The sequence below is a fragment of the Streptomyces sp. NPDC002054 genome, assembly GCF_040296685.1.
Taxonomy (GTDB): Bacteria; Actinomycetota; Actinomycetes; order Streptomycetales; family Streptomycetaceae; genus Streptomyces.
On record NZ_JBEOXT010000003.1, the window covers coordinates 1 to 115,343 of the forward strand.

Annotated in this window: 90 protein-coding genes, 1 tRNA gene and 1 rRNA gene (1 of these 92 running past the window's edge); 58 read left to right on the top strand and 34 right to left on the bottom strand. The window is 72.3% G+C overall.

The genetic code is table 11. The features are described 5' to 3' along the window. Both rrf and ABT123_RS03260 read left to right on the top strand, forming a co-directional pair. Positions 1-93 (top strand): 5S ribosomal RNA (rrf, locus tag ABT123_RS03255); the annotation flags it as partial. A gap of 5 nt (positions 94-98) precedes the next feature. Continuing rightward, positions 99-171, top strand: a tRNA-Thr gene (locus ABT123_RS03260). Positions 172-268: 97 nt separating this feature from the next. On the opposite strand, the gene ABT123_RS03265 is transcribed toward ABT123_RS03260, so the two are convergent. Continuing rightward, on the bottom strand, positions 269-2,788 hold the full coding sequence (locus ABT123_RS03265) for a SpoIIE family protein phosphatase (protein ID WP_351309050.1): 2,520 nt from the start codon (positions 2,786-2,788) through the stop codon (positions 269-271). Between the two features lie 231 nt (positions 2,789-3,019). On the opposite strand from ABT123_RS03265, the gene ABT123_RS03270 reads away from it, so the two are divergent. From ABT123_RS03270 to ABT123_RS03305, 8 genes are all read left to right on the top strand, one after another. Next, complete coding sequence (locus tag ABT123_RS03270; protein ID WP_351309053.1) at positions 3,020-8,539, top strand: HAMP domain-containing hybrid sensor histidine kinase/response regulator; 5,520 nt, start codon at positions 3,020-3,022, stop codon at positions 8,537-8,539. Between the two features lie 181 nt (positions 8,540-8,720). Next, positions 8,721-9,401, top strand: coding sequence for a response regulator (locus tag ABT123_RS03275; RefSeq protein WP_351309055.1), 681 nt, complete (start codon positions 8,721-8,723; stop codon positions 9,399-9,401). Positions 9,402-9,595: 194 nt separating this feature from the next. Further along, complete coding sequence (locus ABT123_RS03280) at positions 9,596-12,424, top strand: DNA translocase FtsK (RefSeq protein WP_351309058.1); 2,829 nt, start codon at positions 9,596-9,598, stop codon at positions 12,422-12,424. A gap of 171 nt (positions 12,425-12,595) precedes the next feature. Beyond that, a complete protein-coding gene (locus ABT123_RS03285; protein WP_351309060.1) occupies positions 12,596-13,474 on the top strand; it encodes a helix-turn-helix domain-containing protein in 879 nt (292 codons plus the stop codon). Positions 13,475-13,599: 125 nt separating this feature from the next. Then, the gene (rimO, locus tag ABT123_RS03290) at positions 13,600-15,096 is read left to right on the top strand and encodes a 30S ribosomal protein S12 methylthiotransferase RimO (protein WP_351309063.1); all 1,497 of its coding nucleotides are present in this window, start codon (positions 13,600-13,602) and stop codon (positions 15,094-15,096) included. Then, the gene (gene pgsA, locus ABT123_RS03295) at positions 15,093-15,755 is read left to right on the top strand and encodes a CDP-diacylglycerol--glycerol-3-phosphate 3-phosphatidyltransferase (protein ID WP_351309066.1); all 663 of its coding nucleotides are present in this window, start codon (positions 15,093-15,095) and stop codon (positions 15,753-15,755) included. The genes rimO and pgsA overlap by 4 nt, the downstream gene beginning before the upstream one ends. After that, the gene (locus ABT123_RS03300; protein WP_351309069.1) at positions 15,752-16,309 is read left to right on the top strand and encodes a CinA family protein; all 558 of its coding nucleotides are present in this window, start codon (positions 15,752-15,754) and stop codon (positions 16,307-16,309) included. The genes pgsA and ABT123_RS03300 overlap by 4 nt, the downstream gene beginning before the upstream one ends. Before the next feature lie 109 nt (positions 16,310-16,418). Further along, entirely contained in the window at positions 16,419-16,802 is a 384-nt protein-coding gene (locus ABT123_RS03305; protein WP_351309072.1) for a helix-turn-helix domain-containing protein, read from the top strand. A gap of 319 nt (positions 16,803-17,121) precedes the next feature. Here the strand turns inward: ABT123_RS03305 and ABT123_RS03315 are convergent, their stop codons facing one another. Both ABT123_RS03315 and ABT123_RS03320 read right to left on the bottom strand, forming a co-directional pair. Further along, positions 17,122-17,886, bottom strand: a complete 765-nt coding sequence (locus ABT123_RS03315) for an SDR family NAD(P)-dependent oxidoreductase (protein ID WP_351309077.1) — start codon at positions 17,884-17,886, stop codon at positions 17,122-17,124. Positions 17,887-17,919: 33 nt separating this feature from the next. Continuing rightward, entirely contained in the window at positions 17,920-18,726 is an 807-nt protein-coding gene (locus tag ABT123_RS03320; protein WP_502970847.1) for an Fpg/Nei family DNA glycosylase, read from the bottom strand. Between the two features lie 133 nt (positions 18,727-18,859). Between ABT123_RS03320 and ABT123_RS03325 the strand changes: the two genes are divergently transcribed. Then, a complete protein-coding gene (locus ABT123_RS03325; protein WP_351309080.1) occupies positions 18,860-19,576 on the top strand; it encodes an NADPH-dependent F420 reductase in 717 nt (238 codons plus the stop codon). Positions 19,577-19,606: 30 nt separating this feature from the next. Here the strand turns inward: ABT123_RS03325 and ABT123_RS03330 are convergent, their stop codons facing one another. Further along, positions 19,607-24,199, bottom strand: coding sequence for an ATP-dependent helicase (locus tag ABT123_RS03330; RefSeq protein WP_351309083.1), 4,593 nt, complete (start codon positions 24,197-24,199; stop codon positions 19,607-19,609). An 81-nt stretch (positions 24,200-24,280) separates the two neighbouring features. Here ABT123_RS03330 and ABT123_RS03335 point away from each other — a divergent pair, with 81 nt between their 5' ends. The 3 genes from ABT123_RS03335 (at position 24,281) to ABT123_RS03345 (ending at position 26,215) form a co-directional block, all read left to right on the top strand. Next, positions 24,281-25,108, top strand: coding sequence for an AraC family transcriptional regulator (locus ABT123_RS03335; RefSeq protein WP_351309086.1), 828 nt, complete (start codon positions 24,281-24,283; stop codon positions 25,106-25,108). Positions 25,109-25,208: 100 nt separating this feature from the next. Beyond that, the gene (locus ABT123_RS03340; protein WP_351309731.1) at positions 25,209-25,910 is read left to right on the top strand and encodes an AzlC family ABC transporter permease; all 702 of its coding nucleotides are present in this window, start codon (positions 25,209-25,211) and stop codon (positions 25,908-25,910) included. Next, positions 25,907-26,215, top strand: coding sequence for an AzlD domain-containing protein (locus tag ABT123_RS03345; protein WP_351309089.1), 309 nt, complete (start codon positions 25,907-25,909; stop codon positions 26,213-26,215). Before ABT123_RS03340 ends, ABT123_RS03345 begins: the two co-directional genes overlap by 4 nt. Here the strand turns inward: ABT123_RS03345 and ABT123_RS03350 are convergent. After that, positions 26,184-27,185 (bottom strand): hypothetical protein, encoded by a 1,002-nt coding sequence (locus tag ABT123_RS03350; protein WP_351309092.1) that lies wholly within the window; start codon positions 27,183-27,185, stop codon positions 26,184-26,186. The genes ABT123_RS03345 and ABT123_RS03350 overlap by 32 nt on opposite strands. Before the next feature lie 79 nt (positions 27,186-27,264). Here ABT123_RS03350 and ABT123_RS03355 point away from each other — a divergent pair, with 79 nt between their 5' ends. Next, positions 27,265-27,459 carry a DUF3046 domain-containing protein gene (locus ABT123_RS03355; protein ID WP_351309095.1) on the top strand — a complete coding sequence of 65 codons (195 nt, stop codon included), beginning with the start codon at positions 27,265-27,267 and terminating at the stop codon, positions 27,457-27,459. Positions 27,460-27,771: 312 nt separating this feature from the next. Next, positions 27,772-28,893, top strand: a complete 1,122-nt coding sequence (locus ABT123_RS03360; RefSeq protein ID WP_351309733.1) for an AI-2E family transporter — start codon at positions 27,772-27,774, stop codon at positions 28,891-28,893. Here the strand turns inward: ABT123_RS03360 and ABT123_RS03365 are convergent. Both ABT123_RS03365 and ABT123_RS03370 read right to left on the bottom strand, forming a co-directional pair. Next, positions 28,820-29,599, bottom strand: a complete 780-nt coding sequence (locus tag ABT123_RS03365) for a Clp protease N-terminal domain-containing protein (protein ID WP_351309097.1) — start codon at positions 29,597-29,599, stop codon at positions 28,820-28,822. The genes ABT123_RS03360 and ABT123_RS03365 overlap by 74 nt on opposite strands. A 45-nt stretch (positions 29,600-29,644) precedes the next feature. Further along, the gene (locus ABT123_RS03370) at positions 29,645-29,968 is read right to left on the bottom strand and encodes a YdeI/OmpD-associated family protein (RefSeq protein WP_351309100.1); all 324 of its coding nucleotides are present in this window, start codon (positions 29,966-29,968) and stop codon (positions 29,645-29,647) included. 227 nt (positions 29,969-30,195) lie between these two features. On the opposite strand from ABT123_RS03370, the gene ABT123_RS03375 reads away from it, so the two are divergent. Continuing rightward, positions 30,196-30,726 (top strand): DUF4232 domain-containing protein, encoded by a 531-nt coding sequence (locus tag ABT123_RS03375; protein ID WP_351309103.1) that lies wholly within the window; start codon positions 30,196-30,198, stop codon positions 30,724-30,726. Between the two features lie 21 nt (positions 30,727-30,747). Here ABT123_RS03375 and ABT123_RS03380 read toward each other — a convergent pair whose 3' ends face one another. Together ABT123_RS03380 and ABT123_RS03385 are read right to left on the bottom strand one after the other, a co-directional pair. Further along, a complete protein-coding gene (locus ABT123_RS03380; RefSeq protein WP_351309106.1) occupies positions 30,748-31,329 on the bottom strand; it encodes a TetR/AcrR family transcriptional regulator in 582 nt (193 codons plus the stop codon). Between the two features lie 46 nt (positions 31,330-31,375). Then, a complete protein-coding gene (locus ABT123_RS03385; protein WP_351309109.1) occupies positions 31,376-32,263 on the bottom strand; it encodes an SDR family NAD(P)-dependent oxidoreductase in 888 nt (295 codons plus the stop codon). 246 nt (positions 32,264-32,509) lie between these two features. Here ABT123_RS03385 and recA point away from each other — a divergent pair, with 246 nt between their 5' ends. The 3 genes from recA (at position 32,510) to ABT123_RS03400 (ending at position 36,846) form a co-directional block, all read left to right on the top strand. Next, complete coding sequence (recA, locus tag ABT123_RS03390; RefSeq protein ID WP_351309112.1) at positions 32,510-33,628, top strand: recombinase RecA; 1,119 nt, start codon at positions 32,510-32,512, stop codon at positions 33,626-33,628. 3 nt (positions 33,629-33,631) lie between these two features. Continuing rightward, positions 33,632-34,195, top strand: coding sequence for a recombination regulator RecX (recX, locus tag ABT123_RS03395; protein ID WP_351309114.1), 564 nt, complete (start codon positions 33,632-33,634; stop codon positions 34,193-34,195). 107 nt (positions 34,196-34,302) lie between these two features. After that, the gene (locus ABT123_RS03400) at positions 34,303-36,846 is read left to right on the top strand and encodes an FtsX-like permease family protein (RefSeq protein ID WP_351309116.1); all 2,544 of its coding nucleotides are present in this window, start codon (positions 34,303-34,305) and stop codon (positions 36,844-36,846) included. 39 nt (positions 36,847-36,885) lie between these two features. Here ABT123_RS03400 and ABT123_RS03405 read toward each other — a convergent pair whose 3' ends face one another. From ABT123_RS03405 to ABT123_RS03440, 8 genes are all read right to left on the bottom strand, one after another. After that, positions 36,886-37,293 (bottom strand): rhodanese-like domain-containing protein, encoded by a 408-nt coding sequence (locus ABT123_RS03405; protein ID WP_351309119.1) that lies wholly within the window; start codon positions 37,291-37,293, stop codon positions 36,886-36,888. After that, positions 37,290-37,850 (bottom strand): cupin domain-containing protein, encoded by a 561-nt coding sequence (locus ABT123_RS03410; protein ID WP_351309121.1) that lies wholly within the window; start codon positions 37,848-37,850, stop codon positions 37,290-37,292. Before ABT123_RS03410 ends, ABT123_RS03405 begins: the two co-directional genes overlap by 4 nt. A gap of 61 nt (positions 37,851-37,911) precedes the next feature. After that, positions 37,912-37,998 carry a putative leader peptide gene (locus ABT123_RS03415; protein WP_351309734.1) on the bottom strand — a complete coding sequence of 29 codons (87 nt, stop codon included), beginning with the start codon at positions 37,996-37,998 and terminating at the stop codon, positions 37,912-37,914. Positions 37,999-38,038: 40 nt separating this feature from the next. After that, positions 38,039-39,769, bottom strand: coding sequence for an FAD-dependent monooxygenase (locus tag ABT123_RS03420; RefSeq protein WP_351309124.1), 1,731 nt, complete (start codon positions 39,767-39,769; stop codon positions 38,039-38,041). A 180-nt stretch (positions 39,770-39,949) separates the two neighbouring features. Continuing rightward, a complete protein-coding gene (locus ABT123_RS03425) occupies positions 39,950-40,882 on the bottom strand; it encodes an amino acid ABC transporter permease (protein ID WP_351309127.1) in 933 nt (310 codons plus the stop codon). Next, on the bottom strand, positions 40,879-41,553 hold the full coding sequence (locus ABT123_RS03430) for an amino acid ABC transporter permease (RefSeq protein WP_351309130.1): 675 nt from the start codon (positions 41,551-41,553) through the stop codon (positions 40,879-40,881). Before ABT123_RS03430 ends, ABT123_RS03425 begins: the two co-directional genes overlap by 4 nt. Before the next feature lie 83 nt (positions 41,554-41,636). Next, positions 41,637-42,482 (bottom strand): glutamate ABC transporter substrate-binding protein, encoded by an 846-nt coding sequence (locus tag ABT123_RS03435; protein ID WP_351309133.1) that lies wholly within the window; start codon positions 42,480-42,482, stop codon positions 41,637-41,639. Between the two features lie 62 nt (positions 42,483-42,544). Next, positions 42,545-43,336 (bottom strand): amino acid ABC transporter ATP-binding protein, encoded by a 792-nt coding sequence (locus tag ABT123_RS03440; protein WP_351309136.1) that lies wholly within the window; start codon positions 43,334-43,336, stop codon positions 42,545-42,547. Between the two features lie 193 nt (positions 43,337-43,529). Here ABT123_RS03440 and ABT123_RS03445 point away from each other — a divergent pair, with 193 nt between their 5' ends. Beyond that, entirely contained in the window at positions 43,530-44,282 is a 753-nt protein-coding gene (locus ABT123_RS03445) for a response regulator transcription factor (protein WP_351309139.1), read from the top strand. A gap of 13 nt (positions 44,283-44,295) precedes the next feature. Next, positions 44,296-45,708, top strand: a complete 1,413-nt coding sequence (locus tag ABT123_RS03450; RefSeq protein ID WP_351309142.1) for a sensor histidine kinase — start codon at positions 44,296-44,298, stop codon at positions 45,706-45,708. 120 nt (positions 45,709-45,828) lie between these two features. On the opposite strand, the gene ABT123_RS03455 is transcribed toward ABT123_RS03450, so the two are convergent. Together ABT123_RS03455 and ABT123_RS03460 are read right to left on the bottom strand one after the other, a co-directional pair. Further along, positions 45,829-47,877: an endo-beta-N-acetylglucosaminidase gene (locus tag ABT123_RS03455; RefSeq protein ID WP_351309736.1), complete on the bottom strand. Its 2,049-nt coding sequence runs from the start codon at positions 47,875-47,877 to the stop codon at positions 45,829-45,831. A gap of 156 nt (positions 47,878-48,033) precedes the next feature. Then, positions 48,034-49,278: a glycoside hydrolase 5 family protein gene (locus tag ABT123_RS03460; protein ID WP_351309144.1), complete on the bottom strand. Its 1,245-nt coding sequence runs from the start codon at positions 49,276-49,278 to the stop codon at positions 48,034-48,036. Between the two features lie 429 nt (positions 49,279-49,707). Between ABT123_RS03460 and ABT123_RS03465 the strand changes: the two genes are divergently transcribed. Beyond that, complete coding sequence (locus tag ABT123_RS03465; RefSeq protein ID WP_351309738.1) at positions 49,708-50,634, top strand: ROK family protein; 927 nt, start codon at positions 49,708-49,710, stop codon at positions 50,632-50,634. Between the two features lie 17 nt (positions 50,635-50,651). Here ABT123_RS03465 and ABT123_RS03470 read toward each other — a convergent pair whose 3' ends face one another. Then, a complete protein-coding gene (locus tag ABT123_RS03470; protein ID WP_351309147.1) occupies positions 50,652-51,656 on the bottom strand; it encodes a TAXI family TRAP transporter solute-binding subunit in 1,005 nt (334 codons plus the stop codon). An 82-nt stretch (positions 51,657-51,738) separates the two neighbouring features. On the opposite strand from ABT123_RS03470, the gene miaB reads away from it, so the two are divergent. Continuing rightward, positions 51,739-53,259: a tRNA (N6-isopentenyl adenosine(37)-C2)-methylthiotransferase MiaB gene (gene miaB, locus ABT123_RS03475; protein WP_351309149.1), complete on the top strand. Its 1,521-nt coding sequence runs from the start codon at positions 51,739-51,741 to the stop codon at positions 53,257-53,259. Between the two features lie 405 nt (positions 53,260-53,664). After that, entirely contained in the window at positions 53,665-54,384 is a 720-nt protein-coding gene (locus tag ABT123_RS03480) for a class III extradiol dioxygenase subunit B-like domain-containing protein (protein WP_351309152.1), read from the top strand. Between the two features lie 74 nt (positions 54,385-54,458). On the opposite strand, the gene ABT123_RS03485 is transcribed toward ABT123_RS03480, so the two are convergent. After that, on the bottom strand, positions 54,459-54,707 hold the full coding sequence (locus ABT123_RS03485; RefSeq protein ID WP_351309154.1) for an antitoxin: 249 nt from the start codon (positions 54,705-54,707) through the stop codon (positions 54,459-54,461). 23 nt (positions 54,708-54,730) lie between these two features. Next, a complete protein-coding gene (locus ABT123_RS03490) occupies positions 54,731-54,964 on the bottom strand; it encodes a gliding motility protein (protein ID WP_351309157.1) in 234 nt (77 codons plus the stop codon). A 153-nt stretch (positions 54,965-55,117) separates the two neighbouring features. On the opposite strand from ABT123_RS03490, the gene miaA reads away from it, so the two are divergent. The 6 genes from miaA to hflX all read left to right on the top strand — a co-directional run bounded on the left by miaA (position 55,118) and on the right by hflX (position 63,207). After that, positions 55,118-56,056 carry a tRNA (adenosine(37)-N6)-dimethylallyltransferase MiaA gene (miaA, locus tag ABT123_RS03495; protein WP_351309160.1) on the top strand — a complete coding sequence of 313 codons (939 nt, stop codon included), beginning with the start codon at positions 55,118-55,120 and terminating at the stop codon, positions 56,054-56,056. A gap of 125 nt (positions 56,057-56,181) precedes the next feature. Then, positions 56,182-56,733, top strand: coding sequence for a hypothetical protein (locus ABT123_RS03500; protein ID WP_502970849.1), 552 nt, complete (start codon positions 56,182-56,184; stop codon positions 56,731-56,733). A 71-nt stretch (positions 56,734-56,804) separates the two neighbouring features. Continuing rightward, the gene (dapF, locus tag ABT123_RS03505) at positions 56,805-57,677 is read left to right on the top strand and encodes a diaminopimelate epimerase (RefSeq protein WP_351309162.1); all 873 of its coding nucleotides are present in this window, start codon (positions 56,805-56,807) and stop codon (positions 57,675-57,677) included. Positions 57,678-57,817: 140 nt separating this feature from the next. Then, positions 57,818-59,899 (top strand): RelA/SpoT family protein, encoded by a 2,082-nt coding sequence (locus ABT123_RS03510; RefSeq protein ID WP_351309165.1) that lies wholly within the window; start codon positions 57,818-57,820, stop codon positions 59,897-59,899. A gap of 183 nt (positions 59,900-60,082) precedes the next feature. Next, positions 60,083-61,567, top strand: coding sequence for a M1 family metallopeptidase (locus tag ABT123_RS03515; protein ID WP_351309168.1), 1,485 nt, complete (start codon positions 60,083-60,085; stop codon positions 61,565-61,567). 161 nt (positions 61,568-61,728) lie between these two features. After that, positions 61,729-63,207, top strand: coding sequence for a GTPase HflX (hflX, locus tag ABT123_RS03520; protein ID WP_351309171.1), 1,479 nt, complete (start codon positions 61,729-61,731; stop codon positions 63,205-63,207). A gap of 68 nt (positions 63,208-63,275) precedes the next feature. On the opposite strand, the gene ABT123_RS03525 is transcribed toward hflX, so the two are convergent. Beyond that, the gene (locus tag ABT123_RS03525) at positions 63,276-64,454 is read right to left on the bottom strand and encodes a trypsin-like serine peptidase (protein ID WP_351309173.1); all 1,179 of its coding nucleotides are present in this window, start codon (positions 64,452-64,454) and stop codon (positions 63,276-63,278) included. A 246-nt stretch (positions 64,455-64,700) separates the two neighbouring features. Between ABT123_RS03525 and ABT123_RS03530 the strand changes: the two genes are divergently transcribed. The 4 genes from ABT123_RS03530 to ABT123_RS03545 all read left to right on the top strand — a co-directional run bounded on the left by ABT123_RS03530 (position 64,701) and on the right by ABT123_RS03545 (position 70,474). Continuing rightward, positions 64,701-65,741, top strand: coding sequence for an aminotransferase class III-fold pyridoxal phosphate-dependent enzyme (locus ABT123_RS03530; RefSeq protein ID WP_351309176.1), 1,041 nt, complete (start codon positions 64,701-64,703; stop codon positions 65,739-65,741). A gap of 20 nt (positions 65,742-65,761) precedes the next feature. Beyond that, positions 65,762-67,651: an IucA/IucC family protein gene (locus tag ABT123_RS03535; RefSeq protein ID WP_351309179.1), complete on the top strand. Its 1,890-nt coding sequence runs from the start codon at positions 65,762-65,764 to the stop codon at positions 67,649-67,651. A gap of 33 nt (positions 67,652-67,684) precedes the next feature. Beyond that, positions 67,685-68,341 (top strand): GNAT family N-acetyltransferase, encoded by a 657-nt coding sequence (locus ABT123_RS03540; protein WP_351309181.1) that lies wholly within the window; start codon positions 67,685-67,687, stop codon positions 68,339-68,341. A 162-nt stretch (positions 68,342-68,503) separates the two neighbouring features. Further along, on the top strand, positions 68,504-70,474 hold the full coding sequence (locus ABT123_RS03545) for an ATP-dependent DNA helicase (protein WP_351309184.1): 1,971 nt from the start codon (positions 68,504-68,506) through the stop codon (positions 70,472-70,474). A gap of 158 nt (positions 70,475-70,632) precedes the next feature. Here ABT123_RS03545 and lexA read toward each other — a convergent pair whose 3' ends face one another. Continuing rightward, positions 70,633-71,424 (bottom strand): transcriptional repressor LexA, encoded by a 792-nt coding sequence (lexA, locus tag ABT123_RS03550; RefSeq protein ID WP_150206991.1) that lies wholly within the window; start codon positions 71,422-71,424, stop codon positions 70,633-70,635. A gap of 522 nt (positions 71,425-71,946) precedes the next feature. Between lexA and nrdR the strand changes: the two genes are divergently transcribed. Further along, the gene (gene nrdR, locus ABT123_RS03555) at positions 71,947-72,456 is read left to right on the top strand and encodes a transcriptional regulator NrdR (RefSeq protein WP_351309187.1); all 510 of its coding nucleotides are present in this window, start codon (positions 71,947-71,949) and stop codon (positions 72,454-72,456) included. 129 nt (positions 72,457-72,585) lie between these two features. Further along, positions 72,586-75,462, top strand: a complete 2,877-nt coding sequence (locus tag ABT123_RS03560; protein ID WP_351309190.1) for a vitamin B12-dependent ribonucleotide reductase — start codon at positions 72,586-72,588, stop codon at positions 75,460-75,462. A gap of 76 nt (positions 75,463-75,538) precedes the next feature. Here the strand turns inward: ABT123_RS03560 and ABT123_RS03565 are convergent, their stop codons facing one another. Beyond that, positions 75,539-75,910 carry a VOC family protein gene (locus ABT123_RS03565; RefSeq protein WP_351309193.1) on the bottom strand — a complete coding sequence of 124 codons (372 nt, stop codon included), beginning with the start codon at positions 75,908-75,910 and terminating at the stop codon, positions 75,539-75,541. 227 nt (positions 75,911-76,137) lie between these two features. On the opposite strand from ABT123_RS03565, the gene ABT123_RS03570 reads away from it, so the two are divergent. The 5 genes from ABT123_RS03570 to ABT123_RS03590 all read left to right on the top strand — a co-directional run bounded on the left by ABT123_RS03570 (position 76,138) and on the right by ABT123_RS03590 (position 81,359). Next, entirely contained in the window at positions 76,138-76,959 is an 822-nt protein-coding gene (locus tag ABT123_RS03570) for an arylamine N-acetyltransferase family protein (protein ID WP_351309196.1), read from the top strand. Between the two features lie 33 nt (positions 76,960-76,992). Continuing rightward, positions 76,993-77,598: a YdbC family protein gene (locus tag ABT123_RS03575; protein ID WP_351309198.1), complete on the top strand. Its 606-nt coding sequence runs from the start codon at positions 76,993-76,995 to the stop codon at positions 77,596-77,598. Between the two features lie 129 nt (positions 77,599-77,727). Further along, positions 77,728-78,387: a histidine phosphatase family protein gene (locus ABT123_RS03580; protein WP_351309200.1), complete on the top strand. Its 660-nt coding sequence runs from the start codon at positions 77,728-77,730 to the stop codon at positions 78,385-78,387. Between the two features lie 11 nt (positions 78,388-78,398). Next, positions 78,399-79,307 (top strand): ADP-ribosylglycohydrolase family protein, encoded by a 909-nt coding sequence (locus ABT123_RS03585; RefSeq protein WP_351309203.1) that lies wholly within the window; start codon positions 78,399-78,401, stop codon positions 79,305-79,307. A 159-nt stretch (positions 79,308-79,466) separates the two neighbouring features. After that, a complete protein-coding gene (locus ABT123_RS03590; protein ID WP_351309205.1) occupies positions 79,467-81,359 on the top strand; it encodes a DUF4153 domain-containing protein in 1,893 nt (630 codons plus the stop codon). A 56-nt stretch (positions 81,360-81,415) separates the two neighbouring features. Here the strand turns inward: ABT123_RS03590 and ABT123_RS03595 are convergent, their stop codons facing one another. Then, entirely contained in the window at positions 81,416-82,975 is a 1,560-nt protein-coding gene (locus tag ABT123_RS03595) for an MFS transporter (protein ID WP_351309208.1), read from the bottom strand. A gap of 157 nt (positions 82,976-83,132) precedes the next feature. Between ABT123_RS03595 and ABT123_RS03600 the strand changes: the two genes are divergently transcribed. Genes ABT123_RS03600 through ABT123_RS03610 form a run of 3 tightly spaced genes read left to right on the top strand, consistent with a single transcriptional unit; the run spans position 83,133 to position 85,195 of the window. Continuing rightward, the gene (locus ABT123_RS03600) at positions 83,133-83,714 is read left to right on the top strand and encodes a TetR/AcrR family transcriptional regulator (RefSeq protein WP_351309211.1); all 582 of its coding nucleotides are present in this window, start codon (positions 83,133-83,135) and stop codon (positions 83,712-83,714) included. 57 nt (positions 83,715-83,771) lie between these two features. Beyond that, positions 83,772-84,482: a ribonuclease HII gene (gene rnhB, locus ABT123_RS03605; protein WP_351309214.1), complete on the top strand. Its 711-nt coding sequence runs from the start codon at positions 83,772-83,774 to the stop codon at positions 84,480-84,482. 59 nt (positions 84,483-84,541) lie between these two features. After that, a complete protein-coding gene (locus ABT123_RS03610; RefSeq protein WP_351309217.1) occupies positions 84,542-85,195 on the top strand; it encodes a hypothetical protein in 654 nt (217 codons plus the stop codon). Positions 85,196-85,401: 206 nt separating this feature from the next. Here ABT123_RS03610 and ABT123_RS03615 read toward each other — a convergent pair whose 3' ends face one another. Together ABT123_RS03615 and ABT123_RS03620 are read right to left on the bottom strand one after the other, a co-directional pair. Then, positions 85,402-86,031 carry a hypothetical protein gene (locus ABT123_RS03615; RefSeq protein ID WP_351309220.1) on the bottom strand — a complete coding sequence of 210 codons (630 nt, stop codon included), beginning with the start codon at positions 86,029-86,031 and terminating at the stop codon, positions 85,402-85,404. Positions 86,032-86,246: 215 nt separating this feature from the next. Beyond that, positions 86,247-88,406 carry a RecQ family ATP-dependent DNA helicase gene (locus ABT123_RS03620; protein WP_351309223.1) on the bottom strand — a complete coding sequence of 720 codons (2,160 nt, stop codon included), beginning with the start codon at positions 88,404-88,406 and terminating at the stop codon, positions 86,247-86,249. A gap of 143 nt (positions 88,407-88,549) precedes the next feature. Between ABT123_RS03620 and ABT123_RS03625 the strand changes: the two genes are divergently transcribed. From ABT123_RS03625 to ABT123_RS03655, 7 genes are all read left to right on the top strand, one after another. Continuing rightward, positions 88,550-89,785, top strand: coding sequence for a DUF4192 domain-containing protein (locus ABT123_RS03625; RefSeq protein ID WP_351309226.1), 1,236 nt, complete (start codon positions 88,550-88,552; stop codon positions 89,783-89,785). A gap of 278 nt (positions 89,786-90,063) precedes the next feature. Continuing rightward, entirely contained in the window at positions 90,064-92,037 is a 1,974-nt protein-coding gene (locus ABT123_RS03630; protein WP_351309229.1) for a glycogen debranching N-terminal domain-containing protein, read from the top strand. A gap of 78 nt (positions 92,038-92,115) precedes the next feature. Next, on the top strand, positions 92,116-92,862 hold the full coding sequence (locus ABT123_RS03635; RefSeq protein ID WP_351309232.1) for an NUDIX hydrolase: 747 nt from the start codon (positions 92,116-92,118) through the stop codon (positions 92,860-92,862). 110 nt (positions 92,863-92,972) lie between these two features. Further along, positions 92,973-94,739 carry an ABC transporter ATP-binding protein gene (locus tag ABT123_RS03640; RefSeq protein WP_351309235.1) on the top strand — a complete coding sequence of 589 codons (1,767 nt, stop codon included), beginning with the start codon at positions 92,973-92,975 and terminating at the stop codon, positions 94,737-94,739. Positions 94,740-94,794: 55 nt separating this feature from the next. After that, complete coding sequence (locus tag ABT123_RS03645) at positions 94,795-95,736, top strand: FadR/GntR family transcriptional regulator (RefSeq protein WP_351309237.1); 942 nt, start codon at positions 94,795-94,797, stop codon at positions 95,734-95,736. Between the two features lie 325 nt (positions 95,737-96,061). Then, entirely contained in the window at positions 96,062-97,633 is a 1,572-nt protein-coding gene (locus tag ABT123_RS03650) for an RNA polymerase sigma factor (protein WP_351309238.1), read from the top strand. 130 nt (positions 97,634-97,763) lie between these two features. Beyond that, positions 97,764-98,588: a S1 family serine peptidase gene (locus tag ABT123_RS03655; RefSeq protein WP_351309242.1), complete on the top strand. Its 825-nt coding sequence runs from the start codon at positions 97,764-97,766 to the stop codon at positions 98,586-98,588. A 106-nt stretch (positions 98,589-98,694) separates the two neighbouring features. Here the strand turns inward: ABT123_RS03655 and ABT123_RS03660 are convergent, their stop codons facing one another. Beyond that, complete coding sequence (locus ABT123_RS03660; protein ID WP_351309245.1) at positions 98,695-98,925, bottom strand: DUF7455 domain-containing protein; 231 nt, start codon at positions 98,923-98,925, stop codon at positions 98,695-98,697. A 445-nt stretch (positions 98,926-99,370) separates the two neighbouring features. Here ABT123_RS03660 and ABT123_RS03665 point away from each other — a divergent pair, with 445 nt between their 5' ends. The 3 genes from ABT123_RS03665 to ABT123_RS03675 all read left to right on the top strand — a co-directional run bounded on the left by ABT123_RS03665 (position 99,371) and on the right by ABT123_RS03675 (position 103,738). Beyond that, entirely contained in the window at positions 99,371-101,491 is a 2,121-nt protein-coding gene (locus ABT123_RS03665; protein WP_351309248.1) for a DNA gyrase/topoisomerase IV subunit B, read from the top strand. Positions 101,492-101,630: 139 nt separating this feature from the next. Beyond that, on the top strand, positions 101,631-102,149 hold the full coding sequence (locus ABT123_RS03670) for a DUF485 domain-containing protein (protein ID WP_351309251.1): 519 nt from the start codon (positions 101,631-101,633) through the stop codon (positions 102,147-102,149). After that, on the top strand, positions 102,146-103,738 hold the full coding sequence (locus ABT123_RS03675) for a monocarboxylic acid transporter (RefSeq protein WP_351309254.1): 1,593 nt from the start codon (positions 102,146-102,148) through the stop codon (positions 103,736-103,738). The genes ABT123_RS03670 and ABT123_RS03675 overlap by 4 nt, the downstream gene beginning before the upstream one ends. 31 nt (positions 103,739-103,769) lie before the next feature. Here ABT123_RS03675 and ABT123_RS03680 read toward each other — a convergent pair whose 3' ends face one another. The 3 genes from ABT123_RS03680 to ABT123_RS03690 all read right to left on the bottom strand — a co-directional run bounded on the left by ABT123_RS03680 (position 103,770) and on the right by ABT123_RS03690 (position 107,517). Further along, positions 103,770-104,468 (bottom strand): DUF7342 family protein, encoded by a 699-nt coding sequence (locus ABT123_RS03680; protein WP_351309742.1) that lies wholly within the window; start codon positions 104,466-104,468, stop codon positions 103,770-103,772. A 41-nt stretch (positions 104,469-104,509) separates the two neighbouring features. Next, positions 104,510-106,105, bottom strand: a complete 1,596-nt coding sequence (locus ABT123_RS03685) for an ATP-binding protein (protein ID WP_351309257.1) — start codon at positions 106,103-106,105, stop codon at positions 104,510-104,512. Positions 106,106-106,242: 137 nt separating this feature from the next. Further along, positions 106,243-107,517: a citrate synthase gene (locus ABT123_RS03690; protein WP_351309260.1), complete on the bottom strand. Its 1,275-nt coding sequence runs from the start codon at positions 107,515-107,517 to the stop codon at positions 106,243-106,245. Positions 107,518-107,571: 54 nt separating this feature from the next. Here ABT123_RS03690 and ABT123_RS03695 point away from each other — a divergent pair, with 54 nt between their 5' ends. Next, positions 107,572-108,735, top strand: coding sequence for a citrate synthase (locus ABT123_RS03695; RefSeq protein ID WP_351309263.1), 1,164 nt, complete (start codon positions 107,572-107,574; stop codon positions 108,733-108,735). Positions 108,736-108,749: 14 nt separating this feature from the next. Continuing rightward, positions 108,750-109,811: a CobW family GTP-binding protein gene (locus tag ABT123_RS03700; protein ID WP_351309266.1), complete on the top strand. Its 1,062-nt coding sequence runs from the start codon at positions 108,750-108,752 to the stop codon at positions 109,809-109,811. Here ABT123_RS03700 and ABT123_RS03705 read toward each other — a convergent pair. Together ABT123_RS03705 and ABT123_RS03710 are read right to left on the bottom strand one after the other, a co-directional pair. Beyond that, complete coding sequence (locus ABT123_RS03705; protein ID WP_351309269.1) at positions 109,790-111,892, bottom strand: restriction endonuclease; 2,103 nt, start codon at positions 111,890-111,892, stop codon at positions 109,790-109,792. The two genes, ABT123_RS03700 and ABT123_RS03705, sit on opposite strands and share 22 nt — an antisense overlap. Before the next feature lie 126 nt (positions 111,893-112,018). After that, positions 112,019-114,475 carry a DNA gyrase/topoisomerase IV subunit A gene (locus ABT123_RS03710; protein ID WP_351309272.1) on the bottom strand — a complete coding sequence of 819 codons (2,457 nt, stop codon included), beginning with the start codon at positions 114,473-114,475 and terminating at the stop codon, positions 112,019-112,021. 253 nt (positions 114,476-114,728) lie between these two features. Here ABT123_RS03710 and ABT123_RS03715 point away from each other — a divergent pair, with 253 nt between their 5' ends. Further along, positions 114,729-115,343 carry the start of a M16 family metallopeptidase gene (locus ABT123_RS03715; protein ID WP_351309275.1) on the top strand. 750 nt of this gene lie beyond the right edge of the window, so only the first 615 of its 1,365 coding nucleotides appear in the window; the start codon lies at positions 114,729-114,731; the stop codon falls past the right edge of the window.

The window sequence follows — 115,343 nt, forward strand, 5'->3', positions numbered from 1 at the left end:
ACGCCCGGTTACATTCCGAACCCGGAAGCTAAGCCTTTCAGCGCCGATGGTACTGCAGGGGGGACCCTGTGGGAGAGTAGGACGCCGCCGAACAACCCGCCCTTTTAGCTCAGTCGGTAGAGCGTCTCCATGGTAAGGAGAAGGTCAACGGTTCGATTCCGTTAAAGGGCTCAGAGAAAAGGCCCCCGCCATCTGGCGGGGGCCTTTTTTGTTTTTGCCCCACCGCGCCGTCGCCTCTGACCCGAATGGGCCAGAGGCGACGGCGCGGTCAGTCGCCCGTGCGTTGTTCCGGGACGCGGAACGCCAGGATCGCCATGTCGTCCGAGGCCGGTTCCGCCGCGAAGCGTTCCACCGCGCGCAGCACGCGGGCGGCGACCGCGCCCGCCGTGAGGCCCGTGCAGGTGGTCAGGACGTCCGTGAGGCCGTCGTCGCCCAGCATGCGGGTGCCCTCGCGGCGTTCCGTCACGCCGTCCGTGACGCACAGCAGGACATCGCCGGGGTCGAGGGTCAGGGTCTGTTCGTACAGGTCGAGGTCGTCGATCACGCCGAGCAGCGGTTGCGGGTCCGCCGCCGGGAGGACCTGGCCGTCCGGGCGGAGCCGCAAGGGCAGCGGATGGCCGGCGCAGACCACCTTCATCAGGGCGCCGCCGTCCGGCTGCGGGTGGAGTTCCCCGTACAGCAGGGTGAGGAATCGGCTGCGGGCGCCCTCGTCGAGGATGGCCGCGTTCAGCCGCTGCAGCACCGCCGGGCCGCCCAGGCCCTCGCGGGCCAGCAGCCGCAGGGCGTGCCGGGCCAGGCCGGTGACCGCCGCCGCCTCCGGACCCGTACCGCAGACGTCGCCGATGGCGAAGCCGTACGCGCCGTCGCGGATCGGGAAGACGTCGTAGAAGTCGCCGCCGACCTCGTTGCCCTCGCCGGCCGCGCGGTAGATCACCTCGACCTCCATGCCGGGGATCGCGGGGGAGCCGGGCGGCAGCAGGCTGCGCTGGAGGGAGCGGCTGATCGCCGTGCGCTCCGAGTACAGGCGGGCGTTGTCGAGGGCCAGGGCGGCCCGGCGGGAGAGGTCCTCGGCGAGTTCGAGGATCTCCTGACGGAAGTGTTCCTCGTGCGGTTTGCCCAGGGTGAGCATGCCGATCACGCGGTTGCGGGCGAGGAGCGGCAGGACCACCGTCTCGGCGTGCACCGCGGCGGCTGCCGCCGCCCAGGGCCGGGCGCCGGTCTCGGTCACCGGTTCCGGGGGGTCCACCTGGACCAGGAGTGCCTTGAGGGCGTCGATCCGGTCCTCGTCCTCGTGGAGGACGTACGACAGGTACGGGTCGGAGGTCTGGTCGGTGATGGTGTAGACGGCGCACCAGGTGGCCAGGGTGGGGACGGTCATCTGGGCCATCAGGGCCAGGGTCTGGTCCCGGTCGAGGGTGCCGGCCAGCAGGTCGGAGGCCTCCACCAGGAAGGACAGCGAGCCGCGGCGCAGGCGCTCCAGCTCGCCCAGGCGCGCGGACTCCACGGCAAGGGCGATCCGGTCGGCGGCGAACTGGAGGCGCAGGGCCTCGTCGTTGGAGTACCGGCCGGGTGTTTCGGCGGCCACTCCGAGCGAACCGGTGAGGCGGCCTTCCACCTTGAGGGGGACGGTGACAACGGAGCGCATGCCGGTGGAGTCCAGCAGCGGGACGGCGCCGGGGACGACGCTGAGGTCGTCGTGGACGGCGGGCATCCGGGCCGAGCCGAAGCGGTTGGTGCCGGCCTCCACGGGGACCCGGGCGAACCGCTGGCGGGTGGAGGGGAGGCCGGTGGTGGCGCGGACCTCGAGCTCGGTCTCGTCGTCGGTGGCGAGCAGCAGGAAGGCGGAATCGGCGTCGAGCATGTCGCGGGCCCGTTCGACGGTCCGCTGGAGGAGTCCGTCGAGGTCGTCGGGTGCGGGGGAACCGATGAACACCTCGAAGGGGTCCGCGGTCCGGGGTTCGGTGAGCCGGCCGTCCTCGGCGGGCACTCGGGTCGGGCTCTGCAGGACGGCGCGCTCGTCGTCGTGGACCAGCAGGCAGACCGTGGACGGCTCGCCGTGTGCATCGCGGACCCGCAAGTGGGAGGCGTAGACGGGGATGACCCGGCCGTCCGCGCCGCGGATGCCGTAGCTGCCCTCCCAGCGGGACAGGCCGAGAGCCTCGGCGACTCCGGTGCCGGTGCCGGGGGTCTGCGGCCAGGCGGCGAGCTCGGACAGGGGCCGGCCGAGGGCCTTCTCGGCGGGGTAGCCGAAGACATACTCGGCGTCTTCGTTCCAGGCGGAGATGGTGCCGGCGGCGTCGATCTGGAGGACGGCCACCCGGACCCGGGTCTCGGCGAGGGGGAGGAGCTGGTCGGGTACGACCGGTCCGGCGGAGCGGGTACCGACCGGCCGGTCCGGCAGGTCGAGGCGGAACCACACATGCTTGCGGGTGGTGGTGTACTCGACCCCCCAGCGGGTGGCGAGGGCGGCGCACAGCATCAGCCCGCGCCCGCTCTCCCGGTCCGGGTCGGCGTACAGGCGGTCCGGTGGGGCCAGCGGCAGCTCGCGGTCCGGGTAGCGGTCGGCGACCTCCACACGTACGCCGCCCTCGGCGCGCAGGCACAGCACATCGGCCCGGGTGCCGGCGTGCACCACCGCGTTGGTGACCAGCTCGCTGGTCAGTACCACCGCGTCGTCGACGATGTCCGCGAAACCCCAGCCCTGAAGGGTGTCGCGGACGAAGGCGCGGGCCGCCGCGACCGAGCGCCCGACTGGATCGAAGCTGGCAGCCGCCCTGGCCGTGATCACGGGACTCCTTACGAGCGGATGAACAGTCGGACGCCAGGTTACTTACCCCGCACCCGGTATGGGCACGGTCGGGGGGTATTCCACCCGCAGGGTGTGGGTGCTGTGCGAAGGTACCGAAGCGTTATGGCCTGGTTGGGCCATGGTGAAACACTGGGCAGGCTTGGATGGGCCGGGCTGCGCGAATTTCGGCAGGCCGGCGGAGCGACGGTCGACCCTTTCGGGAGGGACACGGTGGAGTCTGGCGTAGCGGCGCGACGGACGGGTGCGCGCGCGAAGGGCGGACGGTCCCGGCGGGGTGGGACGACTGAGGTCGACTCCGCTGCGCTGAACCGGCTTCTCGCGGCCCTGGTGTCGATGCGGGACGGGAACTTCCGCAAGCGCCTGACGGTGTCCGGCGACGGGGTGATGGCGGAGATCGCCGCCGTTTACAACGAGGTCGCGGACCGCAATCTCCACCTCAGCGGGGAGCTGTCCCGGGTCCGGCGGATGGTCGGGCGCGAGGGCAAGCTGAGCGAGCGGCTGGAGACGGGGGCCTGCGAGGGTGCCTGGGCCGCCGCGATCGACAACTCGAACCAGCTGGTGGAGGACCTGGCCAGGCCGGTCTCCGAGGTCGGCCGGGTGCTGTCGGCGGTCGCGGAGGGCGATCTGCAGCAGCGGATGGACCTGCGGACCCAGTCCTCGGACGGGGCGGGGCATCCGCTGCGGGGCGAGTTCCTCAAGGTCGGCCGTACGGTCAACAACCTGGTGGACCAGCTGTCGGCGTTCACCGACGAGGTGACCCGGGTCGCGCTGGAGGTGGGCACCGAGGGCAAGCTCGGCGGTCAGGCCCAGGTGCGCGGAATGTCCGGTTCTTGGAAGGACCTGACCGACTCCGTCAACACCATGGCGTACCGGCTCACCGCTCAGGTGCGTGATATCGCCCTGGTCACCACGGCGGTGGCGAAGGGCGATCTGTCCCGCAAGGTCACCGTGCACGTGGCCGGCGAGATGCTCCAGCTGAAGAACACCGTGAACACGATGGTGGACCAGCTGTCCTCGTTCTCCTCCGAGGTGACCCGGGTGGCCCGCGAGGTGGGTACCGAGGGGGAGCTCGGCGGTCAGGCCCAGGTGCCGGGTGTGGCCGGGGTGTGGAAGGACCTGACCGATTCGGTCAACACGATGGCGGGCAACCTCACCGCCCAGGTGCGGGGGATCGCGCAGGTCACCACGGCCGTCGCGAACGGTGACCTGACCCAGAAGGTCACGGTGAGCGCGCGGGGCGAGGTGGCGCAGCTCGCCGAAACGATCAATCAGATGACGGACACCCTGCGGACCTTCGCCGACGAGGTGACCCGGGTCGCGAGCGAGGTCGGCGCCGAGGGCCTGCTCGGCGGTCAGGCGCAGGTGCCGGGGGCGGCGGGGACCTGGAAGGACCTCACCGACTCGGTGAACACGGTCTTCCGGAACCTCACCACCCAGGTGCGGGACATCGCGACCGTCACCACCGCGGTGGCCAACGGTGATCTCTCGCAGAAGGTCACGGTGGACGTGGCCGGCGAGATGCTGGAGCTGAAGAACACCGTCAACACGATGGTGGACCAGCTCCAGGCCTTCGGCGCCGAGGTGACGCGGGTGGCGCGGGAGGTCGGTGTCGAGGGCGAGCTGGGCGGTCAGGCGCAGGTGCCGGGGGCGGCGGGGACCTGGAAGGACCTCACCGACTCGGTGAACACGGCGTTCCGGAACCTCACCGGTCAGGTGCGCAATATCGCCCAGGTGACCACGGCGGTGGCCAACGGTGATCTCTCGCAGAAGGTCACGGTGGATGTCTCCGGCGAGATGCTCCAGCTGAAGAACACCGTGAACACGATGGTGGACCAGCTGTCCTCGTTCGCCGACCAGGTGACCCGGATGGCCCGGGACGTGGGTACGGAGGGCCGGCTGGGCGGGCAGGCCCGGGTGGAGGGGGTTTCCGGCACCTGGAAGGAGCTCACCGACTCGGTGAACTTCATGGCCGGCAACCTGACCTCCCAGGTGCGGCAGATCGCCCAGGTGACCACGGCGGTGGCCCGCGGCGACCTCTCCCAGAAGATCGACGTGGATGCGCGCGGCGAGATCCTGGAGCTGAAGAACACCATCAACACCATGGTCGACCAGCTGTCCGCGTTCGCGGAGCAGGTGACCCGGGTGGCCCGGGACGTGGGTACCGAGGGCCGGCTGGGCGGTCAGGCGCAGGTGCCGGGCGTGGCCGGCGTATGGCGTGACCTCACGGACTCGGTGAACGGCATGGCCGGGAACCTGACCTCGCAGGTCCGCAATATCGCCCAGGTGGCGACGGCGGTGGCGCGCGGTGACCTGTCGCAGAAGATCGACGTGGATGCGCGCGGCGAGATCCTGGAGTTGAAGAACACGCTCAACACCATGGTGGACCAGCTGTCGAACTTCGCGGAGCAGGTGACCCGGGTGGCCCGCGAGGTGGGCACCGAGGGGATCCTGGGCGGCCAGGCCGAGGTGAAGGGGGTCTCCGGCACCTGGAAGGACCTCACCCAGTCGGTGAACTTCATGGCCAACAACCTGACCTCGCAGGTGCGCAACATCGCCGAGGTCACCACGGCGGTGGCGACGGGCGATCTGTCGAAGAAGATCACGGTCGACGCCAAGGGCGAGATCCTGGAGCTGGTCACCACCGTGAACACGATGGTGGACCAGCTGTCCTCCTTCGCGGAGCAGGTGACCCGGGTGGCCCGCGAGGTGGGTTCGGAGGGCATTCTGGGCGGTCAAGCCCGGGTGCGCGGGGTCACCGGCATCTGGAAGGACCTGACCGACAACGTCAACCTGATGGCGAACAACCTGACCTCCCAGGTGCGCAACATCTCGCAGGTGTCGGCGGCGGTCGCCAACGGTGATCTGACCAAGAAGGTCACGGTCGAGGCGCGCGGTGAGGTCGCCCAGCTCGCGGACACGGTCAACACGATGGTGAAGACCCTGTCCTCGTTCGCCGACGAGGTGACCCGGGTGGCCCGCGAGGTGGGTACGGAGGGCCGGCTCGGCGGACAGGCGCATGTGCCCGGGGTCTCGGGGACCTGGAAGGACCTCACCGATTCGGTGAACTTCATGGCCTCCAACCTGACCGGTCAGGTGCGGCAGATCGCCATGGTCACCACCGCCATCGCCAAGGGCGACATGACCAAGAAGATCGACATCGATGCGCGCGGCGAGATCCTGGAGCTCAAGACCACGATCAACACGATGGTGGACCAGCTGTCCTCGTTCGCCGACCAGGTGACGCGGGTGGCTCGTGAGGTGGGCACCGAGGGCATCCTGGGCGGCCAGGCCCGGGTCCGGGACGTGGACGGCACCTGGCGGGACCTGACCGAGTCGGTGAACGAGATGGCCGGGAACCTGACCCGGCAGGTGCGGGCGATCGCCGCGGTGGCCACAGCGGTGACCCGCGGGGACCTCAACCTGAAGATCGACGTGGACGCGGCGGGCGAGATCCAGGTCCTCCAGGACAACATCAACACGATGATCGCCAACCTGCGCGACACCACGCTGGCCAACAAGGAGCAGGACTGGCTCAAGGGCAACCTGGCCCGGATCTCCGGTCTGATGCAAGGCCGCCGGGACCTCGACGACGTGGCCTCGCTGATCATGAGTGAGCTCACCCCGGTGGTCTCGGCGCAGGCCGGAGCCTTCTTCCTGGCGGTGGCGGCCGGCGGTCCCGGCGAACTCGGCGCCGACGGCGGCGCGGACGGCCCGTACGAGCTGCACATGCGCGGCAGTTACGCCTATGCGGGCGACCGGATGCCGACCTCGTTCCGGCCGGGGGAGGGGCTGATCGGGACCGTCGCGGAGGAGAAGCGGACGATCCTGGTCGAGAACACCCCGCCCGGCTATCTGAAGATCTCCTCGGGGCTCGGGGAGGCGCCGCCCGCGCACGTGATCGTGCTGCCGGTGCTCTTCGAGGGCAAGGTGCTCGGCGTGATCGAGCTGGCCTCCTTCCAGCCCTTCACGCAGATCCAGAAGGACTTCCTCAGCCAGATCGCCGAGATGATCGGTACGAGCGTCAACACGATCAGCGTCAACTCCAAGACCGAGGTGCTGCTGAAGCAGTCCCAGGAGATGACCGAGCAACTGCGCGAGCGTTCCGACGAGCTGGAGAACCGGCAGAAGGCGCTCCAGGCCGCCAATGCCGAACTGGAGGAGAAGGCCGAGCTGCTGGCCCAGCAGAACCGGGACATCGAGGTGAAGAACACCGAGATCGAGGAGGCCCGGCAGGTGCTGGAGGAGCGCGCCGAGCAGCTCGCGGTCTCGATGCGCTACAAGTCGGAGTTCCTCGCCAACATGTCCCACGAGCTGCGGACCCCGCTCAACTCGCTGCTGATCCTGGCGAAGCTGCTCGCCGACAATGCGGACGGCAATCTCTCGCCGAAGCAGGTGGAGTTCGCCGAGACCATCCACGGGGCCGGCTCCGACCTGCTCCAGCTGATCAACGACATCCTGGACCTGTCGAAGGTCGAGGCGGGCAAGATGGACGTCTCGCCGACCCGGATCGCCCTGGTCCAGCTGGTGGACTATGTGGAGGCCACGTTCCGGCCGCTGACCGCGGAGAAGGGCCTGGACTTCTCGGTGCGGGTGTCCCCGGAGCTGCCGGCCACCCTGCACACCGACGAGCAGCGGCTGCTCCAGGTGCTGCGCAACCTGCTGTCGAACGCGGTGAAGTTCACCGACAACGGGGCGGTGGAGCTGGTCATCCGGCCGGCCGGGACCGATGTGCCGCAGGCCATCCGGGAGCAGCTGCTGGAAGCCGGCTCGCTGCGGGACCCCGACGGGGACCTGATCGCCTTCTCGGTCACCGACACCGGGATCGGGATCGCGGCGAGCAAGATGCTGGTGATCTTCGAGGCGTTCAAGCAGGCGGACGGCACCACGAGCCGGAAGTACGGCGGGACCGGGCTGGGGCTGTCGATCAGCCGGGAGATCGCCCGGCTGCTGGGCGGCGAGATCCATGCGGCCAGTGAGCCCGGCCGTGGTTCCACCTTCACCCTGTACCTGCCGCTGCACCCGAGCGAGCTGCCGCCGCAGGGCTATGCGCCGCCCGCTCCGGGCGGCCGGGGCGATCTGTACCGGCGGCCCGGAGCCGCGGCGGCGCCCGCGCTGCCGCAGGGCCCGGCTCCTTCCGCTGATGCGGCCGGTCCGGCGCCCGTTCCGGCGGCGCAGCTGCAGCCGGCCGGTGCCGACGGGGCGGGTCAGGGGTCCTCGGCGCTGTTCCGGCGGCGCCGGAAGGCGCTGAGCGATGCCCGGCCGCGGTCGGAGGTGCCGGGCCAGCCGGGACAGCAGCTGACGGAGGACTGGCTGGTGCCGGAGGAGCCCCCGGCGGCTCCCCGGGCGTACGGGTTCCGCGGCGAGAAGGTGCTGATCGTCGACGACGACGTCCGCAATGTGTTCGCGCTGACCAGTGTGCTGGAGCAGCACGGGCTTGCCGTGCTGTACGCCGAGAACGGGCGCGAGGGCATCGAGGTGCTGGAGCAGCACGACGATGTGACGGTCGTCCTGATGGACATCATGATGCCGGAGATGGACGGTTATGCGACGACGGCGGCGATCCGGCGGATGCCGCAGTTCGAGGGGCTGCCGATCATCGCGCTCACCGCGAAGGCGATGAAGGGGGACCGGGAGAAGGCCATCGACTCCGGTGCCACGGACTACGTGACCAAGCCGGTCGACCCCGATTTCCTGCTGTCCGTCATGGAACAGCACATGCGGGCGAAATGATCGTTCGGCAAGGGACGGATTCCACGGCGCACACGGGGAACCTTCGGGTCTCCCACCGCGTTTCCGCTACGTGCACAGTGACATCTTGGTGACAGGGTGTGGCGATCTCGGGACTGGGGCTACGATGACCGGCACAAGGACGGGCCGGGGAGGCCTCATGCCGGGGCGAGGAGGACAGGGCATGGTGCAGAAGGCCAAGATCCTCCTGGTCGACGACCGGCCGGAGAATCTGCTGGCGCTGGAGGCCATCCTCTCCGCGCTCGATCAGACACTGGTCCGGGCGTCGTCGGGGGAGGAAGCGCTCAAGGCGCTGCTGACGGATGACTTCGCGGTCATCCTGCTGGACGTGCAGATGCCCGGGATGGACGGGTTCGAGACCGCCGCGCACATCAAGCGGCGGGAGCGGACCCGCGATATTCCGATCATCTTCCTGACGGCGATCAATCACGGTCCGCACCACACCTTCCGGGGCTATGCCGCGGGGGCCGTGGACTACATCTCCAAGCCCTTCGATCCGTGGGTGCTGCGGGCGAAGGTCTCGGTGTTCGTGGACCTGTATACGAAGAACTGCCAACTGCGCGAGCAGGCGGCGCTGCTGAGGCTGCAGCTGGACGGCGGCGGCTCCAACGGCGCGGAGAGCAAGGAGGCCGCCGGACTGCTGGCCGAGCTCTCGGCGCGGCTTGCCGCGGTCGAGGAACAGGCCGAAGCGCTCACCAAGCAGCTCGGCGAGGAAGCGGCCGAGGCTTCGGTGGTGGCCACCGCTGCCCATCTGGAGCGCAAACTCACCGGACTGCGGCGGGCGCTGGATGCGCTGGAGCCCGGAGCGGGCGGCGGCGCGGCGGTGCTGCCGGCCCAGACCTGAGCGGGGCCGGGCCCGAGCCGGTGAGGTCCGGGCCCGGCTGCCCGCCGGTGTCCCCACCGCGCGGGCGGGGGCGCGGCCGGTGAGTGGGCGTCAGTTCTTTCCGTACGTCAAAACACCGGCCTCGGGCCCGACACGAACGGGTGAAGGGGTGGGCACGCGTGTCCACCGGCGTGCACACCGGTAACCTCGCTCCCATGGCCTCACGTACGTCCGGCAAGGGTCCCCAGAGCACAGCGGGCACCGCAAAGGCCCGCACCGGCCGTACGACGGCGCCGGCCAAGAAGGCGGCCCCCGCCCGCAAGCCGCCCGCGAAGAAGGCGGCGCCCGCGAAGCGCGCCCCTGCGAAGAAGGCCGCGCCCAAGCCGGCGCCCTCCCCGACCAACGGGGTGCTCCGGCTGGTGCGCGCCCTGTGGCTCGGTCTCGCGCATGCGATCGGCGCGGTGTTCCGGAGCATGGGCCGCGGAGCCAAGAACCTCGATCCCGCGCACCGCAAGGACGGCCTCGCGCTGCTCCTGCTCGGTCTCGCGCTGATCGTCGCCGCCGGCACCTGGTCGAACCTGCGCGGTCCGGTCGGCGATCTGGTCACCATGCTGATCACCGGCGCCTTCGGGCGGCTCGATCTGCTGGTGCCCGTCCTGCTCGGGGTCATGGCGGTACGTTTCATCCGGCACCCCGACCAGGGAGACGCCAACGGCCGCATCGTGATCGGCCTGTCCGCGCTGGTGATCGGCGTGCTCGGGCAGGTCCACATCGCCTGCGGCGCGCCCGGCCGCGGCGAGGGCACCGCCGCCATGCAGGACGCCGGCGGGCTCATCGGCTGGGCCGCCTCCAAACCGCTGATCTTCACCATGGGTGCGCCGCTGGCCGTGCCCATGCTGGTGCTGCTCACCGTCTTCGGCCTGCTGGTGGTCACCGCCACCCCGGTCAACGCGATCCCGCAGCGGCTGCGGCAGCTCGGCATCCGACTGGGCATCGTCCAGCCGAACGAGTACGACGAGCTGCCGGACGGAGCCGAGGACGCGCAGGACTCGTACGACCGGCAGGACCGGCACGATGGCGACCGGTGGCGGGCCCGCACCGGGCGCGGCCGGGCAGGTGCCGCCACCGCGGCCGACGAGGAAGCCGAGCCGGGCGATCCGGCCGAGGCCGCCGAGCAGGAGGCGCCCGCCCGCCGCCGCCGGCCCCGGCGCGGCTCGGTACAGCCCCCGCTGGACCGCGAGATGGACGCGGTGGATGTGGCGGCGGCTGCCGCCGCCGCCCTGGACGGGGCCGTGCTGGGCGGCCTGCCCCCGTCCCCGCTGGTCGCCGACCTCACCCAGGGCATCGCCGGCGGCCGGGGCGCCACGGAATCCACCGCGCCGGTGCCCCCGGCCCGCGGGGAGACGTCCGTTCCATCAGTTCCCGCCGTCCCGCCCGTCCCGGTCGCCCCGCCCACCGCGGGCACGGCCGACGGGGCCGGCAGCTTCGCCGTGCCCGACCTCACCAAGGCCCCGCCCGAGGCGGGCACTCCGCTGCCGCCCCGCGCCGAGCAGCTCCAGCTGCGCGGGGACATCACGTACGCACTGCCCTCCCTGGACCACCTGGAGCGCGGTGGCCCGGGGAAGACGCGCAGCGCCGCCAACGACGCCGTCGTCGCCTCCCTGCGGAACGTCTTCAGCGAGTTCAAGGTCGATGCGGACGTCACCGGCTTCACCCGGGGGCCGACGGTCACCCGGTACGAGGTCACCCTGGGCGCGGCGGTCAAGGTCGAGCGGATCACCGCGCTGACCAAGAACATCGCGTACGCCGTGGCCAGCCCCGACGTGCGGATCATCAGCCCGATCCCCGGCAAGTCGGCGGTGGGCATCGAGATCCCGAACACCGACCGCGAGATGGTCAACCTGGGCGATGTGCTGCGCCTGGCGGACGCGGCCGAGGACGACCACCCGATGCTGGTGGCACTCGGCAAGGACGTCGAGGGCGGCTATGTGATGGCCAACCTGGCGAAGATGCCGCATGTGCTGGTGGCCGGCGCCACCGGCTCCGGAAAGTCCTCCTGCATCAACTGCCTGATCACCTCGATCATGGTGCGGGCCACCCCGGAGGACGTGCGGATGGTGCTGGTCGACCCCAAGCGGGTCGAGCTGACCGCGTACGAGGGCATTCCGCACCTGATCACGCCGATCATCACCAACCCCAAGCGGGCCGCCGAGGCCCTCCAGTGGGTCGTCAAGGAGATGGACCTCCGCTACGACGACCTGGCCGCGTTCGGCTACCGGCACATCGACGACTTCAACAAGGCCATCCGGGACGGCAAGATCAAACTGCCCGAGGGCAGCCAGCGGGAGCTGAACCCGTACCCGTACCTGCTGGTCATCGTCGACGAGCTCGCCGACCTCATGATGGTCGCCCCGCGCGACGTCGAGGACTCGATCGTCCGGATCACCCAGCTGGCCCGCGCGGCCGGCATCCATCTGGTGCTCGCCACCCAGCGGCCCTCGGTGGACGTGGTCACCGGCCTGATCAAGGCGAACGTGCCCTCGCGGCTGGCCTTCGCCACCTCCTCGCTGGCCGACAGCCGGGTCATCCTCGACCAGCCCGGAGCCGAGAAGCTCATCGGCAAGGGCGACGGGCTGTTCCTGCCGATGGGTGCGAACAAACCGGTCCGTCTCCAGGGCGCCTTCGTCACCGAGGAGGAGATCTCCGGGATCGTCCGGCACTGCAAGGAGCAGATGGCGCCGGTCTTCCGGGAGGACGTCACGGTCGGACAGCAGCAGAAGAAGGAGATCGACGAGGAGATCGGCGACGACCTCGACCTGCTCTGCCAGGCCGCCGAGCTGGTGGTCTCCACCCAGTTCGGTTCCACTTCGATGCTCCAGCGCAAGCTCCGGGTCGGCTTCGCCAAGGCCGGCCGGCTGATGGACCTCATGGAATCCAGGGGCGTGGTCGGCCCGAGCGAGGGTTCGAAAGCGCGCGATGTGCTGGTGAAACCGGATGAACTGGATGCCGTGCTCGCCGTCATCCGGGGCGAGTCCCACCCGTGATGATGTGGTGGGCAACCGTTTCCCTTGGGCTCGCGTCAAGTTGAGGAAGGGGAAGGTCACCCGGTCGCCATACGGATGGCGTACGGAGTGCACCCTCCGGTTGCTCCACCCTTTCGTCACCCCCCTAGACTGGACATCCAGCAGGTGGCTACACGCTCGAAAGGCGCCCTCGTGTCCATCGGCAACTCCAACTCCCCCGAAGACGACCAGCCTTCGACCGCCGAAGAGCGGCCGGACGACGGGCCGTCCATCGGCCGGACCATCCAGCAGGCCCGGATCGCCGCCGGGCTCACCGTCGACGAGGTCAGCTCCATCACGCGCGTGCGCGCCCCGATCGTGCACGGGATCGAGCAGGACGACTTCACCCGCTGCGGCGGCGATGTCTACGCCCGCGGCCACATCCGTACGATCGCCCGCGCGGTGGACCTCGATCCGGTTCCGCTGGTGGACGCCTACGACGCGGCGCACGGCGGCCGGCCGGCTCCGACTCCGGCGGCGCCGCTGTTCGAGGCGGAGCGGATCCGTCCCGAACGCCAGCGGCCGAACTGGACCGCCGCCATGGTCGCGGCGATCGTCGCCGTGATCGGGTTCGTCGGCTTCACCGCCTTCGGCGGCGGCGAGGACAACACCAAGCGGCCGGTGGCGGAGGGAACCGCCTCACCGAAGCCGGCGTCCAAGCCGACCGGCAAGGTGATCACCCCGACCCCGCAGCCCCCGAAGGCCCCGTCCCCCAAGCCGGAGCCCTCGGACAGCGCCATCGCGGCTGCGCCCAAGGACCTGGTGACCGTGGTCCTGACGGCCAACGACGGGGAGAGCTGGATCTCGGCGAAGGACTCCACCGGCCGCACGCTGTTCGACGGCATGGTCGAACAGGGCGACTCCAAGACCTTCACGGACAAGGAATCCATCGATCTCGTACTCGGCGACGCCGGGGCCGTCCAGCTGTTCGTGAACGGCAAGGAGATCAAGGACGACTTCCAGTCGGGGCAGGTGGAGCGGCTCACCTACACCAAGGACGACCAGCGCCAGGGCCAGGCCCAGGCGGGCTGACCGCCCCCGAACAGGCAATTCCGGATCCCCGGGGTACCGCGCGGCGCCCGCCGTCCGCCCCGGGGATCCGTGCGTACGGGGACGCGCGGCGGGTGCCGGGGCGCGGACGAAGTAGTCTTGAGTCCATGCCCGAACGCCGTACCGTCGCCCTTGTCACTCTTGGCTGCGCCCGTAACGAGGTGGACTCGGAGGAGCTCGCAGGCCGCTTGGCAGCGGATGGCTGGGAGCTCGTCGAGGACGCCGCCGATGCGGACGTCGCCGTCGTCAACACCTGCGGCTTCGTCGAAGCCGCCAAGAAGGACTCCGTAGACGCCCTGCTGGAAGCCAACGATCTCAAGGATCACGGCAAGACCCAGGCCGTCGTCGCCGTCGGCTGCATGGCCGAGCGCTACGGCAAGGACCTCGCCGAAGCCCTCCCCGAGGCCGACGGGGTGCTCGGCTTCGACGACTACGCCGACATCTCCGACCGCCTTCAGACCATCCTGAACGGCGGCATCCACGCCTCCCACACCCCGCGCGACCGGCGCAAGCTGCTGCCGATCAGCCCGGCGGACCGGCAGGCGGCGCCCGAGGTCGCGCTGCCCGGGCACGCCCAGGAACCGGTGGTGCCCGCGCCCGCCGACCTCCCCGACGGCCTGGCCCCCGCCTCCGGCCCGCGCGCACCGCTGCGCCGCCGGCTGGACAAGAGCCCGGTCGCCTCGGTGAAGCTGGCCTCCGGCTGCGACCGCCGCTGCTCCTTCTGCGCCATCCCGTCCTTCCGCGGCTCCTTCATCTCGCGCCGCCCCAGCGATGTGCTGGGCGAGACGCGCTGGCTGGCCGAGCAGGGCGTCAAGGAGGTCATGCTGGTCTCCGAGAACAACACCTCGTACGGCAAGGACCTCGGCGACATCCGGCTGCTGGAGACCCTGCTGCCGGAACTGGCCGCGGTCGAGGGCATCGAGCGGGTCCGGGTCAGCTACCTGCAGCCCGCCGAGATGCGTCCCGGGCTGATCGACGTACTGACCTCCACCCCCAAGGTGGTGCCGTACTTCGACCTGTCCTTCCAGCACTCCGCCCCCGACGTGCTGCGCGCCATGCGCCGCTTCGGCGACACCGACCGGTTCCTGGAGCTGCTGGACACCATCCGGGCGAAGGCGCCGCAGGCCGGTGTGCGGTCCAACTTCATCGTGGGCTTCCCCGGTGAGACCGAGTCCGACTTCGCCGAGCTGGAGCGTTTCCTCACCCACGCGCGGCTCGACGCGATCGGCATCTTCGGCTACTCCGACGAGGAGGGCACCGAGGCCGTCGGCTACGAGAACAAGCTCGACGAGGAGGTCATCGCCGAGCGGCTCGCCCACATGCAGCGGCTCGCCGAGGAGCTCACCTCGCAGCGCGCCGAGGAGCGGATCGGGGAGACTCTGGAGGTGCTCGTCGAGTCCGTGGAAGCGGTCGACGAGGACGGCGACGGGGCCTACGGGCGTGCGGCGCACCAGGCTCCGGAGACCGACGGCCAGGTGGTCTTCACGGACAGCACCGGGCTGGTCCCCGGCCGTATGGTCATGGCGAAGGTGGTGGGCACCCTGGGCGTGGACCTGGTCGCCGAGCCGCTGGGCCTGGAGGAGCTTGAGGAGGCGGCCGGATGACCGGAGTCCCGGCATCAGCGGCGGGCGGGGCCGGCCGACGGCCGGGCACGGCGCCCGGCGGAAAGCTGGGGGCTGCGGCCGTCAACCAGGCCAGCCTGTGGAACATCGCCAACATCCTGACGATGGTCCGGCTCGTGCTGGTGCCGGGATTCGTCCTGCTCCTGCTGGCCGAGGGCGGCTATGACCCGGTCTGGCGGGCGTGGGCCTGGGCGGCCTTCGCCGTAGCGATGATCACGGACGTCTTCGACGGGCATCTGGCGCGGACGTACAACCTGGTCACGGACTTCGGGAAGATCGCCGATCCGATCGCCGACAAAGCGATCATGGGCTCGGCGCTGGTATGCCTGTCCTGGCTCGGTGACCTGCCCTGGTGGGTGACCGGAGTGATCCTGGGCCGGGAGCTCGGCATCACCCTGCTCCGCTTCTGGGTGATCCGGTACGGGGTGATCCCGGCCAGCCGGGGCGGAAAGCTGAAGACCCTGGCCCAGGGCGTGGCCGTGGGCATGTACGTGCTCGCCCTGACCGGCCCGCTGGCCACCTTCCGCTTCTGGGTGATGGCGGTGGCCGTGCTGCTGACCGTCGTCACGGGTCTGGACTACATCCGGCAGGCCGTGCTGCTCCGCCGCCGGGGAATCGCCGCGGAGCGGGCCGCAAGGTGACATACGGGGCCGCGGACTCGAAAGTGGCCGGAGCGGCGGTCGACGCCGCCTCGCTCGCGGCGGAAGTTCTTCGGCTCCTTGCGGAGAGTGACGGAACCATTGCGGTCGCCGAGTCGTTGACCGGAGGGATGGTGGCCGCAGAACTCACCGCCGTCCCGGGTGCCTCCCGGTCCTTCCGCGGCTCCGTCACGGCGTACGCCACCGAGCTCAAGCACTCCCTGCTCGGCGTGGACGCCGAGCTGCTCGCGACGCACGGAGCGGTGAACCCGCAGGTCGCGGCGGAGATGGCGGCCGGTGTGCGGGGGGCGCTGGGAGCGGACTGGGGGATCGCGACGACCGGTGTGGCCGGTCCGGACCCTCAGGACGGGCAGCCGGTGGGCACGGTCTTCGTGGCCGTGGCGGGTCCGGAGAGCGGGAAAACCGCCCGACTGCGGTTGAACGGCTCCCGTGCGGAAATCCGTAGGGAGAGTGTACGGACAGTGCTCGAACTGCTGTCGAGCGAACTCCGCGGGAATGCGCGGGGGCAGGATACGGAACAGAACGGGGGGATTTGATGTTTGCAGCCCTGAGTGAACACGACATCGCTCCCCGCACGGCCGCGGCGCGAGGCGGTACGGTGGGGCGTGAAGGATGCGGCTACACGGTCAGAGGAGGGAGCCACCGATGATTCTGCTCCGTCGCCTGCTGGGTGACGTGCTGCGTCGGCAGCGCCAGCGCCAGGGCCGTACTCTGCGCGAAGTCTCCTCGTCCGCCCGAGTTTCGCTCGGCTATCTCTCCGAGGTGGAGCGGGGGCAGAAGGAGGCATCCTCCGAGCTGCTCTCTGCGATCTGCGACGCGCTGGACGTACGGATGTCCGAGCTGATGCGCGAAGTCAGCGACGAACTGTCGCTGGCCGAGCTGGCACAGTCGGCCGCGGCAAGCGAACCGGTGCCGGCGCCGGTACGCCCGATGCTCAACTCGGTCTCCGTGACCTCGGTCGCGGGTGGACCGTCGGAGCGGGTGACCATCAAGGCGCCTGCGGAAGCGGTGAACGTCGTAGCCGCGTGAGTGCTTGAGTGTGGCCGGAGCCCCGGCCGGTGCGGATTCACTGCCGCCCCGGCCGGGGCTCCGTGCTGTTCGCTCCGTGCTGTTCTGGGTGCGCGGCGGCAGGGGGTACGGGACGATGGGCGGGTCCGGGTCCCGCCCCGCTGGGAGGCAACCGTGCCCCGCTTGCTCATACCCTTGGCCCTGGTGGTCGGGACGCTGTGGTGGTGGGCCGTGCTGAAACTGGCACTGGCGCCCGCGGCGTCCGGTCCGGTGGAGGGCGCGGTGGCAGTGGGCGGCTGGGGGCTGAGCCTGCTGCCCGTGCACTGCACCCGGCAGGTCATCACCAGGGCATCGCGACTCCGCCGTTCGGGCGCAGAATCTGGCCCGTCATGAAGGACGAGGCGTCCGAGGCGAGGTAGAGCACGGCCTGGGCGATGTCCTCGGGCTCCCCGACCCGGCGGAGCGGGGACATCCGGATCATCATGGCCTCGGTCTGCTCCTGGACCTCGGAGCCGTGCCGGCCGGTCATGGGGGTGCGGATCCAGCCCGGGGCGACGGCGTTGACGCGGATGCCCTGCGGGCCGGTCTCGGCGGCCAGGGTCTTGGTCAGCTGCACCACGGCGGCTTTGGCGGCGCTGTAGCAGAAGAGCCCGGGGCCGGCGGTGTCGACCGCTCCGGAGGCCATGGTGACGATGGAGCCGGGGGTGCCGGCCGCCAGCATGGCCCGGGCCGACTCCTGGCAGGCGTACAGGACGCCCTTGAAGTTCACGTCGAGCACCCGGTCGAGGTCCTCGTCCAGGGTGTCCACCACGCTGCTGGTGTGCATGATCCCGGCGATCGCGCCGGTGATGTCGAGCCGGCCGGCGGCGGTGACGGCGGCTCTGACCGCGGCCCGGTCGGTGACGTCGAGGGGGTGGGCTACGGCGGCTCCGCCCTTGTCGGTGATCAGGGCGACGGTCTCGGCCAGCCCTCCTTCGTCGCGGTCGGCGCAGTGGACGGTGGCGCCGGCCTCCGCGAGGAGCCGGGCGGAGGCCCGTCCGATGCCGCTCGCGGCGCCCGTGATCAGCGCGGTGCGGCCGGTGAGGTCGTACGAGGCGATGGGCATGACCGGGACGGTACGACCGGATCTGACGGTCCGTCAATGGTTGGGGTGGGCCGGGGCGGGGTCCGGGTCGCGGATCGGGCCGGGCTGGCAGCGGGGGCACCAGTAGGTGGGGCGGCCGTCCTGTTCGGCGCGGCGGATGGGGGCGCCGCAGCGCAGGCAGGGGCGGTGCTCGCGTCCGTAGACGAAGAGGTCGGGGCTGCGCCGGCCGGTGGTGTTGCGGGGGCGGTCCTTGTTGGCCTCCAGGAGCCGGTGGGCAGCCGCCGCCAGCCGTAGCGGGTCCGGGGCCGCGCCGACCGGGGTCCAGGGGGTGACCTGGGCCAGGAAGCAGAGCTCGCACTTGTACACGTTCCCGATGCCGGCCAGGTTGCGCTGGTCGAGGAGGGCCTCGCCGAGGGGGCGGGCGGGGTCGGCGCGGAGGTTGGCGGCGGCCCGCTCCGGGTCCCAGTCCGGGCCCAGCAGGTCGGGGCCGAGATGGCCGACGGCCGCCTCCTCGTCGGCGGTGTGCAGCAGCTCCAGGACGGGGAGGCGGTAGCCGACGGCGGTGTGGCGGTCGGTGCCGAGGACCGCCCGGATCTCGTGGGCCGGACCGCCGTGCCAGCGCTCGCCCGGGGCGAAGACGTGCCAGGCGCCGTCCATCCGGAGATGGCTGTGCAGGGTGAGGCCGCCGTCGATCCGGGCGAGGAGGTGCTTGCCGCGCGGGGTGACGTCCAGGACCCGCCGCCCGGTGAGATCGGCGGTGGCGAACCGGGGCACCCGCAGGTCGCTCCGGGTCAGGATCTCTCCGGCCAGGGCGGCGTGCAGCCGCCGGGCCGCCCGCCAGACGCTGTCTCCTTCGGGCATGGGTCCATTGTCCGCCCGGGCGCCCCTTCCGCCGTCGTGGGGCGGCCTCCTTGTGCGTGGAGGAGTTGCCGGGGGCACCGACCGGAGAGAGAGTCGGCACCGGGGAGAGCACGGGTGAGAACGGAGAGACGGCATGAAGATCGCAGTCCTCGGCACCGGCGGCGGAGGCCGTGCGCACGCCGCCAAGCTGCTGGAACTCGGGCACGAGGTTGTCGTGGGCACCCGTGACTCGCAGGTCACCCTCGGCCGTACCGAACCCGACTTCATGGGCATCGAACCCTTCGGCCAGTGGCTCGCCGACTACCCCGGCATCGAGCTCATGAACTTCGACGATGCGGCCGAGAACGCCGAGTTCGTCGTCAACGGCATCGACGGCGCCAACGCGCTGCAGGTCCTCACCGACATCGGCAGACACCTGGCCGGCAAGACCGTCATGGACTACGCCGTTCCCTTTATTTACAACCCCCAGCAGGCCCACCCGTGGCCCACCCCCTGGGGGGTGATGCCGGCCCTCGACCCGGTGGACTCCGACAGCCTGGGCGAGCGGATCCAGCGCGCCCTGCCGGAGGCCAAGCTCGTCAAGGCCTGCGTCACCCAGGAACAGGACACCGTCGTCAACCCGCAGCGGATCGGCGGCGGAGACCACACGATCTTCATCGCGGGCGATCACGCAGACGCGAAGGAGCAGGTCACCGGGCTGCTGCGGTCCTACGGCTGGCAGGACATCCTCGACCTCGGGCCGCTGGTCTGCGCCCGGGGCATGGAGATGTACAGCCATATGCACAGCGCCATCCAGTTCGCACTCGGCGGGCACTTCGGCATCAAGGTGGTGCGCGGCCCGGCCGGCTGAACCTGCGCTCCGGCCGGCCCGGGCCGCCGCTCAGCGGCGCAGCCGCAGGCCCCTGGGGGTGGCGTGGAAACCCGCCGCCTCCAGCATCTTCCCCAGCGGGGAGGTCAGGGCCGCGGCCGTGTTGATCCGCTCCACCGTGAGGTCCGGCACGGTACCCGCCCGGGAGGCCGCGGCCAGCGCGCCGGTCGCCGCCTCCAGCCGCGGGTCCTCGGCGGGCGGCCAGGCCAGCAGGGTCTTACCGCCGCGCTCCAGGTACAGGACCAGCTCACCGTCCACCAGCACCACCAGCGAGCCCGCCTTGCGGCCCGGCTTGTGCGAAGCCCCGGCCGGCGGCTCCGGCCAGGCCAGGGCCGCCCCGTACGCATTCGCCGGATCGGCCGCCGCCAGCACCACGGCGGCCAGCGGCGCCGGGGTGCGCTCCGCCGCCCGCAGCCGGTCCACCGCCCCGTCCATGGCGAACTGGGCCGCGCCCAGCCCCTCCACCACATAGCCCCGGCGGGCCTGGCCGCTGTCCTCGAAGGCGGACAGGATCCGGTAGACAGCGCTGAACCCGCCCTCCACCCCCTCGGCCTGCACCGCGCCCCGGGTGACCACCCCGTGCCGGTCCAGCAGGGTACGGGCCAGCGCGTGCGCCCGGTGGGTCGGCTCCGGAGCATGCGCCGGGAGCAGCGACCAGCGGCCGGAGACCGTGGGCGGGCCGGGCCGGGACACCGAGGCGCTCAGCGTGCCGTACCGGCCGCGCGGAATCGTACGGCGGGCCCGGTGCGCGGTGGCCCCCGCCGTCCGCCCCGAGCCCAGCAGGGAGCGGAGCGGGGCCAGCGTGTCGTTCGTCAGCCGGCCCGACCAGGCGAGGTCCCACAGCACTTCCGACAGCTGGACGTCGGTCGCCTCGGGCCATCCCGTCCGCACCGACTCCGCGATCTGGCGGAAGAACAGGCCGTACCCCCCGGCCAGGCAGTCCAGCACCGCCCGGTGCAGCGGACTCTCCTCCAGCGGGTGCGGCGGCGGCAGCAGGAGCGGCGCCGCATCCGCGAGGTACAGCGACACCCAGCCGTCCTTGCCGGGCAGGGCCCCCGCACCCGCCCAGACCACCTCGCCGGTCGTGGTCAGCTCGTCGAGCAGGGCCGGGGAGTAGCCACTGACCCGGGACGGCAGGATCAGCCGCTCCAGCGCCGAGGCCGGCACCGGGGCACCCTGCAACTGCTCGACCGCGCGGGCCAGCCCGTCGATCCCGCGCAGCGCCCCGCCCAGGTGCTGCCACTGAGGGAGGAAGGTGGCCAGCGCGGCCGGCGGGACGGGCTCCAGCTCCTGCCGGAGCGCCGCCAGGGAGCGGCGGCGCAGCCGCCGCAGCACGGTCGCATCGCACCACTCCTGACCGATCCCGGAGGGATGGAACTCGCCCTGGACCACCCGCCCGGCCGCCGCCAGCCGGTGCAGTGCCCCTTCGGTCACCGCGGCACCCAGCCCGAACCGGGCCGTGGCGGCGGCCGTGGTGAACGGGCCGTGGGTGCGGGCGAACCGGGCCAGCAGATCACCCAGCGGATCCTTCACCGGCTCGGTGAACGCCTCCGGGACACCCACCGGCAGCGCCGTGCCCAGAGCGTCCCGCAGCCGGCCCGCGTCCTCGATCGCCGCCCAGTGGTCGGCGCCCGCGATCCGGACCGGGATGACCCGGCGAGCTGCGGCGAGCTCCCGGGCCCACGCCGGGTCCGCGCCCCGCTCGGCCAGCTCGGCCGCGGTCAGCGGGCCCAGCAGCCGGAGCAGATCGGCCACCGACTCGGCGTCCTTGGCCCGGCGGTCCTCCGTCAGCCACTGGAGCTCCCGCTCCAGCTCGGCCAGCACCTCCGGATCCAGCAGCTCCCGCAGCTCCGCCTGGCCGAGCAGTTCGGCCAGCAGCCGGGAGTCCAGCGACAGCGCCGCCGCCCGGCGCTCCGCGAGCGGGGAGTCCCCCTCGTACAGGAACTGGGCCACATACCCGAACAGCAGGGACCGGGCGAACGGGGAGGGCTCGGGGGTGGTGACCTCGACCAGACGGACCCGGCGCGCCTCGAGGTCCCCCATCAGCTCGGTCAGGCCCGGCACGTCGAACACGTCCTGGAGACATTCGCGCACGGCCTCCAGCACGATCGGGAAGGACCCGAACTCGGATGCCACCGACAGCAGCTGGGCGGCCCGCTGCCGCTGCTGCCACAGCGGGGTCCGCTTGCCCGGGCTGCGGCGCGGCAGCAGCAGGGCCCGGGCCGCGCACTCCCGGAACCGGGAGGCGAACAGCGCCGAACCGCCCACCTGCTCGGTGACGATCCGGTCCACCTCGCCCCGGTCGAAGGCGACATCGGCGGCGCCCAGCGGGGCCTGCTCGGTGTCGAACTCGAAGGCCGGCGCGCCCAGCGGGTCGTGGTCGAGGAGGTCCATGCCCAGCAGGTCGGCGTCCGGCAGCCGCAGCACGATCCCGTCGTCGGCATGCATCACCTGCGCGTCCATGCCGTACTTCTCGGCGAGCCGGGCGCCCAGCGCCAGCGCCCACGGGGCGTGCACCTGCGCGCCGAAGGGGGAGTGGACCACCACCCGCCAGTCGCCGAGCTCGTCCCGGAACCGCTCCACCACGATGGTCCGGTCGTCGGGCACATGACCGCAGGCCTCGCGCTGTTCCGCCAGATACGCGAGCACATTGCCGGCGGCCCAGGCATCCAGCCCGGCCGCCAGCAGCCGCAGCCGGGCTTCGTCCTCGGACAGGCCGCCGAGCTCCCGGAGGAACGCGCCGACCGCCCGGCCCAGTTCCAGCGGCCGGCCCAGCTGGTCGCCCTTCCAGAACGGCAGCCGGCCCGGCACCCCCGGCGCGGGCGAGACCAGCACCCGGTCCCGGGTGATGTCCTCGATCCGCCAGGAGGTGGTGCCCAGGGTGAACACGTCCCCGATCCGGGACTCGTACACCATCTCCTCGTCGAGCTCGCCGACCCGGCCGCCGCCCTTCTTCGGGTCGGCGCCGGCGAGGAACACCCCGAACAGGCCGCGGTCCGGAATGGTTCCGCCGGAGGTGACCGCGAGCCGCTGTGCGCCCGGCCGGCCCGTGATCGTGCCCGCCACCCGGTCCCAGACCACCCGGGGCCGCAACTCCGCGAAGGCGTCCGAGGGATAACGGCCCGCCAGCATGTCCAGGACCGCGGTGAACGCCGACTCGGGCAGCGCGGCGAACGGCGCCGCCCGCCGCACCAGGGCGACCAGGTCGTCCAGCTGCCAGGTGTCCATCGCGGTCATCGCCACGATCTGCTGCGCCAGTACGTCCAGCGGATTCGACGGGATCCGCAGCGACTCGATGGCCCCGGACCGCATCCGCTCGGTGACCACCGCCGACTGCACCAGATCGCCCCGGTACTTGGGGAACACCACACCCCTGGACACCGCACCGACCTGGTGCCCGGCCCGGCCCACCCGCTGCAGCCCCGAGGCCACCGACGGCGGTGACTCCACCTGCACCACCAGGTCCACCGCCCCCATGTCGATGCCCAGTTCCAGGCTGGAGGTCGCCACCACGGCCGGCAGCCGGCCGGCCTTCAGATCCTCCTCGACCAGCGCCCGCTGCTCCTTGGACACCGAGCCGTGGTGCGCCCGCGCCAGCAGCGGCGGGGCGCCCTTCGCAGCCCCCGACTGGGCCATGATCTCGGCCGGCGGCGGTGCCCCCTCGGCCAACGGCAGGCCCGTGGCCCGCTCGTACGCGATCTCGTTGAGCCGGTTGCACAGCCGCTCCGCGAGCCGCCGTGAGTTGGCGAACACGATCGTCGACCGGTGCGCCTGCACCAGATCCGCGATCCGCTCCTCCACATGCGGCCAGATCGACGGCTTGTCCCCGCCCTCCCGGCCCTCCGTGGCCGGCGAGCCCCCCAACTCGCCCATGTCCTCGACCGGGACGACCACCGACAGGTCGAACTCCTTGGTCGACGGCGGCTGGACGATCTCGACCCGGCCGCGCGGCGCCAGATACCGGGCCACCTCCTCCACCGGCCGGACCGTCGCCGACAGCCCGATCCGGCGGGCCGGACGCGGCAGCAGCTCGTCCAGCCGCTCCAGGGACAGCGCCAGATGCGCGCCCCGCTTCGTCCCGGCGACCGCGTGCACCTCGTCCAGAATCACCGTCTCGATCCCGGCCAGGGCCTCCCGGGCCGCCGAGGTCAGCATCAGGAACAGCGACTCGGGAGTGGTGATGAGGATGTCCGGCGGCCGGGTGGCCAGCGCCCGCCGCTCCGCCGCCGGGGTGTCCCCGGACCGGATCCCCACCCGGATCTCCGGCTCGGGCAGCCCCAGCCGCACCGACTCCTGCCGGATCCCGGTCAGCGGGCTGCGCAGGTTCCGCTCCACATCCACCGCGAGGGCCTTCAGCGGAGACACGTACAGCACCCGGCAGCGCTTCTTCGGATCGGCGGGCGGCGGGACGGAGGCGAGCCGGTCCAGCGCGGCCAGGAAGGCCGCCAGGGTCTTGCCGGACCCGGTCGGCGCCACCACCAGCACGTCCGAGCCCGCACCGATGGCCCGCCAGGCCCCCTCCTGCGCGGAGGTGGGCGCGACGAAGGCCCCCGTGAACCAGGAACGGGTCGCGGGGGAGAACGAGTCGAGCGCGGAGCCGGCCATGGCACCATCGTGCACCCCGCCACCGACAACGGGCCGGACCTGGGGAAACGCACCACGCTCAGGGGGGCGCAGAATGGGGGGATGGGGAGAAACGGCGGGGAATGGGCGCGGCACTGGCAGTCCCCGGAACTGCCCGGCCTGGATCTGCTGCGCGCCCACTACGTCCGCCACACCTTCCCCCGTCACGCGCACGACGGGTACGTCATCGCGGCCGTCACCGGTGGCGTCGAGGAGATCGGCCTGCCCGGCGGTGCCGAGCGGGCCGGCCCCGGCAGCGTGGTCCTGATCAACCCCGAGGTGCCGCACACCGCCCGCGCCGGGATACCGGAGGGCTGGGCGTACGCCACCCTCTACCCGGCCCGGGACCTGGTCGCCGAGGTGGCCGCCGACCTCACCACCCTGCGCGGCACCCCCGGTTTCACCGCCCCCGTGGTCCCGGACGCCGAAGGGGCCCGCCTGATCACCGAGATCCACCGGGCCGCCGAGCAGGGCAATGTGCTGGCCGCCGACAGCCTGCTGCGGATCGTGGTGGCCCGGATGCTCCGCGGCCACGGCGGCCCGCTGCCCGGCCGGCCGGCCCCGGGTGCCGGCGCTGGCACCGCCGAGCGGGCCCGCGCGGTCCTGGAGGACCGGCTCGCCGACCCGCCGTCCCTGGAACAGCTCGCCGCACAGCTGGGCACCAGCCCGTTCGCGCTGCTGCGGGCCTTCCGCGACCGGTACGGGATGCCGCCGCACACCTGGCTGACCGATGCCCGGGTGCGGCGCGCCCGCCTGCTGCTGGCCGACGGCACCCCGCCGGCCGAGGCGGCCGTGGCGGTCGGCTTCACCGACCAGCCACACCTGAACCGGCACTTCACCCGGATCGTGGGCGTCCCGCCCGGCGCGTACCGGCGCGAGCGCACGGGGTAGGAGCGCAAGAACGTACAAGACGACTCCTCGCGCGCCCGCATAGCGTCGAGGCGTGACACAGCAGCAGCCCCAGACACAGACGCAGCCCCATGCACAGGCACTGCCCCCGACACCGGCGCAGGCGGCGGCCGGGCCCGGCGCGGGCCGCCGGGCCGTCGTACGCGACTCGCTGGGCGTCGGGGTGGCCGTCGGGCTGTCCGGGTTCGCCTTCGGGGTGACCGCCGCCGGGGCCGGCATCAGCGTGCTGCAGGCCTGTGTGCTCAGCCTGCTGGTCTTCACCGGCGCCTCGCAGTTCGCCCTGGTCGGGGCGCTCGCCGCCGGCGGGAACCCGTTCACGGCCGCCGCCGGAGCCTTCTTCCTCGGAACCCGGAACGCCTTCTACGGGCTGCGGCTGTCCCAGCTGCTGGCCCTGCCGCGCGCCGTCCGGCCGTTCGCCGCGCACTGGGTCATCGACGAGACCGCCGCCGTCTCCCTCGCCCAGAAGGACCGGGCCGCCGCCCGGCTCGGCTTCACCGTCACCGGGCTGAGCCTGTACCTGCTGTGGAACCTCACCACCCTGCTGGGGGCGCTCGGCGCCGAGGCCATCGGCGACACGAACAAGTGGGGCCTGGACGCCGCCGGGCCCGCCGTCTTCCTCGCCCTGCTCGCCCCCATGCTGCGCACCGCCACCGAGCGGGCCGTGGCCGCGCTCGCCCTGGTCCTCGGGCTGGGCTTCCTGCCGGTGCTGCCGGCCGGGGTGCCGGTGCTGGTCGCCGCGCTGGCCGCGCCCGTGATCCTCTTCTTGAAGGGACGCCGTTCGTGACCGTCTGGATCGCCATCGGCGCCACCGTCGTCGGCTGCTACCTGCTCAAGCTCGCCGGACTGCTCGTCCCGGCCGGGGTGCTGGAACGCCCGCTGGTGCAGCGGCTGGCCGCCTTGCTGCCGGTCGCCCTGCTCGCCGCACTGACCGCCCAGCAGACCTTCAGCACCGGATCCGAGCTGGTGGTCGACGCCCGGGCGGCCGGGCTCGCCGCCGCCGGACTCGCCCTGCTGCTCCGCGCCCCGTTCCTGATCGTGGTCGCGGCTGCCGTGGTGGTCACCGCCGGGGTGCGGGCGCTGGGCGGCTGAGCTCCGGGCCCGCGCCCGACGGGCCGCCGCCCGCCGCCCCGCCGTCGAGCGGGCGGCCGTACGCACGCAAGGTCAGCAGCGCCTCCAGGGTGGCGATCGGCCGCTGCTCCAGCGAGCTGCCCGGGGCCCAGCACCGCCGGCGCACAGGCCAGCCGCCGTCCTCCTGCTGGTCCGCCGCCAGGAAGTCCAGCGAACGCCCCAGTTCCTCGTCCGTGAACCAGCCGCGGGCCAGGGATTCCGGGCGGCGGGCGACGTCGTGCGGGAACAGCTGCTCGCCCGGCGCGTAGCCGGGCGCCACCGGGTGCTCGGCGCGCCGCCACGGGTCGAGGACGACCAGCCCGGCCGTGCGGACGAGCCGGCCCAGCCGGTCGGCAGCCGCGGCGGCCCGGGCCCGGTCCGGCGCCCCGTCCAGGAAGGTGACCGCGGCCTGGACCTCGTACGGATGCGAATGGCGCAGGCTCTCGACGCGCTCCCAGCAGAAGTCGGTGGCCCGGAACAGCCAGGCGTGCCAGACCCGGTTGCGGTGCAGCAGCCCCACCACCGGCCCGGTGGTCAGCAGCTCGCCCGGCGGATCGTCCAGCACCAGGTGGTAGGGGGCGCCGGGGTAGGCGCGCGGGCCCGGGAACACCACCGGCAGTGCGCCGTCGGGCGTGGAGACCCCGGCCAGGTGGCGGCAGAGCCGCTCGATGCGCTGCCCGGCGCAGCGGCCCAGGCTGTCCAGGACGCGGAGTGCGTGGGCGGTGTGCAGGGGCTGACTGAGCGGACCGCGGAGATCCGGGTCGAGTGCGTGCCCGTACCCGCCGTCCGCGTTCAGGTACGAGCCGAGGGCGGCGTCCACCGCGTCCCGGTCGCCGCCGAGGAAGTGGAAGGCGAACCGCCGCTGTTCCAGCACCCGGGCGGTGAGCCACATGAACTGCTCGGCACGGGCCAGGGGAGAACCGGGCGCGGCCGGTTCCGTGGTTCTCGACATGGCGGCACGGTAGGGCGGGCAGCGGGCCGGGGCGGCCGGAACGGGCCGGGTGCACTCTCCGGGGCGGGATACTGGGCGCATGAGGTTGACAGTCTTCTGGGAGCGGATGGCGGAGCATTTCGGTGCCTCCTATGCCGATTCCTTCGCGCGCGACCACGTCATGACCGAGCTGGGGGGACGTACGGTCCACCAGGCGCTGGACGCCGGCTGGGAGACCAAGGACGTGTGGCGCGCGGTGTGTGCGGCCATGGGCGTCCCGGCCCACCTGCGCTGACGCCGACCCCGGCGCAGCCGGCATCCCCGGCCACGGCCTAGCCGCCGGTACGCGAGACTTGGCTGCGTGGCAGCCACCGATGACACCGACGAGACCGACCAGCCCGGCCGGCCGGGCCATGAGCACTCCGGCCCGTCCGTACCGGGAGCGAGACTCCCGCAGTCCGTGGAGACCCCGCCGGCCGAGGGCGGAACGCTCCCCCTGACCGCCGACCCGGCGGATCCGCCCGGGCCCGGACCGCGTATCGAACCGCACGGCACCGGCGGCGGTCGGGGCAGCGGCCCGGGCACGGCCGTGGACCCGGCGGCCCGGATGCCGCGCTGGCTGCCGCGCGCAGTGGTCCTGACCCTGGCCCTCTACGCCTGCTTCCAGCTTGGCAGCTGGGCCTTCCACCAGCTCATCGGCCTGCTCATCAACGTCCTCATCGCGTTCTTCCTGGCGCTCGCGATCGAGCCCGCGGTCTCCCGGATGGCTGCTCGGGGGATGCGCCGGGGCCTCGCCACCTTCCTGGTCTTCCTCGCCGTGTTCGTGGCGAGCGTGGGCTTTGTGGTGCTGCTCGGCTCGATGCTCGCCGGGCAGATCATCGAGATCATCGAGGACTTCCCGGACTATCTCGACGATGTCATCAACTCGATCAACACCACCTTCAACACCGAGCTGTCCCGGCTGGAGATCCAGGACAGCCTGCTGCGCTCCGACTGGCTGCAGAGGTATGTGCAGAACAGTGCGAGTGGGGTCCTCGACGTGTCCGCCACCGTGCTCGGCGGACTCTTCCGGCTCCTGACGATCGGGCTGTTCGCGTTCTACTTCGCCGCCGACGGGCCGCGGCTGCGGCGCGCGCTGTGCTCCGTACTCCCGCCCGCCAAGCAGTCGGAGGTGCTGCGCGCCTGGGAGATCGCCGTCGCCAAGACCGGCGGCTACCTCTACTCCCGGGGCCTGATGGCGCTGATCTCCGGCATCGCGCACTACATCCTGTTCGTGATCCTGGACATGGACTACGCGCCGGCGCTGGCCGTGTGGGTGGGGCTGGTCTCCCAGTTCATCCCCACCATCGGCACCTATCTGGCGGGGGCGCTGCCCATGCTGATCGCCTTCACCGGCAATCCCTGGTACGCGCTGTATGTGTTCGGATTCGTGGTCATCTACCAGCAGTTCGAGAACTACGTCCTGCAGCCCAAGCTGACCTCGAGGACCGTCGACATCCATCCGGCCGTGGCCTTTGGATCCGTGGTCGCGGGCACCGCGCTGCTCGGTGCGGTCGGGGCGCTGATTGCGATCCCGGCGGTCGCCACGCTGCAGGCCTTCCTCGGCGCGTACGTGAAGCGCTACGAGGTGGCCGACGAAACGGCCGGTGCCGGCACTACTTCAGGTCGCCGGCCTCGGCCGCCAAGACTGCGTTGGCCGCGTCCATGGCACCGGCCAAGGCCTTGGTGACAATCGCCTCGACCTTGCTCTTGTCGACACCGAGGCCGCTGAGCACCCCCTCGCCGTTCTCCTGCTCCAGCAGGGCGAGCAGTATGTGCTCGGTGCCCACGTAGTTGTGGCCCAGGCGGAGGGCCTCGCGGAAGGTGAGTTCCAGAGCCTTCTTGCCGCCCGCATCGAAGGGGACGAGGTCGGGAACCACGTCGACCGGCGCGGGCAGCGCGGCCGTGGCGGCCGTCCGGACGGTGTCGGCGCCGAGGCCCCGGGAGCGCAGGGCGAGCGCGGCGACGCCTTCGGGCTCGGCGAGCAGGCCGAGGACCAGGTGCTCGCTGCGGATCTCGGTGTTGCCGGCCGCACGGGCCTCGTTCTGGGCGGCCACGACCACGTTGCGGGCGCGGTCGGTGAACCGGGCGAAGCCCTGGCTGGGGTCGAGATCGCTGTCGGCCTTGGGGACAAAGCGCTTCTGGGCGGCCTGGCGGGTGACGCCCATGCTCCGGCCGATGTCGGTCCAGGAGGCGCCGGAGCGGCGGGCCTGGTCGACGAAGTGGCCGATGAGGTGGTCGGCGACGTCGCCGAGGTGCTCCGCGGCGACGACGGCACCGCTGAGCTGCTCGAGGGCGTCGGCGTGGGCCTGCTTGATGGCCTCGATCAGATCGTCGAGGCGGACCGGGTTGGTCATGAGGACGGGTTCCACGGATTCCACGGAAGGATTCGTCATAGTGCAACCGTAGGTTGACAGTGGGGGAGTGTCAACCTCTGGTTGTCACTCGGATTCCTGCCGTTGTCGCTGCCCGTCCGTCGCCAGCAGTGCCAAGGCCCGGTCGAGCCGGACCTGCCGCGCCGTGGGCGTGAGGGCCTGGAGCAGCGGCAGGATCAGCTGGTAGCGCCCCGTCCGGTCGAGGGACTCGTACGCGGCCTGGGCCGCGGGGTCCGCTGCGAGCGCAGCTGCCAGATCCGGGGGCACCGTCGCCGTCTTCTGCGAGGCGTAGGCGGCGTCCCACCGCCCGTCCTCCTGTGCCTTGCGTACCTCGGCCAGCCCGGGAGCGCGCATCCGGCCGGCCGCCGTCAGCGCCGCGACCTTGTCCACGTTTACCTTTGCTCGGCCAGCCAGCCCTCGAACGCCGCGGCATCCGCGAAGGCAATGATCTCCACTCCGTCGATCTCCTCCATGCGGCTCAGGCTACCGGCGCCCTCCGGGCCCTGGTCCTGGGATGTGACAGCCGCCGCCCGATGCGATGGTGAAAGGGGATCAACCGACATCGAGCGGGGTGCCCGGAGCATGGCGGCGCCCCCGGTACGGGGGGTGGAGCACCCATGAAGGGCACCAGGAAAGGCGGCGCGGTCAGGGCCTCGTCGGTGCTGCTCGCGGCCGGCCTACTGGTCGGCACCGGTTCGGCGGCTGCGGCAGACGCCACGGCCCCGCTGCGAGCGCCGCTCGCCCCCTGTACGAGCAGCCAGCTCGTGGCCGACAGCGCGGAGCGGGCGGGAGCCGCCGGCGTGCGGGTCACCGTGACCAACGACGGCCCGAGGGCGTGCGAGCTGCGGGGCTTCCCGACCGTGGCCCTCGCGGGCCAGGGCTCGCCGGACCGGAACAAGCCACTCGATGTCCGTCGGCAGGGCATGGCCCGGACCGTTCAGCTGCCGGTCGGCGGCACGGCCTCGACCCAGCTCACCTTCACGCCCGTCCTCGGCGAGGCGGACGGGTACTGCGCCTCCGGCGCCGATCCCGTCGTCGCCCCCTCGATCGTGGTGGGCGTAGCGGGCGGAAAGCTCCAGCTGGGGGTGGCCGACGGCGGCGACTTCGCGCTGTGCGGCAACACCGTCCGCGCCACCGCATTCCGCTGACCCCCCGCCCCGGCGCCCGCCTCAGCGGCTTGCGGGCGCAGCTCCGTACAAGCCTTCCAGCAGCGCGATCAGATAGCGGCGGGCGGTCTCGGTGCGGGCGGCGGGGGAGCTGTGGACGTTTGCGGCGTACGCGATTCCGCACATGAGCGGGACCAGGTCGTCCGAGGTCAGGTCGGCGCGCACGGCCCCGGCGTCGCGGGCGCGCTCGAGCAGCTGTGCGCCGACCGACCACAGGGTCCGCTTCAGTTCGGTGGTGCGCGGCAGGGTGTCCGTGGGCGCGGCGGTGACGGCCGGCAGGGAAGCGTCGGTGACCTGCGCTTCGATGGTGCGAGTCAGGAAGCCGGTGAGGGCGCGCCGCGGGTCTTCATCGGCCAGCGCCTGCTCGCCGTGGGCCGCGAGTGCCTCCAGGCAGGGGGCGGCGACGGTCTCCAGGAGCGCCTCGGCGGTGGGGAAGTGGCGGTAGACGGTGCCGACGCCCAATTGGGCACGCCGGGCGACGTCGTTGAGCTGCAGCGGTGTGCCGTGGTCCACGAGGTCGCGGGCCACGGCGACGATCCGTTCCCAGTTGCGGGCGGCGTCCTTGCGGAGGGGGGCGGTCGTCATGGGAGGAGTCTAATCGGATACCCCATCCGCATGACTTCCTCGCTCGTCACCCGGCCGTGAGCGGCGTGAGCGGTGCGAGGCGCTCGCTGAGGCGGCGGACGGCTTCCGCGATACGGGGGTCCGTTGCCGGGCGGAAGGGGGCGACCGGATGCGCCCGGGGGCCGATGACGACGCCGGTTCGGCCGGTCAGCGAGCCGTCGGTCGCGGCGAGGATCGAGGGCTTGGCCGCCACGGACGCCGGGCCCGAGGTCGAGCGTTCGAACTTCCGCCGGACCAGCGGCCAGAGCAGTCGCAGCCCCGGCGAGACGATCTTCGGATCGCCCATGGTGCCGTTGGTCATGTCGGTCGCGGCGCCGCCGGGGTCCGCTGCGAAGACCGAGACGCCCGTGCCGTCGAGCCGGCCGGCCAGCTCCAGCGTGTAGGCGAGGTGGGCGAGCTTGGCGCGGCCGTACCAGTGGAAGCCGTAGTAGCCGCCGGGCGGCTCGACGGCGTCGAAGGTGCGCTTGGCGACGCCGATCGCGCCCGAGGTGACGTTCACGATGCGGCTCGGCGCACCGGCTCGCAGTGCGGGCAGCAGCAGTTCGGTCAGCAGGTACGGCGAGAGGTGGTTGACGGCGAACGTCGCCTCGATCCCGTCGACCGAGTCCTGCCGGTCCGGGAACATCGCCCCGACGTTGTTGACCAGCACGGTGAGCGGACCGTCGGCGGCGATCCGGTCGGCGAGGGCGCGGACCGCGTCGAGCGAGGCGAGGTCGGCGGCCAGGAACCGGGCGGGATGCGCCGGTGCCGTGGCGTTGATCCGCTCGATCGCACGGGCGCCGCGCTCGGCGTTGCGCCCGACCACGGTGACCGCGAGGCCTGCCGCGGCCAGCCCCAGGGCGGTCTCCCATCCGATTCCGGCCGTCCCTGCGGTGACCACTGCCGTCTGCTTCATCGCACGCTCCGCTCCGCCTATGTGGATTATCTATCCGCTTGGTGTCACCGTAGCAGAACCGGATGGGCTATCCGCTTGGGGTGCGGGCGCCCCCGGCTGTGGCGGCGTGGTGCGCTTGACAGGAAAATCGAACACGTATTCTCATGGCTTATCCACAGCCGAACCGGGCGTGGAGGCGCATTGTCAGTGGCAGGCGTTAGCGTCTTTGGCGTGAAGCGATCGACTCAAGCAAACCGGGTGGAACCCATGGCAGGCACCGACCGCGAGAAGGCGCTCGACGCCGCGCTCGCACAGATTGAACGGCAATTCGGCAAGGGCGCAGTGATGCGTCTCGGCGACCGGCCGAACGACCCCATCGAGGTCATCCCCACCGGGTCGACCGCTCTGGACATCGCCCTCGGCGTCGGCGGGCTGCCGCGCGGCCGAGTGGTCGAGGTGTACGGACCGGAGTCCTCCGGTAAGACGACCCTGACCCTGCACGCCGTCGCCAACGCGCAGAAGGCCGGCGGCACCGTCGCCTTCGTGGACGCCGAGCACGCGCTCGACCCCGAGTACGCGAAGGCGCTGGGCGTCGACACGGACAACCTCATCCTGTCCCAGCCGGACACCGGTGAGCAGGCCCTGGAGATCGTGGACATGCTGGTCCGCTCCGGTGCCCTCGACCTCATCGTCATCGACTCCGTCGCGGCGCTCGTGCCGCGCGCGGAGATCGAGGGCGAGATGGGCGACTCGCACGTGGGTCTCCAGGCCCGCCTGATGAGCCAGGCGCTCCGGAAGATCACCAGCGCGCTGAACCAGTCCAAGACCACGGCGATCTTCATCAACCAGCTGCGCGAGAAGATCGGTGTGATGTTCGGCTCCCCGGAGACCACCACCGGTGGCCGGGCGCTGAAGTTCTACGCCTCGGTGCGGCTCGACATCCGCCGGATCGAGACCCTCAAGGACGGCACCGACGCGGTCGGCAACCGCACCCGCGTCAAGGTCGTCAAGAACAAGGTCGCGCCGCCCTTCAAGCAGGCCGAGTTCGACATCCTCTACGGCCAGGGCATCAGCCGCGAGGGCGGCCTGATCGACATGGGCGTGGAGCACGGCTTCGTGCGCAAGGCCGGTGCCTGGTACACGTACGAGGGCGACCAGCTCGGCCAGGGCAAGGAGAATGCCCGCAACTTCCTCAAGGACAACCCCGACCTCGCCAACGAGATCGAGCGGAAGATCAAGGAGAAGCTGGGCGTGGGCGTGCGGAAGGACGCGCAGCCCGCCGAGGGCGCGGCGGCCGGCGAGGCGACCGCCGATGACGCGGCCAAGGCAGTCCCCGCTCCGGCGGCGAAGGCCAAGGCGGTCAAGGCCACGGCGGCCAAGAGCTAGCCGATGGGGGAGTACGACGGGGGCGGCGGCTCCGGTCCGTCGAGGGCCGGACAGGAGCTGCCGCCCCAGAGCCCCGAGGAGCAGGCGCGGGCCATTTGCCTGCGTCTGCTCACGGGGAGCCCGCGCACCCGGCGCCAGCTCGCGGACGCCCTGCACAAGCGCGGCATCCCCGGGGAGGTGTCGGAGGAGGTCCTCTCCCGGTTCGAGGAGGTGGGCCTGATCGACGACGCCGCCTTCGCCGGGGCCTGGGTCGAGTCCCGCCACCGGGGCCGCGGCCTCGCCCGCCGGGCGCTCGCCCGCGAGCTGCGCACCAAGGGGGTCGACGGCAGCCTGGTCACCGAAGCGCTGGAACAGCTCGACTCCGAGCAGGAGGAGGAGACGGCCCGGGAGCTGGTGGCCCGCAAGCTCCGCTCCACCCGCGGGCTGGAACGGGACAAGCGGATCCGCCGCCTCGCCGGGATGCTGGCCCGCAAGGGCTACCCGGAAGGCATGGCCCTGCGCGTGGTCCGCCGCGCCCTGGAAGAAGAGGGCGAGGACACCGACGACCTGCCGTACGAGGGGTACTGAGCCCCTCGGTCCTCCGGGCCCCCGACGCCAGGGTGGGGCTAGCCCCCCGAGAGGGAGGCCGGGGTGCTCCAATGGCAAGGAGGCGCAGGCGCAGCAGAGTTGAGCACATGATGCTGCGTTACGCCCTCCAGACCGTCCGGGACCGCAAAGCCGGCTTCCTCGGCGCTTTCGTCGCCCTCATGTGCGCTGCTGCACTCATCACGGCGTGCGGCACCCTGCTGGAAACCGGAATGCGCGGAAAGATCCGCACCGAGCGGTACGCGGCCACCCCGGTGGTGGTCTCCGCGGACCAGAACGTGCACCGCACCACGGTCAAGCAGAAGAAGGGCAAGACCAAGGTCAAGCACAAGGCCAAGCCGGTGGCCGAGCGGGCCTGGCTGCCCGCGGACACGCTGGACGCCGTCCGCCGAGTGCCGGGGGTGGAGCGGGCCGTGCCCGAGCTGACCTTCCAGGCCGTGCCGATGACCGCCGCACCCGGCAACGGCAAGCGCAGCTACGGCCACGCCTGGGAATCCGCCCCGCTCACCCCCTTCGCGCTCTCGGCCGGCAGCGCGCCGCGGACCGACCGTGAAGTCGTCGTCGACGGCGAACTCGCCGCCCGGGCCGGGCTGAAGCCCGGCGCCCCGCTCACCGTGCAGGCCACCGGAGAGCCGAAGACCTACACCGTCAGCGGCATCGTCCGGCCCGCGCAGGGCGACCTCGCGCAGCAGAACGCGCTGTTCTTCAGCAGCTCCGAGGCCCGCCGGCTGGCCGCCCGCGACGGCCGGGTCACCGCCATCGGGGTGCTGCCGAAACCCGGAGTGAGCGACACCGCGCTCGCCGCCGACCTCCAAAAGGCGCTGGCCGGCACCACCGCGCAGGTCAGCAGCGGCGACGGCCGTGGCCCGGTCGAGTTCCTCGACGCGGCCGGCGCCCGCACCAAGCTGGTCTCCATGGGCGGAGCCATGGGCGGCACCTCCCTCCTCGTCGCGATCCTCGTCGTCGTCGGCACCTTCGCCCTCTCCATCCAGCAGCGGCACCGCGAACTCGCCCTGCTCCGCGCCATCGCCGCCACCCCCAGGCAGCTCCGCCGGCTGCTCGGACGCGAATCGCTGATCGTGGGCCTGGCCGCCGGTGTGCTCGGCGCCCTCGCAGGCCTTCCGCTCGCCGCTTGGCTGCACGGCCGGTTCGTCGAGCTCGGCGCCGTCCCCGCCACCCTGGAGCGCACCGCCGGGATCTTCCCGATGGCCGCGGCCGTCGCCGCCACCCTGCTCGGCGCCTGGGCCGCGGCCCGGATCACCGCCCGCCGGATCGCCCGGATCCGCCCGGCCGAAGCCCTCGCCGAGGCCTCGGCCGAGCGCAGCCGCCCCGCCTGGACCCGGATCGCCGCCGGACTGCTGCTGCTGGTCGGCGGGGCGGTACTGGTCGCCGTACTCGCCACCCTGCGCACCGAGCCCGCCTCCACCCCCGTCACCTTCCTCGCCGTGGTCGTCCTGGCCGGAGCGGTCTCGCTGCTCGGCCCGCTGCTGGTCCGCGGCGCCGCCGCCCTGCTGGCCGGGCCGCTGCGGATCGCCGGTACCAACGGCCGCCTCGCTACCGCGAACCTGCGCGGCAACGCCACCCGGATGGCCTCCGCCGTCACCCCGCTCGCCCTGCTCATCGGCATGACCTGCACGGTCCTCTTCGTCCAGCCCACCCTCGGCGACGCCGCCCGCAGCCAGGCCCGCGACGGGGTCCGGGCCGGCTGGGTGCTCGCCGCGCAGGGCGCCGGTGTGACCGGCGGGGCCGCGCAGAAGATCCGTCATACCCCCGGGGTCACCGCCGCCACCGAGATCGTGCACACCACCGGCCGGGTCGGCCTCACCAAGTACGCCGTCCAGGGCGTCACCCCCGAAGGCCTCACCAGGACCTGGGACCCCGCGGTCAGCAGCGGCAGCCTGGCCGGCTTCGGCGACCGGAGCGCCGCGGTCAGCGAACTCGCCGCCGACCAGCTCGGCCTGAAGCCCGGCAGCCCGCTCACCGTCCACCTCGGCGACGGCACCCCCACCACCCTCACCGTCTCCGCCGTCTACGCCCGCGGACTCGGCTTCGGCGACCTGACCCTGCCCCACGACCTGGTCGCCGCCCACCTGGACAACCCCCTCGCGAGCAGCGTGCTGGTGGCCACCGAGCCGGGCACCGGCCGGGCGCAGCTGGCCGCCGCGGTCGAGGAGTTCTCCGGTACGGCCGTCCTCTCCGCGGCCGACGCGGACGCGGTGCGGGCCGAACGGCAGCAGGCCGGTGCCGAGATCAACCTCCTCGCCATGGGACTGGTGCTCGCCTTCACCGCCATCGCCGTGGTCAACACCCTGGCGATGTCCACCGCCGAACGGATCCGCGAGTTCGCGATGCTGCGGCTGGCCGGCGCCACCCGCCGCCAGGTGCTCCGCATGATCCGGACCGAGGCCCTGGCGGTGCTGCTGATCGGCGCGGTCCTCGGCTCCGGGATCTCGGCCGCCGTCCTGACCGCCTTCAGCGCCGGCATGACCGGCGGCGCGGCCCCCGCGGTGCTGCCCCTGGTGTACGCGACGGTGGTCGGCATCGCCGCCCTGCTGGCCCTCGCCGCCACCGCCCTGCCGGGCCGGATCGCACTCCGGGTCCGCCCGGTGGACGTGGCCACGGCCAAGCAGTAGCCCCGGCAAGCGGGGCCGCTGCCCACACGGCGGCGGCGGTCAGGCGGGGTCCGCTACCGGCAGGCCGGCCGCCTTCCACGCCTGGAAGCCGCCGACCAGGTCGGTGGCCCGGTGCAGGCCCAGCCGGTGCAGCGACTCGACCGCGAGGCTGGACGCGTACCCCTCGTTGCACAGCACGATCCACCGCAGGTCATGGCTGGTGGCCGCGGGGGTGCGGTGGCTGCCGGAGGGGTCCAGCCGCCACTCCAGTTCGTTCCGCTCGACCACCAGGGCGCCCGGGATCAGCCCGTCGCGCTCGCGCAGCGCCTGGTAGCGGGTGTCGACCAGCAGGGCCTCGCCCGCCTCGACCGCCGCGTACGCCTCCAGCGCCCCGATCCGCTCGTACCCCGCCCGGATCCGCTCCACCTGCTCGTCGATACCGATCCGGGTCGGCTCCGCGCTGCTCATTCCCAGTCATCCGGACGCTCGACGTGCTCCAGGGTGAGGACCGGGCCGGTGCGGCTGTACCGGCGGATCAGCGGCAGCGGCGGATAGTACGCGTGGACCGAGACCGCGTGCTCGGCCGCGGACGGGTTGAGCACCTCGTGTACGTGGTACTCGCCGAAGGCCCGGCCGGTACCCGGGCCGAGGCTGCGGCTCCGGTCGTGCCCGGCGGCCAGCTCCAGGCTCTGCCAGCCCTCCGAGGGGAGCCGGACGGCGAGGGAGTGCTCGGTGAGCCGGCCCCGGGCGGTGGCGAACGCGCCGCGCGATTCGGCGTGGTCGTGCCAGCCGGTGCCGGTGCCCGGCGGCCAGCCGATCAGCCAGGCCTCGCTGCCGCCCGGCCCGTCCAGCCGCACCCAGGTGCGGCCTTCAGGGTCCAGGGGGAGGGAGTCGATCACCTCCGGATCGGAGGCGGTGCGCAGGGCGAACTCGAGGAGTTCGGCGGCGGTGGGCCCGGTGTGCGGGCGGGCCGGGACCCGGCCCGGGGCAGGGCGGGGCACAGCGGCGTACGAGGGTGCAGACATGGAGGATGACCGTCCTGGGGTTCGCGTGAGTGCGCGACACGGGCGCGCGGGAGGAGGCGAATCAGCAGGCAGGGCGACAGACGCAGCCCGCGTAGCGGAGCAGGTCCATGTGGACCCTCCGCCAGAGGCGTACGTCGGTGCCGGTCATGTCCGCGAGTGAACCACGAGTGACCTTGAGGGTCAATCGATCACGGCTGTGGTGTGGTGGCCTCCCCGGGCACTCCGAGCACTCCGGCCGGGAGGGCAGGCAGGACCGGGACCGCGGCCACCACGGCGGCCTTCGTCCCACCGACTGCGGCGGAACCGCCGGTCCCACCAGTCCCGCCGGAGCCGCCAGTCGAGCCGGACCCGCCGGCCCCGGCCCCGCCGGGTGCCCCCGATCCGCCGGGTGCCCCCGCCCGGACCGCGTCGGCCGCCTCGTACAGTTCGGCCGGCCGGACCCCCGCGAAGGTCGCCGCCAGATGCCCGTCCGGCCGGACCAACAGCACGGTGTGCGCAGCCGCCCCCGGGTAGCCGTCGGCGACCAGCAGCTCCGCCCGTACCGGCAGGGCGCTCACCGCCGCCGCCAGCCGGGGCATCAGCCCGGCCTTCATCCAGTGCCGCCGGTCCCACACCCCGGTGCCCGGGGCCACCAGCACCACCAGCAGCCGGCCCCGCCCCAGCAGGTCCCGCAGCGGCACGGTCGACCCGTCCGGCGCGGTCACCGGTACGTTCGCCACCGCGCCGCCCGGCTCGGTGTCGGTCGGCACCTCGCGGACCGCCACCGGAGGGGCGTACGCCGGCGCGGAACCGAGCGGCCCGCGCCCCAGATGGCCTTCGGTGAGCAGTAGTTCGTGGGTGCGGCCGGACCCCGGCAGATAGGTGCGCAGCCCGCCGCCGCCCCGCAGCACCGGCAGCGCCTGGTCGGCGGCGCGCAGCCGGGCGGCGACGGCGGTGCGCCGTTCCGCCTGGTAGCTGTCGAGGAGCTCCTCGGAGGCCCCGTGGTGCCAGGCCAGGCCCAGCTTCCAGGCCAGGTTCTCGACGTCCCGCAGCCCCTCCTCGACACCCTGGGTGCCCACCGCGCCCAGCAGGTGCGCGGCGTCTCCGGCGAGGAAGGCACGGCGGTCCCGCCAGCTCCGGGCCAGCCGGTGGTGCACGGTGTACACGCCGGTGTCGATCAGGTCGTACGGGGGAGTCGTACCGCCGCACCAGCCCGCAAGGGTGTCCCGGATCAGGGCGATCAGCGCGTCCGGGGTGACGAGTTCGCCGCGGGGCGGCAGCAGCCAGTCCAGCCGCCACACCCCGTCGGGCAGCGGTCGGGCCGTCACCTCGGTGACACCGGCGGAGTGCCCGCGGTGCAGCAGGGCCTCGCCCGGCCAGGGGAGTTCGGTGCGCAGGGCGGCCACCGCGTGCCGCTCGACGGCGGTACGGCCGGGGAAGCGGATCCCGAGGAGCTTGCGGACGGTGGACCGGGCGCCGTCGCAGCCGACCACCCAACTCCCGCGCCACCAGGTGGTTTCGGCGCCCAGGGTGTGCACGGTGACCCCGTGCGCTTCCTGCTCCAGCGAGTCGAGGCGGCTCTCCGGGACCAGCTGTACGAGGGGGTGGGCCGCGGCGGCGTCCCGCAGGCCGCGGGTGAGGGCGTGCTGGGGGACGTGCAGCGGGGCGGGGTGGTCCTCGAAGGTGCTCCGGTGGGTCTGCTGCCGCCTGCGCAGGGTGCGCCAGGCGGCGAAGTGGGCGCCCTCGTCGCGCAGCGTCGTACAGCCGAGGCGCTGCGCCATGGCGGCCGTGTCGGCGTGCAGCACGACCGTACGGGCCGGGCGTGGTTCGTCCTTGCCGGGGCCCTCGTCGAGGAGGACGGAGGGCACGCCCTGGCCGGCCAGGGCGAGGGACAGGGACAGTCCGACGGGCCCCGCGCCGACGACGATCACCGGGTCCATGGCGCGGCTCCCGGTGTCCGGTATGTGATCACAGACCGTATGCAACCCACTGAAGGTGCGTGCGTCAAGTGACACCGGGCGCAACGGCGTCGCACGCGTGTGCGCGGTGCGCCGGGAGATGATCCGGCGCACCGCGCACACGAGGTGATGTCGGGTCAGAAGTGACCCGGGAGGCGGACCTCAGTCCTTCGTGACCACGTCCGAGCCGTCCCCCTGCGCGGGGATCGCGGCGACGGCGGCGCCATCGCCGCCGGTCTTGTCGGTGACGGTCACGGCGGGAGCGGCGGTGCCGCCGGACTTCTTCTGCTGCCGCAGCCGCTTCTCCAGCCAGGAGGCGAAGCCGGTGAGCGCGAAGTTCAGCACCACATACAGCAGGCCGATCACGACCAGGGTCGGGATGGTGTTGCTGTAGTTGGCGGAGATCTGCCGGTTCATGGAGAGCAGCTCGCCGAGGCCGAGCACTGCGCCGGCCAGGGCGGTGTCCTTGAGGATCACCACGAGCTGGCTGACCAGGGCGGGCAGCATGGCCGTGACGGCCTGCGGGATCAGCACGTAGCCCATGATCTGGCCCTTGCGCATGCCGAGCGCCTTGGCGGCCTCGCCCTGCCCCTTGGGCAGGGAGTGGATGCCGGCCCGGACGATCTCGGCGATCACCGAGGCGTTGTAGAGGACCAGGCCGGTGACGCAGGCGTACAGCGGACGGACGTCGGAGCTGACATCCGTGAACTGCACGTACAGGGCGGAGCCGAAGACCATCAGGATCAGCACCGGGATGGCGCGGAAGAACTCGACGACCGCGCCGACCGGGACGCGCACCCAGGCGTGGTCGGAGAGCCGGCCGATGCCGAGCAGTGCGCCCAGCGGCAGCGCGATCACCATGGCGATGAGGCCGGCCTTGATGGTCTCGCCGAGGCCCGGCAGCAGGAAGGTGGTCCAGATCTCGCCGTCGGTGACAAACGGGCTCCACTTGTCGGCGTCCAGCTGGTTCTTGTCCGCCATGACGGCGAGCACCCACCACAGGGCCAGGCCCAGCAGGACCAGGAAGACCACCGTGTAGATCAGGTTGCGCACCTTGGCCTTGGGGCCGGGGGTGTCGTACAGCACGGAGCTCATCGCTTCACCGCCACTCGCTTGGCCACCCAGCCCAGCAGCAGGCCGGTGGGCAGGGTCAGCAGGACGAAGCCGAGGGCGATGACCCCGAAGACCGCAAACAGCGCGTCCGCTTCGTTCTCGATCATTTCCTTCATCAGCACGGCCGCCTCGGCCACGCCGATGGCCGCCGCCACCGTGGTGTTCTTGGTGAGGGCGATCAGTACGTTGGCGAGCGGTGCGATGACCGCCCGGAATGCCTGGGGGAGCACGATCAGCGTGAGCACCTGGAAGAAGCTCAGACCCAGCGCGCGAGCCGCCTCCGCCTGGCCGACCGGCACGGTGTTGATGCCGGAGCGCAGCGCCTCACAGACGAAGGTGCCGGTGTAGGCGGACAGTCCGAGGACTGCGAGTCGGAAGCCGATGTCCTCGAAGTTGCCGGCACCCAGGTCGAAGCCCAGGGTCTGGCTGAGGCCCAGCGAGCAGGCGATGATCAGCACGGTGAGCGGGATGTTCCGCACAACGTTCACGTAGGCGGTGCCGAAGGCCCGCATCAGCGGGACCGGGCTGACCCGCATACCGACGAGCACGGTTCCCCAGACCAGGGAGCCGATCGCCGAGTAGAAGGTGAGCTGAACCGTCACCCAGAAGGCACCGAGCAGGTCGTACTGCCCGGAATCAAGAAAATCGAACACGTTGCCCTGCGCTCTCCCCAGGATGGCCGGTGCAGCACGCCGCCGCCTGTGACAGGCGGGCGGCGACGCGCTGCACCGAGGACTCAGCTGCCTTCGGTGATCTGCGGGGCAGGCTCGTTCTTGTAGTTCGCCGGCCCGAAGTTCGACTTGACGAACTTCTCCCAGGATCCGTCGGTGACCATCTTCTTGAGGGCGGCGTTGATCTTGGTCTGGAGCTCCTTGTCGCCCTTCTTCAGACCGATGCCGTAGTTCTCGTTGCTCAGGCTCAGCCCGGCCAGCTTGAACTTGCCCTGGTTCTTCTCCTGCGCGGCGTAGCCGGCCAGGATCGAGTTGTCCGTGGTCAGCGCGTCGAGCTTCTTGTTCTCCAGGCCGGTCAGGCACTCGGAGTAGCCGCCCTGCTGCAGCAGGTCGGCCTTGGGCGCCAGCTTGTCCTTGACGTTCTGCGCCGAAGTCGAGCCGGCGACCGAGCACAGCTTCTTGCTGTTGAGGTCCTCGGCCTTGGTGATGGAGGAGTCGTCGGCGCGGACCAGCAGGTCCTGGTGGGCCAGGAAGTACGGGCCGGCGAAGTCGACCTTCGCCTTGCGCTTGTCGCTGATCGAGTAGCTGGCGACGATGAACTTGACGTCGCCGTTCTGGATCAGGTTCTCGCGCTCGGCGGAGATGGCCTGCTTGAACTCGATCTGGTTCGCCTCGTAGCCGAGTTCCTTCGCCACGTAGGTCGCCACGTCGACGTCGAAGCCGGTGTACTTGCCGTCCGGGGTCTTCAGGCCGAGGCCCGGCTGGTCGAACTTGATGCCGATGACGACCTTCTTGCCGCCGCCGGAGCCGGAGCCCTTGTCGCTCTTGTCATCGCTGCCACCGCACGCGGTCGCCGTCAGGGCGAGAGTGGCGGCGAGCGCCGCGGCCGCACCGGCCTTGAAAACCTTCATGGTGAACTTCCCTCGGATGAGACGTTGTTGAACTACCACCGGATCAGTACCAGACCGGAAACTCAGTGGTGCAGGATCTTCGAAAGGAAGTCCTTGGCGCGGTCGCTGCGCGGGTTGCTGAAGAACTGCTCGGGCGCCGCCTCTTCGACGATCTTCCCGTCGGCCATGAAGACGACCCGGTTGGCCGCCGAGCGGGCGAAGCCCATCTCGTGCGTGACCACGACCATCGTCATGCCCTCGGCGGCGAGCTGCTGCATGACCTCCAGCACCTCGTTGATCATCTCCGGGTCCAGGGCCGAGGTGGGCTCGTCGAAAAGCATCACCTTCGGCTCCATGGCCAGCGCGCGGGCGATCGCCACGCGCTGCTGCTGGCCACCGGAGAGCTGCGCCGGGTACTTGTCGGCCTGGCTGCCGACGCCCACCCGGTCCAGCAGGGTCCGGGCCTTCGCCTCGGCCTCGGGGAACGGCGTCTTGCGGACCTTCAACTGGCCCAGCAGCACGTTCTCCAGCACCGTCTTGTGCGCGAAGAGGTTGAACGACTGGAACACCATGCCGACATCGGCGCGCAGCCGGGCCAGCTCCCGTCCCTCGGAGGGCAGTTCGGCGCCGTCCAGGGTGATGGTGCCGGAGTCGATGCTCTCCAGCCGGTTGATGGTCCGGCACAGGGTCGACTTGCCCGAACCCGACGGGCCGATCACCACGACGACCTCGCCGCGCGCAATGCTCAGATTGATGTCCTGAAGCACGTGCAACGCGCCGAAGTGCTTGTTGACGTTGCTCAGTACGACCAGGTCGTCCGCTGCGGGAGTCGAGTCCTCCGCCCCGGCGCCCTTGGTCACTGATACTCCGCTCATCGGCTTGTAGCTCCGTCCTCCTCGGTTGGGAGGACAGTAGTGAGAGGGTGTGCACACCGTCATCACATCTGAGCGAGAATTGAGCATAACGATACGGCTTCCCTCGAACACGCTGCGTGGACGAGGACAGGCGCCTTGCGTGATGCCCCTGTGGTGCTGTTTTACTGAGCGCGATCACGAAAGGGGGCCCAGAATGAGACTGCTGCTCGTCGAGGACGACGACCACGTTGCCGCGGCCCTGTCCGCGATCCTGGCCCGGCACGGATTCCGGGTGACCCACGCCCGCAACGGCGAGGAGGCCCTGCAGGCACTGCTGCCTGCCGAGACCCCGCCCTCCACCCCTCCCTACGGGGTGATCCTGCTCGACCTCGGCCTGCCCGACCAGGACGGCTACGAGGTCTGCGGCAAGATCCGCAAGCGCACCGCCATCCCCGTGATCATGGTGACGGCCCGCGGTGACGTCCGCTCCCGGATCCACGGCCTGAACATGGGCGCCGACGACTACGTCGTGAAGCCGTACGACACCGGCGAGCTGCTCGCCCGTATCCACGCCGTCGCCCGCCGCACCAGCACCGGCAGCGGATCGGCCGCCGACGACAGCGCCCCGGCCGGCCCCCGCCGCAGCCCCGCAGGTCCCCCCGGACTGGTCCGGCTCGGCCAGGTCAGCATCGAGCTGCCCACCCGCCGGGTCTCCGTCGACGGCACCGACGTACCGCTCACCCGCAAGGAATTCGACCTGCTCGCCCTGCTCGCACAGCGCCCCGGCGTGGTCTTCCGGCGGGAACAGATCATCAGCGAGGTGTGGCACACCAGTTGGGAGGGCACCGGGCGCACCCTCGAAGTGCATGTCGCCTCGCTGCGCTCCAAGCTGCGGATGCCCGCACTGATCGAAACGGTGCGCGGGGTGGGCTACCGGCTCGTGGCTCCCGGCCCGGGCGCCTCCTAGGGGGCCCGCCGCCGTGCGCGCCCGGCTGTTGCCCCTGCTCGTCGTCCTGATGGCAGGCGTCCTGCTCGCCCTCGGCTTCCCGCTCGCCGTCAGCCTGGCTGCCGGACAGCAGCAGCGGGTGGTCGTCGACCGGATCGACGACAGCGCCCGGTTCGCCGCCCTCGCCCAGTTCGTCGTGGACTCCGAAGGCTCCGGCGACAAGGGCGCCGACGAACGCCGCGAGACCCTGCAGTCCGAACTCGCCCGCTACCAGGAGCTCTACGGGATCCGGGTGGGCATCTTCTACCGCGACGGCAACGCCATGGCCCGCGCCCCCGGCTGGTGGCGGCTGCCCGACACCGACGAGGCCGAGCGGGCCTTCAACGAGGCTCTCGCGGGCCGGCGCAGCCACGACCCCGGCCAGGTCTGGCCCTGGCAGCCGCACGGCAAATTGCTCGTCGCCTCCCCGGTCGTCCTCGACGGGGACGTGGTCGCCGTCGTGGTCACCGAATCACCCACCGACCAGATGCGGTCCCGCACCCTGCAGGGCTGGCTGTTCATCGGAGCGGGCCTTGCCGCCGCCATGCTGGTGGCTTTCGGTGCGGCCCTGCGCCTCACCAGCTGGGTGCTCAAGCCCGTCCGCACCCTGGACGCCGCCGCCCACGGCATCGCCACCGGGCGGATGAACTCCCGGGTCGCGGCATCCGGCGGCCCGCCGGAACTCCGCCGGCTGGCCCGCTCGTTCAACGAGATGGCCGACAACGTCGAAGAGGTGCTGGAGCAGCAGCGGGCCTTCGTCGCCGACGCCTCCCACCAGCTCCGCAACCCGCTTTCCGCACTGCTGCTGCGCATCGAGCTGCTCGCCCTCGAACTCCCCGAGGGGAACGAGGAGATCGCCTCGGTCCGCACCGAGGGCAAGCGCCTGGCGCAGGTCCTGGACGACCTCCTGGACCTCGCGCTCGCCGAGCACGCCTCCGCCGAGATCCGCCTCACCGACATCGGAGAGCTCGCCACCGAACGCGTCGCCGCCTGGCGCCCGCTCGCCGAGGAGAAGGGCGTCCGGCTCACGTCGACCGGCCGGGCCGCCGTCACCGGCTGGGCCGACCCCATCGCCCTGTCCAGCGCCCTGGACGCGGTCATCGACAACGCCCTCAAGTTCACTCCGTCGGGTGAGGAGGTCGAGGTGTCGGTCGCCGCCGGGGAAGGGCAGGCCGTCGTCGTCGTCGCCGACCGCGGCCCCGGCCTCACCGAGGAGGAGCTGGACCGCATCGGCGACCGCTTCTGGCGCAGCGGCCGGCACCAGAACATCAAGGGCTCCGGCCTCGGCCTGTCCATCTCCCGGGCCCTGCTGGCCGCCGGCGGCGGATCCCTCTCGTACGAGACGAACCCGCCGCACGGGCTGCGGGTGACGGTGGCCGTCCCGCGCACCGCCCCGCACGCCTCTTGACGGGCGGGCCGGGGCGGCCGGCCAGCGCACCCGTGTGCGTGTGCCGTACGTCGCCCAGCCGGCCCCGTCGGCCCCGTGCCCGGCGGCTCCGGCCGGCCCGGAGGCCCGCTCCCGCTCCGGCTACCAGCCGTAGCGGGTGCGCGCCGGCGCCGAGGCGGTGTACCGCTCGCCGACCGCACGCACCTCCAGCACCGTCGCCCGCTCCCGGCCGGCCCGCTCCAGCGCGGGCACGTACAGCGCGGTCCCGCAGGTCCCGCCGAGGAACCGGCGGCTGCCGTCCGGCAGCACCCGGACCAGCTCGTGGTGCCGGACCGGGCCGGGCGCCCGCCGCCAGGACACCCGCAGCGCGGCGACCCGGTCGCCCGTACGGGCCGATGCGTCCACCGCCACGCCGGTGGGCGCGGCCGGCCGCTCCGGACCCCCGTCGTGCACCGCCAGCATGCCCAGCCGCCAGCGGACCGGCCGGCCGTCGCGCCCGGTGAGCCGTACCGCCAGGCCGTGCGCGGTCCCTCCGGCCGGCGCCGCCACCCGCACCCGGGAGGTACACCAGCCCTGGCCGGCACCGGGCGCCGCCACCCGCAGCCAGGTGTACGGCACGGGCCCGCCCGGGGCGGCCGGCTCGCGGCCGGCGATCCCGACCTCCACCGCCACCGGGCCCGCCTCGGTGCGGTGGGTGAGCTCCAGCACGGTGCTCCGGGACAGCGGCAGCCGGGTGGCGTGCAGCCCGACCTCGGCCGGGGCGGTCAGCCGGCCCTCGACCAGCAGACTGGAGCCGCCGCGCCAGGCATCGGCGAAGTCCAGCGTGACGGCGGGCCGTTCGCCCTCCGTAACGACCACCCAGCGGCGGCCGGGCAGCCGGTCCTGGAGGCCGAGGTGGTTCCACGGCACCGGCGAGAGCACCCTGCCCTCCTCGTACCAGCGCAGCCCGTGCCCGATGTTGAACCCGCAGGCGAAGGGCAGGGCGGTGATCGTGGACCGGTCGGCCACCACGGTGGCGGGCGCCCGCCAGCCCTGCTCGGGGGCCGGCCGGGACGGGTCCCCCGACTCCCCGGTCCAGAACCGGTCCTCGGCGGCATGGAAGGCACCGGGGGAGCGGTCGGCGAGGTGGTTGCGGGTCCACTCGGGCCGGTAGAAGCCGTAGCTGACGAGGTGCCGGCCCGCCCGCGGGACCAGCTCGTCCCACGGCACGGCCGTGTCCCATCCCCGGGACTCCACATCCACCCCCGCCCACAGCTCGTACCGGCTGCGGCCGATCCGGTCGGCCCGGTCTCCGGAAGGACGCAGCTTCTCCTCGTGGTTGCGCCAGCCGAAGTCCACGAACATCGTGTCCGCCACCCGCCCGGCCCGGTCCTCGAAGAACTCCTGGTTGAGGTCGTTGAGCGCGCCCTGCCAGCCCACCCGGCCGGTGCAGTTCATCGCGTCGTACCAGGTGATCCGCAGGCCGTGCGCCGCGCCACGGACCTGCAGCGCCCGCAGGAACTCCCGCATCCGGCGCGCCAGCCCGCTGTCCCCGCCATCGGTCTCGGCATTGACGAACCAGCCGTCGAAGCCGTACGCCACCGCCACCCGGACCAGCTGTTCGGCGACCGGGAACCGGCCGACCGCGTCCTGCTGCACCAGATCCCGGGTCCACTGCAGGTCACCGCCGTACGCGACCGGAGGCAGGAACACATTGCCCAGCACCCGCACCCCGTTGCGGTGGGCGGCATCGGTGACGGGCGCGTTCGGCGCGAGCACGATGCCCTCGCCGGCGGAGCCGCCCCAGAACACCAGCTCGTCGAGGTACGCCCAATGGCCGAACGCGTACGCGTCGGAGGACGGCGAGCCCTGGGCCGGGTTCCCGGCGGTGCTCCCGAAGGAGACCAGGGAGGCGATCCGGGCCTGCCCGGCCCGGGCGGTGGCGTTCGGCGGCACCGGGGTGAATCGTTTCGCCAATGGCACGCTCGCCGTGTTGTAGGCCAGGTCCGGGTCCGACTCGGGCGTCCACTCCCTCAGCGACCGCCAGACGATTCCGGGGCCGGGGCGGCCGGCGGGCAGCGTGTCGGGGAACCAGTAGGAGGCGTACGGGGCCAGGTCCGCGGGGGCCGCGGCCGGGGTGGCACCACTGGCCGGGTCGGCGGTCCCGCCCAGCAGGGCGGCGGCCCCGGCACCCGCGCCCGCGGCCAGCATCCGGCGCCGGGTGGGGCGCGCGGTCGGGCGCAGCGGCGGACCTGGGTGCGGGCGCAGCGGCGGACCCTGCGGCGGATTCAGCGGCGTACGAGCGTCGACCTCTTTGCCGGTCTCGGACATGCGTCTCCTTCGGGGGGTCGGGGTCGCCCTGCGGGGTCAGCGGACCTCCGCCGGAGTGATCAGCTCGGTGATGCCGCGCGCCGCGAGATGGGCACGGCCAGAGAGGTGGTCGGCGAGCACCACCGCCGGGCGGACCCCGTCGGCGGTGAGCCGGGCCCAGGCCTCGAAGAACTCCCCGCCCGGCGCGCACACCGACCGGTGCGGTGCGGCCTCCGCGCCGCCCACGTCCAGGACCAGGGCCGTACTGCGCGGCGGAGGGCGGTGGTCCGGCCGCCCGCGCAGGTCGGCGACGATGCGCGCGATCGCCTCGCCCGCCGGTTTCACCCGGCGGTCGTTGGTGAGCAGCCCCAGGTCGTACTCCAGCTCCGGGAAGTCCGCCAGCTCCCGTGCCACATCGTGCGAGCACCACCAGGTGACCCCCCACAGGTCCGGGCAGTCCAGGGCGCTGGCCACGGTCGCCGCCGTGAACGAGGCCGCCTGCCCGGGCCCGATGTACGGGGCCGGGGCGCCCACCTCCTGGAGCCAGACCGGCCGCCGCGGATCCACCGCCCACGCCTTCGACAGCTCGATCAGGTAGGCGGCGTGGTGCTCGGTGGCCGTGCCGGCCGGTCCGTACCGCTGGGCGGTCCCGTTGAACACCCACGAGTGGACTGCGGTGGCCGCACCCAGCCGCGCCGCGTGCGCCGGCGTGAACGGGTGGCCGTCCCGGTACCAGGACGCGTCGTACTCCGCGTGCAGATGGAACCGCCCCGGCGCCCCCGCCTCGCAGGCCGCCAGCATCCGCTCCAGCCACCGCCCGGCCTGCTCCCGGGTGATCCGGTCCGGGTCCGGATGCGGGGAGTCCGAGAACTGGCCGATCTCGTTGCCGACCGTCATGCCCAGGAAATGGGGCCGGTCCGCGAGCGCGGCGGCCAGCGTGCGCAGGTACTCCTCCTGCCCCGCGATCACCTCCGGATCGCTGAACAGGTTCCGCCGGTGCCAGGTCCGGGTCCAGGCCGGCAGGAAGTCGAAACTGGACAGGTGCCCCTGCAGGCCGTCCACGGAGACATCCAGCCCGCGCTCGCCGGCCGCATCCGCGAGGGACACCAGCTGCTCGACGGCGCGCGGCCGGATCAGCGTCCGGTTCGGCTGGAACAGCGGCCACAGCGGGAACACCCGGATGTGGTCCAGGCCCAGTGCGGCGACCGAATCGAGATCGGCTTTCACCTCGTTGAGGTCGAAGTCCAGCCAATGGTGGAACCAGCCCCGGGTGGGGGTGTAGTTGACGCCGAATCGCAGCATGGGCGGTCCTGGGAGGCGGGCGGTGGTCTGCCGGATCCGCACAACCTGACGGTCTGCCGGCCGTGCAGTCAACACGGCCTTTTCCCCCGGAGTGACCGGATGGGCCCGGGCGCACGGCCCTGACCTGCGGCGGCTCCGGAACCGGGGCGTACGCGTCCGTACGGCAGATGGCCCGTACCCGTCCGGGCCCGGCCGGACCGCCGCGGTTCGGCCCCGTCCCGCGTGTTGCGGTTCCGGATCGCTGATCCCCCGGACACCCCTCGGAAGAGACGGCCCAACCCCCTGAGAGCACGGCGCAGCCGCCGCGCGCATACTGAACCGACCACCTCCAGGAGCGACGCCACCGTGACCACGCCCACCCCGACCTCCGCCCTGCCCGCCCCGCGCGGGGGCGCCGCAGGCGATCCCGCAGTCGACCCTGCCGTCGGGCTGACCGCCGCGATCGACATCGGCGGTACGAAGATCGCCGGGGCGCTGGTGCATCCCGACGGCACGATGACCGCGACCACCCGCCGGCCCACCCCGCGCGGGGTGGACGGCGACGGCGTCATGGCGGCGGTCGCCGAGGTCGTCGCCGACCTGGCCCGGGATCCCGCCTGGCCCGCCGTACGGCGCTGCGGGATCGGCAGCGCCGGCCCGGTGGACTCCGCCGGGGGGACGGTCAGCCCGGTGAACATCACGGCCTGGCGCGACTACCCGGTGCTGGCCCGTACCGAGGCCGCGCTGGCCTCGCACGGCCGCCCGGTCCCCACCGTCCTGGTCGGCGACGGGGTGGCGATGACGGCGGCCGAGCACTGGCTGGGCGCCGCCCGGGGGCACGCGAACGCCCTGTGCATGGTCGTCTCCACCGGCGTCGGCGGCGGCCTGGTCCTCGGCGGGCGCCTGCTGCCCGGCCCCACCGGCAACGCCGGCCACATCGGCCACATCAGCGTCGACTTCGCCGGCGAGGAGTGCGCGTGCGGCGGGCGCGGCTGCGTCGAGGCGATCGCCTCCGGAACCGCCATCGCCCGCTGGGCCCGGGACCACGGCTGGACCGGCCCGGACCCCACGGCAGCCGGGGTGGCCACGGCCGCCCGGGCCGGAGACCCGGTCGCCCTGGCCGCCTTCGACCGCGCGGGCCGGGCCCTGGCGGCGGCCATCGCCGCCACCGCCACCCTGATGGAGACCGACATCGCGGTCATCGGCGGCGGAGTCGCCACCTCCGGCGACACCCTCCTCGGCCCGGTCCGCGCCCACCTGCCGACGTACGCCACCCTCGACTTCGTCCGCGACCTGCGCATCGTCCCGGCCGCCCTGGGCACCGACGCCGGCCTGATCGGCGCGGCAGCGGCAGCCGTGAACCTGCTTCCGGCCTAGCCAGACCCGGGAGCGGGCTACGGCTTGACCGAGCGGTAGTACCGGCGCGCGCCCTCGTGCAGCTCCAGCGGGTCCGTGTAGATCGCCGTACGGAGGTCCACCCGCTGGGCCGCGTGGACCTCCCGGCCGATGTCGTCACGGCTGAAGATCACCGTGCGCGTGAACCGCTCCGTCAGCTCCGGACTCGTCCGCTCCGTCGTCACCAGCAGGTTCGGCACGGCCAGCGTGGTCACCGCCGAGGTGTTCCGCGCCCGCGCGTACGCATCCTGCGGCATCACCGCCGCCCGGTAGTGGCGGGCCGGGCTTCCGCTGCCCTGCAGCTCCGGCACCAGGTCGCCCAGCGGCACCAGCCGGATCTCGAAGCGGTCCGACAGCTCCCGCACCGCGTTCGTCGGCAGTCCACCGGACCAGAAGAACGCGTCGATCCGCCCCGCCTCCAGCTCCGCCGGCATGGTGTCGATGCCGATGGACACCTCGGTGACATCCCGCCGCGGATCCAGCTTCGCCGCCGTCAGCAGCCGCTCCGCGATCAGCCGGACCCCCGACCCGGGCTGGCCGACCGCGACCCTCTTGCCCCGCAGGTCCCGCGCCGACTGGACCGGCGACCCGGCCGGCACCACCAGCTGGACGTAGTCGTCGTACAGCCGGGCCACCCCGCGCAGCCCGTCCGCGCCGGGCTTCCCGTCCTGCCGGTACTTGGCCACCGCGTCGGCCGTGGCCACCGTGAAGGCGGCCTTCCCGGAAGCCACCCGCTCCAGGTTCTCCTGCGAGCCCTCACTGGGCAGCAGCCGCACGTCCACCTCGGGTATGTCACGGGCCAGCGCCTGCTCCAGCAGGGCCCCGTACCGGTGGTACACACCCGTCCGTACGCCCGTACTGAAGGTCAGCTCACCCGGCAGCTCCGTCTTCCCGAACGGCCACAGCCACCACAGCAGCACCCCGAGCACGACAAGCCCGGCCACCAGACCCCGCAGGACGCGGCGCCTGCTGGGCCGCGGCATCCGGGGCAGTACGAGGGGCATGCGCGCGATCCTGCCAGCCGCCCGCGCTCCTGTCACGGTCCGGCCGACCGAGCCCGCCGCCGGCACCGCCTACCCTTGTTCCATGACCAGCAGCGACCGGAGCCAGGCAGTGGGCGTGAACAAGAGCTATGAGATCCGCACCTACGGGTGTCAGATGAACGTGCACGACTCCGAGCGGCTCTCCGGTCTGCTGGAGGACGCGGGCTACGTCCGGGCCCCCGAAGGCTCCGACGGGGACGCCGACGTCGTCGTCTTCAACACCTGCGCGGTCCGCGAGAACGCCGACAACAAGCTGTACGGCAACCTCGGCCGGCTCGCCCCGATGAAGACCAAGCGCCCCGGGATGCAGATCGCCGTCGGCGGCTGCCTGGCGCAGAAGGACCGCGAGACCATCGTCAAGAAGGCCCCGTGGGTCGACGTGGTGTTCGGTACGCACAACATCGGCAAGCTGCCCGTCCTGCTGGAGCGCGCCCGCGTCCAGGAAGAGGCGCAGGTCGAGATCGCCGAGTCGCTGGAGGCCTTCCCCTCCACCCTGCCGACCCGGCGCGAGTCCGCCTACGCCGCCTGGGTCTCGATCTCCGTCGGCTGCAACAACACTTGCACCTTCTGCATCGTCCCGGCGCTGCGCGGCAAGGAGGAGGACCGCCGCCCCGGCGACATCCTCGCCGAGATCGAGGCGCTGGTCGGCGAGGGCGTCTCCGAGATCACCCTGCTCGGCCAGAACGTCAACGCCTACGGCTCCGACCTCGGCGACCGCGAGGCCTTCAGCAAGCTGCTGCGCGCCTGCGGCGAGATCGAGGGCCTGGAGCGGGTCCGCTTCACCTCCCCGCACCCGCGCGACTTCACCGACGACGTGATCGCGGCCATGGCCGAGACCCCGAACGTGATGCCGCAGCTGCACATGCCGCTGCAGTCCGGCTCGGACCCGGTCCTCAAGGCGATGCGCCGCTCCTACCGGCAGGAGCGGTTCCTCGGGATCATCGAGAAGGTCCGCGCCGCCATCCCGCACGCGGCCATCTCCACCGACATCATCGTGGGCTTCCCCGGCGAGACCGAGGAGGACTTCCAGCAGACCATGCACACGGTCCGCGAGGCCCGCTTCGCCAACGCCTTCACCTTCCAGTACTCCAAGCGCCCCGGGACCCCGGCGGCCACCATGGAGGGGCAGATCCCCAAGGAGATCGTCCAGGACCGCTACATGCGCCTGGTCGCCCTCCAGGAGGAGATCTCCTGGGAGGAGAACAAGAAGCAGGTCGGCCGCACCCTGGAGGTCATGGTCGCGGAGGGCGAGGGCCGCAAGGACGGCGCCACCCACCGCCTCTCCGGCCGCGCCCCCGACAACCGCCTCGTGCACTTCACCAAGCCGGATGCGGAGGTCCGCCCGGGCGACGTGGTGACCGTCGAGATCACCTACGCCGCCCCGCACCACCTGCTGGCCGAGGGCCCGACCACGGCGGTACGCCGTACCCGCGCGGGCGACGCCTGGGAGAAGCGGAACGCCGCCCCGGCGCAGCCGCAGGGCGTCATGCTCGGCATCCCGACGCTGGGCGCCCCGGCCCCCCTCCCGGCGGCAACGGGCGGCTGCGCCATTTCCTCTTCCTGACGCGCCGCTCGCACGGCTCGGCCCCGGGGGGGCCTCACCGGCTTCGCGCCGCTGCGCCGGACTCCGTCCGGCGGTCCCCGCAGGGTGGACCCGAGTCCGGCGGCGCCCGAGGCGCGGGGCCCGCGCGGGCGCACCGGGCCGGGGGGTTTCGCGGGTCGGGCGCGTCGCTGCTTCCGGACGCGCCGCTCGCACGGCTCGGCCCCGAGTCCGTCGGCTCGCGGCGTCGGGGCCGTCGCGTCCAACGGTCTGGGGCTCAGTGACGCCGGGCGCTCCGCGGGGCCGGGGCCGAGGCTCCGCGAAGACGGGCGGGGCAGCGGGACCGGGCAGGCCCGAGCACCTGGGGGCCGTACGGAACCGGGACGCCGGGGCTCCGCGGGGCCGGGTGGCTGCCGTTAGGCTGCGATCATGCTCGTAGCCGCCGCTGTCTGTCCTGCCCCGCCGCTACTCGTCCCGGCGGTGGCCGCCGGGGCCGCCGAGGAGCTGCGCGATGCCCGCACCGCCTGCTCGGATGCGCTCGCCGTGCTCGCCGCCTCCCGGCCCGACCTCCTCGTGGTGGTCGGAGCCGCTGCCCAGGGCGGCGGGTACGACCAAGGCACCCGCGGGTCCTTCGCCGGATTCGGCGTGGACCTGACCGTCACCCTGGGCACCGACCCCGACGAACCGGCCGGGGAAGCCACCGGGGACGAGCTCCCGGTCTCCCTCGCGGTGGGGGCCTGGCTGCTCGGGCAGGCCGGCTGGGCATCCTCCCAGATCGCCGGAGTGGCCGTCGCGGAGGGGCTCCATCCGGGCGGCTGCGGCACGCTCGGCGCCGACCTCGGCGGCTCTGCCGACCGGGTGGCGATGCTCGTGCTGGGCGACGGCAGCGCCTGCCGCACCCTCAAGGCCCCCGGCTATCTGGACGACCGGGCCGAGGCCTTCGACGACGCCGCCGCCCGGGCCCTCGGCTCGGCGGACGTACCGGCACTCGAAGCGATCGATCCCGGGCTCGCCCAGGAACTCAAGGCCGCCGGCCGGGCCCCCTGGCAGGTACTGGCCGGTGCCGCCCGTGACGCCGGCCTGGCCGGCCGACTGCTGTACGAGGACGCGCCCTACGGCGTCGGCTACTTCGTCGCCACCTGGTCCTGAGCGGAGCGGTCCGCAGAAGGCCACGGGAAAGGGGCGCCGGGCGGTGTGCCCCGCGCCCCTTTCCGGCGACCGCGTCAGGAAGACGCGGGCGGCGGGGTGGGCCCGCCCGGTTCATCCTTGTGCGCGATCTTGCCCAGGGCGTCCTTCGCCTTGCTCGTACCGGTCTCGATCCGGTCGCTGTACTTGCCCTTGGTCTTCGAGTCCACGGCCTTGGCAACCTTCTCCAGTCCGTGGCCGATCCGGCCCTCGTGCTGATGCGCGAGGTCACCGACCTTGTCCTTCGCCGGCGCGAGCTTGGCCTTCAGATTGTCCAGCAGACCCATGGGTCACCTTCTCCTGGCGGTAGCTACCTGCGGGCGCCCTCGCCGGCCTCGCTGTCCGCGGCTGCCTCCGCGGACTGCTGCTTCGGGATCTCCACTCCCTCCACGGCGGCCGGCTCGGTTCCGCTCTTCGTCTCCGCTCCGGACTCCGCCGCCGCGGCCTGAGGAGCCTCCGCGGTCACCGCACCCGCCGCAGACTCCTCGGCCACCTCGGTCGAAGCCCGGTCCTTGCGGCGACGAAACCGATCAAAAACGCCCATTGTCTACTCCTCCAACGTTACTCGTGCGGGTGAAGTTCCGACCCGGTCACGGCGCGCCGCCCCGGCCGGAACCTCGCCAGGGCAACGACCCCGCGCACGACCCGTCACGTAACTCGTTCGGGTAGCTGTCGCCGGGTTTGCGAGACTGTTCCGGTGAGAAGTGCAGCCCCCGCCCCGCGGGTCATCGCCGTCGTCGGTCCCACCGCAGCCGGAAAGTCCGATCTGGGCGTAGCCCTGGCCCGCCATTTCGGCGGCGAGGTCGTCAACGCCGACTCCATGCAGCTGTACCGGGGGATGGACATCGGCACCGCCAAGCTGACAACCGAGGAACGCGGCGGCATCCCGCACCACCTCCTCGACATCTGGGACGTCACCGAGACCGCCAGCGTCGCCGAGTACCAGCGGCTGGCCCGCGCCGAAATCGACCGGCTGCTCGCCGAAGGCCGCACCCCGGTGCTGGTCGGCGGCTCCGGCCTGTACGTGCGCGGGGCCCTGGACGCCATGGAGTTCCCCGGCACCGACCCGGCCGTCCGGGCCCGGCTGGAGGAGGAACTCACGATCCGCGGCCCCGGCGCCCTGCACGCCCGCCTGGCCGCCGCCGACCCGGCCGCCGGCACGGCCATCCTGCCCAGCAACGGCCGCCGGATCGTCCGGGCCCTTGAGGTCATCGAGATCACCGGCCGGCCCTTCACCGCCAACCTGCCCGGGCACGAATCCGTCTACGACTGCCTCCAGATCGGGGTGGACGTCGCCCGCCCGGAGCTCGACGAGCGGATCGCCCTGCGCGTCGACCGGATGTGGGAGGACGGCCTGGTCGAGGAGGTGCGCGCACTGGAGGCGCAGGGGCTGCGGGAGGGCGTCACCGCCTCCCGGGCGCTCGGCTACCAGCAGATCCTGGCCGCGCTGGCGGGGGAGTGCACGGAGGAGGAGGCGCGCGCCGAGACCGTACGCGCCACCAAGCGGTTCGCGCGCCGCCAGGACTCCTGGTTCCGCCGCGACCCGCGCGTCCACTGGCTCAGCGGGGCCGCTGCGGACCGCCGGGAACTCGCCGGACTCGCGCAGTCGTTGGTCGAACGAGCGGTTACAGCCTGATCACGTGATGGCATCGGGACGCTCCGCGCGCCTGTCGGGGGGCTCGTGGCGTGCCATCATCAAATTCCGACGGTGCGGTCACCGGCGGTGAACGGCAGCGTACGAAGTCCGAGTGGGGAGGGCACGTGGCGATGGAGGCCGGCCCTCGCGACACCGAACGGGGCGACGCCCGGAGCGAAGCGGACCCAATGGTTCAGGACGTAGAGCTCACGGACGTGACCGACCCGGACCTGACGGATGCGGTGGGCGCCCAGGACGGACTGGGCCTGCCCGCCGACCCCGCCCGGCTGACCCCGGACGGCCCGGACAGCCCCGACAGCGCGGAGGAGTCCTCCGGCCCCGCCGTCGAAGTCGAACTGCGCCCGCAGCGCCGCCTGCGGATCTGGCAGCTCGCCCCGATCGTCATGCTCGCCGCAGCCGGCTCCCTCATGTTCGCCTTCCCCCTCGCCTTCGAATTCGGCGACGGCGGCGCCGTGGTCGCCATGCTCGGCCTCTTGATCAGCTCCTGCGCCGGCGGCTGGGGCATGATGGCCGCCCGCCGCGTCGGCTACACCTGGCCCGGCCTCCCGGCCCGCGGCTCCGGCATCCGCTCCGACTGGCGCGTCATCGCCCTCTACACCCTGATCGCCCTGACCCTGGTCGCCCTCGCGGTCTGGCGCGTAGCCCGGCTGAGGTAGCCGCCGGGCCGCACCCAGGCGCCCGGCCCCGGCCCCGCCCCGGCCGCCGGGGCGGTCGCTACCATGAAGCCGTGACCAGCAGCCTCGCCTTCCTCAAGGGCCACGGGACCGAGAACGACTTCGTGATCATCCCGGACCCCGACAACGCCATCGACCTGCCCGCCCCCGCCGTCGCCCGCCTCTGCGACCGTCGGGCCGGCCTCGGCGCGGACGGCATCCTGCACGTCGTACGCTCCGCCGCCCACCCCGAGGCCAAGGCCATGGCCGGCGAGGCCGAATGGTTCATGGACTACCGCAACAGCGACGGCTCCACCGCCGAAATGTGCGGCAACGGCGTCCGCGTCTTCGCCCGCTACCTCCAGCACGCCGGCCACGTCGAGCCCGGCGACCTGGCAGTCGCCACCCGCGGCGGCATCAAGCAGGTCCACCTCCACAAGGACGGCTCGGTCACCGTCGCCATGGGCCGCGCCCAGCTCCCCGCCGGCGAGGTGACCGTCTCCGTCGGCGACCGCAGCTGGCCCGCCCGCAACGTCAACATGGGCAACCCGCACGCCGTCGCCTTCGTCGACAGCCTCGACGACGCCGGCAACCTCTACGCGCCCCCGCCCTTCACCCCCGCCGCCGCCTACCCGGACGGCGTCAACGTCGAGTTCGTCGCCGACCGCGGCCCCCGCCACGTCGCCATGCGCGTCCACGAGCGCGGCTCCGGCGAAACCCGCTCCTGCGGCACCGGGGCCTGCGCGGTGGCCGTCGCCACCGCCCGCCGCGACGGGGCCGACCCCGCCGTCACCGGCGAAGCCGTCACGTACACCGTGGACGTACTCGGCGGCACCCTGAGCATCACCGAGACCCCCGACGGCTCCGTCGAGATGACCGGACCGGCCGTGATCGTCGCTGCCGGAGAGTTCGACCCGGCCTGGCTCACCGAAACGGCTTTCGGCTGAAGATTCCCTCTCATGGGTGATCCGTTTCACGCTCAGCGAGAGGTGCACTCCGCCACGTGGTGGGGTCGGTAGCATCAGACACCGGCCCTGAGGGCTCACCCCATGCCCGCCACCGCCGGTCGAAGCCGCCGGAGGTGCCCATGAGTGCAGAGGCCACGAACCCCGACGCACGCCCTGAGCTCCGCAGACGTGGCCGCACCCGCCTGGATCTGCGCAGGCTGGGGCGTGCCGCCCTGCAGGGACCGACCCCCCGGGACCGGCTCCCGGACGCCATCAGCCACGTCGCCGAGGCGCACCGCGCCCACCACCCGGACGCGGACCTGTCCGTGCTCCGCCGCGCCTACGTGCTCGCCGAGTCCTCCCACCGCGGCCAGATGCGCAAGAGCGGCGAGCCCTACATCACCCATCCGCTCGCCGTCACCCTGATCCTCGCCGAGCTCGGCGCCGAGACCACCACCCTGACGGCCTCACTCCTCCACGACACCGTGGAGGACACCGAGGTGACCCTCGATCAGGTACGCGCCGAATTCGGCGACGAGGTCTGCTTCATCGTCGACGGCGTCACCAAACTCGAAAAGGTCGACTACGGGGCCGCCGCCGAGCCCGAGACCTTCCGCAAGATGCTCGTCGCCACCGGCAACGACGTCCGCGTGATGTCGATCAAGCTCGCCGACCGGCTGCACAACATGCGCACCCTCGGCGTGATGCGCCCCGAGAAACAGGTCCGCATCGCCATGGTCACCCGTGACGTCCTCATCCCGCTCGCGGAACGGCTCGGCGTCCAGGCACTCAAGTCCGAACTGGAAGACCTGGTCTTCGCGATCCTGCACCCCGAGGAGTACGAGCACACCCGCGCCCTCATCGCCGCCCACGCCGGGGAACAGGACCCGCTGCCCCGCGTCGCCGACTCCATCCGGACCGTGCTGCGCGAGGCCGGCATCCAGGCCGAGGTGCTCATCCGGCCCCGGCACTTCGTCTCCGTCCACCGCATCGCCCTCAAACGCGGCGAACTGCGCGGCTCCGACTTCGGCCGGCTGCTGGTCCTGGTCGGCGAGAACGCCGACTGCTACGGCGTCCTCGGCGAACTGCACACCTGCTTCACCCCCGTGATCTCCGAATTCAAGGACTTCATCGCGGTACCCAAATTCAACCTGTACCAATCCCTGCACACCGCCGTCGCCACCTCCGACGGCGAGGTCGCCGAGGTCATCGTCCGCACCCGCCAGATGCACCGGGTCGCGGAGGCCGGCGTGGTCGCGCTCGGCAACCCGTACGCCCTCCCGGAGACCGGAGCCACCGCGGACGGCAGGGAAGCCGAGGAGGAACGGGCCGACCCCACCCGGCCCGGCTGGCTGTCCCGGCTGCTCGACTGGCAGCAGTCCGCACCCGACGCCGACACCTTCTGGAGCTCGCTGCGCGCCGAACTCGCCCAGGACCGCGAGATCACCGTGTTCCGGGCCGACGGAGGCGGCCGGCTCGGCCTCCCGGCCGGCGCCACCTGTATCGACGCGGCCTACGCCCAGCACGGCGAGGCCGCCCACGGCTGTATCGGCGCCCGGGTGAACGGGCGCCTGACCTCCCTGGCCAGCCCGCTGGCCGACGGGGACACCGTGCAACTGCTGCTCTCCCAGGACGCCTCCTCCGGGCCCGCCCCCGACTGGCTGGACCACGCCCGCACCCCCGCCGCCCGGATCGCCATCGGCAGCTGGCTCCGGTCCCATCCGGACGGCGGCCGGCCCGATCCGGCGGCCCCCCGGGCCCCGCTGTCGGTGGTCGGAGCCCGCGGCGGCGGCGGCAACGCCGTGGTCGACCTGCCCGACGCCCCCGTCCGGCTGGCCGGCTGCTGCACCCCGGTCCCGCCGGACTCCGTCGCCGGCTTCGTCGTTCGCGGCGGCGCCGTCACCGTGCACCGGATCCATTGCCCGGCCGTGGCCCAGATGCGCGCCCTCGGCCGCACCTCCGTCGCAGTCCACTGGCGGGCCACCGCCGACTGCCGGGTCACCCTGGTCGCTGAATCGTTCGGCCGCCCCCATCTGCTGGCCGACCTCACCGAAGCCATCTCCCGCGAGGGCGTCGACATCGTCTCCGCCACCGTGGAACCCCCAACCGAACAACGCGTCCGCCACCGCTACACCCTCCAACTCCCCGACGCGACCCTGCTCCCGACCCTGATGCGAGCCATGCGCGACGTCCCGGGCGTATACGACGTCAGCCGAGCCTGAGCCATCGCCTGCGGCGGCGGGCGGGAGCCAGGCGGGCCGGGCCGGGTGGACCGGGTGGGTTGGGGGCCGGGGCGGGCCGGAGGCTCCGCGCAGCGGCTCGGCGCCGCCCCGTTCGGGTGGGCCCCGCGCCCCGGCCGCCGCGCCGCCCCGCCCCGCGCCGCCCGCACTGGTATCGCGTAGGGGATGCGCCTCACCTCCCCCCGCCTGCGCGCCGCCCTGCTCGCCACGGCCTCCCTCACCCTCGTCGCCGCCGTGGTGCCACCGCCCCAGGCCCTCGGCATCGGCGACCGGCTCTTCCCGGAGCTCGGAAACCCCGGATACGACGTCCTCTCCTACGACCTGTCGCTCACCTACAAGGACAACCGCACCCCGCTCGACGCCGTCACCGTCATCGACGCCCGCACCCTCCAGCAGCTCGACCGCATCAACCTGGACTTCACCCATGGCACCGTGCAATCCGCCCAGGTCAACGGGGCTCCGGCACAGTTCGAGAGCGCCGGGGAAGACCTCGTCCTCACCCCGGCCCGACCGGTCGCCGAGGACGCGCCCCTGCGCATCACCCTCCGCCACACCAGCGACCCGCGCGGCCGAGGGGACGGCGGCTGGGTCCCCACCCAGGACGGCCTCGCCATGGCCAACCAGGCCGACGCCGCTCACCGGGTCTTCCCCTGCAACGACCACCCCGCCGACAAGGCGCACTTCACCTTCCGGATCACCGCCCCGGACGGGATGACCGCCGTCGCCAACGGCCTGCCCGTCACCGCACCCCGCCGCGCCGCGCCCGGCACCGCCGCCACCACCTGGACGTACCGCACCCGGCACCCCATGGCCACCGAGCTGGCCCAGGTCTCCATCGGCACCTCCGCCGTCGTCCACCGGACCGGTCCGCACGGGCTGCCGCTGCGCGACGTGGTCCCCGCCGCCGACCGCGAGCGGCTGGAACCCTGGCTGAAGAAGACCCCCCACCACCTCGCCTGGATGGAGGAGCGGGTCGGCCGCTACCCCTTCGAGACCTACGGCGTACTGATCGCCGACGCCAGCACCGGCTTCGAGCTGGAGACCCAGACCCTCTCGCTCTTCGAACGGGGCCTCTTCACCGGCGCCGGCTACCCCGAGTGGTACGTTGAATCCGTCATGGTCCACGAACTCGCCCACCAGTGGTTCGGCGACAGCGTCACCCCGCGCACCTGGTCCGACCTGTGGCTCAACGAGGGCCACGCCACCTGGTACGAAGCCCTCTACGCCGACGGCCTCGGTACGTACTCCCTGGAACGCCGGATGCGGGAGGCCTACCAGCGCTCCGACCAGTGGCGGGCGGCCGGCGGTCCGCCGGCCGAGCCCAAGGGACCCGAGCCCGGCAAGAAGATCAGCCTGTTCCGTCCGGTGGTGTACGACGGCTCCGCCCTGGTCCTGTACGCGCTCCGCCAGGAGATCGGCACCGCCGCCTTCGACCGGATCCAGCGCCGCTGGGTCGCCGAGCACGCGGACTCCGTGGCCGGCACCGAGGACTTCGTACGCCTGGCCTCGGACGAGGCGGGACGGGACCTCACGGCCTTCCTCCGGCCCTGGCTGTACGGGAAGAAGACCCCGCCCATGCCCGGGCACCCCGAGTGGAGCGGCGGGAACGGTACGCCGAAAAGCGGGAACGGCACGCCGAAAAGGGTGTGACGCCCCCGGAACGGGCATGCCACCATCGAGGGCGTGCCTCCGCGGGACAGCCCCCGCGGGGAATCCTCCGCCGGTGTGACACGTTGTACCCGTACAACATGGGCCACACCCAGCGGCACACCATGTTCGGCACCCATGTTCAAAAGCGACGTAAGGATCCAATGACCTCCTCTTCTTCCCCTTCACAGGATGCACAGAGCTACACCGAGAGCCTTCGGGCCGATGCCCTGATGGAAGAGGACGTCGCCTGGAGCCACGAGATCGACGGAGACCGGGACGGCGAGCAGTTCGACCGCTCCGAGCGGGCCGCGCTGCGGCGGGTCGCCGGCCTCTCCACCGAGCTCGAAGATGTCACCGAGGTCGAGTACCGACAGCTGCGCCTGGAGCGCGTGGTGCTGGTCGGAGTCTGGACCTCCGGGACCGTGCAGGACGCGGACAACTCCCTCGCGGAGCTCGCGGCGCTCGCCGAGACGGCGGGTGCCCTGGTGCTCGACGGCGTGATCCAGCGCCGCGACAAGCCGGACCCGGCCACCTTCATCGGTTCCGGCAAGGCGCGCGAGCTGCGGGACATCGTCGTCGAGACCGGCGCCGACACCGTCGTCTGCGACGGCGAGCTCAGCCCCGGCCAGCTCATCGCCCTCGAGGACGTCGTCAAGGTCAAGGTGGTCGACCGGACCGCGCTGATCCTCGACATCTTCGCTCAGCACGCCAAGTCCCGAGAGGGCAAGGCGCAGGTCGCGCTCGCGCAGATGCAGTACATGCTGCCGCGGCTGCGCGGCTGGGGTCAGTCGCTGTCCCGGCAGATGGGTGGCGGCAGCGGTGGCGGCATGGCCACCCGAGGCCCCGGTGAGACCAAGATCGAGACGGACCGGCGCCGGATCCGCGAGAAGATGGCGAAGATGCGCCGGGAGATCGCGGAGATGAAGACCGGCCGTGACCTCAAGCGGCAGGAACGCAAGCGCAACAAGGTGCCCTCGGTCGCGATCGCGGGCTACACCAACGCCGGCAAGTCCTCGCTGCTCAACCGCCTCACGGGCGCGGGCGTCCTGGTGGAGAACGCCCTGTTCGCCACCCTCGACCCGACCGTGCGCCGGGCCGAGACGCCGACCGGCCGGGTCTACACCCTGGCCGACACGGTCGGCTTTGTCCGGCACCTGCCCCACCACCTGGTCGAGGCCTTCCGCTCCACGATGGAGGAGGTCGGCGACTCCGACCTCATCCTGCACATCGTGGACGGATCGCACCCGGCACCGGAGGAGCAGCTGGCGGCGGTCCGCGAGGTGATCCGCGAAGTGGGCGCGGTCGACGTGCCCGAGATCGTGGTGATCAACAAGGCCGATGCCGCGGACCCGCTGGTCCTGCAGCGACTGCTGCGCATCGAGAAGCACTCCCTCGCCGTCTCCGCCCGCACCGGGCGGGGCATCGAGGAACTGCTCGCACTGATCGACGCCGAACTGCCGCGGCCCGAGGTCGAGGTCGAGGCGCTGGTCCCGTACACCCGGGGCTCGCTCGTCGCCCGGGCGCACTCCGAGGGGGAGGTCCTCTCCGAGGAGCACACCCCGGAGGGCACCCTGCTCAAGGCGCGGGTCCACCAGGAACTGGCCGCGGACCTCGCTCCGTACGTACCAGTCGCCCGCTGACGGTGCACAAACGGCTGTGGCCCCTGCCGAGAGGCAGGGGCCACAGCCGTTTGCTGTGCGGCAGCCGGCTAGCGGCCGGCGAACTTCTTGCTGACGGCATCGAAGATGCCCTTGGCCTCCGGGCCCAGGCGCGGGCCGGCCAGCCAGGACGCCTTGGCCGGGCCGATCGAGGTGTTCGACACCAGGGCCGGCTTGCCGTCGGCGCCCGCGGCGACCCAGCCGCCGCCCGAGGAACCGCCGGTCATGGTGCAGCCGATGCGGTACATCACCGGGTCCGTCTGGTTCAGCGAGAGCCGGCCGGGCTTGTCGGTGCACTGGAAGGCCTTCTGGCCGTCGAACGGCGCCGCCGCCGGGTAACCGGTCGCGGTCATCTTGGCGATCTTCGGCACGGCGGTGGCGTTGAAGTCCACCGGCAGCGCCGAACCGACCGTCTCCTCCAGGGACTTGGCGGACGAACCCTTCTCCGGGGTCACGTGCAGCACCGCGAAGTCATACGGGGCACCCGCGCCGCCGACCGGGCCGCCGGTGGCGATCCACTGGTCAGAGGTCTGCGCCCAGTCGCTCCACCACACGCCGTACGGGGCCACCTGATCGCGGCTCACACCCTTCAGCGCGGCCTGCGACTTGCCCCCGTTGTTGTAGGAGGGCACGAAGGCGATGTTGCGGTACCAGCCGCCCTTCGCACCGGCGTGCACACAGTGCCCGGCCGTCCACACCATGTTGGACTTGCCCGGGCGCGCCGGGTCCTTCACCACGGTCGCGGAGCAGACCATCGAGCCTTCGGGGCCGTCGAAGAAGACCTTGCCGGCCTCCGGAACGCTCTTGTGGTAGGTCGGCGCGACCGCCTTCGCCGGAACGGCCGCCGGAGTCGGGTCGGTGACGCCCTTGTCCTTGCCGAGGTCCGCGTCGGTGCCGGGCCGCTCGGGCTTCTGCGCGTCACGCATGCGGTCGGGGTCCCACAGGTCCTCGATGATCGGGTTGATGTAGTCCTCGGCCTCGCGCAGCCAGTCCTCCTTCTTCCACTCCTTCCAGGCACCCCCCTTCCACTTGTCCAGGTCGATGCCGCGCTCCTTGAGCTTGTCCTTCAGCTGGTCCGGGATCTTGATCCCGTCGGACCCGGGGCTGCTGGCCGCCACGGTCGGCTTGGCGTCGCCGCCGGCCTGGTCGTCGCCCGGCCCGCAGGCCGCGGCGGTCAGCGATAGGGCGGCCGCGCAGAGTACGGCGGTGACCGGTCGCATCGGTCGCATGTCGTGAATCCCCCATGGTGGTTCGAGACGTTCGGGACGTGGAGTGCAAGCCCCCACTATGCCGATGCCGTTGGGGACGGCACAGAGCGGGTCCGCGGTTCCGACAAGGATCTTGCAACTACCCGTGATCCCCCGGAGACACGGTCGTTGGTACGTACGGGGGAAGCGGGGCAGCGTTCACGTTCGAAGCGCCATCCGTACGAAGTGCCGTATCTGCGAAGCACACACGCGGGAGGACCGACAGTCGTGGCCGCCTTGACCGAGCGGGCCGCAGCGGCGGCCACCCCGGCCGACGCCCCCGAGGGCATCCTGCGGCGCCAGTCGCTGCGCGAGTCCGCCGCCCGGACCTACGCCCGCTCCCTGCCGATCGTCCCGGTCCGGGCCCGTGGGCTCACCATCGAGGGCGCCGACGGCCGCCGATACCTGGACTGCCTCTCCGGAGCCGGAACCCTCGCCCTCGGCCACAACCACCTGGTGGTGCTCGAAGCCATCCGGAAGGTCCTCGACTCGGGGGCGCCTCTGCACGTCCTCGACCTCGCCACCCCGGTCAAGGACGCCTTCACCACCGAGCTGTTCGCCGCCCTGCCGCCCCGGCTGGCCGCCGACGCCCGCATCCAGTTCTGCGGACCGGCCGGCACCGACGCGGTCGAGGCCGCACTTACCCTCGTCCGCACCGCCACCGGGCGCACCGGCCTGCTCGCCTTCACCGGCGGCTACCACGGGATGACCGCCGGGGCACTGGCCGCCTCCGGCGGCTCCCGGGAAAGCCGGGCGACCCGGCTGCCCTACCCACAGGACTACCGCTGCCCCTTCGGGGCCGGCGGCCCCGAAGGCGCCGAGCTGGCCGCCCGCTGGACCGAGCACCTGCTCGACGACCCCAAGGGCAACCAGCTCGCCATGGCCGCGGGCGCCGCCACCCTCTCCTTCGTCCGGCGGAACGCCCTCGCCGAGCGCGCCGCGGCCCTGGGCCACCGCATGCTCACCGCCCTGCACGGCCTGGCCGCCGGCCACCCCTGCATCGGCGACGTCCGTGGCCGCGGCCTGATGATCGGCCTCGAATTCGTGGACCCCGACAGCCCGGACCATGCCGCAGCCCCGGCCCTCGCCGCCGCCGTCCGCCAGGCATGCCTGGACCGCGGCCTGATCGTCGAGCTCGGAGGCCGCCACTGTGCCGTCGTACGCCTCCTGCCGCCGCTCACCCTCACCGACGAGCAGACCGTGGCCGTCCTGGACCGCCTCGCCGACGCGGTGGCCGCCGCCGACGCCGACAGAACCCGGTACCCCTGACCCCCTCCAAGGAACCCCCAGTGACCTCCTCTCCCGAACCGTTCCGTTCCACCGGCACCCCGCACGAGGGCATCCCCGCGCAGGCCGCCGTCCCACGGCAGCAGCACGACGCACCCCGGCCCGACCCGGCGGAAGCGGACCCGCAGCTCCACCCAGCCCCGCAGTACCGCGCCCCGCAGGAACCCGACCCCCTGGACCACCCCGACCCGGCGGTCGCCGCGGACGCAGCCGCCACGGAGAACCTGCTCCGCTGCTGGGTGCGGGAGAAGGCCCTCACCCGGCCCCCGGCAGGCAGCCGGCTCCGGATCCCGTTGCCCGCCTCCGGGATCACCCTGCTCGTCCCCGTCCGCCACTGGTCCCAGGCCGGCTGGCACCGCTTCGGCCCCGCCCGCATCGACGGCAGCCCGGCCGGCGCCCCCGACGTGGACGCGGTCACCGCCGCCGCCCTCCTCACCCGCGAGGCCGGCGCCGGCACCACCGACCTGGTCGGCCGGGTCGCCGACTCGGTCCGCCGGACCGCCGCCTTCATCACCGACCGGCGTGAACGCCCCACGGCCCCCGCGCCCGTGGACCAGCACCTCTTCCTCACCGGCGAACAGTCCCTGCTGCTCGGACACCCCCTCCACCCGACCCCCAAGAGCCGCGAAGGACTCTCCGAGGCCGAAGCCCGCCACTACTCACCTGAACTGCACGGCTCCTTCCCCCTCCACTGGACCGCCGTTCACCCCTCCGTCCTCGCCACCGACTCCGCCTGGACCGAACGGGGCCGGACCGTCACCGCCGCCCAGCTGCTGACCCGGCTCGCCCCCGGTCTCCCGCTCCCCGACGGCACCACCCCCCTTCCCCTGCACCCCTGGCAGGCCCGCGACCTGTTCCAGCGCCCCGCCGTGGCCGCCCTCCTCGACGCAGGTCTCCTCCACGACCTCGGCCCGTACGGCGCTCCCTGGTACCCCACCTCCTCCCTCCGCACCGTCCTGCGGCCCGGCGCCCCCGCCATGCTCAAACTCTCCCTGGGCCTGCCCATCACCAACTCCCGCCGGGAGAACCTCCGCAAGGAACTCCACCGCGGAGTCGAGGTGCACCGACTCCTGCGCGCCGGACTCGCCGAACAGTGGCAGGCCGTCCACCCCGGCTTCGACATCGTCCGCGACCCCGCCTGGATCGCCGTTGACACCCCCGACGGCACCGGCACCGCCGTCCCCGGACTCGACGTCCTGCTGCGTCACCAGCCCTTCCGCCCCGGCGACGACGCTCTCTGCATCGCCGCGCTCACCTCCCCCCGCCCCTGGCCCGGCCGGGACACCCAGCACTCCCGGCTCGCCGACCTCGTCTCCCGGCTCGCCGCCCGCACCGGCCGCCGCGCCTCCGCCGTCGCCGCCGAGTGGTTCCTCCGCTACCTCGACCACGTCGTGCTGCCGGTCCTCGCCCTCGACGCCGTCGCCGGCATCGCGCTCGAAGCGCACCAGCAGAACACCTTGGTGCTCCTCGATCACGACGGCTGGCCCTCCGGTGGCCGCTACCGCGACAACCAGGGCTACTACTTCCGCGAGTCCCACCGCGCAGCCCTCGACGCCCGGCTCCCCGGAATCGGCACCGCCAGCGACACCTTCGTCTCCGACGCCGTCACCGACGAACGCTTCGCCTACTACCTCGGCATCAACAACGTGTTCGGCCTCATCGGAGCCTTCGGCTCCCAAGGCCTCGCCGACGAACGCGTCCTCCTCGCCGCTTTCCGCCGCTTCCTCGGCAAGGCCGCAGCCCTCGGACCGCTGCCCGCCCAGCTCCTCGACTCACCCACGCTGCGCTGCAAGGCGAACCTCCTCACCCGCCTGGGCGGCCTGGACGAACTCGTCGGCCCCGTCGACACCCAGTCCGTCTACGTCACCATCGCCAACCCCCTCCACGACTGACCCCACAGACCAACACTGACGCGGAGAAGAGCCATGCACCCGACCAAGGCCCGACCCGCCGCGGACGATCCCGCCGAACTCAGGCTCACCCCCGAGCTGTTGCCCCGGCTCGCCGAGGCCGACCTGCTCGACAGCCCCGCCGACTGGGGTCCGGCCCTCACCCGGGCCGGCCTCTTCCGGCTGGCACCCGTACGCCTCGGCCGCGACCTGGAACTCCTCACCCGCTGGATGAACGACCCCGTGGTGGACGCCTTCTGGGAACTCCGGGGGCCCGCCGCGGTCACCGCCACACACCTGCGCACCCAACTCGACGGCGACGGCCGCAGCATTCCCTGCCTCGGCCTGCTCGACGGCACCCCGATGAGCTACTGGGAGATCTACCGGGCGGATCTCGACCCGCTCGCCCGGTACTACCCGGCGCGCCCCCACGACACGGGTATCCACGTGCTCCTCGGAGAAGCGGCAGACCGGGGCCGCGGCCTCGGCACCACACTGCTGCGCGCCGTCGCCGACCTGGTGCTCGACAACCGCCCGCGCTGCACGCGCGTCATCGCCGAACCCGACATCCGCAACACCCCCTCCGTCACAGCGTTCCTCAACTCCGGATTCCGCCTGTCCGCGGAAATCGACCTCCCCGAGAAGCGAGCCGCCCTGATGCTCCGCGAACGAGCCCTACGCACGCTGCTCTGATCTCCTCAACGCCATGCCCGTCCCCCGAGTTCCCCGCACGTCCGGCGCAGGCCCGAGTCCGGCGCCCGGTCCCTCGTACGAGCGGAGATCAACCCGTGCCCGCCCCCTCCACCGCTTCCGTGGACCGCGCTGTCGGTGTGGCCGCGTAGGGTTGTCAGTGCTATGACGAAGCCCTCCCTCACCGACCTCCTGCACGCCGCCGTCACCGCCGTCGGCGGTACGGAGCGTCCCGGCCAGGTGGCCATGGCCGAAGCCGTCGCCGAAGCCATCGACGACAACTCCCATCGGCTGATCCAGGCCGGCACCGGCACCGGAAAGTCCCTCGGCTACCTGGTGCCGGCGCTTGCGCACGGTGAGCGCGTGGTCGTGGCCACCGCCACCCTCGCCCTCCAGCGGCAGCTGGTCGAGCGGGACCTGCCCCGGACCGTCGAGGCGCTGCACCCGCAGCTGCGCCGCCGGCCGCAGTTCGCCATGCTCAAGGGCCGGTCGAACTACCTCTGCCTGCACCGGCTGCACGAGGGCGTTCCGCAGGACGAGGAGGAAGGCCTTTTCGATCAGTTCGAAGCAGCCGCCCCCAGCAGCAAGCTCGGCAAGGACCTGCTGCGCCTGCGCGACTGGGCGGACGAGACGGAGACCGGTGACCGGGACGATCTGACCCCGGGCGTCTCCGACAAGGCCTGGTCCCAGATCTCGGTCTCTTCCCGGGAGTGCCTGGGCGCGACCAAGTGCGCGTATGGCGCCGAATGCTTTGCCGAGGCCGCCCGCGAGCGCGCCAAGCTCGCCGACGTCGTCGTCACCAACCACGCGCTGCTCGCCATCGACGCGATCGAAGGCGCCCCGGTGCTCCCGCAGCACGAGGTGCTGATCGTGGACGAGGCGCACGAGCTCGTGTCCCGGGTCACCGGCGTGGCCACCGGAGAGCTCACCCCCGGCCAGGTCAACCGCGCCGTGAAGCGGGCGGCCAAGCTGGTCAACGAGAAGACGGCGGACTCCCTGCAGACCGCCGCCGAGACCTTCGAGCGGATCATGGAGCTGGCCCTGCCGGGCCGCCTGGAAGAGATCCCCGAGGACCTCGGATACGCGCTCCTCGCCCTGCGCGACGCGGCCCGCAACGTGATCTCGGCGATCGGTGCCACCCGCGACAAGTCGGTGCACGACGAGGACGCCGTCCGCAAGCAGGCCCTCGCCGCGGTGGAGACCATCCACGGGGTCGCCGAGCGCATCACCGCAGGCTCCGAGTACGACGTGGTCTGGTACGAGCGCCACGACCGGTTCGGTGCCACCCTGCGGGTCGCCCCGCTGTCGGTCTCCGGGCTGCTCCGGGAGAAGCTCTTCGAGGACCGCTCGGTGGTGCTCACCTCCGCCACGCTGAAGCTCGGCGGGGACTTCAACGGGGTCGCGGCCTCGCTGGGCCTGGCCCCGGAAGGCGTCGAGGGCGAGGACGCACCGGTCTGGCAGGGCCTGGATGTCGGCTCGCCCTTCGACTACCCGAAGCAGGGCATCCTGTACGTCGCCAAGCATCTGGCCACCCCCGGCCGGGAGGGCACCCGGGGCGACATGATGGACGAGCTGGCCGAACTGATCGAGGCGGCCGGAGGCCGCACGCTCGGCCTCTTCTCCTCCATGCGCGGTGCGAAGGCCGCGGCCGAGGAGCTCCGGGCCCGGCTGGACAACCCGATCCTCCTCCAGGGCGAGGAGACCCTGGGCGAGCTGATCAAGAACTTCGCCGCCGATCCGAAGACCTGCCTGTTCGGCACCCTGTCCCTGTGGCAGGGAGTGGACGTGCCCGGTCCGAGCTGCCAGCTGGTGGTCATGGACCGGATCCCGTTCCCGCGGCCCGACGACCCGCTGATGAGCGCCCGCCAGAAGTCGGTGGAGGAGCACGGCGGGAACGGCTTCATGGCCGTCGCTGCCACGCATGCCGCCCTGCTCATGGCGCAGGGCGCGGGCCGACTGGTCCGGGCTTCCGGCGACCGCGGGGTGGTGGCGGTGCTGGACCCCCGTCTGGCGACGGCGCGGTACGGCAGCTTCCTGAAGGCCTCGCTCCCGGACTTCTGGTACACCACGGACCGCAACCAGGTCCGCCGGTCCCTGGCAGCCATCGACGCCGCCGCCTGTGCGGACGGTCAATAGCGCCGACTGCTTCTTTCCGGTGCACGAGCGCCAGCCATCAATTGAGCAACCACACCGGAGATCAGCCACCTCCGCGAGAGCGGCGCCGGTTTAGGCGCAAAAAAGTGAACCCCGGGACCGGCGCAGTGGGTCCCGGGGTCCGGCGAGGGCGGCGGGGTTCAGACCCGCCGCAGTACCGCGACGACCTTGCCGAGGATGGTGGCCTCGTCGCCGGGGATCGGCTGGTAGGCGGCGTTGTGGGGGAGCAGCCAGACATGGCCGTCCTCGCGCTTGAAGCGCTTGACCGTGGCCTCGCCGTCGAGCATGGCGGCCACGATGTCGCCGTTCTCGGCGACGGGCTGGCGGCGGACCGTGACCCAGTCGCCGTCGCAGATGGCGGCCTCGATCATCGAGTCGCCGACCACCTTGAGCACGAAGAGTTCGCCGTCACCCACCAGCTGGCGGGGGAGGGGAAAGACGTCCTCCACCGACTCCTCGGCGAGGATCGGGCCGCCGGCTGCGATCCGGCCGACCAGGGGCACATACGAGGCGGCGGGCTTGCCGGTGGTGTCGGTGGGCTGCGAGCTGGGCTGGTCCGAGCCGCGCACCTCGTACGCCCGCGGGCGGTGCGGGTCGCGCCGCAGGAAGCCCTTGCGCTCCAGGGCCATCAGCTGGTGTGCCACGGAGGAGGTGCTGGAGAGGCCCACCGCCTGACCGATCTCACGCATTGACGGCGGGTAACCGCGCCGCTGCACCGAGTCCCGGATGACCTCGATGACCCTCCGCTGCCGGTCCGTGAGTCCGGAGCTGTCGGCGCGGATGCCTGGAGGTCGCCCGGGCAGCGAGCGTGCGGGACGTACGGTCTCCGCCTCGGGATTCAGGCTTGCGTCATTCATGGCATGCACCGGCTCGAGTCGGCTCTGGGAGCGGTTCTGGGCAGTGATGGTGGCACTGTCTGCGGTGGTGGTCACGTCGGCGGCCCCTCTCGAACGGATTGTTCTCCCCTGGACTGGACAACGGTAGTTGCTTTCGAAAGGTTGCGCCAAACACACGTTCGAGTGAAAAATCGCAGATTGCTCTACGTGAGCACATGAAGGGGTGTATAGGCCGCAATGGCGGCGGTGGTCGCGCAATGGACCCGGCGGATTCGCCGCCGCGCGGCCGAACGCGGGTTCGGCCCGGACCCCGCTCCTTACGGTACCCTTCCCCGCTGGATCGCCGACGGCCGGGCACTGCCCCAGTCTGGCACCCGCAAGCCTCGGATCCGGGCATCCCGCCGCGCGACACGCGGAGGGCCGTAAATCCACCGGAACCCAAGATCTAGTGGTTGTATGGGCGCGGCCACCCAGAAGTTGTGGTCCCCGGGTCCGCCGCGGGTCCCGGGATCGCATATGCTGGTGGCTGCTTCACGAACCCCCGACAGAGCCCCGGCTCCCGTCGTTGCGGGTCTGCGTGGGCTATTCAGTCGTGCCAAGAGGGAGGGTGAGGGAACCATGCACTGCCCCTTCTGCAGGCACCCCGACAGCCGCGTCGTCGACAGCCGCACCACGGACGACGGCACGTCGATCCGCCGGCGCCGGCAGTGCCCCGACTGCTCCCGCCGCTTCACCACGGTGGAGACGGCGTCACTGATGGTCATCAAGCGCAGTGGCGTGACGGAACCCTTCAGCCGCACCAAGGTCATCTCGGGCGTGCGCAAGGCGTGCCAGGGGAGACCGGTCACCGAGGACGCCCTCGCCAAGCTCGGCCAGAGGGTCGAGGAGGCGGTGCGCGCCACCGGGAGTGCCGAGCTGACCACCCACGATGTGGGTCTGGCCATCCTCGGCCCGTTGCAGGAGCTCGACCTGGTCGCGTACCTGCGCTTCGCGTCCGTTTACAAGGCGTTCGACACGCTGGAAGACTTCGAGGCCGCCATCGCGGAACTGCGGGAGCGGCCTCGCACCCAAGAGTGCGAGCCCGGCGGGGCCGGTTCGGTCCCCGTGCCCGCCTCCGCCGCCGACTGATCGGACGGCCGCACAGCGGCCCGTCGGTCCGGCGTGCTCCGTAGAGCAGCAACAGATCCAAGAGTCAGAACCGTGCCACGGAATATTGCTGGCACTTTAGGGCGTTTTTGCCCGCATATGGGAGGCGGCATGACAGAGACGGCGAGCGGCCCGGCACGTGGTTCCCGCGCCAAGGGAACCAAGGCGGCGGGCAAGGGCCTGCGTATCGAGCGCATCCACACCACCCCCGGCGTGCATCCGTACGACGAGGTGGCCTGGGAGCGCCGTGACGTCGTCATGACCAACTGGCGCGACGGCTCGGTCAACTTCGAGCAGCGTGGCGTCGAGTTCCCCGACTTCTGGTCGGTGAACGCGGTCAACATCGTCACCAGCAAGTACTTCCGCGGTGCGGTCGGCACCCCGCAGCGCGAGACCGGTCTGAAGCAGCTCATCGACCGGATCGTGAAGACCTACACCAAGGCCGGCGAGGAACACGGCTACTTTGCCTCGCCCGCCGACGTCGAGATCTTCGAGCACGAGCTGACCTACGCCCTGCTGCACCAGATCTTCAGCTTCAACTCCCCGGTCTGGTTCAACGTCGGCACGCCCCAGCCCCAGCAGGTCTCCGCCTGCTTCATCCTGGCCGTCGACGACTCCATGGAGTCGATCCTCGACTGGTACAAGGAAGAGGGCATGATCTTCAAGGGCGGCTCCGGCGCCGGCCTGAACCTCTCCCGCATCCGCTCCTCCAAGGAGCTCCTCTCCTCCGGCGGCAATGCCTCCGGTCCCGTCTCCTTCATGCGCGGTGCCGACGCGTCCGCAGGAACGATCAAGTCGGGCGGTGCCACCCGCCGCGCGGCCAAGATGGTCGTGCTCGATGTGGACCACCCGGACGTCGAGGACTTCATCGCCACCAAGGTGAAGGAAGAGGAGAAGATCCGCGCCCTGCGCGACGCGGGCTTCGACATGGACCTGGGCGGCGACGACATCACGTCCGTCCAGTACCAGAACGCCAATAACAGCGTCCGCGTGAACGACGAGTTCATGACGGCCGTCGAGAACGGCACCGAGTTCGGTCTGCGCGCCCGCATGACCGGCGAGGTCATCGAGAAGGTCGACGCCAAGGCCCTCTTCCGCAAGCTGGCCGAGGCCGCGTGGGCCTGCGCCGACCCGGGCATCCAGTACGACGGTGTGATCAACAACTGGCACACCTGCCCCGAGTCCGGCCGCATCACCGCGTCCAACCCGTGCAGCGAGTACATGCACCTGGACAACACGTCCTGCAACCTCGCCTCGCTGAACCTGATGAAGTTCCTCAAGGACGACGGCAAGGGCAACCAGGCCTTCGAGGTCGAGCGCTTCGCCAAGGTCGTCGAGCTCGTCATCACCGCGATGGACATCTCCATCTGCTTCGCGGACTTCCCGACGCAGAAGATCGGCGAGAACACCCGCGCCTTCCGCCAGCTGGGCATCGGCTACGCCAACCTCGGCGCCCTGCTGATGGCCACCGGCCACGCGTACGACTCGGACGGCGGCCGGACCCTTGCCGCCTCCATCACCTCGCTGATGACCGGCACCGCGTACAAGCGGTCCGCCGAGCTGGCCGGCGTCGTCGGCCCGTACGACGGCTACGCCCGCAACGCCGAGCCGCACCAGCGCGTCATGAAGCAGCACGCCGACGCCAACGCCGTCGCCCCGCGTACCGACGACCTGGACACCCCGGTCTGGGCCGCGGCCACCGAGGCCTGGCAGGACGTCCTCCGCCTCGGCGCGAAGAACGGCTTCCGCAACTCCCAGGCGTCGGTGCTGGCCCCGACCGGCACCATCGGTCTGGCGATGTCCTGCGACACCACCGGTGTCGAGCCGGACCTGGCCCTGGTCAAGTTCAAGAAGCTCGTCGGCGGCGGCTCGATGCAGATCGTCAACGGCACCGTCCCGCAGGCCCTGCGCCGCCTGGGCTACCAGGAGGAGCAGATCGAGGCGATCGTCGCCCACATCGCCGAGCACGGCAATGTGATCGACGCCCCCAGCCTGAAGACCGAGCACTACGAGGTCTTCGACTGCGCGATGGGCGAGCGCTCCATCTCCCCGATGGGCCACGTCCGCATGATGGCCGCGATCCAGCCCTGGATCTCCGGCGCCATCTCCAAGACGGTCAACATGCCGGAGACGGCGACCGTCGAGGAGGTCGAGGAGATCTACTTCGAGGCCTGGAAGCTCGGCGTCAAGGCCCTCGCGATCTACCGCGACAACTGCAAGGTCGGCCAGCCGCTCTCCGCGAAGAAGAAGGAGACCGAGAAGGCCGAGGTCACCGCCAAGGCGGAGGAGACCATCCGCACCGCGGTGGAGAAGGTCGTCGAGTACCGGCCGGTCCGCAAGCGTCTGCCGAAGGGCCGCCCGGGCATCACCACCTCCTTCACCGTGGGTGGCGCCGAGGGCTACATGACCGCCAACTCCTACCCGGACGACGGCCTGGGCGAGGTCTTCCTGAAGATGTCCAAGCAGGGTTCCACCCTCGCGGGCATGATGGACGCCTTCTCGATCGCCGTCTCGGTCGGCCTGCAGTACGGCGTCCCGCTGGAGACCTACGTCTCGAAGTTCACCAACATGCGCTTCGAGCCGGCCGGTATGACGGACGACCCGGACGTGCGGATGGCGCAGTCGATCGTCGACTACATCTTCCGTCGCCTGGCCCTGGACTTCCTGCCCTTCGAGACCCGCTCCGCCCTCGGCATCCACACCGCCGAGGAGCGCCAGCGCCACCTCGAGACCGGCTCCTACGAGCCGCTCGACGAGGAGATCGACACGGAGTCCCTGGCCCAGTCCGCCCCGCTGGCGGCCGTCCCGGCCCCGGTGACCGAGGTCCCGGCCCCGAAGCCGGTGGCCCACACCAACGCGGAACTGGTGGAGATGCAGCTCGGCGTCTCCGCGGACGCGCCGCTCTGCTTCTCCTGCGGGACGAAGATGCAGCGCGCCGGCTCCTGCTACATCTGCGAGGGCTGCGGCTCGACGAGCGGCTGCAGTTGACACCGGGCCTGACCCGGGGGTGAATTCCCTGCTCAGGGCGGTGGTGCCGTACTCTCGGCGCCACCGCCCTTGGCGTTCAGTCTTGCTGGAGCACGGAGAGGACGTTGCCTGCCGGGTCCTTGAACCAGGCGATGTCCGGGCCTTCGCCGCGGTGGATGCCCTTCTCGTCGGCCTCCATCTGCGGGTACCGCTCGAAGGTGATCCCGCGCGCCGCCAGCTGGTCGACGGCCGCATCGATGTCCGACACGGGGAAGTTCAGGACCGTGAAGGTCGCGGGCGTGTGGTTGTCCTTCGGGTAGACGAAGATGTTCCGTTCATCTGCGATGTGCAGGAGGAGCATGTCGTTCTCCTCGGAGACGCGCAGCCCGAGGGTGTCGCGGTAGAACTGCGCTGCCCGCGGCACATCGTCTACGGAGAAGCTGCTGAAGGCCTTGGTGTTCCCGAACATGGTCGTTCCTTCCTGTGGAGTGATGCCCGGGATGCCCGGGTGCGGGCATCCCGGGCCATGACACCGCGCCGCGGCTGCCGTCCATGGCGCGGCAGCGCGGGCCGGGAGACCGGAGCAGGGCAGGATCACCCGTCCGGGCCCGCGGGAATGCCGGCCGCGCCCGATGATGTTGGTCACCGGACGGGGGTGCGGCAGGCGCATGCCCGGAGTCGCACCGCGGGGGAACCATGTGGAATGGTGACGAATTGGACCTCGACGCCTATCTGGCGCGGATCGGGTACACCGGGGAACTCGCCCCGGACCTCGGCACGTTGTACGCAGTGCACCGGGCGCACACCGCCGCCATCCCGTTCGAGAGCCTGGACGTCCTGCTCGGCCGCCCCATCGCGCTGGACGTCAAGAGTCTCGAGAACAAGCTCGTCCGCAGCAGCCGCGGAGGGTACTGCTACGAACACAACTCGCTGCTGGCCGCCGCCCTGCAGCGGATCGGCTTCGAGGTGGCAGGCCGTGGTGCCCGCAATCGCACCCGGGGCGATGCCGTGATGCCCGTGACGCATGCCGCCCTCGTCGTCACGGTCGGCGGCGAACCGTATCTGGCCGACTGCGGATTCGGCGCGAACGGCCTGCTGGAGCCCCTCCCGCTGCACGCCGGGGCCGAGGCGGCGCAAGGCCGGTGGCGGTTCGCCCTCGCCGAGGAGGCGGAGGGCGTCCTCGTCCTGCGCTCGCGCCGTGACGGCGAGGAGTGGCGGGATCTGTACGCGTTCTCCCCGCAGCGGCTGTACCCGGTCGACTTCGGTGTGATGAACCACTACAGCTCCACCCACCCCGCCTCCTTCTTCACGGGCCGGCTCACGGCAATGCGCCCGGGCGCGGAGGAGCGCGTGGCCGTCGTCCAGAACGAGCTGGTGCGCTTCCGTCCGGAGGGGACCGACGAGCGGCACTCCGTCACGCCGGACGAGCTGCTCGGCCTGCTCGACCGGGAGTTCGGGATCCGGCTGCCCGTACGGGATGCGGAGCAACTCCTGTGTACGTACCGCTCCGAGGACTGACCGGGTCCGCTCTGCGCACCGTACGATGACCCGGTGCTGGTCAAGTGGATTCGCTGCACGGTGACGGATCGACGCGGGTTCGAGCGGGGGCAGCGGAAATGGGCGGGGCTGCCTGGCGAGCCGGGATTCCGGGGGCAGGGTGGCGGCTGGAGCCGGGGGCGGCAGGGGGTCGCGCATGTTTTTGCGTTCTGGGAGAGCCGGTCGTTCTACGACTCCTTCATGGCCCGTTCGTACGACCGGCTGGCGGCTGCCCAGAACGGCACCTACACCGGTGTCCGCACCAGGCTGTTCGACCACCGCTTCGATGTGAAGACCGGCTTCGAGCCCCGGTTCACCGATGCCGATGTGGTCCGGGTCGCGCACACCCGGGTGCGGGAGGGCCGGCTGGACCACTTTGCGCTCATGCAGGAGAAGGTGTGGAACCCGGCCATGGCCGGTTCGCCGGGGATGCTGCGCGGGCTGTTCGGCGAGGCGCCGGGCCGCGAGTTCCTGGTGCTGTCCATGTGGCAGTCGGCGGCCGAGCACGGCAAGTACCGGCAGGAACGGGTCGAACGGCTCTCGCTGCGCGCCCAGACCGAAGCCGATGTCGAGGCACTGACCGGGGACGTGGTCGACCTGGAACCGGCCTGGACGGTTTGACCGGCGTCCGCGACTGCTGCCCGTGGCCGGTCGCGGAGGGCCGCAGAGCCGCTTGAGGGCGCTGTGGTGTGACCGTACGGGTGGCGTGCTGCGGTCGTATGCGCCGAACAGGCCAACTAGGGTCATGGGATGGTACGACCACGACGCATCGTCCTCGTCCGGCACGGGGAATCGGAGGGCAACGCCGACGACACGGTGTACGAGCGGGAGCCCGACCACGCGCTGCGGATGACCCCCACCGGCCATGCGCAGGCAGCCGCGACCGGCGAAAGGCTGCGCGAGCTCTTCGGCGAGGAGCACATCAGCGCGTACGTCTCCCCGTACCGGCGCACCCTGCAGACTTTCCGCGCGCTGCGCCTGGACCCGGCGCGGGTGCGGATGCGCGAGGAGCCTCGGCTGCGCGAGCAGGACTGGGGCAACTGGCAGGACCGGGACGACGTACGCCTGCAGAAGGCCTACCGCGATGCGTACGGCCACTTCTTCTACCGGTTTGCCCAGGGCGAGTCCGGGGCGGACGTCTACGACCGGGTCGGATCCTTCCTGGAGAGCCTCTACCGCAGCTTCGAGGCCCCCGACCATCCGCCGAACGTCCTGCTGGTGACGCACGGGCTGACCATGCGGCTGTTCTGCATGCGCTGGTTCCACTGGTCGGTGTCCGAGTTCGAATGCCTGTCGAACCCGGGGAACGGAGAGTTCCGGGTGCTCCGGCTCGAGAAGGACGGCCGCTACCGGATGGACCGCCCGTTTGAGCGGTGGACCACACCCGAGCCTTATGACCTGGACGGCTAGAGTGGCCCGCGATGACCCCTGACTCCTCTCCCGACCGGCGCTACGCACGCGCCCTGGCCAGCCTCCGTGGACTGGCGGTGGGTGACGCCCTGGGCTCCCAGTTCTTCGTCCCCGCGAACTACCCGCTGCTCAAGCGGCGCGAGCTGCCGCCCGGCCCCTGGCAGTGGACCGACGACACCGAGATGGCCTGCTCGGTCCTCGCGGTGCTCGCCGAGCACCACCGGATAGACCAGGACGCGCTGGCCGGGTCCTTTGCCCGGCACCACGACTTCGACCGCGGCTACGGGCCCGCCGTGAACCGGATGCTGCGGCTGATCCGGGAGGGCGAGGACTGGCGGACGCTCGCTGCCGAGCTGTTCAACGGCCAGGGCTCCTGGGGCAACGGCGCGGCCATGCGGATCGCCCCGCTCGGCGCCTGGTACGCCGACGACCCCGAGCAGGCCACGCACCAGGCGGAGATCTCCTCGTACACCACGCACCAGCACCGGGAAGCGGTGTGCGGGGCGATGGCGGTCGCCGCAGCGGCAGCCCTGGCGGCGTCCCCGGCCGGTCCGCCCACGCCGGCCGCGCTGCTGGACGGCGTGATCGCGCTGGTGCCGCGCAGTGCGGTGGGCGCCGGCCTGCGCCGGGCCCGGGACATGCTGGACTACGGCAATGCGACCACGGTCGCGGCGGTGCTCGGCTGCGGACGGCGCACCAGTGCGCACGACACGGTGCCCTTCGCCCTCTGGTCGGCCGCCAGGTCGCTGGGGGACTTCGAGCAGGCCTTCTGGACGACCGCCCAGGTGGGCGGGGACATGGACACCACCTGCGCGATCGTCGGCGGGGTGCTGGGCGCCCGCGGGGAGGAAGGGCTCCCGCAGGCCTGGGTCTCCCAGACGGAGGCCCTGCCGGCCTGGCTGCCGGAACCGAAGGCCTGACGCTGTCCCGACCGATCCGGTTTGTTCGGTTCCCTTTGTCACGGTCCTGCCACAGGGCGCTCCGCGATTCGCTGAACCCGCACGTCACCGGCCTACTCTGACCGCTTCGCCGCTCCGGGCCGATCCATCCGGGGCGGCATGGAGGGGGAGGGGAACCCGATGCCGGAACAGCCCGACGACGGGAAGGGCGCTGGGGGCGGCGCCGCGGCCGAAACGACTCGCGCGCAGCAGGCGCAGCAGCCGGGACAGGCCGAACCGGCCGGCCAACGGGCCGAGCCGGCTGACCAGCAGGCCGAGCAGCCACAGCAGGCGCCCCGGCAGCCCCAACAGGCCCAGGAAGCCCCGCAGCCACAACAGGCCCAGCAGGCCCAGCAAGCGTCGCAGGCGCAACAGGCCCCGCAGCCACAGCAGGCCCCGCAGGCGTCGCAGGCGCAACAGGCCCTACCGGCCCAGCAGCCCCAACAGGCCCCGCAGGCCCCGCAGGCGCGGACGGTCCAGCAGGTGTGGCAGGCGCCGCAGTACGTCGGACGCGCCACCCCGCAGCCCGGGTGGGCCACGCTCATCCGGCCCGCCGACCCCGCGCCGGTCCGCGCCGCCACCCTCTGGGGCGTCCTCGCGACCGCGTTCGCCGCCGCCTTCCTGCTTGGCGACGGGCTCGGTGCCGGACTGCTGATCACCGCCGTCCCGGCGGTCGTCGCCGCCTACGTCGCCGCGCGGGCCGCCGGCCGCCGGGCCCGCCCGTGGAGCCTGGCCTGGGCGGTCGGCTGCCTCGCGCTGCTCGCCGTCCCCGCCCTGCGGGACGCCGGCTGGCCCGCCGTTCTCGCCCTGTTCGCCGCCATCGGCCTCGGCGCGCTCGCCCTCTACGGCAGCCGCACCTGGCCCGGCGTCCTGCTCAGCCCGCTCGGCTTCTTCGATGCGGCGCCGACCGGAATCGTGTGGGCCTGGGCCGGCCTGCGGGCCAGCGGCAGCGGCAGCCGCGAGCGCTGGTGGCCGGTGGTCAGGGCGGCCGGTGTGGGGCTGGTCCTGTTGGTCCTGTTCGGCGCCCTGTTCGCCTCCGCCGACGCCGCGTTCGCCGATCTGCTGGGCGGGCTGACCCCCGACGTGTCCATCGAGGATGGGCCGCTCCGGATCCTGTTCTTCCTGCTCGGCGGCCTGGTTGCGGTCGCTGCCGCACGGGCCGCCGCCGCCCCGCTGCGCTGGGACCGGATCCGGGTCGCCCCCGGTACGCCGCGCTCCCCGGTGGAGTGGGCCCTTCCGCTGATCGTGCTGAACCTGCTCTTCGCCGGCTTCATCGCGGTGCAGCTCGCGGTCCTGTTCGGGGGCTACGACAAGGTGCTCGACAGCACCGGACTCAGCTATGCCGAGTACGCCCGGCAGGGTTTCTGGCAGCTGCTGTGGGCCACGCTGCTCACCCTCGTGGTGATCGCCCTCGCCCTGCGCTGGGCCCCGCGCTCCGGTCCCGGCGACCGGCGGCTGGTGCGCGGGGTCCTGGGCGCGCTCTGCGTGCTGACCCTGGTGGTCGTCGCCTCGGCGCTGCGTCGTATGGACCTCTACGTGGACGCGTACGGGCTGACCCGGCTCCGGCTCTCGGTGGCCACCTTCGAGCTGTGGCTCGGGCTGGTGATCGTACTGATCATCGCGGCCGGGGTGTTCGGCGCCCGCTGGCTGCCGCGCGCGGTGCTGGCGAGCGCCGGGGCCGTGGTCCTGGCCTTCGGACTCGCTTCCCCGGACGGGCTGATCGCGGAGAGGAACGTGAGCCGCTTCCAGAAGTCTGTGGCGAGTGACAGGGACACGGGCAAGGCGATCGATCTGACCTACTTCCAGACGCTGTCGGCGGACGCGGTGCCCGCCCTGGACCGGCTGCCGGAGCCGCACCGGTCCTGCGCCCTGCGCGGGATCAACGACGAGCTGGCGGAGCGGGGACAGAAGCCCTGGTACGCAACCAGCCTGGGTGAACACCGGGCGAAGCGGATCCTGCGCGAGCGGCCGGTGACGGCCTCGTACGAGGTCTGCTCACGGCTCGGAGCCTTCAACAGCCGGTACGAGTACTGACCCGGCCGACCGGACCGCGCGTACGCATCCTCCGTACGCGCGGCCCCTGCGGCTCGCTAGCCCGCGGCGGCCGGACCCGCCGCGGTAGCCTTGCCGCCCAGCGCCTCCAGGTCGCTGGTGCGCACCCGGATCACCAGTACGGCGGTCAGGAGGGCCAGTACGGCCATCCCCGCGCCCGCGACGAAGGCCGTGGAGATGCCCTCGGTGAGCACCGCGTGGCCGGCCGGCCCGGGCATCATGCCGGTCTTCTCGAAGACCGCCTGCTGAGCCGGGGTGGCCTCGCCGAGGAAGCCCGGCAGCTGCTTCTCGGTCTCACCGCGGGCAGCGGTGCCGAACACGGTGACCAGGATGGACAGCCCGAGCGCACCGCCGACCTGCTGGCTCGCGTTGAGCAGCCCGGACGCCGCGCCCGCCTCGTGCGGGACGACCCCGGAGACGGCGGTCAGGGTCAAGGTGACGAAGTTGAGGCCCATGCCGAAGCCGAAGAGCAGCATCGGGCCGAAGACTCCGGACAGGTAGCTGCTGTCGCTGTCGAGGAAGCTCAGCCAGATGAGCCCGGTGCCGGTGAGTGCGGCGCCGGTGACCATGAAGGGTTTGGGGCCGAGGCGGGGGAGCAGCCGCTGGGAGAGGCCGGCGGCGATGATGATCACGGCGGTCACCGGAAGGAAGGCGAGGCCGGACCGGATGGGGGAGTAGCCCAGCACGTTCTGGACGAACTGGACGATGAAGAAGAACATGCCGAACATCGCGGCGGCGAGGCTGAGCATGATCAAGTAGGTGCCGGCCCGGTTGCGTTCGGCGAACATCCGCAGCGGGGTGATCGGCTCGGCGGCCCGGGATTCGATGCGTACGAAGAGGGCGAGCAGCACAACGGCCGCGGCGAACGAACCCAGGGTCAGGGCGTCCCGCCAGCCCTCCTCGGAGGCACGGATGAATCCGTAGACGAGGGCGGCCATGCCTCCGGTGGAGGTGATGGCGCCGGAGAAGTCGAAGCGGCCGGGGTGGCGTTCGGACTCGCTGATGTAGAGCGGTGTGAGGACCGCGATGAGCACCCCGATCGGGACGTTGACGAAGAGCACCCAGCGCCAGTCCAGCCATTCGGTGAGCATGCCGCCGGCGAGCAGGCCGATCGCGCCGCCGCCGGCGGACACCGCGGCGAATACGCCGAAGGCCCGGTTCCGCTCGGGGCCCTCCGGGAACGTGGTGGTGATCAGGGCGAGCGAGGTGGGTGAGGCGATCGCGCCTCCGACGCCCTGGAGGGCGCGGGCCGCCAGCAGTTGCCAGGGTTCCTGGGCGAAGCCGCCGAGCAGCGAGGCCAGGGTGAACAGCAGGATTCCGGCCAGGAAGACGCGGCGCCGGCCCAGGATGTCGCCGGCCCGGCCGCCGAGCAGCAGCAGTCCGCCGAAGGTGAGGGTGTAGGCACTGACCACCCAGGACAGATCGGTGGTGGAGAAGCTGAGGGCGGTCTGGATGTGGGGCAGGGCGATGTTCACGATGGTCGCGTCGAGCACCACCATGAGCTGGCAGGCGGCGATGACGGTGAGGGCCACTCCGGGACGTCCCGCGCGACGGGCGGCTCCCGGTATTCGGGCTGTGGTCAGGGGTGTTGATGTCACTGCTGATCCCCCAAGTGAAAATAGTGAACGCGATCGTTCACTGTCTGCTCACCGTAAAATGACCGCCTTAGGGAACTCAAGCGTTCACTAAGCTGAAAATCTGTACGACGGTTCGCGCGTGAGTGGGATGCGGCGGAAGCGGTGGAGGTGCGGAGTGATGGCGGGTCCGGTGCGCCGACGGGGTGCCGAGCTGGAGGCGGCGATCGTCGATGCCGCGATCGAACAGCTCTGCGCGGTCGGCTGGAACGCGCTCACCATGGAGGCCGTCGCCTCCGGCGCGCAGACCGGCAAGGCCGCCGTCTATCGGCGCTGGTCCTCCAAGGGGGAGCTCGTCGCCGACGCGCTGCGGGCCTCGCTGCCCCCGGTGGTCGAGGTCCCCGACTCCGGGTCGATCCGCGGCGACCTCCGGCTGCTCTGCCGCCGGATGCGCGATGTGATGCATTCGCGCTCCGGGCAGGCCTTGAGGTCGGTTCTTCACGAATGCGATGCGGTGGGTGTGGAGGGATTCCAGGAGATCATCCGCACGGCCTTCCTCGAACCCTCCGGCCGGGTCTTCGGGGCCCTGGTCGAGCGCGGAATCGAGCGGGGCGATGTCCGCCCGGATGCCACCGGACCCCTCGTTGCCGACGTCATTCCGGCGATGATGATGTACCGGACAAAGGTGTGCGGGAGCGAATGGGAAGACTCGGACATCGAGGAATTCATCGACCGGGTGCTGGTGCCGCTGCTCAGCCGGTGAGCCGGACCCGGCCCGGGGTGTCGCCGGGGCAGCGAGCGGCGTACCCTTGCTGGCGCCATGCCGTACGAACCACCCACCCACACCGTCGAACGCTCCCTTCGTGCAACCACCGGCGCGCGGATCGTCGCCGGGGTCGACGAAGTCGGGCGAGGGGCCTGGGCTGGTCCCGTCACCGTGTGCGCGGCGATCACCGGCCTGCGCCGGCCGCCCGAAGGACTCACCGACTCCAAGCTCCTCACCCCCAAGCGGCGCGACGAGCTCGCCGAGGTACTAGAAGGCTGGGTCACCGCCCACGCCCTTGGCCATGCCTCCCCGGAGGAGATCGACGAACTGGGGATGACCGCCGCCCTCCGGCTCGCTGCCGTGCGGGCCTTGGACGCCCTGCCGGTCCGGCCGGACGCGGTGATCCTCGACGGCAAGCACGACTACCTCGGCCTGCCCTGGCGGGTCCGTACGGTGATCAAGGGCGACCAGTCCTGCGTTGCCGTGGCGGCAGCCTCGGTGATCGCCAAGGTCCGGCGCGACCGCATGATGGCCGAGCTCGGCGAACCCGGAGGCGGAATCGAGCAGTTCGCCTTCGCGGCCAACGCCGGATACCCGTCGCCCGTACACCGGGCGGCACTTGAACAGCTGGGGCCCACCCCGTACCACCGGCTCTCCTGGTCGTACATGGACGGGCTGCCCCAGTGGCGGCATCTCAAGAAGATCCGCCGCAGCGAGGAATCACTGGATCTGGAAAACGGAGGCCAGCTCGGCTTCGATTTCTGATCGCGCCCATGTGCCACCCACCGGTACGTTTCGTACCGGTGTTTGATAGACATCAACTCATGCCTCTCACCCCCGAGGAGCCTCAGATTCACGAGAGTGCCCAGGGTCCCCGCGTCACGCCGGCCGCGAGCCGCACCGCGCAGACCCCCCGCCCCGTACCTGGTCCGCGTCCCGCCGCCGCACCGCGGCCCGGGCGCCCCGGTCCCTCCCCGGCAGCGGCAAACCACGCAGGCGGTGCCCCCAGGCCCGTTCCTCCCGTGCAGCGCGCAACACCCGGACCTGCCCCCGTAGCCACCTCCGCAGCCCCCTCGGTCTCCGCCGCGGTACCGCAGATCCAGCTCATCCCGGCCTCGGCCCAGGGTGCCCTGGACGCGGCCGAGGAGGCCGTCGACCTGCTGCTCGACACCGGGCGCGCGCCCGGCGACATCCTGGTGCTCACCACCGGCGACCCGCACCCGTGGGCCGCGCACGAGCTGTCCTTCGGCGAGGCCGCCTACTGGGCCCAGCACGACGCCGGCGACGACGTCTTCTATGCGGACGCCGCACAGGTGCAGCGGGCCGCGGGCCGACCCGTCGTGGTCTTCGCGGCCAACGGCGGTTCGCTCGACTCGGCCGCCCGCGCGCTGCCGGTCGCGCTGGCCCGAGCCGGTGCGCTGCTGATCGTGTGCGGTGAACCGGAGCGGATCAACTCCGTGCTGGGCGCGGGCGTCTGACGCCCCGTACCCACGCGCGGGGGAGCGGGCAAGGGGCGGGGCAGGCCTTGGGCCGGCCCCGCTGAAGCCCCGTTCCGTACGTCCGTCCCGGCGCGGTCCGACCGTGCTGTGCCGTGTCCGTACGCCCGTCCGCGTACGCACGCTGCCAGCTGGCCAGCCCGCCTGCCGGCCCACCCGGCTGCGCTTGACGGGCGTCTGACGGCCGTTCAGCGTGCGACGGTGCGGCGCATGGTCTCGCTGGCGCCGCCACCCGTGCGCAGGGTCAGCGGCACCGGGTCCGTCACGGTGTCACCCAGCTGCACCGGCGGCGAGTCCGAACTCGGAATCCGTCCGCCGCGGCCCTCGCCCAGCACCTGCCAGCCCGCCCGGGTCAGCGTGATGTACGCACCGCAGCGCAGCCCGTGCAAGGTGCAGGCGTCCCGCAGCCCCCACATCCAGGCCCCGTCCTCCTCGGTCCACTGCTCGTCGCCGTCCCGGCAGTAGAGCAGCACCGCGGTCCGGACCGGACTGCGACGCCGCAGGTCGTGCGGGAGCACCCGGCGCAGCCGGGCCAGCAGCGCGTTGCGGTAGTCCCAGCCGTCCGCCGAGCCGGGCCGGTGGGTGAAGGACGCACTGGCCACCAGCCGCTCCTCGGGCCCCAGCACCGCGATCACGGCCACCCCGGGCACCGGCGTGTGCCGCGAGTGCAAGCCGCTGACCACCTCGCGCGGATTGATCAGCAGCGGGATTCCGGCGGACGTCCACTCGGCGGGCTCCAACAGCCTGCCGTGCTGGCTGACCCCCTTGCCGGCCGTTGCCATGGACGTGCTCGCGGGCGGGGCGAATCCGAAGGTCACGGTCCTCCCTTCGGGTACACGCCCGCTGACGGGGCACGGCTGGGTGACGGCGCGCCGCAGCGCGGCCCTGGAGAGTGCCGACGAGCCGAGCGGGAGCCCTCCAATTCTCGCGTGGCCCATCAGCGCGCGGCAACGAGCAATTGGCTCGGCCGACCGGAATTGGCCGGTATGCCGCTCATATCCTTGCCCAGTTGCGCGCCCGATGACGCATTCTGTTAGGGCTGAACCGCGAGTACCAGCGGAAACACCTCCTTTGCCCCGGCTCGCCGCAGCAGCCGTGCCGCCACCGCAAGCGTCCAGCCGCTCTCCGAGCGGTCGTCCACGAGCAGTACCGGGCCGGCTGCCTCCGCCAGGGTCTCCGCCAGCGCCGGGGGCACGGTCAAGGCCTGATGGAGGCCCCGGACCCGCTGAGCACTGTTCGAGGACGGCAGCCCGAATTCCGGTACTGCGTCCGTGTAGGCGAGCGTGCCGAGCAGCGGAAGGCGACCGACTTCCGCGATCCGCGCGGCCAGCGAGCCGATCAACTGGGGTTTACCGCGGGAGGGGAGCGCGACGACGCCCACCGGCCGTGCGGGTGCGTCCGGTGCCCCCGAGGCCCAGCCGCCCGGCCCGCGCGCCCAGTCGGCGAGAACTGCCACCACCGCCTGGGCAACATCGTCCGGAATCAGCTGGTCCGGAGCCTGCGGGGCCAGGAGCGGGCGCAGCCGGTTCCCCCAGCCGATATCCGACAGCCGCCCCAGCGCCCGGCCGACGGCAGCCTGCTCACCCGCCGGAATCCGGCCCTTGAGGTCCACCCCGACCGCCGGCAGCCCGGTGGGCCACATCCGGCGCGGCTCCAGCTCCACGCCCGGTCGGCCCAGTTCCCCGCGTGCCGTGTCCAGCGCGGCCTCGGAGACCTGCGCCGTGAACCGGGTGCCCGCGCAGTTGTCACAGCGGCCACACGGCTGGGCCCCCTCGTCGTCCAACTGGCGCCGCAGGAACTCCATCCGGCACCCGTCGGAGCCCGCGTACTCCCGCATGGCCTGCTGCTCGGCCGCCCGCTGCCGGGCCACCCACGCGTACCGCTCGGCGTCGTACACCCACGGCTCGCCCGTCGAGGTCCAGCCGCCCTTGACGCGGTGCACCGCGCCGTCCACATCGAGGACCTTGAGCATGGTCTCCAGCCTGGTGCGCCGCAGATCGACCAGTGGCTCCAGGGCGGGCAGCGAGAGCGGCCGGCCCGCCTGCGCCAGCACGTCGAGGGTCCGGCGCACCTGTTCCTCCGGCGGGAAGGCCACGGAGGCGAAGTACTGCCAGATCGCCTCGTCCTCCTTGCCCGGCAGCAGCAGCACCTCCGCGTGCTCCACCCCTCGGCCTGCACGGCCCACCTGCTGGTAGTACGCGATCGGCGAGGACGGGGAGCCCAGATGCACGACGAAGCCCAGGTCGGGCTTGTCGAAGCCCATACCGAGGGCGGAGGTCGCCACCAGGGCCTTGACCCGGTTGGCCTGCAGGTCCTCCTCGGCCTGCATCCGGTCCGCGTTCTCCGTCCGGCCCGTGTACGAGGCCACCGTGTGCCCGCGGTGGCGCAGGTAGGCCGTCACCTCCTCGGCCGCGGCCACCGTCAGGGTGTAGATGATCCCCGACCCCGGCAGCTCGCCCAGGTGGTCGGCCAGCCAGGCCAGCCGGTGCGCGGCCGTGGGCAGCGTCAGCACCGCCAGGCTGAGGCTCTCCCGGTCCAGCGCGCCGCGCAGCACCAGCGCGTCCGTGCCCGCGCCGGTACCCAGCTGCTCGGCGACGTCCGCGGTGACCCGGGCATTCGCGGTGGCGGTGGTGGCGAGCACCGGCACCCCCGGCGGCAGATCCGCCAGCATCGTCCGGAGCCGCCGGTAGTCCGGGCGGAAATCGTGCCCCCAGTCGGAAATGCAGTGGGCCTCGTCCACCACCAGCAGGCCGGTCGCCGCGGCGAGCTTCGGCAGGACCTGGTCGCGGAAATCGGGGTTGTTCAGCCGCTCCGGGCTGACCAGCAGGACATCGACCTCGCCTGCCGCGACCTCTGCCTGGATGGTCTCCCACTCTTCCGGATTGGCGGAGTTGATGGTGCGCGCGTGGATGCCGGCCCTGGCGGCGGCCTCCACCTGATTGCGCATCAGCGCAAGCAGCGGCGAGACGATCACCGTCGGCCCGGCGCCGGCGGCCCGCAGCAGGGACGTGGCCACGAAATACACGGCGGACTTGCCCCAGCCGGTGCGCTGCACCACCAGCGCGCGTCGCTTGTCCGCGACCAGGGCCTCGATCGCCCGCCACTGGTCCTCGCGCAGCCGCGCGGTGCCCGTCGGGTCACCGACGAGGCGGGCGAGCACGGAATCGGCCGAGGACCTCAGGTCTGCGTTCATGCCCCCATGCAACCTGATGGGTCGGACATCGCGCCATCGGCCACCGGGCCCTGTGGAAGTTGAAAGCCGTGCGGGGTTCTGGACATGCCAGGAGTTGTCCACAGGGGTTTCGGGGGCGGGGCCCGGACCGCGACCGTCGGGGCATGACGAAGAACCACGAACCCATCAAGTCTCCGCAGTCGCCCATCGGCCCGCAGATCACCCTGCGCAGCCCGGCCGAACTGGCCGACGCGTTGCCGTACATGGTCGGCTTCCACCCCAACGATTCCCTGGTCATGGTCGCCGTCCACGGCGAGGGCGGCCGGTTCGGCGGCCGACTGCGGGTGGGCCTCCCCACCACAGCCGCGGAATGGGAGGACACCGCCCGCCAGGTCGCGGACTGCCTCGTCCGGGGGAGCGAGCGGCGCGGCGGCAAGCCCGACGGCATCGTTCTGTTCCTCTGCCAGGATCCGGAGGAAGGCGAGAGCGCCCAGCGGGTGATGACCAGGCTCCGGCCGTTCGCCCAGCGGATCCGGCTGGCCTGCGGCGGCCTGGACGTGCCGGTGCTGGAGGCCCTCTGCATCTCAGGCGGCAGGTACTGGTCCTACTGCTGCCCGGACATCCGCTGCTGCCCGGCCGAGGGGAACCCGCTGGCCGCCCCCGGGACCTCGGTGATGGCCGCCGCCGCCACCTATGCGGGGCTCCACGTGCGGGGCACGCTCAAGGAGATCGAAAACCGGCTGGCGCCCCTGCGCGGGCCGGTGGCCGAGGAACAGGTGCGGGCACTGGACCGGACCGCCGTGGGACTGGTGCCGAGGATCCTCGACGGCACCACCCGGGAGGAAGCCGGCGCGGAGACCCTCACCCTGGCCCGGACCCTGATGCGGCGGCTGACTCTCGCGCCGCCCGCGGAAGGCGGCCCGCCGGCCGACGACTGGGACGATGCGCTGCTCGGCAACGAGGAGGCCGCCGCGCTCATCCTCGGCCTCCAGGACCGGGAGATCCGGGACATCGCGGCGGAATGGATGGAGGACGAGGAGGCGGCCCCCGCGCTGCGCCTGTGGCGCGCGCTGGCCCGCCGCTGCGTCGGGGCGTACGGGGAACACGCCGCGGCCCCGCTCACCCTGGCCGGCTGGGTCTCCTGGTCCACCGGGGACGAGCCGACCGCCCGGATCGCGCTCTCCCTGGCGCTGCGGGCCGATGCCGAGTACCGCTTCGCCCAGCTGCTCCACCGGGCCTGCAACGAGGGCATCGATCCGGAGGGGCTCCGCCACTGCCTGCGCGAAGAGCGGCGCCGCCGCGAACCCCGCCGCAAGCGGCCGTCCCTGTCCCGCCCGGCAGGACGTCGCTCTAAGACCTCCCGCCGGAACACCCGCCGCACGGCCGGGAGCGAACAATGAGGCCCGAGCGCCGGCCCCGGCCGGCGGGAGCCCCTCCCAAGGCCGTCCTCGGGGGCACCCGGCTCGCGGCAGCGGCGGCATCGACCCTCGCCGGTGCCGTACGCGGGGTGGCCGCCCGGGCGGCACGGCCAGTAGGCCGGCCGCGGCCGGCGCAGCCGGCGGCCGTGACCCGGGCGGGGGTGGGGGCGTTCAGCCATCAGGTGGCGGCGGCCCGGCCGCGCGGCCGCCCCAGTGCACCCGTCCCGAGCGCAGCCCCGGCAGACAAGGCAGCCCGAAGCATGGCTCACCCCGTTCCCCCCGCCCGCCGGCCCGAACTGCCGCCCGTGCACGGCGCCGTCATCTGTGTTGCCGCGCCCTGCCTGGCGATCTCCCCGGAGCACGGCCAGCTCACCGGGTCCGGACTCGACGGCATCTACCGCTCCGGGCGTCGGCTGCTCTCCCGCTGCCTGCTGCGGGTCGCCGGGCGTGACCCGGTCGCCGTGCAGGGCCGCAGCCTGGGCGCGGACCGGGCCGGCTTCACCGCCACCGTGCGCACCGGCGCCGAAGCCGGCCCGGACCCGGACATCGGAATCGAGCGCGTCCGGCATGCCGACGGGACCGAGCGCATCACCCTGCGCAACTTCACGGCCCGACCGCACCGGGTGCCGGTGGAGATCACCCTCGGCACCGACCTGGCCGACCTGGCCGCCGTCGCCTCCGGCCGGGCCGGGCCCGAAGTGCCTGCCGGGGTGCACACCTCCGGACTGCGCTGGAGCGCCGGCGAAGCCCAGGCGGTCACCACCGCCGAGCCGCCCCCGGACGATGCGGTGGCCTCCGCCGGGCTGCTCCGCTGGCAGCTGGAACTCGCCCCCGGCGAGGCCCGCACCATCGAGCTGCGCACCGCACAGCACCGCACGGCCAGGGCCCCCGTGGGACAAGTGGCGAACCCGCTGTCCGAGGCCCGGGCCGAGGGGGACGATCCGCGCGCCGACATCTGGTTCCGGACCAGCCTGGAGGACCTGCGGGCGCTGCTGCTGAGAGACCCGGGAGGGCCCTCCGACGCCTTCGCGGCGGCCGGTGCGCCCTGGCGGCTGGGCATCGCCCCGGCGGAGTCCCTGTGGGCCGCCAGGATGGCTCTGCCGCTCGGGACCGGCCTAGCCGTCGCCACCCTGCGCATCCTTGCCCGGACACAGACGGGCGGCCGGGGGCCGGAGGCGGGCAAGATCCCCGGCCCGCTGCGCGGCGCGGGGCCGCAGCTGCCGCCGGGCTGCACGGGGACCGAGGCCACCCTCGCCTTCCCGGCGGTCCTCGCCGAGGCCCGCCGCTGGGGACTGCCGGAGGAGGAGCTGGCCGAGCTGCTGCCGGCCGCCGAACGCTGCCTGGGCTGGCTGCGGGCCAACCTCGGGGAGGACGGGTTCCTGGCCGACCCGGACCCCGGGCCACGCCGATGCGAGACCCAGGCCCACGCCCACCGGGCGGCGCTGCTCGGCGCCGACCTGCTGGCCGAGTGTGGCCGCCCGGATGCCGAGGAATGGCGGGACTGGGCGGCTGCCCTCGGACAGCGGTTCCGGGCGCGGTTCTGGATCGACGGGGACGGCCCCTCCGGCGGGCGGCCGGCGTCCGCCCTGCACCCCGACGGGCGCCCACTGCCCCGGCTGACCGGCGCAGCCGCCCACCTGCTCGACACCGGGCTGCTGGGTGGCGGGCGGCTCGCCCCGGGGCTGCTGGACCCGGTCCGCACCGAGCAGCTCGCCCGGCTGCTCGGAGCCCCGCCGATGGACTCCGGCTGGGGGCTGCGGAGCATGGCCGTGCGCGAACCCGGACACAACCCCTTCGGCCACCGCTCGGGAGCAGTGCGCCCGCAGGAGAGCGCCATCGCGGTCGCCGGCCTGGCCGCCGCCGGGTTCGAGAAGGAGGCCGCCGGCCTGCTCCGCGGTCTGCTGGACGCAGCCGAGTCCTTCGCCTACCGGTTGCCCGAGATGTATGCGGCCGAGCAGCGGACCGAGGGCAGCGCCCCGCTGCCGCACCCCGCGGCCTGCCGCCCGGCCTCGGTGGCGGCTGCCGCCGGAATCCATGTGCTCGCCGCGCTCGCCGGGATCCGCCCCGATGCACCGGCCGGCACCGTGGCGCTCGCTCCGGTCGGCAGCGCACCACTCGGCGCTCTGCGACTCTCCGGCCTGCGGGTGGCCGGTAAACCGTTCGCGGTCCGGGTCAGCCGGCTGGGCCTGGGCATGGTGGAGGAGGCCGCCGATGCGCTGCAACTGGCGACGTAGGGGACGCGGCGTCTGGGCCGCTGTGGTCCGGACCGCCAAAGCGCTGTTTATCGTCAGGCAGACGACTATGATCGCGGCATGTCGCCCTACGACCCGTCGGCCTTCCCGCCCTTCGCCGTCACCGTCGACCTGGTCGTGCTCACCGTGCGGCGCCACGCGCTCTGCGCGCTCGTGGTCCGACGGGGTGAGCAGCCGTTCCAGGGGCGGTGGGCGCTGCCCGGCGGTTTCGTGCGCGGAGACGAGGACCTCGCGGCTGCCGCGGGCCGGGAGCTCTCCGAGGAGACCGGCCTGTGCGCCCACGACCCCGCCGATCCCGGCGCGGGCAACGGAGCCCACCTCGAACAGCTCGCCACCTACGGGGACCCGAAGCGGGACCCGCGGATGCGGGTGGTCAGCGTGGCGCATCTGGTGCTCGCCCCGGACCTCCCGGCGCCCCGGGCCGGCGGGGACGCCAACAGCGCGCGCTGGGCCCCGGTGGAGGAACTCCTCGCCGCGGAGAGCGAGCCCTCCGCCGGACTCGCCTTCGACCACTCCAGGATCCTCGCGGACGGGGTCGAGCGGGCCCGCTCGAAGATCGAGTACTCCTCGCTCGCCACCGCGTTCTGCCCGCCCGAGTTCACCGTCGGCGAGCTGCGCCGGGTGTACGAGGCGGTGTGGGGCGTGGCCCTCGACCCGCGCAACTTCCACCGCAAGGTGACCGGAACCCCCGGGTTCCTGGTGCCGGCCGGCGGTACGACCACCCGTCAGGGTGGCCGTCCCGCCCAGCTGTTCCGGGCCGGCGGCGCCACCCTGCTGAACCCGCCGATGCTGCGCCCGGAAGTCTGACGATCCGACACCGAACCGGAGCCGTTGCGCCGAAAATCGGACATATCGCGTTATCTTGATGGCGGTACTCACCCTGCCGCCGAGCGGTCTCACCTCCCGCGAGAGAAGCGATGCTCCAGGCCATCGGACTCACCAGTGCACCCCGCCGAGACCACCCGCCCACCGTGGACGACCTCACCTTCGAGGCTCGCCCCGGGCGGGTGACCGCCCTGCTCGGCGAAGCCGGGTCGGGCAAGACCACTGCCCTCCGGCTCATGCTCGAACTCGAACCCGGGCGGGGGGTCACCTACTTCCGGGGCCGCCCGCTGCACCGCATCCCGCATCCGGGGCGGGAGGTGGGCGTCCTGCTCGGCGAGCTCCCCGGGCATCCCGCCCGGACCGTGCGGAACCAGCTGCGGATGCTCTGCGCCGCAGCCGGGGTGCCCGCCTCCCGGGCGGACGCCATGCTCGACGTCGTCGGTATCGCGGGCCTGCGCGACCAGCGGCTCGGCTCCCTGTCCGTCGGCATGGACCGCCGGGTCGGGCTGGCCGCGGCGCTGCTCGCCGATCCCTGCACCCTGCTGCTCGACGAGCCGGCCGCCGGGCTTTCCCCCCGTGAACAGAACTGGATGCACGGACTGTTGCGCGGCCACGCCGCCCTCGGCGGTGCGGTGCTGTTCACCACCGACGATCCCAAGGAGGCCGCCCGCGCCGCCGACCAGGTCGTCACCATCCAGGGCGGTCGGCTCGTCGCCGACCAGGACGTGGCCGAGTTCGCCCGGACCCGGCTGCGCCCGCGGGTCGCGGTACGCACCCCGCACGCCGCCCGGCTGGCCGACGTGCTGGGCCGCGAGGCCCGGGCCGGCCGGCGGGCGGTGGAGGTCGTCGAGGAGAGCGGCAGCCGGCTGTCCGTCTACGGCAGCAGCTGTGCCGAGATCGGCGAGGCGGCCTTCCGGCACGGGGTGCTCGTCCACCAGCTCGCCGACGAAACCGGAGACACCGGCGCCCCTGCCCCGGTGCCCCCGGCCGGGCCGGCCGCCGGTACCGAAACGGCTGCCGGTGCCGAGACGGCTGCCGGGCCCGAACGCGCCCGGGCCGGGCGGCCTCCCTCGGCCGTGCGCCGGGTCGGCGGCCCGCTGCGGCCACTGCGCTACGAGCTGCGCCGCGTCTTCGGCACCGCCACCCCCGTGCTCACCGCGGCGGCGGTGATCGCGGTCTCCGTGGTCACCGCTCTGCTGCTCGCCCGGGCCGGGCACACCCCGCAGCACCGGCTGCTCGCCGCCTGGCCGGAACGGCTGCCGCTGCCCCCGGCCGCGATCGGCGCCGGGCTGCTGGGCGCGCTCGCCTTCGGGGAGGAGTACCGCTATCCCGTGCTCGCCGCCGACCGCGGTACCGTGCCGCGCCGGATGGGGCTGCTCCTCGCCAAACTGGGCGTCTGCGCCGCCCTCGCGCTGCTGCTCGGCGCGCTCGCCGTCACCGCCGACGCGGCTGCGCTGCGGCTGGTGTTCGACCACGGCCTGCTGCGGCCCCCGGCGGAATGGATCTCGCCGGCGGCGAGTTGGGCAGGGCTGCTGATCGGCTGCGCCTGGGCCGGGGTGCTCGCCTCCGGGGTGTTCCGCTCGGCCACCGCCGGGCTGGCCGCCGTATTCGCCGTACCCGTCATGGTCGTTCCGCTGGTGAGCAAGGCCCTGGCCGGGCCCTCCGCCTACCCGGCTGCCGGGCTCGCCGCGCGGCTGCGCGGCCTGTCCTTCGCCCAGTGGCCGCCGGAGGCGGACCGGCTGGTGCTGGGGGCCCTGCGGGTCATGACCCAACCCGTCGGAACCGCCCTGTTGTTGTCCCTGACGGTCCTGCTGTGCGCCTACGGATTCACCGGTCTGCGCAGCCGAGTCCGGTGGTGATCGATTCCTTACGATAAGGCGTCAATTGCGTAGGTGGCACTGATCACCCTTTCGTGTGCTTTTCACCAAAGACCTCAAGGGTCCTTCAGGCACGGCCGACAAAGGATTCGTGAGTACCCTTGCGCACACCATGATGACCGCCGCCCGCCATGCCGACACCGGCCTCGCCGGCCCGGGCGAACTCGATCGCTACCCCTACGCGGACGCCCCCGGCGCCGACCGCGTCGGCGCGTCCCACTGGGACGGTGCCGACGTCGAGTTGAGCCGGGTCGGACGCCGTGCGGCAGGCAGCCGCGGACGCGGACTGCACGGCCAACTCGTCCAGCAGCTCGGTCAGATGATTGTTTCCGGCGACCTCGGCGCGGACCGCCCGCTGGTCCCCGAGGAGATCGGCCAGCGCTTCGAGGTCTCCCGCACGGTCGTCCGTGAATCGCTCCGGGTCCTGGAGGCCAAGGGCCTCGTCAGCGCCCGCCCCAACGTCGGCACCCGGGTCCGCCCGGTCGCGGACTGGAACCTGCTCGACCCCGACATCATCGAGTGGCGCGCCTTCGGCCCGCAGCGCGAGGACCAGCGACGCGAGCTCAACGAGCTCCGCTGGACCATCGAGCCGCTGGCCGCCCGCCTCGCCGCCGGCCACGGCCGCCAGGACGTCCAGCAGCGCCTGGCCGACATGGTAGAGATCATGGGCCACGCCCTCGGCCAGGGCGACGCGATCACCTTCGCCCGGGCCGACAACGAGTTCCACGCCCTGCTCATCCAGGTCGCCGGAAACCGCATGCTCGAACACCTCTCCGGCATCGTCTCCGCCGCCCTCCAGGTCTCCGGGAGCCCGGTCACCGCCTGCGACCGCCCCAGCGAGACCTGCGTCGCGCACCACGCCCGGATCGTCGAGGCCCTCGCGGCCGGCGACGCGACCGGCGCCGAGAACGCCATGCGCCAGCTGCTGACAGTTCATCCGGAGGTCGAGCGCGTGGTCCCGGCACCGCGCGAGCACTGACCGGCGGGAGCGCGCGGGGGGCGCCGCGACACGGAGAAGAACCGCCTGTCGCCGGGCCCGCCGGGCCCGGCGACAGGACCGCCGGGACACGTCCCCGGCGGGCCGATGTGATTCGGGCCACGAAGATTGGGCGTAACGCTCCGCGAGGTCTCGCGATGACCTAAGAGGTGATGGCCGACGGAGGTAGTACAGCAGCCGTACCGGGTGCTGTGGAGCTCCCCGGCCCCTGCCCGCGCCGCCGGCCCATCCCCGTCGGTGGTCGTCGGCTCCGGTCCAGCACCAGACCGGGGTCGGAAGCCGTTTCCATCGTTCCGAGAGGTTGTTCGTGTCGGCCAGCACATCCCGTACGCTCCCGCCGGAGATCGCCGAGTCCGAGTCTGTGATGGCGCTCATCGAGCGGGGCAAGGCCGAGGGGCAGATCGCCGGCGATGACGTGCGTCGGGCCTTCGAGGCTGACCAGATTCCGCAAAGCCAGTGGAAGAATGTTCTGCGCAGCCTCAACCAGATCCTCGAGGAAGAGGGTGTGACGCTGATGGTCAGTGCCGCGGAGTCACCCAAGCGCAGCCGCAAGAGCGTCGCAGCGAAGGCCCCGGCCAAGCGGACGGCCACCAAGACCGTCGCGGCCCGGGCGACGGCGGCCGACACCGCCGCCCCGGAGGAACGGCCGACGGACCCGGAGACCGCCGCAGACGCCCTCGCGGACGAGACCGGAACCGCAGCCGCGCCCGCCAAGAAGGCAGCGGCCAAGAAGACGGCGGCCAAGAAGGCCGCACCTGCCAAGAAGACCGCCGCGAAGAAGACCGCGGCGAAGAAGACGGCGGCCTCGAAGACCGCCGACGAGTCCACCGGCGAAGAATCCCTCGACGAGGGCCCCGCCGTGGTCAAGGCCGGCGAGGGCGAAGAGGAAGACACCGGCGAGAACAAGGGCTTCGTGCTCTCCGACGACGACGAGGACGACGCCCCGGCCCAGCAGGTGGCCGTCGCCGGCGCCACCGCGGACCCCGTCAAGGACTACCTCAAGCAGATCGGCAAGGTCCCCCTCCTCAACGCCGAGCAGGAGGTCGAGCTGGCCAAGCGGATCGAGGCGGGCCTGTTCGCCGAGGACAAGCTGGCCAACTCCGACAAGCTGGCCCCCAAGCTCAAGCGCGAGCTGGAGATCATCGCCGAGGACGGCCGCCGGGCCAAGAACCACCTGCTGGAGGCCAACCTCCGCCTCGTGGTCTCCCTGGCCAAGCGCTACACCGGCCGCGGCATGCTCTTCCTGGACCTGATCCAGGAAGGCAACCTGGGCCTGATCCGCGCCGTCGAGAAGTTCGACTACACCAAGGGCTACAAGTTCTCGACCTATGCGACCTGGTGGATCCGGCAGGCGATCACCCGCGCCATGGCCGACCAGGCCCGCACCATCCGCATCCCGGTGCACATGGTCGAAGTGATCAACAAGCTGGCCCGCGTGCAGCGCCAGATGCTCCAGGACCTGGGCCGCGAGCCCACCCCGGAGGAGCTCGCCAAGGAACTCGACATGACCCCCGAGAAGGTCATCGAGGTCCAGAAGTACGGCCGCGAGCCGATCTCCCTCCACACCCCCCTGGGCGAGGACGGCGACAGCGAGTTCGGTGACCTCATCGAGGACTCCGAGGCGGTCGTCCCGGCTGACGCGGTCTCCTTCACGCTCCTGCAGGAACAGCTGCACTCGGTGCTCGACACCCTCAGCGAGCGCGAGGCCGGCGTGGTCTCCATGCGCTTCGGGCTCACCGACGGCCAGCCCAAGACCCTGGACGAGATCGGCAAGGTCTACGGCGTGACCCGTGAGCGGATCCGCCAGATCGAGTCCAAGACCATGTCGAAGCTGCGCCACCCGTCGCGCTCGCAGGTGCTGCGCGACTACCTGGACTAGCCGCGGACCAGCCGGGGGACCCGCCGCGTGGGCTCGGCAGGGGACGGCGCGCGGTGGCCGCGCGGGTGCGCACGGCCACCGGGCATCCCACTCTGAGTGGAGTCGTACACACTCGGAGTCAGGAGGTCACATGCGTCGTCCCCTCGCCCGTGTCCTGGCGGGCGCACTGACCCTGGCGGCGGCAGCCGCCGCCATACCCCTCGCCCAGGCGCGGCAGGCCGCCCCGGACGGAGGGGTGATCGGCGGAAAGCCGGTCAAGATCGCAGACAGTCCGTGGGTGGTGGCCCTCTCCAGCCGTGACCGGTTCGGGGGTACGCGGGCGGGCCAGTTCTGCGGGGGCGTGATCGTCGGCCCGACCAAGGTGCTGACCGCGGCCCACTGCCTCGGCCGCCAGGTCCTGGGCGGCCCGGTCGAATCCGTGCGCGATCTCCGGGTGATCATCGGGCGCACCGAGCTGCGGGCGGCCGAGGGCCGCGAGATCGCAGTGCGCGGGGCCCGGGTGAACCCCGCCTACGATCCGGCGACCAACGCCGGGGATCTCGCCGTACTGGAACTCCACGAAGCCGTACCGGCGCACTACGTAGTCCCGCTCGCCGGTCCGGGGGATCCCGGGTACGCAGCCGGTACCGAAGCTGCCGTATACGGCTGGGGGGATACCAGTGGATTCGGTGACTACGCCTACGCGCTGCGTGCCGCCGGAGTGACCGTGCTGGCGGACGAGGTCTGCCGGGCGGCGTATCCCGGGGACGCCGACGGACGGTACCTGGCGGAGTCCATGGTGTGCGCCGGGGTCCAGGAAGGCGGCAAGGACGCCTGTCAGGGGGACAGCGGCGGGCCGCTGGTGGCCGGCGGCCGTCTCATCGGGCTGGTGTCCTGGGGACGCGGCTGCGGGCGCGCGGACAGCCCTGGCGTCTATACGAAGATCGCCCCGCTCGCCGGGTTCATGACGGGCTGACCCGGCCGGGGCCGGGTTGCGACACGAGGACGGGCGGCACCCCTGGGTTACAGGGGTACCGCCCGTCGACCGGCCTGGCCGGTCCTGGCTCGTCGGGATGCGAGTGTCAGCGATCCTCGGTGTCGGCGCTGGCCGGAGCGGTCGTAAGCCGCTCAGTCTCATCCTGTATTTCCGCGGCGATCTTCTTGAGTTCCGGCTCGAACTTACGCCCGTGGTGGGCGCAGAAGAGCAGTTCACCGCCGCTCATCAGGACGACGCGCAGATATGCCTGGGCGCCGCAACGGTCGCATCGGTCAGCGGCCGTCAGCGGGGTCGCGGGGGTCAGAACAGTAGTCACGTCGCCTCTTCTCTAGCTCGACGAGCTGTCGTACCAGGGTCAACATCCAACCAGGCCGAAAACGTTCCCGCTCGCGGCTTTTCCTCGAAACTTCCTTCCGAAGCTGGCCGGCTGCTGCCGGTTGGCGGCGAAGGAGCCGTATTGCGTTGCTTTACGGTTTCGCGTTGCTTGTCAGTGCGTGTAGCCGGTTTGATCCTCCCCGGCGTGAGTGCCGGTTGTTCATGAGGACGTGCCCGAACCCTAAATGGTTCATGCGCGGAAGGGAACGTGATGTTTGCTTCACTCCAACGAAGTATCGAACACCCGTGCGGATCTGCATTAGGCTGAACCGGCACGAGGGTGGCGTTGCATCGGCTCTACCAGGCCTCGGTACCCTCTGACGGGCAACCGAGCCACCCCTGAGCCCGACCGGGCCAGAAAAGAAATTCAGCGAGGAGCGAACTGCGTGACCGCCGACACGTCCGTGCCTTCCAGCGCGCTGCTGACCGGAGCAGACCGGGACGGCTCCAACTACACCGCGCGGCACCTGCTCGTCCTCGAAGGTCTCGAGGCCGTCCGGAAACGCCCCGGCATGTATATCGGTTCCACCGACAGCCGTGGCCTCATGCACTGCCTCTGGGAGATCATCGACAACTCGGTCGACGAGGCCCTGGGCGGCTTCTGCGACCACATCGAGGTCATCCTGCACGACGACGGCTCGGTCGAGGTCCGTGACAACGGCCGCGGCATCCCCGTCGACGTGGAGCCGAAGACCGGGCTGTCCGGCATCGAGGTCGTCATGACCAAGCTGCACGCCGGCGGCAAGTTCGGCGGGGGCTCCTACGCGGCCTCCGGCGGCCTGCACGGCGTCGGCGCCTCCGTGGTGAACGCGCTCTCCGCCCGCCTCGACGTCGAGGTCGACCGGAACAGCGCCACCCACTCGATCAGCTTCCGCCGGGGTGTCCCCGGCATGTTCACCGAGCAGGGTCCGGACAGCCCCTTCGACCCGGCCAACGGGCTCCACAAGGGCAAGCGCGTCCCCAAGGGCCGCACCGGTACCCGGGTGCGGTACTGGGCCGACCGGCAGATCTTCCTCAAGGACGCCCGGCTCTCGCTGGAGCACCTCTACCAGCGCGCCCGCCAGACCGCCTTCCTGGTCCCCGGCCTGACCATCGTGGTCTGCGACGAGCGCGGCATCGACGGAGCCGGCAAGACCGAGGAGACATTCCGCTTCGACGGGGGCATCAGCGAGTTCTGCGAGTACCTGGCGCAGGACAAGGCCGTCTGCGACGTGCTCCGGCTGACCGGCCAGGGCACCTTCAAGGAGACCGTCCCGGTCCTCGACGAGCGCGGTCACATGACCCCCACCGAGGTCACCCGCGAGCTCGGCGTGGACATCGCCCTGCGCTGGGGCACCGGGTACGAGACCCAGCTGAAGTCCTTCGTGAACATCATCGCCACCCCCAAGGGCGGCACCCACGTGTCCGGATTCGAGCGCTCGGTCACCAAGACCGTGAACGAGGTGCTCCGCTCCGCGAAGCTGCTCCGGGTCGCCGAGGACGACGTGGTCAAGGACGACGCGATGGAGGGCCTGACGGCGGTGGTGACCGTCCGGCTGGCCGAGCCGCAGTTCGAGGGCCAGACCAAGGAGGTGCTCGGCACCTCGGCGGCCACCCGGATCGTCGCGGCCGTGGTCGCCAAGGAGCTCAAGGCCTTCCTGACCTCCACCAAGCGGGACGACAAGCAGCAGGCCCGCTCCGTCATGGAGAAGATCGTCGCGGCGGCCCGCACCCGGATCGCCGCCCGGCAGCACAAGGAGGCCCAGCGCCGGAAGACCGCGCTGGAGTCCTCCTCGCTGCCGGCCAAGCTGGCCGACTGCCGCAGTGACGACGTGGACCGCAGCGAGCTCTTCATCGTCGAGGGGGACTCCGCCCTCGGCACCGCCAAGCTCGCCCGGAATTCCGAGTTCCAGGCGCTGCTGCCGATCCGCGGCAAGATCCTCAACGTCCAGAAGTCCTCGGTCTCGGACATGCTCAAGAACGCCGAGTGCGGGGCGATCATCCAGGTCATAGGAGCCGGCTCGGGCCGGACCTTCGACCTCGACGCGGCCCGGTACGGGAAGATCGTCCTGCTCGTCGACGCCGACGTCGACGGCGCCCACATCCGCTGCCTGCTGCTGACCCTCTTCCAGCGCTACATGCGCCCGATGGTGGAGGCCGGCCGGGTGTTCGCGGCCGTACCGCCGCTGCACCGGATCGAGCTGATCCAGCCCAAGAAGGGCCAGGACAAGTACGTGTACACGTACTCGGACAGCGAGCTCCGGCAGACCCTGCTGGAGTACCAGCGCAAGGGAATCCGGTACAAGGACTCGATCCAGCGCTACAAGGGCCTCGGCGAGATGGACGCCGACCAGCTGGCGGAGACCACCATGGACCCCCGCTTCCGCACCCTGCGCCGGATCAACATCGGCGATCTGGACTCCGCGGAGCAGGTGTTCGACCTGCTCATGGGCAACGAGGTGGCGCCCCGCAAGGAGTTCATCACCGGCTCGGCGGCCACCCTGGACCGTTCGCGCATCGACGCCTGACCGGGGCGGTACGTCCCGGCGACGCGCTTCACCCTGTCACCTGATGGGGTGAAGTGCGTCGGTACACCAGTCCGGAATCAGTCACTCCGCACATCCTTGGGGACACGTGGCCACTGCGGCCACGGACAAGGAGAGTTCGGTGGACAAGCACGATGGTCGTGATGCCGGAACGATCCGGCTCGACGACCCCTGGTACGACGCGCTGGCCGCCGGCTGGGGTGAGGGCGAGGGCAGCGGCGCCGGTGAGGGCGCGGGCGACCGCGCGCAGGAGCAGGCAGACCCGGCGGGCCGGGCCGGCGGCGCGGCAGGTGGTGCCGGTGGTGCCGGTGCGGCGGAGATCTATCTGGAGGTGCAACGCAGCGCCGTCTTCCAGGAAGTGCGCAGCCGCTACCGCCGCTTCGTCGTCCCCGCCACCCTCGCCTTCCTGCTCTGGTACCTCGCGTACGTGGTCACCGCCACCGCCGCCCCCGGCCTGATGGCCCGACCGGTCCTGGGTGCCGTCAACGTGGCGCTGCTGGCCGGAATCGGCCAGTTCCTCAGCACCTTCCTGCTGACCTGGGCCTACGCGCGCCACGCCCGGCTGCGCCGGGACCGCGCGGCGCTGGAACTGCGCTGGACGGTGTTCGACCAGGAACACAGCCGGGGGGCCGGCCGGTGACCACCGAACATCAGACGCTGGCCCTCGTCCTGTTCAGCGTCTTCATCGCGGTCACGCTGGGCATCACCACTTGGGTCAGCCGCAACCGGCACGGCTCGGCGGAGGAGTTCTACGCCGGGGGACGGCTGTTCTCCCCGCTGGAGAACGGTTTCGCCATCGCGGGCGACTACATGTCCGCCGCCTCCTTCCTCGGGATCTCCGGCCTGATCGCCCTCTTCGGCTACGACGGCATGCTCTACTCGGTCGGCTTCCTGGTCGCCTGGCTGGTCGTGCTCTTCCTGGTCGCCGAACTGGTCCGCAACTGCGGCCGGTTCACCCTCGCCGACGTGGTCGCGGCGCGGATGAGCGAGCGCCCGGTCCGGATCGCCGCCGGTACCTCCTCGGTCACCGTCTCGGTGCTGTACCTGGTCGCCCAGATGGTCGGTGCGGGCAGCCTGGTCGGCCTGCTGCTGGGCAACAGCAGTACCGCCGCGCGGACCTGGACCGTGATCGGGGTCGGCGCGCTGATGGTGATCTACGTCTCCTTCGGCGGCATGCGGGCCACCACCTGGATCCAGATTGTCAAGGCGGTCCTGCTGATGGCCGGCGCGATCACCCTGACCGTGCTGGTCCTGATCCGCTTCCACGGGGACTTCAACCAGCTGTTGACCAGCGCCGCCGAGCGCAGCGGCCACGGCGCCGCCTTCCTCGGGCCCGGGCTCCGGTACGGCGGCGACTGGACCGCGCGCTTCGACTTCATCAGCCTCGGCCTGGCCCTGGTGCTGGGCACCGCCGGCCTGCCGCACATCCTGTCCCGCTTCTACACCGTGCCGACCGCGCGCGCGGCCCGCCGCTCGGTGGTGTGGGCGATCGCGCTCATCGGCGGCTTCTACCTGATGACCATCGTGCTGGGCTTCGGGGCGGCGGCCCTGGTGGGGCCGGATGCCGTACGGGCCTCCAACGCCTCCGGGAACACCGCGGTCCCGCTGCTCGCCGCCTTCCTCGGCGGCGGGGCGGGCAGCACCGGGGGCGCGGTGCTGTTCGCTGTCGTGGCCGCCATCGCGTTCGCAACGATCCTTGCGGTGGTCGCCGGGATCACCCTGGCCTCCTCGGCCTCGGTGGCCCACGACCTGTACGCCTCCCTGCGGCGCAGGAATGCCCGGCAGCGCAGCGAGGTCGCGGTGGCGCGGGTGGCGGCGGTGGGCATCGGGGCGGTGGCGATCGCGCTGGGGCTGCTGGCCCAGGACCTCAACGTGGCGTTCCTGGTGGGCCTGGCCTTCGCGGTGGCGGCCTCGGCCAATCTGCCGGTGCTGATGTACTCGCTGTTCTGGCGCGGGTTCACCACGCGGGGCGCTGTCTGGTCGGTGTACGGCGGCCTGGTTCCGGCCGTGCTGCTGGTGGTGTTCTCGCCGGTGGTCTCCGGCAGTCCGGACGCGCTGTTCCCGGGTGTGGACTTCCACTTGTTCCCGTTGCAGAACCCGGGGATCGTCTCCATCCCACTGGGCTTCCTGGCCGGTTGGCTGGGCACCGTCACCTCGGGGGAGGTGCCGGACGCGGCGAAGCACGCCGAGACCGAGGTGCGGGCGCTGACCGGGGCCGGGGCGGTGTGACGCGGGCCGGCCCGCCCGGGCCGGGGCGGTGTCAGGGGCTGCTGCCGGTACCGGCCGGGAGCCAGGCGTACCGGTGTTCCGGGCGGCCGGTTTCGCCGTAGCGGAGGGTGAGTCGGACGCGGCCGGCGCGGTCGAGGAGCTTGAGGTAGCGCTGGGCGGTCTGCCGGCTGATGCCCGCGCGGTCGGCGACCTCCTGGGTGGAGAGCGGGCCGTCGGCCGAACGGAGGACCTGGCGGACCAGTTCGGTGGTGGTGGGGGAGTGGCCCTTGGGGAGGTCCACCGGGGTTGCCGCGCCGGCCAGCGCGCCGAAGATCCGGTCCACCTCGGCCTGTTCGGCCTCGCCGCCCAGGTCCAGGGTGCGGCGCAGGGCGCCGTACGCTTCCAGCTTGCCGCGCAGGCCGGCGAAGGTGAAGGGCTTCACCAGGTACTGCAGGGCGCCGAGCCGCATGGCCGATTGGACGGTGGCCAGGTCGCGGGCCGCCGTCACCATGATCACGTCGGTCTTGCGGCCGAGCTGGCGGAGCCGGCGTACCAGGTCGAGGCCGTTCTCGTCGGGCAGGTAGTGGTCCAGGAGGATCAGGTCCACGGGCCGGCCGGATGCGAGGAACGCCAGTGCCTCGGCGGCGGAATGGGCCTGGGACACCACGTGGAAACCGGGAACCTTTGCCACGTACGCCGCGTTGATCCGGGCAACACGCATGTCGTCGTCGACGACCAATACGTGGATCACCCCGTCCGGGAGCTCATCCCGGACCCCATCCGGAACCATGGTCATCGCAGGGCCTCCGGGAGTACGACGGAGAACTCCGCCCCTCCGTCCGCTGCTTCACCGGCCCGGGCGCTGCCGCCCTGCCGTTCCGCTAGGCGCCGCACCAGGGCGAGCCCCAGCCCGCGCTCGCGGTGCGCCTTGGGCTGCTTGGTGGACCAGCCCTCGGTGAAGATCTCCTCGCGCCGGGCGGCGGGGACTCCGGGGCCGCTGTCGCGCACCCGCAGCACGGCGGCGTGCCCCTCCGCGTGCAGTTCCACCTCGACCCGTGGCTCGGGCGACCCCGCCGAGGCGTCCAGTGCGTTGTCCACAAGGTTTCCGAGGATCGTGACGAGGCCGCCCGGGTCCACCAGGCGGTCGGGCAGCAGGGTGGAGGGGGCCAGCCGCAGGGAGACACCGCGCTCGGCGGCCACCGTGGCCTTGCCCACCAGCAGGGCGGCGAGCAGCGGGTCGTGGACCTTCTCGGTGACCTGTTCGGCGGTGCTGCGGTGCACGCCGACGACCTCGGTCACGTAGTCCACCGCCTCCTCGTGCAGGCCGAGCTCCATCAGGCCGAGGAGGGTGTGCAGCCGGTTGGCGTGCTCGTGGTCCTGCGCGCGCAGGGCGTCGATCAGGCCCCGGGTGGAGTCGAGCTCCCGGCCCAGGTGCTCCAGCTCGGTGCGGTCGCGGAGGGTGGCGACGGCACCGCCGTCCTCGGTGGGCATCCGGTTGGCGACCAGGACCCGGGGGCCCTGGACGGCAAGGAGGTCGTGGCCGGTGACCCGGCCGGTCAGGACGTCGGTGGTGCGGCCGTCGCCCAGGACCTCGTCCAGCCGGCGTCCGGCGAGGGCGCCCGGGTCCAGGCCGAGCAGTCGGGCGGCCTCGTCGTTGACGAGCCGGATGCGGTCGTGGCGGTCGAGGGCCACCACGCCCTCGCGGATGGAGTGCAGCATCGCCTCGCGCTCCGCCAGCAGCCCCGCGATATCGGAGAAGGCCAGGTCGCGGGTCTGCCGCTGGATCCTGCGCGAGATCAGCCAGGCCGCGAGGGCGCCGACGGCCAGGGCTCCGCCGGCGTAGGCGAGCAGGCCGGGGATGGCGCCGAGCAGCCGGTCGCGGACGCTGTCGTAGGCGATGCCGACGGAGACGGCGCCGACGAGCTCCCCGTCCTCGGCGAGCAGTGGCACCTTGCCGCGGGCGGAGCGGCCGAGGGTCCCTTCGTCGATCTCCATCACCTCGTGGCCGGCCAGGGCCTCGCTGGGGTCGGTGGAGACGGGCAGGCCGATCCGCTCGGGGCTGGGGTGGGAGCGCCGGATGCCGTTCCGGTCGAGGACGACGACGTACTCGGCGCCGGTGGCCTGGCGGATGCGTTCGGCGGCGGCCTGGACCGGGGTGTCCGCGGTGGCGGCGGTGGTCAGCAGACCGGCGGAGATGTCCGGGTCGGCGGCCGTGCTCTGGGCGATGGCGAGGGCGCGCCGCATCGCCTGGTCGTCCAGCTGGGCACTGAGCGGGGCCAGGAAGAGTCCGGTGGCCAGCACGGCGACCCCGGCGGCGATGGCCAGCTGGGTCAGCAGGATCTGGGAGACCGCCCGCCGGGGGAGTCGCAGCGCGCGCCGGGTGCTCATGACCGAGAACGGTAAGGCGGCCGGGGCCCGGAGGGAACCGGCCACCGGAATCTCTTCCTCCGGATCTTCCGGCGCCGCAGGGCGCGGGCCGGGTGGCCGGGTGGCCCGGCCGGGCGGGGCGGGCCGGGCGCGTCGGGTCATGGCAGGGGCTGGGGTGGGCGCGGGCCCGTGTACCGGCCGCTCGGGCGCATCCGCAGCGGGCGTTCCCCGTACTCCTCCAGGGCGTGCGCGATCCAGCCGGCCGTGCGGGCGACCGCGAACACCGTCTCGCCGGCCTCCGCGGGCATCCCGCAGGACACCGTCAGCACCGCCAGCGCCAGGTCCACATTGGCGTGCAGCCCGCGGCCCTGCCGGGCCGTCACCGCGACCACGTCCCGCGCGGCGGCCAGCGCCGGGGCGGCCGTGTCCAGCTCGGCGAGCCGGGCGAACAGCGCCCCGGCGCGCGGGTCCTCCCCCGCGTACAGTCGGTGCCCGAGTCCCGGCACCCGGCGGCCGGCGCGCAGGTGCTCCGCCACCACCGGTGCCGCTCCGCCCTGCTCCAGCACGTCCCGCAGCATCCGGTGGGCCAGCCGCCCTGCCGCGCCGTGCAGCGGCCCTTCGAGTGCCCCGAGGCCGGCCGAGACGGCGGCGTACGGATGGGCGCGGGCCGAGGCGGCGACCCGTACGGCGAGGGTGGAGGCGGCCAGGTCGTGGTCGACCAGTAGGCCGAGCGCGAGGTCGAGGACCGCGACCGCGGCGGGATCGGCCGGCCGGGCCGTCAGCCGCGTCCACAGCCGCTCGGCGAGCGGTCCGTCCTCGCCGTTCCTGCCATCCCCGCCGTCCTCGCCGTCCTCGCCGTCTTCGCGTTCAGTCCCGTCCGGCCGTCCCGCCGCGGGCGGCAGCGCGCCGACCAGGGTCGGGATCAGGGCCCGTGCGGAGCCCAGCACGGCCTGCTCCGACAGGTCGTGGCGCAGCGGATCCGCCACCGCCGCCGCGGCCGTGGCCACCCGCAGCCGGTCGACCGGGCCGCTGTGCTCCGGCAGCGCGGACACCGCCCGCCGGGCCGCGGCCAGCAGCTCCGGCGGCGCCGTGAACCGTGCCCCGCGCGGCGGCAGCCCGGTCCAGAGCCACTCGGCGACCTCCTCGTACCTGTACCGGCCGGCCAGCTCCACGGCGTCCACCCCGCGGTACCAGTACCGGTCGGGCTCGATGAGGGTCAGCGCGGTGCGTACGGAGAGCTCCCCGGCCGGGGCCGCCGCCTCCCGGCGGTTGCGCCGGGCCAGCGCGGCGACCTCGGCGGCATCGAGGGTGCTGCCCCGGCCCACCGGGTCGCGGCGGCTGCTGAGCTGGCCGCGGCTGACGTACGCGTACACCGTGGAGGGCTTGACTCCGAGCAGCTCGGCAGCCTCGCGAGTGGTGAGCCGGTCATTCATGCATCCACCCTATACATGTTGATTCGATCAATATTGACAGTGACTCAGTCAAGGATGGATGGTCGGGTCATGAACACAACCGTCGCAGTGCCCCGCGGGCTCGCGGGCGTCGTGGTCACCGAGACCGAACTCGGTGACGTCCGAGGCCGCGAGGGCTTCTACCACTACCGCCAGTACTCCGCCGTCGACCTCGCCGCCCACCGGTCCTTCGAGGACGTCTGGCACCTGATGTTCCGCGGCACCCTGCCCGGGCCCGCCGAGCGCGCCGCCTTCGCCGCCGAGCTGGCCCCCCTCCGCCGGCTGCCCGCAGACGTCCGCGAGGCACTGCCCGCCCTGGCCCGGGCCACCGCGCTCTCCGGGCCCCTGGCGGGCCTGCGCACCGCGCTCTCCCTGCTCGGCGCCTCGGCCGGCTTCCGCCCCGTCTACGACCTCGACCCCGGACGCCGGGCCGCCGATGCGCTGGCGGCCTGTGCGGCGGTGCCGACCCTGCTCACCGCCCTGTACCGGCTCGGGCAGGGGCTCGCCCCGGTGGAGCCGCGCGAGGACCTGCCGTACGCCGCCAACTACCTCTACATGCTGACCGGCGAGGAGCCCGACCCGGTCCGGGCCCGGGCGGTCGAGCGCTACCTGATCTCGACCGTCGACCACGGTTTCAACGCCTCCACCTTCACCGCCCGCGTCATCGCCTCCACCGGCGCCGACGTCACGGCCTGCCTCACTGGTGCGGTCGGCGCGCTCTCCGGACCGCTGCACGGCGGCGCCCCGAGCCGGGCCCTGGACACCCTCGACGCCATCGGCACCGTCGAACGGATCGGCCCGTGGATCCGCGAGCGGGTGGCGGCCGGGGAGCGGATCATGGGATTCGGCCACCCCGTCTACCGCACCGAGGACCCCCGGTCCCGCATGCTGCGGGAGATCGCGGTGCAGCTCGGCGGGCCGCTGGTCGACTTCGCCGTGCAGGTCGAGGCGCAGGTCGAGGCGATCCTCGCCGAGCTCAAGCCGGGCCGCGAGCTGCACACCAATGTCGAGTTCTACGCTGGCGTGGTCATGGAGCTGTGCGGGCTGCCCCGCGAGATGTTCACCCCGACCTTCTGCGTGGCCCGGGTGGTCGGCTGGAGTGCGAACATCCTGGAACAGGCCGCCGACTCGAAGATCATCCGCCCGGCCGCCCGGTACGTCGGCCCCACCCCGCCACAGCCCGTTCCGCCCGCCGCCTGACTACGATCGTCCGGGTGAACAGCAGGCAGCCCATCCCCGTCGTCGTCCTCGCCGGATTCCTCGGATCCGGCAAGACCACCCTCCTCAACCACCTCCTCAAGAGCAGCCGGGGCACCCGGATCGGGGTGGTGGTCAACGATTTCGGATCGATCGAGATCGACGCGATGAAGGTCGCGGGCCAGGTCGGGGACTCGATGGTGTCGCTCGGCAGCGGCTGCCTGTGCTGCGCGGTGGACGGCAGCGAGCTCGACGTCTACCTGGAGCGGCTCTCGCGTCCCGCGAACCGGATCGACGTCATCGTGATCGAGGCCAGCGGACTCGCCGAGCCGCAGGAGCTGATCCGGATGCTGATGGCCGGTGAGAACCCCGCGGTGCGGTACGGCGGGATGGTCGAGGTGGTGGACGCCGCCGAGTTCGACGCCACCCGGGCCAGGCATCCCGAAACCGACCGCCACCTTGCCGTCGCCGACCTGGTCGTCCTCAACAAGACCGACCGGGTGGCGGCGGAGGAGCGGGCGCGGATCGAGACGGTGCTGGCCGGGCTCTGCCCCGGCACCCCGGTGGTCCCTGCGGATCACGGCCGGATCGACCCGGAGCTCCTCTTCGACCGGCGGCCGTGGACCGAGACCCGCGGCCAGCTCTCCTTCGAGGACCTGATGGCCGAATTTGATGATGGCCACGCCGAGCACGCCCACAGCCGGTACGAGAGCACCGAGTTCGTCTCCGAGCAGGCCCTCAGCCCGCGCCGGTTCATCGACTTCCTCGACGCACGGCCCGCCGGCCTCTACCGCATCAAGGGCTACGTCCACTTCGGCGTCCCCGGCCACGACGACCGGTACGAGATCCACGCCGTCGGGCGGTTCCTGCGCTTCACCCCGCAGCCCTGGGGCCGCGCCGAACCCCGCCGGACCCAGCTCGTCCTGATCGGCTCCGGTGCGGACGGCCCCGCGCTGCTCGCCGGGCTCGCGGCGTGCCGCGAGCCCGAGCCGGAACTCCAGAGCCCCGACACCATGTGGGGCGTCCTGCGGTACGTGTCCCGGGAGCCCGAGGAAGCTCAGGCGACCTCGATGCCGTAGTCCGCCAACAGGTCCACCAGCCCGCCCCGGTAGCCCTTGCCGCCCGACACGAAATCCCAGTCTCCGCTCGCCCGGCGCCGGAACGAGCCCAGCACCAGGGCCGTTTCGCCGGGCCGGCCGTCGGAGACGGCGAGCCGGCCGAGTTCCGCTCCCGCCGCGTCGAGCAGCCGGATGCCGGCGTCGGTGAAGCCCGAGAGGTCGGCATCCGGATTGACCTCCGGGTCGATCGCGGCGACCAGGACCAGCCGGTCGGCCGTCTGCGGCAGCGCGTCGAAGGCCACCTCGATCGCGGCCCTGTCCGGCGCCGTGTGCGTCCCGGCCCGGACCGAACCGTCCGGGGTACGCGGATTGTTGAAGTAGACGAAGTGGTCGTCGCCGAGCACCCGGTTGCCGGTGCACACCAGCGCGCACACGTCCAGCGCCACCGCACCCGCCCAGGACAGCCCCAGAACGTTGTGGTCCTCGACCGCACGCCGCTCGGGTATCCCGCCGGTGCCGGCACCACCGTCGGCGTCGGCGCTGGCACCGGCGGTCGCCCCGCCCAGCCGCCCGCGCAGCCCGTGCCGGTGCAGCAGCTCGACCAGCTCCGGCCCGGACACCAGCTCCAGCGGCTTGCCCTCCGCGAACGTCCGCGAACTCGGCCCGAAGGAGGAGGTGGTCACGAGCACGCCCTTGTTCGCCCCCGCGCCCTGGACCGTCCCGTACAGATCACGGACGGCCGTCGGCGGCACCGTGTTCCGGTACCGCTTCACCTGGACCACGATCCGTCCGCCGCGGATCGGCGCCGGGTCCAGCGCCTCGACATCGACCCCGCCGTCGCCCGACCGCTGTGTGGTGACCGCCTGCATGCCCATGGCCCGGAACAGCTCGGCCACCAAGCCCTCGAAGGCGATCGGGTCCATCTCGTACAGATCCGGATCGCCCTCCGCGACCGCCCCGCCATGGGTGACCACGCCGGCGCCCACCTCCTCCGGCATCCGGCCCGGGCGGACGGCGGCCAGCTGGTCGGGGCGCGCGGAAAGCTGCCCGCGGAGCCCCTCCACCAGGCAGTCCACGGCGCTGACCTGCTCCAGGTGCAGTCCGTCGAACACGGAGCGGGCCACCGTCACCGAGGCCAGGACGATCTGCGCCTCCCGTCCCGTCACCGGATCGTGGTCGTCCACGAAACCGTTGACGACGACCGATTCCAGCGCCCGGAACCCGTCCGCCGCATACAGTTCGCGCACCACCAGCAGCAGACACTGCGCCAGTGCGTCCCGGTACAGCGCCCGCCGCTGGGTCACCGGGCGGGCCGTCTCCCTGTCCTGGTCGGCGGTCGGCATGTACCGGACGGCCCTGGCCTCCGGAACGATCCCGTACTTCGGCAGCTGCCAGCTCAGCACCAGCTGCCGGGCCCCGGAGTCGTAGGCCGCGGCCAGCTGCCTGGGCAGTTCCTCCGGCCAGGCCGTGGACGCGTACAACGCGGCGGAGAAGTACTCCACCACCGCCTCCGGATCCCCGGCGCGCAGCGCCCCGCCCAGCTCGGCCAGCCCCTCGTTGTGCCGGCGGATCTCGGCGAGCCGCTCGGCCGCCCACCGGTCGTACTGCGCGCGGTACGCCGCCAGCCGCTGCCGGCGTTCCGTCTCCTCGGCATGGGCCGCCTGCCAAGCCTGGGTGTAGCGGGCGTGGGCCGCCCGCTCGGCCTGCGCCCGGTGGGCGGCGCCCACGCCCCAGCCGCCCGGGTCCTGGAACGACCTGAGCTCCGGCATGGGAACCGGCTGCGCCAGCGTGCCGGGGGCGAACGGCTCGATCTCCTCCGGGCGGTGCATCGTGGCCAGCCGGAACGCGGGCGTCCGGCAGCCGGCCGCCAGCATCCCCTGCAACCGGGCGACCTGCGCCTCGATCTCCTCGGTCCGCCTCCGGGCCTCGGCCTCCCGGTGCTGCCGGTACGCGGCCCGCTGCTCGCGGCGGTCGCGGGCGGCCTCACGCTCGTACGCGCGCTGCCGGCGCTCCAGCTCCCGCTGCTGCATCAGCTGCGCCTGGTGCTGCTGGCGCTGAGCCTCGGCCCAGATGCCGACCAGCCCGCTCGATCGTCGGCTCATCCGCTGTGCCTTCCCCCCGACTTCGGTGCTGTACCGACTGTAATTGAGGGTCGGTCAGGCAGGATCCGGGCGGAAGGAACGGTCCGGGGCGGAACACCGCCCCGGACCTCATCCGACGGGCATCCCCTAGAGCGGGGCTCCCGCCACCACGGCCACCGCCGTCGTCAGCGGCGTGCCCGAGCCGTCGCGGCGCGGGTCCGGCTCCGGGAGGTCCACCGGGGTGCCGTTCGCCGCGGCCCCGCGGGCCGGGGAGTGCCCCGCCCAGGCCAGGGTCAGGATGTCCTCGCCCTTCAGGAACCGCTGGCAGCGCACGCCGCCGGTGGCCCGGCCCTTGCGCGGGTACTGGTCGAACGGGGTGAGCTTGGCCGTGGCCACCGAGTCGTCCAGGGTGCCGTGCGAGCCGGCCACGCTGAACACGTACGCCTCCGCGCCCGGGTCCACCGCCGAGAAATGGATCACCTTGGCGTTCCCGGCGAGCTTGATGCCCGCCATGCCGCCGGCCGGCCGGCCCTGCGGGCGCACCTGCCCGGCCGGGTAGCGCAGCAGCTGGGCATCGTCGGTGATGAAGACCAGGTCCTCCTCACCCGTGCGCAGCTCCACCGCGCCCACGATCCGGTCGCCCTCCTTGAGGGTGATGACTTCCAGCTCGTCCTTGTTCGCCGGATAGTCCGGCACCACCCGCTTGACCACGCCCTGCTCGGTGCCCAGCGCCAGACCCTGCGAGTTCGCCTCGTCCAGGGAGAGCAGGCAGACCACCTTCTCGTCCGGTTCCAGGGCGGACAGGAACTCGGTGATCGGGGCGCCGCCCGCCAGGTTCGGGGCCGCCGCCGTGTCCGGCAGCTGCGGAAGGTCGATCACCGACAGCCGCAGCAGCCGGCCGGCCGAGGTGACCGCACCGACCTCGGCCCGGGCGGTCGCCGCCACCTGCGAGACGATCAGGTCGTGCCGGGTCCGCTTGCCGTCGCCCTCGGGCAGCGGCTCCGCCGTCACCGTACGGGCGAGCAGGCCCGTGGAGGACAGCAGCACCCGGCACGGGTCGTCCGCGACCTCCAGCGGGACCGCGGCCGGCTGGGCACCCGCCGACTCCAGCAGCACCGTACGCCGCTCGGTGCCGAACTTCTTCGCCACCGCGGCCAGTTCCGCCGAGACCAGCTTGCGCAGCTCGCTGTCGGACTCCAGGATGCCGGTCAGCTCGTCGATCTCGCCGGTGAGGCGGTCGCGCTCCGACTCCAGCTCCAGCCGGTCGAACTTGGTGAGCCGGCGCAGCGGGGTGTCCAGGATGTACTGGGTCTGGATCTCGCTCAGCGAGAAGCGCTCGATCAGGCGCTGCTTCGCCTGGGCCGAGTTCTCGCTCTCCCGGATCAGCGCGATGACCTCGTCGATGTCGACCAGCGCCACCAGCAGGCCCTCGACCAGGTGCAGCCGGTCCCGGCGCTTGGTCCGGCGGAACTCGCTGCGCCGCCGCACGACCTCGAAGCGGTGGTCGAGATAGACCTCCAGCAGCTCCTTCAGGCCCAGCGTCAGCGGCTGCCCGTCCACCAGCGCCACATTGTTGATGCCGAAGGACTCCTCCATCGGCGTCAGCTTGTAGAGCTGCTCGAGTACGGCCTCCGGGTGGAAGCCGTTCTTGATCTCGATGACCAGGCGCAGGCCGTGCGAACGGTCGGTGAGGTCCTTGACGTCGGCGATGCCCTGGAGCTTCTTCGAGCCGACCAGGTCCTTGATCTTCGCGATGACCTTCTCGGGACCGACCGTGAAGGGCAGTTCGGTGACGACCAGGCCCTTGCGGCGGGCGGTCACGTTCTCCACCGCCACGGTGGCGCGGATCTTGAAGGTGCCGCGGCCGTTCTCGTACGCGTCCTTGATGCCGGACAGGCCGACGATCCGGCCGCCGGTCGGCAGGTCCGGACCCGGTACGAAGCGCATCAGCGCTTCCAGATCGGCATGCGGGTACCGGATCAGGTGCCGGGCGGCGGCGATGACCTCGCCCAGGTTGTGCGGGGGCATGTTGGTGGCCATGCCGACCGCGATGCCGGAGGCCCCGTTGACCAGCAGGTTCGGGTACGCGGCCGGCAGCGCGACCGGTTCCCGCTCCTGGCCGTCGTAGTTCGGCGTGAAATCGACCGTGTCCTCGTCGATGGACTCGGTCATCAGCGAGGTCGCGTCGGCCATCCGGCACTCGGTGTACCGCATGGCGGCCGGCGGGTCGTCGTTGCCCAGGGAGCCGAAGTTGCCGTGGCCGTCGACCAGCGGCAGCCGCATGGAGAAGGGCTGCGCCATGCGCACCAGCGCGTCGTAGATCGACGCGTCGCCGTGCGGATGCAGCTTGCCCATGACCTCGCCGACGACGCGGGCGCACTTGACGTACCCGCGGTCGGGGCGGAGGCCCATTTCGTTCATCTGGTACACGATCCGGCGGTGCACCGGCTTCATGCCGTCCCGGGCGTCCGGCAGGGCGCGGGAGTAGATCACCGAGTACGCGTACTCGAGGAAGGAGCCCTGCATTTCGTCGACGACGTCGATGTCGAGGATCTTCTCCTCGAAATCCTCCGGCGGCGGGGTCTTCGTGCTGCGGCGGGCCATCGCTGCGGCGCTCCTTATCCAAGTGGACCGGGCTGATCGGGCTGATCGGGCGGGCTGGTCGGGCTGATCGGGCTGGGTCTGACGCGGACCATTGTGGCCCCACGCTCTGACAACGCCGACTCCGACCCTGGGGGTACCCCGGATGGAGTCCCGGGGGAAGTGACCCGGGAACTTCTCCACGGGTCGACGCGCTTGCATACAGTGACAGGTCTGACAGGAATCCCAGCATCGCCATCGAAGGGACCACATGCCCATGGGTCACACGGCCACCGAGCAGACCGCCTCCGGCGGCCTGACAGCGACCGAGCACCGGCTGGCCAACGGCCTGCGCGTGGTGCTTTCCGAGGACCACCTGACCCCGGTCGCCGCGGTCTGCCTCTGGTACGACGTCGGCTCGCGCCACGAAGTCAAGGGCCGTACCGGTCTGGCTCACCTCTTCGAGCACCTGATGTTCCAGGGCTCGGCGAGCGTCCCGGGCAACGGGCACTTCGAACTGGTCCAGGGTGCCGGCGGCTCCCTCAACGGCACCACCAGCTTCGAGCGCACCAACTACTTCGAGACGATGCCCGCCCACCAGGTGGAGCTCGCCCTGTGGCTGGAGGCGGACCGGATGGGCTCGCTGCTGGCCGCCCTGGACGACGAGTCCATGGAGAACCAGCGCGACGTCGTCAAGAACGAGCGCCGCCAGCGGTACGACAACGTTCCGTACGGCACCGCCTTCGAGCGGCTGACGGCCCTGGCCTACCCGGAGGGCCACCCGTACCACCACACCCCGATCGGCTCCATGGCCGACCTGGACGCGGCCTCCCTGGAGGACGCCCGCGCCTTCTTCCGCACGTACTACGCGCCCAACAACGCGGTGCTCTCG

Bases quoted from the DNA above. Each gene is read 5' to 3' on its own strand.
- recX (WP_351309114.1), top strand. From the start codon at position 33,632: ATGGGGGAGTACGACGGGGGCGGCGGCTCCGGTCCGTCGAGGGCCGGA.
- rnhB (WP_351309214.1), top strand. From the start codon at position 83,772: ATGCCGTACGAACCACCCACCCACACCGTCGAACGCTCCCTTCGTGCA.
- ABT123_RS03585 (WP_351309203.1), top strand. From the start codon at position 78,399: ATGACCCCTGACTCCTCTCCCGACCGGCGCTACGCACGCGCCCTGGCC.
- hflX (WP_351309171.1), top strand. From the start codon at position 61,729: ATGACCTCCTCTTCTTCCCCTTCACAGGATGCACAGAGCTACACCGAG.
- ABT123_RS03445 (WP_351309139.1), top strand. From the start codon at position 43,530: ATGAGACTGCTGCTCGTCGAGGACGACGACCACGTTGCCGCGGCCCTG.
- ABT123_RS03420 (WP_351309124.1), bottom strand. From the start codon at position 39,769: ATGGACCCGGTGATCGTCGTCGGCGCGGGGCCCGTCGGACTGTCCCTG.
- ABT123_RS03315 (WP_351309077.1), bottom strand. From the start codon at position 17,886: ATGCCCATCGCCTCGTACGACCTCACCGGCCGCACCGCGCTGATCACG.
- ABT123_RS03460 (WP_351309144.1), bottom strand. From the start codon at position 49,278: ATGCTGCGATTCGGCGTCAACTACACCCCCACCCGGGGCTGGTTCCAC.
- ABT123_RS03365 (WP_351309097.1), bottom strand. From the start codon at position 29,599: ATGACGAATCCTTCCGTGGAATCCGTGGAACCCGTCCTCATGACCAAC.
- ABT123_RS03695 (WP_351309263.1), top strand. From the start codon at position 107,572: ATGGATGGTCGGGTCATGAACACAACCGTCGCAGTGCCCCGCGGGCTC.
- ABT123_RS03440 (WP_351309136.1), bottom strand. From the start codon at position 43,336: ATGAGCGGAGTATCAGTGACCAAGGGCGCCGGGGCGGAGGACTCGACT.
- ABT123_RS03360 (WP_351309733.1), top strand. From the start codon at position 27,772: ATGCCGCGCTGGCTGCCGCGCGCAGTGGTCCTGACCCTGGCCCTCTAC.
- ABT123_RS03635 (WP_351309232.1), top strand. From the start codon at position 92,116: ATGTCGCCCTACGACCCGTCGGCCTTCCCGCCCTTCGCCGTCACCGTC.
- ABT123_RS03330 (WP_351309083.1), bottom strand. From the start codon at position 24,199: ATGGCCGGCTCCGCGCTCGACTCGTTCTCCCCCGCGACCCGTTCCTGG.
- ABT123_RS03515 (WP_351309168.1), top strand. From the start codon at position 60,083: ATGCGCCTCACCTCCCCCCGCCTGCGCGCCGCCCTGCTCGCCACGGCC.
- ABT123_RS03540 (WP_351309181.1), top strand. From the start codon at position 67,685: ATGCACCCGACCAAGGCCCGACCCGCCGCGGACGATCCCGCCGAACTC.
- ABT123_RS03625 (WP_351309226.1), top strand. From the start codon at position 88,550: ATGACGAAGAACCACGAACCCATCAAGTCTCCGCAGTCGCCCATCGGC.
- ABT123_RS03565 (WP_351309193.1), bottom strand. From the start codon at position 75,910: ATGTTCGGGAACACCAAGGCCTTCAGCAGCTTCTCCGTAGACGATGTG.
- ABT123_RS03385 (WP_351309109.1), bottom strand. From the start codon at position 32,263: ATGAAGCAGACGGCAGTGGTCACCGCAGGGACGGCCGGAATCGGATGG.
- ABT123_RS03525 (WP_351309173.1), bottom strand. From the start codon at position 64,454: ATGCGACCGATGCGACCGGTCACCGCCGTACTCTGCGCGGCCGCCCTA.
- ABT123_RS03490 (WP_351309157.1), bottom strand. From the start codon at position 54,964: ATGGGCGTTTTTGATCGGTTTCGTCGCCGCAAGGACCGGGCTTCGACC.
- ABT123_RS03355 (WP_351309095.1), top strand. From the start codon at position 27,265: ATGAGGTTGACAGTCTTCTGGGAGCGGATGGCGGAGCATTTCGGTGCC.
- rimO (WP_351309063.1), top strand. From the start codon at position 13,600: ATGCCCGAACGCCGTACCGTCGCCCTTGTCACTCTTGGCTGCGCCCGT.
- pgsA (WP_351309066.1), top strand. From the start codon at position 15,093: ATGACCGGAGTCCCGGCATCAGCGGCGGGCGGGGCCGGCCGACGGCCG.
- ABT123_RS03375 (WP_351309103.1), top strand. From the start codon at position 30,196: ATGAAGGGCACCAGGAAAGGCGGCGCGGTCAGGGCCTCGTCGGTGCTG.
- ABT123_RS03435 (WP_351309133.1), bottom strand. From the start codon at position 42,482: ATGAAGGTTTTCAAGGCCGGTGCGGCCGCGGCGCTCGCCGCCACTCTC.
- ABT123_RS03580 (WP_351309200.1), top strand. From the start codon at position 77,728: ATGGTACGACCACGACGCATCGTCCTCGTCCGGCACGGGGAATCGGAG.
- miaB (WP_351309149.1), top strand. From the start codon at position 51,739: ATGACCAGCAGCGACCGGAGCCAGGCAGTGGGCGTGAACAAGAGCTAT.
- ABT123_RS03560 (WP_351309190.1), top strand. From the start codon at position 72,586: ATGACAGAGACGGCGAGCGGCCCGGCACGTGGTTCCCGCGCCAAGGGA.
- ABT123_RS03610 (WP_351309217.1), top strand. From the start codon at position 84,542: ATGCCTCTCACCCCCGAGGAGCCTCAGATTCACGAGAGTGCCCAGGGT.
- ABT123_RS03545 (WP_351309184.1), top strand. From the start codon at position 68,504: ATGACGAAGCCCTCCCTCACCGACCTCCTGCACGCCGCCGTCACCGCC.
- ABT123_RS03630 (WP_351309229.1), top strand. From the start codon at position 90,064: ATGGCTCACCCCGTTCCCCCCGCCCGCCGGCCCGAACTGCCGCCCGTG.
- ABT123_RS03455 (WP_351309736.1), bottom strand. From the start codon at position 47,877: ATGCTGGCCGCGGGCGCGGGTGCCGGGGCCGCCGCCCTGCTGGGCGGG.
- ABT123_RS03410 (WP_351309121.1), bottom strand. From the start codon at position 37,850: ATGTCTGCACCCTCGTACGCCGCTGTGCCCCGCCCTGCCCCGGGCCGG.
- recA (WP_351309112.1), top strand. From the start codon at position 32,510: ATGGCAGGCACCGACCGCGAGAAGGCGCTCGACGCCGCGCTCGCACAG.
- nrdR (WP_351309187.1), top strand. From the start codon at position 71,947: ATGCACTGCCCCTTCTGCAGGCACCCCGACAGCCGCGTCGTCGACAGC.
- ABT123_RS03480 (WP_351309152.1), top strand. From the start codon at position 53,665: ATGCTCGTAGCCGCCGCTGTCTGTCCTGCCCCGCCGCTACTCGTCCCG.
- ABT123_RS03690 (WP_351309260.1), bottom strand. From the start codon at position 107,517: ATGAATGACCGGCTCACCACTCGCGAGGCTGCCGAGCTGCTCGGAGTC.
- ABT123_RS03570 (WP_351309196.1), top strand. From the start codon at position 76,138: ATGTGGAATGGTGACGAATTGGACCTCGACGCCTATCTGGCGCGGATC.
- ABT123_RS03485 (WP_351309154.1), bottom strand. From the start codon at position 54,707: ATGGGTCTGCTGGACAATCTGAAGGCCAAGCTCGCGCCGGCGAAGGAC.
- ABT123_RS03620 (WP_351309223.1), bottom strand. From the start codon at position 88,406: ATGAACGCAGACCTGAGGTCCTCGGCCGATTCCGTGCTCGCCCGCCTC.
- ABT123_RS03400 (WP_351309116.1), top strand. From the start codon at position 34,303: ATGATGCTGCGTTACGCCCTCCAGACCGTCCGGGACCGCAAAGCCGGC.
- ABT123_RS03600 (WP_351309211.1), top strand. From the start codon at position 83,133: ATGGCGGGTCCGGTGCGCCGACGGGGTGCCGAGCTGGAGGCGGCGATC.
- ABT123_RS03470 (WP_351309147.1), bottom strand. From the start codon at position 51,656: ATGCCCCTCGTACTGCCCCGGATGCCGCGGCCCAGCAGGCGCCGCGTC.
- ABT123_RS03640 (WP_351309235.1), top strand. From the start codon at position 92,973: ATGCTCCAGGCCATCGGACTCACCAGTGCACCCCGCCGAGACCACCCG.
- ABT123_RS03710 (WP_351309272.1), bottom strand. From the start codon at position 114,475: ATGGCCCGCCGCAGCACGAAGACCCCGCCGCCGGAGGATTTCGAGGAG.
- ABT123_RS03275 (WP_351309055.1), top strand. From the start codon at position 8,721: ATGGTGCAGAAGGCCAAGATCCTCCTGGTCGACGACCGGCCGGAGAAT.
- ABT123_RS03380 (WP_351309106.1), bottom strand. From the start codon at position 31,329: ATGACGACCGCCCCCCTCCGCAAGGACGCCGCCCGCAACTGGGAACGG.
- ABT123_RS03425 (WP_351309127.1), bottom strand. From the start codon at position 40,882: ATGAGCTCCGTGCTGTACGACACCCCCGGCCCCAAGGCCAAGGTGCGC.
- ABT123_RS03510 (WP_351309165.1), top strand. From the start codon at position 57,818: ATGAGTGCAGAGGCCACGAACCCCGACGCACGCCCTGAGCTCCGCAGA.
- ABT123_RS03705 (WP_351309269.1), bottom strand. From the start codon at position 111,892: ATGAGCCGACGATCGAGCGGGCTGGTCGGCATCTGGGCCGAGGCTCAG.
- ABT123_RS03685 (WP_351309257.1), bottom strand. From the start codon at position 106,105: ATGAGCACCCGGCGCGCGCTGCGACTCCCCCGGCGGGCGGTCTCCCAG.
- ABT123_RS03325 (WP_351309080.1), top strand. From the start codon at position 18,860: ATGAAGATCGCAGTCCTCGGCACCGGCGGCGGAGGCCGTGCGCACGCC.
- ABT123_RS03280 (WP_351309058.1), top strand. From the start codon at position 9,596: ATGGCCTCACGTACGTCCGGCAAGGGTCCCCAGAGCACAGCGGGCACC.
- ABT123_RS03335 (WP_351309086.1), top strand. From the start codon at position 24,281: ATGGGGAGAAACGGCGGGGAATGGGCGCGGCACTGGCAGTCCCCGGAA.
- ABT123_RS03305 (WP_351309072.1), top strand. From the start codon at position 16,419: ATGATTCTGCTCCGTCGCCTGCTGGGTGACGTGCTGCGTCGGCAGCGC.
- ABT123_RS03320 (WP_502970847.1), bottom strand. From the start codon at position 18,726: ATGCCCGAAGGAGACAGCGTCTGGCGGGCGGCCCGGCGGCTGCACGCC.
- ABT123_RS03405 (WP_351309119.1), bottom strand. From the start codon at position 37,293: ATGAGCAGCGCGGAGCCGACCCGGATCGGTATCGACGAGCAGGTGGAG.
- ABT123_RS03590 (WP_351309205.1), top strand. From the start codon at position 79,467: ATGCCGGAACAGCCCGACGACGGGAAGGGCGCTGGGGGCGGCGCCGCG.
- ABT123_RS03415 (WP_351309734.1), bottom strand. From the start codon at position 37,998: ATGACCGGCACCGACGTACGCCTCTGGCGGAGGGTCCACATGGACCTG.
- ABT123_RS03350 (WP_351309092.1), bottom strand. From the start codon at position 27,185: ATGTCGAGAACCACGGAACCGGCCGCGCCCGGTTCTCCCCTGGCCCGT.
- ABT123_RS03655 (WP_351309242.1), top strand. From the start codon at position 97,764: ATGCGTCGTCCCCTCGCCCGTGTCCTGGCGGGCGCACTGACCCTGGCG.